Annotated in this window: 104 protein-coding genes, 7 tRNA genes and 1 other RNA gene (2 of these 112 running past the window's edge); 51 read left to right on the forward strand and 61 right to left on the reverse strand. The window is 55.2% G+C overall.

Features of this window, described 5'->3' with window-relative positions:
• The 6 genes from folC to pdxB form a co-directional block, all read right to left on the reverse strand.
• Nucleotides 1–467 carry the start of a bifunctional tetrahydrofolate synthase/dihydrofolate synthase gene (folC, locus tag B3B59_RS15040; protein ID WP_286809450.1) on the reverse strand. 802 nt of this gene lie to the left of the window's left edge, so 467 of the gene's 1269 nt are visible here — the first part of the coding sequence; the start codon lies at nt 465–467; the stop codon falls past the left edge of the window.
• 69 nt (nt 468–536) lie between these two features.
• Nucleotides 537–1442 carry an acetyl-CoA carboxylase, carboxyltransferase subunit beta gene (gene accD / locus B3B59_RS15045; protein WP_040074637.1) on the reverse strand — a complete coding sequence of 302 codons (906 nt, stop codon included), beginning with the start codon at nt 1440–1442 and terminating at the stop codon, nt 537–539.
• Between the two features lie 154 nt (nt 1443–1596).
• Nucleotides 1597–2256 (reverse strand): DedA family protein, encoded by a 660-nt coding sequence (locus B3B59_RS15050; RefSeq protein ID WP_040074636.1) that lies wholly within the window; start codon nt 2254–2256, stop codon nt 1597–1599.
• A gap of 28 nt (nt 2257–2284) precedes the next feature.
• Nucleotides 2285–3097, reverse strand: coding sequence for a tRNA pseudouridine(38-40) synthase TruA (truA, locus tag B3B59_RS15055; RefSeq protein ID WP_046884671.1), 813 nt, complete (start codon nt 3095–3097; stop codon nt 2285–2287).
• Nucleotides 3097–4110: an aspartate-semialdehyde dehydrogenase gene (locus B3B59_RS15060; protein WP_286809451.1), complete on the reverse strand. Its 1014-nt coding sequence runs from the start codon at nt 4108–4110 to the stop codon at nt 3097–3099. The genes truA and B3B59_RS15060 overlap by 1 nt, the downstream gene beginning before the upstream one ends.
• 63 nt (nt 4111–4173) lie before the next feature.
• Nucleotides 4174–5310, reverse strand: coding sequence for a 4-phosphoerythronate dehydrogenase PdxB (pdxB, locus tag B3B59_RS15065; RefSeq protein ID WP_046884670.1), 1137 nt, complete (start codon nt 5308–5310; stop codon nt 4174–4176).
• A 114-nt stretch (nt 5311–5424) separates the two neighbouring features.
• Between pdxB and flk the strand changes: the two genes are divergently transcribed.
• Nucleotides 5425–6429 (forward strand): flagella biosynthesis regulator Flk, encoded by a 1005-nt coding sequence (flk, locus tag B3B59_RS15070; protein WP_212477659.1) that lies wholly within the window; start codon nt 5425–5427, stop codon nt 6427–6429.
• A gap of 41 nt (nt 6430–6470) precedes the next feature.
• On the opposite strand, the gene B3B59_RS15075 is transcribed toward flk, so the two are convergent.
• Together B3B59_RS15075 and fabB are read right to left on the reverse strand one after the other, a co-directional pair.
• On the reverse strand, nt 6471–7646 hold the full coding sequence (locus B3B59_RS15075) for an MFS transporter (RefSeq protein ID WP_040074629.1): 1176 nt from the start codon (nt 7644–7646) through the stop codon (nt 6471–6473).
• A 206-nt stretch (nt 7647–7852) separates the two neighbouring features.
• Nucleotides 7853–9070 carry a beta-ketoacyl-ACP synthase I gene (gene fabB / locus B3B59_RS15080; protein ID WP_207292159.1) on the reverse strand — a complete coding sequence of 406 codons (1218 nt, stop codon included), beginning with the start codon at nt 9068–9070 and terminating at the stop codon, nt 7853–7855.
• Nucleotides 9071–9228: 158 nt separating this feature from the next.
• Between fabB and mnmC the strand changes: the two genes are divergently transcribed.
• Nucleotides 9229–11229, forward strand: coding sequence for a bifunctional tRNA (5-methylaminomethyl-2-thiouridine)(34)-methyltransferase MnmD/FAD-dependent 5-carboxymethylaminomethyl-2-thiouridine(34) oxidoreductase MnmC (gene mnmC / locus B3B59_RS15085; RefSeq protein ID WP_286809453.1), 2001 nt, complete (start codon nt 9229–9231; stop codon nt 11227–11229).
• Between the two features lie 38 nt (nt 11230–11267).
• Here mnmC and B3B59_RS15090 read toward each other — a convergent pair whose 3' ends face one another.
• From B3B59_RS15090 to prmB, 6 genes are all read right to left on the reverse strand, one after another.
• The gene (locus B3B59_RS15090) at nt 11268–11546 is read right to left on the reverse strand and encodes a YfcL family protein (RefSeq protein WP_040074625.1); all 279 of its coding nucleotides are present in this window, start codon (nt 11544–11546) and stop codon (nt 11268–11270) included.
• A gap of 9 nt (nt 11547–11555) precedes the next feature.
• Entirely contained in the window at nt 11556–12104 is a 549-nt protein-coding gene (locus tag B3B59_RS15095) for an elongation factor P hydroxylase (protein ID WP_046884667.1), read from the reverse strand.
• Nucleotides 12104–12913, reverse strand: coding sequence for a sulfite exporter TauE/SafE family protein (locus B3B59_RS15100; RefSeq protein WP_040074622.1), 810 nt, complete (start codon nt 12911–12913; stop codon nt 12104–12106). The genes B3B59_RS15095 and B3B59_RS15100 overlap by 1 nt, the downstream gene beginning before the upstream one ends.
• Nucleotides 12913–13737, reverse strand: coding sequence for a penicillin-insensitive murein endopeptidase (mepA, locus tag B3B59_RS15105; protein ID WP_286809454.1), 825 nt, complete (start codon nt 13735–13737; stop codon nt 12913–12915). The genes B3B59_RS15100 and mepA overlap by 1 nt, the downstream gene beginning before the upstream one ends.
• 2 nt (nt 13738–13739) lie before the next feature.
• Entirely contained in the window at nt 13740–14825 is a 1086-nt protein-coding gene (aroC, locus tag B3B59_RS15110; RefSeq protein ID WP_286809455.1) for a chorismate synthase, read from the reverse strand.
• A 61-nt stretch (nt 14826–14886) separates the two neighbouring features.
• Nucleotides 14887–15819 (reverse strand): 50S ribosomal protein L3 N(5)-glutamine methyltransferase, encoded by a 933-nt coding sequence (gene prmB, locus B3B59_RS15115; RefSeq protein ID WP_040074619.1) that lies wholly within the window; start codon nt 15817–15819, stop codon nt 14887–14889.
• 157 nt (nt 15820–15976) lie between these two features.
• Between prmB and smrB the strand changes: the two genes are divergently transcribed.
• The gene (gene smrB / locus B3B59_RS15120) at nt 15977–16528 is read left to right on the forward strand and encodes an endonuclease SmrB (protein WP_040074618.1); all 552 of its coding nucleotides are present in this window, start codon (nt 15977–15979) and stop codon (nt 16526–16528) included.
• A 43-nt stretch (nt 16529–16571) separates the two neighbouring features.
• Here the strand turns inward: smrB and sixA are convergent, their stop codons facing one another.
• The 4 genes from sixA to B3B59_RS15140 form a co-directional block, all read right to left on the reverse strand.
• On the reverse strand, nt 16572–17057 hold the full coding sequence (gene sixA, locus B3B59_RS15125) for a phosphohistidine phosphatase SixA (RefSeq protein ID WP_207292163.1): 486 nt from the start codon (nt 17055–17057) through the stop codon (nt 16572–16574).
• Between the two features lie 206 nt (nt 17058–17263).
• Complete coding sequence (fadJ, locus tag B3B59_RS15130) at nt 17264–19411, reverse strand: fatty acid oxidation complex subunit alpha FadJ (protein ID WP_286809457.1); 2148 nt, start codon at nt 19409–19411, stop codon at nt 17264–17266.
• A complete protein-coding gene (gene fadI / locus B3B59_RS15135; protein WP_046884664.1) occupies nt 19411–20721 on the reverse strand; it encodes an acetyl-CoA C-acyltransferase FadI in 1311 nt (436 codons plus the stop codon). Before fadI ends, fadJ begins: the two co-directional genes overlap by 1 nt.
• Nucleotides 20722–20882: 161 nt before the next feature.
• The gene (locus B3B59_RS15140; protein WP_040074614.1) at nt 20883–21167 is read right to left on the reverse strand and encodes a YfcZ/YiiS family protein; all 285 of its coding nucleotides are present in this window, start codon (nt 21165–21167) and stop codon (nt 20883–20885) included.
• A 371-nt stretch (nt 21168–21538) separates the two neighbouring features.
• On the opposite strand from B3B59_RS15140, the gene fadL reads away from it, so the two are divergent.
• Nucleotides 21539–22885, forward strand: coding sequence for a long-chain fatty acid transporter FadL (fadL, locus tag B3B59_RS15145; protein WP_040074613.1), 1347 nt, complete (start codon nt 21539–21541; stop codon nt 22883–22885).
• A 44-nt stretch (nt 22886–22929) separates the two neighbouring features.
• On the opposite strand, the gene mlaA is transcribed toward fadL, so the two are convergent.
• The gene (gene mlaA / locus B3B59_RS15150; RefSeq protein ID WP_046884662.1) at nt 22930–23682 is read right to left on the reverse strand and encodes a phospholipid-binding lipoprotein MlaA; all 753 of its coding nucleotides are present in this window, start codon (nt 23680–23682) and stop codon (nt 22930–22932) included.
• 314 nt (nt 23683–23996) lie between these two features.
• On the opposite strand from mlaA, the gene B3B59_RS15155 reads away from it, so the two are divergent.
• From B3B59_RS15155 to ypdK, 4 genes are all read left to right on the forward strand, one after another.
• Nucleotides 23997–24938, forward strand: a complete 942-nt coding sequence (locus B3B59_RS15155) for a formate/nitrite transporter family protein (protein WP_046884661.1) — start codon at nt 23997–23999, stop codon at nt 24936–24938.
• A 75-nt stretch (nt 24939–25013) separates the two neighbouring features.
• Nucleotides 25014–25088 (forward strand) — tRNA-Arg (locus B3B59_RS15160).
• A gap of 431 nt (nt 25089–25519) precedes the next feature.
• Complete coding sequence (gene lpxP, locus B3B59_RS15165; RefSeq protein ID WP_154298761.1) at nt 25520–26440, forward strand: kdo(2)-lipid IV(A) palmitoleoyltransferase; 921 nt, start codon at nt 25520–25522, stop codon at nt 26438–26440.
• Nucleotides 26441–26778: 338 nt separating this feature from the next.
• Entirely contained in the window at nt 26779–26868 is a 90-nt protein-coding gene (gene ypdK, locus B3B59_RS15170) for a membrane protein YpdK (RefSeq protein WP_207292170.1), read from the forward strand.
• A 58-nt stretch (nt 26869–26926) separates the two neighbouring features.
• Here ypdK and alaC read toward each other — a convergent pair whose 3' ends face one another.
• Nucleotides 26927–28165, reverse strand: coding sequence for an alanine transaminase (gene alaC, locus B3B59_RS15175; protein ID WP_286809458.1), 1239 nt, complete (start codon nt 28163–28165; stop codon nt 26927–26929).
• A 385-nt stretch (nt 28166–28550) separates the two neighbouring features.
• On the opposite strand from alaC, the gene B3B59_RS15180 reads away from it, so the two are divergent.
• A complete protein-coding gene (locus B3B59_RS15180) occupies nt 28551–30248 on the forward strand; it encodes a sensor histidine kinase (protein ID WP_286809459.1) in 1698 nt (565 codons plus the stop codon).
• Between the two features lie 12 nt (nt 30249–30260).
• Nucleotides 30261–31001, forward strand: a complete 741-nt coding sequence (locus B3B59_RS15185; protein ID WP_040074607.1) for a LytR/AlgR family response regulator transcription factor — start codon at nt 30261–30263, stop codon at nt 30999–31001.
• Between the two features lie 41 nt (nt 31002–31042).
• Here the strand turns inward: B3B59_RS15185 and glk are convergent, their stop codons facing one another.
• Nucleotides 31043–32008, reverse strand: a complete 966-nt coding sequence (glk, locus tag B3B59_RS15190; RefSeq protein WP_212478498.1) for a glucokinase — start codon at nt 32006–32008, stop codon at nt 31043–31045.
• A gap of 204 nt (nt 32009–32212) precedes the next feature.
• Between glk and B3B59_RS15195 the strand changes: the two genes are divergently transcribed.
• Entirely contained in the window at nt 32213–33448 is a 1236-nt protein-coding gene (locus B3B59_RS15195; RefSeq protein WP_286809460.1) for an ion channel protein, read from the forward strand.
• On the opposite strand, the gene ipdC is transcribed toward B3B59_RS15195, so the two are convergent.
• Complete coding sequence (gene ipdC, locus B3B59_RS15200) at nt 33449–35104, reverse strand: indolepyruvate decarboxylase (protein WP_286809461.1); 1656 nt, start codon at nt 35102–35104, stop codon at nt 33449–33451.
• Nucleotides 35105–35287: 183 nt separating this feature from the next.
• Between ipdC and mgrA the strand changes: the two genes are divergently transcribed.
• Nucleotides 35288–36286 (forward strand): L-glyceraldehyde 3-phosphate reductase, encoded by a 999-nt coding sequence (gene mgrA, locus B3B59_RS15205; protein WP_286809462.1) that lies wholly within the window; start codon nt 35288–35290, stop codon nt 36284–36286.
• A 126-nt stretch (nt 36287–36412) separates the two neighbouring features.
• A complete protein-coding gene (ypeC, locus tag B3B59_RS15210; RefSeq protein ID WP_046884654.1) occupies nt 36413–36754 on the forward strand; it encodes a DUF2502 domain-containing protein YpeC in 342 nt (113 codons plus the stop codon).
• A 43-nt stretch (nt 36755–36797) separates the two neighbouring features.
• Here the strand turns inward: ypeC and B3B59_RS15215 are convergent, their stop codons facing one another.
• Nucleotides 36798–38036, reverse strand: coding sequence for an Nramp family divalent metal transporter (locus tag B3B59_RS15215; protein ID WP_046884920.1), 1239 nt, complete (start codon nt 38034–38036; stop codon nt 36798–36800).
• A 348-nt stretch (nt 38037–38384) separates the two neighbouring features.
• Here B3B59_RS15215 and B3B59_RS15220 point away from each other — a divergent pair, with 348 nt between their 5' ends.
• Nucleotides 38385–39572 (forward strand): NupC/NupG family nucleoside CNT transporter, encoded by a 1188-nt coding sequence (locus tag B3B59_RS15220; protein WP_046884653.1) that lies wholly within the window; start codon nt 38385–38387, stop codon nt 39570–39572.
• A 44-nt stretch (nt 39573–39616) separates the two neighbouring features.
• Here B3B59_RS15220 and B3B59_RS15225 read toward each other — a convergent pair whose 3' ends face one another.
• The 3 genes from B3B59_RS15225 to B3B59_RS15235 all read right to left on the reverse strand — a co-directional run bounded on the left by B3B59_RS15225 (nt 39617) and on the right by B3B59_RS15235 (nt 42213).
• The gene (locus tag B3B59_RS15225; protein ID WP_286809463.1) at nt 39617–41806 is read right to left on the reverse strand and encodes a sensor domain-containing phosphodiesterase; all 2190 of its coding nucleotides are present in this window, start codon (nt 41804–41806) and stop codon (nt 39617–39619) included.
• Nucleotides 41807–42018: 212 nt separating this feature from the next.
• Nucleotides 42019–42094: transfer RNA gene (locus B3B59_RS15230), tRNA-Ala, on the reverse strand.
• A gap of 43 nt (nt 42095–42137) precedes the next feature.
• A tRNA-Ala gene (locus B3B59_RS15235) sits at nt 42138–42213 on the reverse strand.
• 219 nt (nt 42214–42432) lie between these two features.
• Here B3B59_RS15235 and B3B59_RS15240 point away from each other — a divergent pair.
• Both B3B59_RS15240 and B3B59_RS15245 read left to right on the forward strand, forming a co-directional pair.
• Complete coding sequence (locus tag B3B59_RS15240; protein ID WP_040074598.1) at nt 42433–42786, forward strand: YfeC-like transcriptional regulator; 354 nt, start codon at nt 42433–42435, stop codon at nt 42784–42786.
• 6 nt (nt 42787–42792) lie between these two features.
• On the forward strand, nt 42793–43188 hold the full coding sequence (locus B3B59_RS15245; RefSeq protein ID WP_046884651.1) for a YfeC-like transcriptional regulator: 396 nt from the start codon (nt 42793–42795) through the stop codon (nt 43186–43188).
• A gap of 45 nt (nt 43189–43233) precedes the next feature.
• Here the strand turns inward: B3B59_RS15245 and gltX are convergent, their stop codons facing one another.
• Nucleotides 43234–44649, reverse strand: a complete 1416-nt coding sequence (gene gltX, locus B3B59_RS15250; RefSeq protein WP_286809464.1) for a glutamate--tRNA ligase — start codon at nt 44647–44649, stop codon at nt 43234–43236.
• Between the two features lie 257 nt (nt 44650–44906).
• Between gltX and B3B59_RS15255 the strand changes: the two genes are divergently transcribed.
• The 6 genes from B3B59_RS15255 (at nt 44907) to B3B59_RS15280 (ending at nt 46007) form a co-directional block, all read left to right on the forward strand.
• Nucleotides 44907–44982: transfer RNA gene (locus B3B59_RS15255), tRNA-Val, on the forward strand.
• Between the two features lie 40 nt (nt 44983–45022).
• A tRNA-Val gene (locus B3B59_RS15260) sits at nt 45023–45098 on the forward strand.
• A gap of 29 nt (nt 45099–45127) precedes the next feature.
• Nucleotides 45128–45203 (forward strand) — tRNA-Val (locus tag B3B59_RS15265).
• Between the two features lie 4 nt (nt 45204–45207).
• Nucleotides 45208–45283 (forward strand) — tRNA-Lys (locus B3B59_RS15270).
• A gap of 29 nt (nt 45284–45312) precedes the next feature.
• A non-coding RNA gene (locus tag B3B59_RS15275) (RtT sRNA) lies at nt 45313–45438 on the forward strand.
• A gap of 227 nt (nt 45439–45665) precedes the next feature.
• Nucleotides 45666–46007, forward strand: a complete 342-nt coding sequence (locus tag B3B59_RS15280; RefSeq protein WP_233801547.1) for a FlxA-like family protein — start codon at nt 45666–45668, stop codon at nt 46005–46007.
• Here the strand turns inward: B3B59_RS15280 and B3B59_RS15285 are convergent.
• Nucleotides 46004–46939 carry a LysR family transcriptional regulator gene (locus B3B59_RS15285; RefSeq protein ID WP_233801545.1) on the reverse strand — a complete coding sequence of 312 codons (936 nt, stop codon included), beginning with the start codon at nt 46937–46939 and terminating at the stop codon, nt 46004–46006. The genes B3B59_RS15280 and B3B59_RS15285 overlap by 4 nt on opposite strands.
• An 89-nt stretch (nt 46940–47028) precedes the next feature.
• On the opposite strand from B3B59_RS15285, the gene B3B59_RS15290 reads away from it, so the two are divergent.
• A complete protein-coding gene (locus B3B59_RS15290; protein ID WP_046884647.1) occupies nt 47029–48027 on the forward strand; it encodes a bile acid:sodium symporter family protein in 999 nt (332 codons plus the stop codon).
• Here the strand turns inward: B3B59_RS15290 and B3B59_RS15295 are convergent.
• From B3B59_RS15295 to zipA, 3 genes are all read right to left on the reverse strand, one after another.
• Nucleotides 48024–48239, reverse strand: coding sequence for a DUF3820 family protein (locus B3B59_RS15295; protein WP_003861328.1), 216 nt, complete (start codon nt 48237–48239; stop codon nt 48024–48026). The genes B3B59_RS15290 and B3B59_RS15295 overlap by 4 nt on opposite strands.
• Nucleotide 48240: 1 nt before the next feature.
• On the reverse strand, nt 48241–50256 hold the full coding sequence (gene ligA, locus B3B59_RS15300) for an NAD-dependent DNA ligase LigA (protein WP_233801541.1): 2016 nt from the start codon (nt 50254–50256) through the stop codon (nt 48241–48243).
• 67 nt (nt 50257–50323) lie between these two features.
• Nucleotides 50324–51313: a cell division protein ZipA gene (gene zipA / locus B3B59_RS15305; protein ID WP_286809465.1), complete on the reverse strand. Its 990-nt coding sequence runs from the start codon at nt 51311–51313 to the stop codon at nt 50324–50326.
• A 230-nt stretch (nt 51314–51543) separates the two neighbouring features.
• Between zipA and cysZ the strand changes: the two genes are divergently transcribed.
• The 5 genes from cysZ (at nt 51544) to crr (ending at nt 56389) form a co-directional block, all read left to right on the forward strand.
• Nucleotides 51544–52305 (forward strand): sulfate transporter CysZ, encoded by a 762-nt coding sequence (gene cysZ / locus B3B59_RS15310; RefSeq protein ID WP_040074589.1) that lies wholly within the window; start codon nt 51544–51546, stop codon nt 52303–52305.
• A gap of 153 nt (nt 52306–52458) precedes the next feature.
• On the forward strand, nt 52459–53430 hold the full coding sequence (cysK, locus tag B3B59_RS15315; protein ID WP_046884645.1) for a cysteine synthase A: 972 nt from the start codon (nt 52459–52461) through the stop codon (nt 53428–53430).
• A gap of 379 nt (nt 53431–53809) precedes the next feature.
• Nucleotides 53810–54067, forward strand: coding sequence for a phosphocarrier protein Hpr (gene ptsH, locus B3B59_RS15320; RefSeq protein WP_000487600.1), 258 nt, complete (start codon nt 53810–53812; stop codon nt 54065–54067).
• 44 nt (nt 54068–54111) lie between these two features.
• Nucleotides 54112–55839 carry a phosphoenolpyruvate-protein phosphotransferase PtsI gene (ptsI, locus tag B3B59_RS15325; protein ID WP_040074587.1) on the forward strand — a complete coding sequence of 576 codons (1728 nt, stop codon included), beginning with the start codon at nt 54112–54114 and terminating at the stop codon, nt 55837–55839.
• A 40-nt stretch (nt 55840–55879) separates the two neighbouring features.
• Entirely contained in the window at nt 55880–56389 is a 510-nt protein-coding gene (crr, locus tag B3B59_RS15330) for a PTS glucose transporter subunit IIA (RefSeq protein WP_003861316.1), read from the forward strand.
• Between the two features lie 44 nt (nt 56390–56433).
• Here crr and pdxK read toward each other — a convergent pair whose 3' ends face one another.
• The 10 genes from pdxK to B3B59_RS15380 all read right to left on the reverse strand — a co-directional run bounded on the left by pdxK (nt 56434) and on the right by B3B59_RS15380 (nt 64728).
• A complete protein-coding gene (pdxK, locus tag B3B59_RS15335; protein ID WP_286809466.1) occupies nt 56434–57270 on the reverse strand; it encodes a pyridoxine/pyridoxal/pyridoxamine kinase in 837 nt (278 codons plus the stop codon).
• Between the two features lie 5 nt (nt 57271–57275).
• Nucleotides 57276–58187, reverse strand: coding sequence for a cysteine synthase CysM (cysM, locus tag B3B59_RS15340; RefSeq protein ID WP_040074584.1), 912 nt, complete (start codon nt 58185–58187; stop codon nt 57276–57278).
• Nucleotides 58188–58254: 67 nt separating this feature from the next.
• On the reverse strand, nt 58255–59349 hold the full coding sequence (cysA, locus tag B3B59_RS15345; RefSeq protein WP_286809468.1) for a sulfate/thiosulfate ABC transporter ATP-binding protein CysA: 1095 nt from the start codon (nt 59347–59349) through the stop codon (nt 58255–58257).
• Nucleotides 59339–60214: a sulfate/thiosulfate ABC transporter permease CysW gene (gene cysW / locus B3B59_RS15350; RefSeq protein WP_046884643.1), complete on the reverse strand. Its 876-nt coding sequence runs from the start codon at nt 60212–60214 to the stop codon at nt 59339–59341. The genes cysA and cysW overlap by 11 nt, the downstream gene beginning before the upstream one ends.
• Nucleotides 60214–61047 (reverse strand): sulfate/thiosulfate ABC transporter permease CysT, encoded by an 834-nt coding sequence (gene cysT, locus B3B59_RS15355; protein ID WP_040074581.1) that lies wholly within the window; start codon nt 61045–61047, stop codon nt 60214–60216. The genes cysW and cysT overlap by 1 nt, the downstream gene beginning before the upstream one ends.
• The gene (cysP, locus tag B3B59_RS15360; RefSeq protein WP_286809469.1) at nt 61047–62063 is read right to left on the reverse strand and encodes a thiosulfate/sulfate ABC transporter substrate-binding protein CysP; all 1017 of its coding nucleotides are present in this window, start codon (nt 62061–62063) and stop codon (nt 61047–61049) included. The genes cysT and cysP overlap by 1 nt, the downstream gene beginning before the upstream one ends.
• Before the next feature lie 171 nt (nt 62064–62234).
• Nucleotides 62235–63134, reverse strand: coding sequence for a Dyp-type peroxidase (locus tag B3B59_RS15365; RefSeq protein ID WP_286809470.1), 900 nt, complete (start codon nt 63132–63134; stop codon nt 62235–62237).
• Nucleotides 63135–63228: 94 nt separating this feature from the next.
• Nucleotides 63229–63804: an RpoE-regulated lipoprotein gene (locus B3B59_RS15370; RefSeq protein ID WP_046884641.1), complete on the reverse strand. Its 576-nt coding sequence runs from the start codon at nt 63802–63804 to the stop codon at nt 63229–63231.
• A gap of 62 nt (nt 63805–63866) precedes the next feature.
• The gene (locus B3B59_RS15375) at nt 63867–64316 is read right to left on the reverse strand and encodes a DUF2919 domain-containing protein (RefSeq protein ID WP_233801536.1); all 450 of its coding nucleotides are present in this window, start codon (nt 64314–64316) and stop codon (nt 63867–63869) included.
• Nucleotides 64303–64728 (reverse strand): GNAT family acetyltransferase, encoded by a 426-nt coding sequence (locus tag B3B59_RS15380; RefSeq protein WP_040074576.1) that lies wholly within the window; start codon nt 64726–64728, stop codon nt 64303–64305. The genes B3B59_RS15375 and B3B59_RS15380 overlap by 14 nt, the downstream gene beginning before the upstream one ends.
• A 213-nt stretch (nt 64729–64941) precedes the next feature.
• Here B3B59_RS15380 and amiA point away from each other — a divergent pair, with 213 nt between their 5' ends.
• The gene (gene amiA / locus B3B59_RS15385) at nt 64942–65814 is read left to right on the forward strand and encodes an N-acetylmuramoyl-L-alanine amidase AmiA (RefSeq protein ID WP_046884640.1); all 873 of its coding nucleotides are present in this window, start codon (nt 64942–64944) and stop codon (nt 65812–65814) included.
• Nucleotides 65814–66713 carry an oxygen-dependent coproporphyrinogen oxidase gene (hemF, locus tag B3B59_RS15390; RefSeq protein ID WP_286809471.1) on the forward strand — a complete coding sequence of 300 codons (900 nt, stop codon included), beginning with the start codon at nt 65814–65816 and terminating at the stop codon, nt 66711–66713. Before amiA ends, hemF begins: the two co-directional genes overlap by 1 nt.
• A 201-nt stretch (nt 66714–66914) precedes the next feature.
• On the opposite strand, the gene maeB is transcribed toward hemF, so the two are convergent.
• Entirely contained in the window at nt 66915–69194 is a 2280-nt protein-coding gene (maeB, locus tag B3B59_RS15395; RefSeq protein WP_046884638.1) for an NADP-dependent oxaloacetate-decarboxylating malate dehydrogenase, read from the reverse strand.
• Between the two features lie 292 nt (nt 69195–69486).
• Here maeB and tal point away from each other — a divergent pair, with 292 nt between their 5' ends.
• Nucleotides 69487–70437 carry a transaldolase gene (gene tal, locus B3B59_RS15400; protein WP_207292182.1) on the forward strand — a complete coding sequence of 317 codons (951 nt, stop codon included), beginning with the start codon at nt 69487–69489 and terminating at the stop codon, nt 70435–70437.
• Nucleotides 70438–70456: 19 nt separating this feature from the next.
• Nucleotides 70457–72445: a transketolase gene (gene tkt, locus B3B59_RS15405; RefSeq protein WP_286809472.1), complete on the forward strand. Its 1989-nt coding sequence runs from the start codon at nt 70457–70459 to the stop codon at nt 72443–72445.
• Here the strand turns inward: tkt and B3B59_RS15410 are convergent.
• From B3B59_RS15410 to aegA, 3 genes are all read right to left on the reverse strand, one after another.
• Complete coding sequence (locus B3B59_RS15410) at nt 72442–73485, reverse strand: DUF1176 domain-containing protein (RefSeq protein ID WP_286809473.1); 1044 nt, start codon at nt 73483–73485, stop codon at nt 72442–72444. The two genes, tkt and B3B59_RS15410, sit on opposite strands and share 4 nt — an antisense overlap.
• Before the next feature lie 124 nt (nt 73486–73609).
• Nucleotides 73610–74185: a GDP-mannose pyrophosphatase NudK gene (gene nudK / locus B3B59_RS15415; protein ID WP_286809474.1), complete on the reverse strand. Its 576-nt coding sequence runs from the start codon at nt 74183–74185 to the stop codon at nt 73610–73612.
• A gap of 66 nt (nt 74186–74251) precedes the next feature.
• On the reverse strand, nt 74252–76216 hold the full coding sequence (gene aegA, locus B3B59_RS15420; RefSeq protein WP_286809475.1) for a formate-dependent uric acid utilization protein AegA: 1965 nt from the start codon (nt 76214–76216) through the stop codon (nt 74252–74254).
• A 216-nt stretch (nt 76217–76432) separates the two neighbouring features.
• Here aegA and narQ point away from each other — a divergent pair, with 216 nt between their 5' ends.
• The gene (gene narQ, locus B3B59_RS15425; RefSeq protein WP_286809476.1) at nt 76433–78106 is read left to right on the forward strand and encodes a nitrate/nitrite two-component system sensor histidine kinase NarQ; all 1674 of its coding nucleotides are present in this window, start codon (nt 76433–76435) and stop codon (nt 78104–78106) included.
• A 220-nt stretch (nt 78107–78326) separates the two neighbouring features.
• Nucleotides 78327–81440 carry a multidrug efflux RND transporter permease AcrD gene (gene acrD / locus B3B59_RS15430; protein WP_286809477.1) on the forward strand — a complete coding sequence of 1038 codons (3114 nt, stop codon included), beginning with the start codon at nt 78327–78329 and terminating at the stop codon, nt 81438–81440.
• Nucleotides 81441–81547: 107 nt separating this feature from the next.
• Here the strand turns inward: acrD and ypfM are convergent, their stop codons facing one another.
• A complete protein-coding gene (gene ypfM, locus B3B59_RS15435) occupies nt 81548–81607 on the reverse strand; it encodes a protein YpfM (RefSeq protein WP_001386977.1) in 60 nt (19 codons plus the stop codon).
• A gap of 388 nt (nt 81608–81995) precedes the next feature.
• On the opposite strand from ypfM, the gene B3B59_RS15440 reads away from it, so the two are divergent.
• The 3 genes from B3B59_RS15440 to B3B59_RS15450 are packed head-to-tail and all read left to right on the forward strand — an operon-like array spanning nt 81996 to nt 83707.
• Nucleotides 81996–82352 (forward strand): ArsC family reductase, encoded by a 357-nt coding sequence (locus tag B3B59_RS15440; RefSeq protein ID WP_286809478.1) that lies wholly within the window; start codon nt 81996–81998, stop codon nt 82350–82352.
• 3 nt (nt 82353–82355) lie between these two features.
• Nucleotides 82356–83483: a succinyl-diaminopimelate desuccinylase gene (gene dapE / locus B3B59_RS15445; RefSeq protein ID WP_286809479.1), complete on the forward strand. Its 1128-nt coding sequence runs from the start codon at nt 82356–82358 to the stop codon at nt 83481–83483.
• Nucleotides 83484–83509: 26 nt separating this feature from the next.
• Entirely contained in the window at nt 83510–83707 is a 198-nt protein-coding gene (locus tag B3B59_RS15450; protein ID WP_040074562.1) for a YpfN family protein, read from the forward strand.
• A gap of 36 nt (nt 83708–83743) precedes the next feature.
• Here B3B59_RS15450 and ypfH read toward each other — a convergent pair whose 3' ends face one another.
• From ypfH to dapA, 6 genes are all read right to left on the reverse strand, one after another.
• On the reverse strand, nt 83744–84439 hold the full coding sequence (ypfH, locus tag B3B59_RS15455) for an esterase (RefSeq protein WP_212478479.1): 696 nt from the start codon (nt 84437–84439) through the stop codon (nt 83744–83746).
• 73 nt (nt 84440–84512) lie between these two features.
• A complete protein-coding gene (locus B3B59_RS15460) occupies nt 84513–86528 on the reverse strand; it encodes a tRNA(Met) cytidine acetyltransferase TmcA (protein WP_286809480.1) in 2016 nt (671 codons plus the stop codon).
• Entirely contained in the window at nt 86528–87391 is an 864-nt protein-coding gene (locus tag B3B59_RS15465; RefSeq protein ID WP_040074560.1) for a KPN_02809 family neutral zinc metallopeptidase, read from the reverse strand. Before B3B59_RS15465 ends, B3B59_RS15460 begins: the two co-directional genes overlap by 1 nt.
• Before the next feature lie 124 nt (nt 87392–87515).
• On the reverse strand, nt 87516–88229 hold the full coding sequence (gene purC / locus B3B59_RS15470) for a phosphoribosylaminoimidazolesuccinocarboxamide synthase (protein ID WP_046884628.1): 714 nt from the start codon (nt 88227–88229) through the stop codon (nt 87516–87518).
• 109 nt (nt 88230–88338) lie between these two features.
• The gene (bamC, locus tag B3B59_RS15475; protein WP_286809481.1) at nt 88339–89373 is read right to left on the reverse strand and encodes an outer membrane protein assembly factor BamC; all 1035 of its coding nucleotides are present in this window, start codon (nt 89371–89373) and stop codon (nt 88339–88341) included.
• 16 nt (nt 89374–89389) lie between these two features.
• Nucleotides 89390–90268: a 4-hydroxy-tetrahydrodipicolinate synthase gene (dapA, locus tag B3B59_RS15480; RefSeq protein WP_040074557.1), complete on the reverse strand. Its 879-nt coding sequence runs from the start codon at nt 90266–90268 to the stop codon at nt 89390–89392.
• A 145-nt stretch (nt 90269–90413) separates the two neighbouring features.
• Between dapA and B3B59_RS15485 the strand changes: the two genes are divergently transcribed.
• Nucleotides 90414–90983, forward strand: a complete 570-nt coding sequence (locus B3B59_RS15485; protein ID WP_040074556.1) for a glycine cleavage system transcriptional repressor — start codon at nt 90414–90416, stop codon at nt 90981–90983.
• On the forward strand, nt 90983–91453 hold the full coding sequence (gene bcp / locus B3B59_RS15490) for a thioredoxin-dependent thiol peroxidase (protein ID WP_040074555.1): 471 nt from the start codon (nt 90983–90985) through the stop codon (nt 91451–91453). Before B3B59_RS15485 ends, bcp begins: the two co-directional genes overlap by 1 nt.
• 51 nt (nt 91454–91504) lie before the next feature.
• Here bcp and B3B59_RS15495 read toward each other — a convergent pair whose 3' ends face one another.
• Nucleotides 91505–92566, reverse strand: coding sequence for an AI-2E family transporter (locus B3B59_RS15495; protein WP_046884627.1), 1062 nt, complete (start codon nt 92564–92566; stop codon nt 91505–91507).
• A 220-nt stretch (nt 92567–92786) separates the two neighbouring features.
• Between B3B59_RS15495 and bepA the strand changes: the two genes are divergently transcribed.
• Both bepA and arsC read left to right on the forward strand, forming a co-directional pair.
• A complete protein-coding gene (gene bepA / locus B3B59_RS15500) occupies nt 92787–94250 on the forward strand; it encodes a beta-barrel assembly-enhancing protease (protein WP_286809483.1) in 1464 nt (487 codons plus the stop codon).
• A gap of 12 nt (nt 94251–94262) precedes the next feature.
• A complete protein-coding gene (gene arsC, locus B3B59_RS15505; RefSeq protein ID WP_212478475.1) occupies nt 94263–94622 on the forward strand; it encodes an arsenate reductase (glutaredoxin) in 360 nt (119 codons plus the stop codon).
• A 29-nt stretch (nt 94623–94651) separates the two neighbouring features.
• On the opposite strand, the gene B3B59_RS15510 is transcribed toward arsC, so the two are convergent.
• The 4 genes from B3B59_RS15510 to B3B59_RS15525 all read right to left on the reverse strand — a co-directional run bounded on the left by B3B59_RS15510 (nt 94652) and on the right by B3B59_RS15525 (nt 99049).
• Nucleotides 94652–95353 (reverse strand): DnaA inactivator Hda, encoded by a 702-nt coding sequence (locus B3B59_RS15510; protein WP_212478503.1) that lies wholly within the window; start codon nt 95351–95353, stop codon nt 94652–94654.
• A gap of 95 nt (nt 95354–95448) precedes the next feature.
• Nucleotides 95449–96738 (reverse strand): uracil permease, encoded by a 1290-nt coding sequence (gene uraA / locus B3B59_RS15515; RefSeq protein WP_040074549.1) that lies wholly within the window; start codon nt 96736–96738, stop codon nt 95449–95451.
• A gap of 87 nt (nt 96739–96825) precedes the next feature.
• On the reverse strand, nt 96826–97452 hold the full coding sequence (upp, locus tag B3B59_RS15520) for a uracil phosphoribosyltransferase (protein WP_040074548.1): 627 nt from the start codon (nt 97450–97452) through the stop codon (nt 96826–96828).
• Nucleotides 97453–97615: 163 nt separating this feature from the next.
• A complete protein-coding gene (locus B3B59_RS15525; RefSeq protein WP_286809484.1) occupies nt 97616–99049 on the reverse strand; it encodes a 6-phospho-beta-glucosidase in 1434 nt (477 codons plus the stop codon).
• A 280-nt stretch (nt 99050–99329) separates the two neighbouring features.
• Between B3B59_RS15525 and purM the strand changes: the two genes are divergently transcribed.
• From purM to ppx, 4 genes are all read left to right on the forward strand, one after another.
• The gene (purM, locus tag B3B59_RS15530; protein ID WP_207292193.1) at nt 99330–100367 is read left to right on the forward strand and encodes a phosphoribosylformylglycinamidine cyclo-ligase; all 1038 of its coding nucleotides are present in this window, start codon (nt 99330–99332) and stop codon (nt 100365–100367) included.
• Complete coding sequence (purN, locus tag B3B59_RS15535; RefSeq protein WP_263616824.1) at nt 100364–101005, forward strand: phosphoribosylglycinamide formyltransferase; 642 nt, start codon at nt 100364–100366, stop codon at nt 101003–101005. Before purM ends, purN begins: the two co-directional genes overlap by 4 nt.
• A 211-nt stretch (nt 101006–101216) precedes the next feature.
• Nucleotides 101217–103277, forward strand: a complete 2061-nt coding sequence (ppk1, locus tag B3B59_RS15540) for a polyphosphate kinase 1 (protein WP_040074543.1) — start codon at nt 101217–101219, stop codon at nt 103275–103277.
• A 3-nt stretch (nt 103278–103280) separates the two neighbouring features.
• Nucleotides 103281–104822 (forward strand): exopolyphosphatase, encoded by a 1542-nt coding sequence (gene ppx, locus B3B59_RS15545; RefSeq protein WP_046884622.1) that lies wholly within the window; start codon nt 103281–103283, stop codon nt 104820–104822.
• A 9-nt stretch (nt 104823–104831) separates the two neighbouring features.
• Here the strand turns inward: ppx and B3B59_RS15550 are convergent, their stop codons facing one another.
• Complete coding sequence (locus B3B59_RS15550; protein WP_286809531.1) at nt 104832–107072, reverse strand: EAL domain-containing protein; 2241 nt, start codon at nt 107070–107072, stop codon at nt 104832–104834.
• Between the two features lie 351 nt (nt 107073–107423).
• Between B3B59_RS15550 and B3B59_RS15555 the strand changes: the two genes are divergently transcribed.
• Complete coding sequence (locus tag B3B59_RS15555; RefSeq protein ID WP_046884620.1) at nt 107424–107612, forward strand: YfgG family protein; 189 nt, start codon at nt 107424–107426, stop codon at nt 107610–107612.
• Between the two features lie 44 nt (nt 107613–107656).
• Here B3B59_RS15555 and B3B59_RS15560 read toward each other — a convergent pair whose 3' ends face one another.
• Nucleotides 107657–108532 carry a LysR family transcriptional regulator gene (locus tag B3B59_RS15560; RefSeq protein WP_286809485.1) on the reverse strand — a complete coding sequence of 292 codons (876 nt, stop codon included), beginning with the start codon at nt 108530–108532 and terminating at the stop codon, nt 107657–107659.
• Nucleotides 108533–108629: 97 nt separating this feature from the next.
• Here B3B59_RS15560 and B3B59_RS15565 point away from each other — a divergent pair, with 97 nt between their 5' ends.
• From B3B59_RS15565 to B3B59_RS15580, 4 genes are all read left to right on the forward strand, one after another.
• Nucleotides 108630–109793: an MFS transporter gene (locus B3B59_RS15565; protein WP_286809486.1), complete on the forward strand. Its 1164-nt coding sequence runs from the start codon at nt 108630–108632 to the stop codon at nt 109791–109793.
• A 317-nt stretch (nt 109794–110110) separates the two neighbouring features.
• The gene (locus B3B59_RS15570) at nt 110111–110572 is read left to right on the forward strand and encodes a DUF6130 family protein (protein WP_286809487.1); all 462 of its coding nucleotides are present in this window, start codon (nt 110111–110113) and stop codon (nt 110570–110572) included.
• A gap of 35 nt (nt 110573–110607) precedes the next feature.
• On the forward strand, nt 110608–110862 hold the full coding sequence (locus B3B59_RS15575) for a DUF1471 domain-containing protein (RefSeq protein WP_212478468.1): 255 nt from the start codon (nt 110608–110610) through the stop codon (nt 110860–110862).
• 10 nt (nt 110863–110872) lie between these two features.
• Nucleotides 110873–111622 carry an alpha/beta fold hydrolase gene (locus B3B59_RS15580; protein ID WP_286809532.1) on the forward strand — a complete coding sequence of 250 codons (750 nt, stop codon included), beginning with the start codon at nt 110873–110875 and terminating at the stop codon, nt 111620–111622.
• 60 nt (nt 111623–111682) lie between these two features.
• On the opposite strand, the gene guaA is transcribed toward B3B59_RS15580, so the two are convergent.
• Together guaA and guaB are read right to left on the reverse strand one after the other, a co-directional pair.
• Nucleotides 111683–113260 (reverse strand): glutamine-hydrolyzing GMP synthase, encoded by a 1578-nt coding sequence (guaA, locus tag B3B59_RS15585; protein ID WP_286809489.1) that lies wholly within the window; start codon nt 113258–113260, stop codon nt 111683–111685.
• 63 nt (nt 113261–113323) lie between these two features.
• Nucleotides 113324–114790, reverse strand: coding sequence for an IMP dehydrogenase (gene guaB / locus B3B59_RS15590; RefSeq protein ID WP_286783291.1), 1467 nt, complete (start codon nt 114788–114790; stop codon nt 113324–113326).
• A gap of 158 nt (nt 114791–114948) precedes the next feature.
• Between guaB and xseA the strand changes: the two genes are divergently transcribed.
• A protein-coding gene (xseA, locus tag B3B59_RS15595) for an exodeoxyribonuclease VII large subunit (protein ID WP_286809490.1) crosses the window boundary here: on the forward strand, nt 114949–115343 show its 5' end (the start). It continues 982 nt past the right edge of the window; 395 of the gene's 1377 nt are visible here — the first part of the coding sequence; its start codon is at nt 114949–114951; the stop codon falls past the right edge of the window.

Here is a 115343-nt window from a genome sequence, read left to right on the forward strand (position 1 = left end):
GTGGCATCCAGACGGCCGCCGAGACCCACTTCCAGAATGACGACGTCAAGCTGCGCCTGCTTAAACAGCCACAGGGCCGAGAGCGTTCCGTACTCGAAGTAGGTTAATGAGATATCACCGCGCGCAGCCTCGATCTCGGCAAATGAAGCGGTGTGGGCTGCTTCAGTGAGCTCCTGATTCTGTACGCGCACGCGCTCTGTGTAACGTACCAGGTGCGGGGAGCTGTACACCCCCACTTTGTAGCCGGCGGCCATCAGCACCGCTTCCAGCGTACGGCAGGTCGTGCCCTTGCCGTTAGTACCTGCGACGGTAAAGACAAAAGGGGCCGGTTTCAGAACATCAAGGCGCGCCGCCACCTGACTCACACGGGCAAGGCCCATGTCGATGGTTTTACTGTGCAGGTTTTCCAGATAAGAAAGCCACGCGGCCAGAGGCGACGTGGCTTGAGGGATTGGGTTCTTTTCCATGATGCGCACTTTTCAGTTACGGTGAGAAAGCAAAAGGGCAGCGCCGTCTGGCCCTGCCCTTTGCAGTTATCAGGCCTCGGGTTCCTGATGCGGTACGACCACGCCTTCGCGCGGCTCATCCGGAGACGGCGATGGCAGATTCATCAGCTTCGCCAGGATGCTTGCCAGTTTCAGGCGCATTTCCGGGCGGCGGACGATCATGTCGATAGCGCCTTTCTCGATGAGGAATTCACTGCGCTGGAAGCCCGGCGGCAGTTTTTCACGTACCGTTTGTTCGATAACACGCGGACCGGCAAATCCGATCAGCGCTTTAGGTTCAGCCACGTTCAGGTCGCCCAGCATTGCAAAGCTCGCTGATACGCCGCCCATAGTCGGGTCAGTCAGGACGGAGATGTACGGCAGTCCACGCTCCTGCATTTTAGCCAGTGCCGCAGAAGTTTTCGCCATCTGCATCAGTGACATCAGCGCTTCCTGCATACGCGCCCCGCCGGAGGCGGAGAAGCAGATCAGCGGGCAGTTGTCTTCCAGCGCCTGCTCAACGGCACGCACGAAGCGCGCGCCCACGACAGAACCCATCGAGCCGCCCATAAAGGCGAACTCAAACGCCGCCGCGACAACCGGCATCTCGTGCAGCGTGCCTTTCATCACAACCAGGGCGTCTTTCTCGCCGGTCTCTTTCTGTGCAGAGGCCAGACGATCTTTGTATTTCTTGGAGTCACGGAACTTCAGCACGTCTTTCGGCTCAAGTTCGCTACCCAGTTCTACCAGAGATCCCTCATCCAGCAAGCTATGCAGGCGGTTACGCGCCGACATACGCATGTGATGGTCGCACTTCGGACAGACCTCAAGATTACGCTCGAGCTCGGCGCGGTACAGGACCTGACCGCAGCTGTCACACTTGGTCCACACCCCTTCAGGAATACTCGCCTTGCGGGTGGGGGTTATGTTGCTTTTAATTCGTTCAATCCAGCTCATTGATAACCTTTCTGCCTGAACCTGGTTCTATGCCAGTTTTGCTGTAAGGGGCGCATAATGCCATTTTTGCCCCCAACAGACCATGAATGTTGCACATTAAAACATAACAGCCCGAAACTTTGGACAAAAAAGTGGTCGAACCGCTAATGCGCCTTTACTTCGCTTGCTTAGCCGCCGCGCGTCGGTGACGAATAATCTCAATCACGCCCGGCAGGATGGACACCACAATTATCCCAACGATCAGGAGCTTAAGGTTTTCCTGAATCATCGGAATGGTGCCAAAGAAATAACCCGCGTAAGTAAAGCTGAGCACCCACAACAGGGCCCCCGTCACGTTATAGAGGGCAAAATGACGGTAGGACATATGCCCCATCCCCGCAACAAAGGGCGCAAACGTCCTGACGATAGGCACGAATCGCGCGAGGATAATGGTTTTCCCGCCGTGCTTCTCGTAAAACGCGTGGGTTTTATCCAGATAGCTGCGACGGAAAATTTTCGAGTTCGGGTTACTGAATAACCGCTCGCCGAACAACCGCCCTATAGTGTAGTTCACCGCATCGCCGACGATAGCGGCAATCAGCATTAGCACCACCATCAGGTGAACGTTCAGATCGTTGGTCTCAAGCGACGCCAGCGCGCCCGCGACAAACAGCAGCGAATCGCCCGGTAAAAACGGCGTCACCACCAGCCCGGTTTCACAAAACAGGATCACAAACAGAATGGCATACACCCAGACGCCGTATTGCGCCACCAGTTCAGCCAGGTGAACATCAATATGCAGAATGAAATCAATCAGAAAGCGAATTAAATCCATATTGTCTTAGCCTTAATTGCACATGCGCTTAGTCCGCTAAAAACAGCGGTCCCATTGGCGGCTTCGGTAGGTCAAAATGGTCCGGATAATCCACAGAGACCAGATACAGCCCTTCCGCTTTCGCCGTTGCTGCCGCCAGCGTTCTGTCCTTTGCCGCTAACAGCTCTGCAATCCAGCTCTCCGGCTGGTGTCCGGCACCCACTTCCATCAGGCTGCCTGTAATATTCCGCACCATATGATGTACAAAGGCATTGGCTTTGATGTCCACCACCACATACGCGCCATAACGACTGACGTTAATGTGCATCACGTTACGCCACGGTGTGCGCGACTGGCACTGCACCGCACGGAACGAGGTAAAATCATTTTCACCCAGCAGACTCTGGGCCGCGCGATGCATACGATCGGCATCCAGCGGCTCATAGTAATGGGTCACCCCCTGGCCTAAGACCGCGGGGCGAAGACGCTGATTGTAGATGATGTAGCGATAACGGCGCGCGGTGGCGCTAAAGCGCGCGTGAAAATCATCCGGCACATCTTTCACCCAACGCACCGCGATGTCACCAGGTAAATTCGCATTTACACCCAGCGTCCATGCCGCGTCTTTACGCACCGCAGTAGTGGTGAAATGCACTACCTGGCCCGTGCCATGCACCCCCGCATCGGTACGACCGGCACAGAAGACGCTGATGGGTTCATTCGCCACCTGAGAGAGCGCTTTTTCCAGCTTTTCCTGGACGCTGCGCACCTCATTCTGGCGCTGCCAGCCATAATATTTACTGCCATCGTACTCAATGCCGAGGGCAATCTTATGTACTGGCTTGTGTTCCACTTCTGACATCAGTACAGATACTCCTGCACCAGTTTTTCAGCGATCTTCACCGCCATCAGCGCGCCGCCGAAACGGACGTTATCGGCAACCGACCAGAACTGTACCTGTTCCGGCATGCCGTAATCGTTACGCACACAGCCTACGGAAAGATGCCCGTTGCCCGTCGCGTCGCCGACCTGCGTCGGGAACTCACTCTCTTCGCTCAAGACAATATCCTCGCCGCGCGCAAAGGCATCGCGGGCCTCTTCTGCCGCCAGCGGGCGCAGCGCTTCGAAGTTCACCATTTGAGCGTGGCCGTAGAAGACCGGCGACTGCACGCAGCTGGCGGAGATCATCAGCCCTTCGTCCTGCATAATTTTGCGGGTTTCATCGACAATACGGCGCTCATCAGCCACGCTACCTTCCCGATCCGGCAGGAGTGGCAACATATTGAAAGCCAGCTGACGTCCAAAGAAGTCGTCTTCGTCAACAGGAATACCGTTCAGTAGCTTCGCGCTCTGCCCCGCCAGGGCATCCACCGCTTTTTTACCCCGCGCGGATGCGGAGAGCAGGCTGGTAACGGTGATGCGCGATAAGCCGCCATCGTCGATCAGCGGTTTCAGCGCGGTAAGCAGCTGGCTGGTAAGGCTGTTCGGCACGGCAATGATGTTGCGATTGCGATAGTCGGCCAGCACAAAGGGGTTAACATCCGGCACGACCAGCGGGACATCGGGTTCAAGGGCAAACAGACCGCTCAGGTCAATGACCAGACAGCCCGCATTGGTCGCCTCTTCGGCGTAGGCTGCGCTGGCTTCAACGCCCGCGGCGAAGAAGGCCAGTTGGGCCTGAGTCCAGTCGAACTGCGCGGCATCCTGTACTATCACCGATTTACCGGCAAAGCGCAGATACTCCCCCGCGCTCTCGGTACGCGCCAGGGCAAAGATCTCACCCACTGAGAACTGACGCTCGGCAAGCGTTTCAAGCAGGGCTTCGCCCACGGCACCCGTGGCGCCCAGTATGGCAATGTTCCAGCCTTCAGACATGGTGGTTTACTCCAGAAAAAAGCGTCCCTGCCGGGATCGCCGACAGGGAGCATAAAGAAGATATTAACGTACCGGATGATGAACGGCGTTGAAACCCAGCTTATGCAGCATGGACGCGGCATTGGCGTCATCACACATGATATACAGGGAAGACCATTCGCGACGCTCATGGTAATGCTTGCGCAGCTTGTCAAATTCACCCGGAATACCCGCCACTTTACGCAGCAGCGCGTCATCGCGGCGCACATCATACACTAAATGGACCAGCCTTTTTAGCGTCGACTCATCGAATGGGCCATGCAGCGTCAGGCGGCCGAACTCCGGCGTCGGCAGCAGCGTGTCGAGCGCTACCTGCTGCGCCTGGCCAATGAAGGCGCTATAGGCCTCAAAGACCTGGGTGGTGCCGCGCGCTTTCCCCTCAAGGGTGTAGCCTGCAATGTGCGCGGTGCCAATATCCACCTTCGCCAGTAATTCGACGTTGAGATCCGGCTCCGGCTCCCACACGTCCAGTACCACGCTCAGATCCTGTCCGGCGTCGAGACGGTTCAGGAGCGCGGCGTTATCCACGACCGGCCCGCGACAGGCGTTAATCAGAATAGTGCCAGGCTTAAGGGCGCGGAGGAGTGCGTCGTCGACGAGATGCAGCGATTTATAAGGACCATCTTTGAAGAGCGGGGTATGGAAAGTCAAAACGTCACACTCTGCCACCAGCTGCTCCAGCGAATGGAACTCGCCTTCGTCACCCCGATCGGCACGCGGCGGATCGCAAAGCAGCGTACGTATGCCTAGCGCCTCAAGGCGTTTTTGCAGGCGACCGCCCACATTCCCCACCCCGATAATGCCCACGGTGCGATCGCGCAGGGCAAAGCCGTCGCGTTCGGCCAGCATTAAGAGAGCGGAAAAGACATACTCCACCACTGCGATGGCATTACAGCCGGGGGCGGCAGAAAAGCCAATACCGGCCTGTTTCAGCCATGTATCATCCACATGATCGGTGCCTGCTGTTGCGGTGCCGACAAATTTCACCGGCTTACCGGCCAGTAACGCCTCATTCACCTTCGTTACCGAGCGCACCATCAGGGCATCCGCGTCGTCCAGTTCCGCGACGGGGATGGGGCGACCAGCAACCGCTTTTACATCGCCCAGACGGCTGAAAAGCTCACGCGCGTAAGGCATATTTTCATCAACGAGGATTTTCACGGCTGAGTACCTGTTTGAGAGGAAGAAAACCTGCCAAGTGTGCCATAATCTCGCCGCCAGGCATACACGTAAACCCGGTTTACGGTGAGTAATGACTTTAAGGATTGATAGACGATGCAGCCCATTTCAGGCACGCCGCCGCGCCCTCCGGGTGAAGGCCCCGTAGCCCCTTCGAACGTTGGCGAACAGCCTCTCTCCACGCAGCAGCGCACCGTGCTGGAGCGCCTTATTACGCGTCTTATTGCGCTAACGTCGCAACAAAACGCGGAGGTCTGGGCCGGGGTTAAGCATGATCTGGGGCTGAAGAATGACACTCCGTTGCAATCGCGCCACTTCCCTGCGGCCGAACAGAATCTTAACCAGCGCCTTAACGCTGCGCAGCAGAATCACACTACGCGTCAGATGGTGTCACAACTGACGGAGTTGTTAAGCCAGGGGAATAACCGCCAGGCGGTGAGTGATTTTATTCGCCATGAGTTCGGACACACGGCGCTAAGCCAGTTGACGCCGGAGCAGCTAAAGACGGTGCTGACGCTTTTACAGAATAAAGAGCTGACCATCCCTCAGCCGCAACAGCGGCCCGCGACGGAACGTCCGCTTCAGCCTGCCGAGCACAACACTCTTAAACAGATGGTCACCCGGCTGGCTGCCGCTACCGGCGAGCCAACGAAGCTTATCTGGCAGTCGATGCTGGAGCTTTCAGGGGTGAAGGCGGGAGAGCTCATCCCGGCGAAACAGTTCACCCATCTGGTTACCTGGCTGCAGGCGCGCCAGACGCTGAATGCCCAGAGTGCGCCAACGCTGCACACGGTGCAGGCCGCGCTGAAACAGCCACTGGAGCCACAGGAGTTCGAGACGATACGCGACTATGCCCAGCAGAACTGGCAGGCGACGCCGCAAACGGTGCTGACGACCGCTCAGGTGCAGGATATCCTGAACCAGATCTTCGTTCGCCGTGCCGAACGTGAGAGCGGCGTGCCAGAGGCACGCAATATACAGCCTATTTACAGCCCGCTGTTTGCCCCGGTTGTCGAGACATTCCGAACGCTGACTGCACGTCCGGGATTGATGTTTGTGGCGCTGATGGTCGCGCTGGCGCTGTTCTGGCTGGTAGTCTGACAGGCTTCTCCTCAAGGATGAGGAGATCCCCCGGCAGCGAGCTACCCTTTACGAAATGCCAGCAGCGTAACGACAATCCCCACGACGGCTGAAACGGCCCCTGCCAGAAATACCGACGGATAACCCATCGAGGTTGCCAGTAGCCCTGCCAGCGGGCCGGTTACGCCGTACGAGATATCCTGAAACGCCGCATAGCCACCCAGTGCCGTGCCGCGCACCTGCGGCGCCACACGCTTCACCACTTCTACGCCCAGCGCCGGGAAGATGAGCGAACAACCGCAGCCGGTTAGCGCCGCCCCGAGGAGTGCAACCGAAGCCACTGGCGCTTGCCACAACATCAGCAGACCTACCGTCTCGATCGCCAGCGACGCGACGGCAACCTTCACCCCGCCAAAGCGATCCGGCATCCAGCCAAAAAGCACGCGCATCAGTACAAAAGCTCCGCCAAACGCCGTCAGGGTAAAGCCCGCCATTGCCCAGCCGCGGCTCATAAAGTAGAGCGACACGAAGGTCCCAATAACGGCGAATCCCACTCCCTGCAACGCCAGCCCCAGACCTGGCTGCCAGATCTGCCCGACTACGCTCCATAGCGACGGTCGCTCGCCTTTATGGGCAGGCACCTTTCGTACCGGGCCGTTAAAGGCCCAGGCCAGCAATGGCAGTAGCATGGTGGTGCCGGCCAGCGCAGCAAAACCAAAATGGCTGTGAATCAGCAGACCCAGCGGCGCACCCGCCGCCAGAGCACCGTAGATAGCCATACCGTTCCAGGACATCACTTTCCCGGAGCGCGCAGGGCCAACCAGCCCCATTCCCCAGGTGAGGGTCCCGGTCAGAAGCTGGCTTTCACCAAAGCCCAGAATAAGGCGACCTACAATGAGCAGCGCGAATTTCACCACTGCATCCACCGGCAGTAGCGCCGCCAGCAGCCAGGCACCGCCGGCCAGCCCACAGGCAAACATTCCCTGTAACGCCGAACGTTTGGCGCCATGCTGATCCGCCAGTCGCCCGGCGTAGCCACGGGTTAGTACGGTAGCTAAAAACTGAACACCCACGGCAATGCCGACCAAAGTATTGCCGTAGCCCAGCTCCTGGTGAACAAATAGGGGGATTACCGGTAGCGGCAGGCCGACGGTCATGTAGGTGAGAAACACCGCGAAGGCGATGCGAAACAGCGAGACATTCGCTGAAGAGCTTTCTTGTTGGGTTACTGCTGTCATGCTTTACTCCAAAATGAAGAGTAAGGCGGGGAGAAATGCCACGCCCCCTCTACCTGACGATCAGGATTAAGGTGCGTTGGTTGACGTTAAACGCTTACGCATTACCGTGATGATAATGTTTAGCCAGAAAGTTTGCCTGTTGGATCAGCATCTTGTCAACGTAAAAAAGGGAGCCCTGAGGCTCCCTTTTTGCAAACTGCCTGAACTTACGCGTTCAGCTTACGCATTACCAGCGTGGCATTGGTACCACCAAAACCGAAACTGTTAGACATAACAGTATTCAGTTCACGCTCGGTTGGCGCGGTCACGATGTTCAGACCCGCAGCCTGCTCGTCCATCTCGTCGATGTTGATGCTTGGGGCAATAAAGCCGTGTTCCAGCATCAGCAGAGAGTAGATAGCTTCCTGCACGCCAGCTGCACCCAGAGAGTGGCCGGTCATTGCTTTGGTTGCAGAGATAGCCGGGCTGTTGTCGCCGAAGACTTCACGAATCGCACCCAGTTCTTTCACATCGCCTACCGGCGTGGAGGTGCCGTGGGAGTTCAGGTAATCGATTGGGGTGTCAATGCCGTGCATCGCCATCTTCATGCAGCGCACTGCGCCTTCGCCAGACGGAGCAACCATATCTGCACCATCGGAAGTTGCACCGTAGCCAACGATTTCAGCGTAGATGTGAGCACCACGCGCCAGGGCGTGTTCCAGCTCTTCAACCACAACCATGCCACCGCCGCCTGCGATAACGAAACCGTCACGGTTTGCATCATAGGTACGGGAAGCCTGGTCAGGCGTTTCATTGTACTTGGTAGAGAGCGCACCCATTGCGTCGAACTCACAGGCCATTTCCCAGCCCAGCTCTTCGCCGCCGCCAGCAAACACGATGTCCTGTTTACCTAACTGGATCTGCTCAACCGCGTTACCGATGCAGTGCGCGGAGGTCGCACAGGCAGAGCTGATGGAGTAGTTAACGCCATGGATTTTGAAAGGGGTTGCCAGGCACGCGGAGACCGCAGAACCCATTGCTTTGGTGACGACATACGGGCCAACCGCTTTCAGACCACGCGGGCTACGCATTGCGTCAGCACCAAATACCTGCGCCTTAGACGAACCACCGGAACCGGCGATCAGACCCACACGTGGGTTGTTCTGATAAACGTCTTCGCTCAGGCCAGCATCAGCAATCGCTTCCTGCATGGAGAGATAAGCATAAATAGAGGCATCGTTCATGAAACGAACCACTTTGCGGTCGATCAAACCGGTGGTGTCCAGTTTGACGTTACCCCATACGTGGCTACGCATACCTGAATCTTTAAACTCTTCAGAGAAAGTGATCCCGGAGCGTCCTTCACGCAGAGATGCCAGGACTTCCTGCTGGTTATTACCGATGCTGGAAACGATGCCCAGGCCAGTAATCACTGCACGTTTCATTCAATACCTCTGTAAGTCGCACTAAAGTAAGTTTCGAGTCGCACAATAGCGTACACTTGTACGCCGAACAAGTCCGATCAGCCAATTTCTGCGGAAATTTGCACCCTCAGGCACACATCGCTAAGATCGTGCCACTGCCTGTCAGACGAGTAACTTACGTGAAACATAACGCTATACAACCCGCCAACCTCGAATTCAACGCTGAGGGTACACCTGTTTCCCGAGATTTTGATGACGTCTACTTCTCTAATGATAACGGACTGGAGGAAACTCGTTATGTTTTCCTCAACGGAAACCACATTCTTTCGCGCTTCCCTGACCACCCGCGCAGCCAGTTTGTGGTGGCTGAGAGCGGTTTTGGTACGGGTTTAAACTTTCTTACCCTCTGGCAGGCGTTTGCGCATTTCCGCACCGCACACCCCGACGCTACCCTGCAAAGATTACATTTCATCAGTTTTGAAAAATTTCCGCTGACCCAGGACGATTTGATCCTTTCGCATCAGCACTGGCCAGAACTCGCCCCCTTTGCAGAGCAGCTGCAAAAGCAGTGGCCCCTGCCGCTGCCGGGGTGCCATCGCCTGATCATGGACGAGGGGCGCGTCACACTCGATCTGTGGCTTGGGGACATCAACGCGCTAACCGAAACCCTGGATGACTCGCTTAATCAGAAGGTCGATGCCTGGTTTTTAGATGGCTTTGCCCCGGCGAAAAATCCGGAGATGTGGAATGACAATCTGTTTTCTGCAATGGCGCGCCTGGTGCGCCCGGGCGGGACATTTGCGACCTTTACCTGCGCCGGTTTTGTCCGTCGCGGGTTAAAAGAGGCCGGTTTCAGCGTGCAGAAGGTAAAAGGTTTTGGCCGCAAACGGGAAATGCTGGTGGGGGTGATGGAGCAGGACAACGCCTCCCCGGCCCGCGCCCCCTGGTTTGCCCGCAGCGGCAGTGAGAAACGGGAAACGGCCATTATCGGCGGCGGCGTCGCCAGTGCCCTTCTCGCGCTGGCCCTGATTCAGCGCGGCTGGCAGGTCACCTTGTACTGCGCCGACGACGCCCCGGCCGCGGGAGCGTCCGGCAATCGCCAGGGGGCGCTTTACCCGCTACTTAGCGCTCACGACCCGGCCCTGAGCCGCTTTTTCCCCGCGGCCTTTACTTTCGCCCGTCGTTTCTACGATGCCCTGCCGGTTAGCTTTGATCATGACTGGTGCGGCGTAACCCAGCTCGGCTGGGATGAAAAAAGTCAGCAAAAAATCGACCAGATGCTTTCACTGGGGCTGCCGGCTCCCCTCGCCGCAGCGGTGAATGCGGAGCAGGTGCAGGAAACAACCGGGGTGGAAACCGGCTGCGGTGGCATTCAGTACCCGCTCGGCGGCTGGCTCTGCCCGGCAGAACTCACCGCAGGCGCTATCGCCCTCGCCTGCCAGCGCGGTTTACAGGTGCACTACGCCCGCACCGCAGCATCTTTAACGCGTGAAGAGGCACAGTGGACGATTACCTTTAGCGACGGCCAGCGCGAGCAGCATCACGCGGTAGTGCTGGCCAACGGGGAAAATATCAGTGGGTTCAGTCAGACAGAGGCCCTACCGGTCTATCCGGTGAGTGGCCAGGTCAGCCATATCCCGGCGGCGCCTCGGCTCAGCCAGCTGCGCCAGGTACTCTGTTATGACGGCTACCTCACGCCACAGAATCCCTCCAACGGCCAGCACTGTATTGGCGCCAGTTATCATCGCGGCGAGACCGAGGCTCGCTATCGCGAAGAAGATCAGCAGCATAATCGTCAGCGCTTGCTGGACTGCTTCCCCAGTGCTGAGTGGGCTAAAGAGGTGGATGTCAGCGGCAAGCAGGCCCGTAACGGGGTGCGCTGCGCCTCGCGCGATCATCTGCCGATGATCGGTAACGCGGCAGATTACGACGCCACGCTGGCGCGCTATGCCGATCTGGCAGGCAATAAAGAGAACGCCGACTCTGCACCAGTGTGGCCCGATCTCTATCTGCTGGGTGCGCTGGGTTCGCGTGGCCTCTGCTCCGCGCCGCTGGCGGCAGAGGTGCTGGCATCGCAAATGAGTAATGAGCCTATTCCGCTGGATGCGACGACCCTGGCGGGATTGAATCCGAACCGGCTATGGGTGAGAAAATTGCTGAAAGGAAAGCAGGTAAAATAGGGGTACTTCCCTCTCCCGCGGGAGAGGGAGGGTAAAGCTTAGTGCTTGCTGGCCTGCTGGAACAGGTTGTCCCACATGCCCACCACCAGAGACTGGTCGCGTGGGTTGAGTTCACCGGCCTGAATCGCTTTTTCAAGGCTGCGGCTCACCCCCTGGTGCACGGCCTGCGGAGAGTGATCGTCACCCGCTTCCAGCTCGGCAATCGCCAGCGTCAGGTGCCCACGCAGATAACCGCTGGCAAACAGTTCATCGTCACTGGCGTGCTCTACCATGTCATCAATTAACGCCAGGATGCGTGATTCAAATTCTGCGATCATCTTCTTTCCTCAATTAAGATCTTCCGGCCACGGGAACTGCTCCGCCGTTATGGCCGGTGTGTGATAATAGTTTTGCAGCGCCTGGATAAAGCGCGCCGGGCGTTCCGGTATTCCCTTATCCAGGTACGTCATGACCTGCGCATGCACGCGACGTTGAAACGCGATACGATCCGGTTCGCACTCGCCTTCCAGATTGTCGCAGCTGACGTTAAAGGGAAAACCCGCCGCGACGCAGAACAACCATTCGAGGGACTGCGGTTTCACTTCCACATCCTCAAATTGCCCCTGCGTCGCGGCGTCGCGACCGTCCGGGCAGTACCAGTAGCCGAAATCGACCTGCTCGCGGCGGGCTTTTCCGGCAATGCACCAGTGTGAGATCTCGTGCATGGCGCTGGCATAAAATCCGTGGGCAAAGACGATCCGGTTGTACGACACTTCTGCATCTGCAGGAAGATAGATCGGTTCGTCGTCGCCTTTAATCAGACGGGTATTAAAATCATCGGCAAAGCAGCCGTCGAAAATGGCGATCAGCTGTTCATATTTATGCGTACTGTTCATTAGTTCATCCCCAACCAGCTGAGGATCTCCTGTCCGTGGCTGTCATAAAGTAGTTTTGCACTCATCACCGCCGAGACGATCACGATCATCGGACGAATGAGCTGTTGCCCTTTGCTGAGCACCAGGCGCGACCCCATTCGCGCTCCAAGAAATTGTCCTGCCATCATGACAAAACCGGTTGCCCAGATCACCTTTCCGCCGATGATAAACAGCAGCAGGCCGCCCAGGTTCGAGGTGGCGTTGAGCATTTTGGCATGGGCGGTGGATTTAGCGAGGTTGAAACCGGCCAGGGTGACAAAGGCCAGCGCGTAGAACGACCCGGCCCCCGGCCCGAAAAAGCCGTCGTAGAATCCCACGCAACCCCCGGCGATGAGGGCAAACGGCAGACCGTGCAGTCGGCGCTGGCGGTCCTCTTCGCCCAGTTTTGGCATAAGCAGGAAGTAGAGACCAATGCAGATGACCAGCAGCGGCAGGATTTGACGTAAGATGTCGGACTGAACGTGCTGCACCAGCAGCGCCCCGCTCGTTGAGCCGATAAAGGTCATCAAAATATTGAGTTTCTGATCGGCAATGCTGACCACTTTGCGGCGCACAAAATAGAGCGTGGCGGAGACGGATCCCCCGCAGGCCTGCAGCTTATTGGTCGCCAGCGCTTGCGCCGGACTCATCCCTACCGCTAACAGCGCAGGGACAGTTAACAACCCGCCGCCGCCCGCCAGGGCATCGATAAAGCCCGCCAGCATAGCGACAAAAAAAAGTGCCAGCAGCAGCAGCGGTGACACCATAAATAACTCAACGAAATTATCCATTACAGTACATGCTCGTCCAGTAGCGCCTGACAGGAAGGGGGCAGCGGAGGCGGTGTCTTCTTCTCAGGTTTAGTGGTACCCGGTTTTGGCGGTTCAAACCAGCTTTGTAATTCCATGCCACAGCCGTCGCCATCCGGAGGCAAAGGCTGATCTTCACACTCCAGGCTGTTTGCCGGGCAGCGCAGCCGGACGTGCATATGCGCGCGATGCTGGAACCACGGCCGCACTTTGCGCAGCCAGTCACGATCGCTGCCGGCATCCTGGCAAAGACGCTGTTTAATGGCCGGGTTAACAAAGATGCGCGTCACGTCGTTGTCTTTTGCCGCAAGCTTGATCAGGCTAAATACCTCTGGGGTCCAGAGCGACGGCACCACGTTTTTGCCGTCACGCGCTACCAAATCCAGCGCCTGGGGCTTTAATAATTGCGAAGACGTCCAGCGTGTTTTAGGGAGTTGCAGGAAGATATCGACATCCAGCCCGGTCTGATGGCTGGCGTGGCCGCCATTGAAGCGCCCGCCCGCTGGCATCCCCATATCGCCTATCAGCATCGTTCCCAGCCCGAGAGTGTTAACCTGGGTACCCAGACGTTCGATAAACGAGACCAGATCCGGATGGCCGAAGTAACGTCGCTGATCGGTGCGCATGACTTGATACGTGCTGGATTGCAACGGCAGCGCTTGCGCGCCGACGATACAGCCATTCGAGAAGGCGCCAATAGACTGCGCGCTTCCCGCCACCGGATGGGTAATCTTCTGCCACGGCGTCGCTGCCAGGCTGGCTCCGCTGGCAACCAGCGCCAGCAGAGCAATTGCGGTTTTTTTCATGTTTACCAGCGTGGAATGGTGGTCGTCACATCCGCATTCTGCGCGCGCTGGCGCAGGAAGTGATCCATCAGCACGATGGCCAGCATCGCTTCTGCGATCGGCACCGCGCGGATCCCCACACAAGGATCGTGACGCCCTTTGGTGATCATCTCAACGTCTTCGCCAGAGCGGTTAATCGTGTGACCCGGCACGGTGATGCTGGAGGTCGGTTTCAGCGCAATATTGGCCACAATGTGCTGACCGCTGCTGATACCCCCCAGAATGCCGCCCGCATGATTGCTCTGGAAGCCCTCTTTGGTAATTTCATCGCGATTCTGACTACCGCGCAGCGCCACAACGCCGAAACCGTCGCCAATCTCCACCCCTTTCACGGCGTTGATGCTCATCATCGCGTGGGCGATATCAGCATCCAGGCGGTCGAAGACCGGTTCACCCCAGCCCGCAGGAACACCCTCCGCCACAACCGTGACTTTGGCACCGATGGAGTCGCCCTCTTTTTTCAGGCCACGCATCAGTTCGTCCAGCGCCTCAAGTTTATCGGCATCGGCACAGAAGAACGGGTTTTGTTCGACCTGATCCCAGTCTTTGATCGCCAGCGGAATGTCGCCCATCTGGGTCAGGCAGCCGCGGATCACAATGCCAAATTTCTGGGCCAGATATTTCTTGGCAATCGCCCCTGCCGCCACGCGCATCGCTGTCTCACGCGCGGAAGAGCGTCCGCCGCCGCGATAGTCGCGAAAACCGTATTTTTGTTCGTAGGTGTAATCGGCATGGCCCGGACGGAACACATCTTTAATGGCGCCGTAATCCTGCGAGCGCTGGTCAGTGTTTTCAATCAGCAGACCAATGCTGGTGCCGGTTGTGCGGCCTTCGAAAACACCGGAAAGGATCTTGACGCTGTCCGGCTCGCGACGCTGCGTGGTGTAGCGCGAGGTGCCCGGGCGACGACGGTCGAGGTCGTGCTGTAAATCCGCTTCTGTCAGTTCGATGCCTGGCGGCACGCCATCAACGATACAGCCCAGCGCCAGCCCGTGTGACTCACCGAACGTGGTCACGCGGAATAATTGTCCAATACTGTTTCCTGCCATCACGGCTCCGTTGTCGTTGTTCTGTATTTGAGCGTTGTGAAACGGGCCGAAGCCCGCTGGATTAATCTTTGTAGATGCTGAAGTATTCGCGCGCTGCGATCAGCTGCGCTTTGGTCAGCATAAAGACGCCGTCGCCACCGTTGTCAAATTCGAGCCAGGTGAACGGCACATCCGGGTACTGCTCTATCAGATGTACCATGCTGTTGCCCACTTCACAAATCAGAACGCCGTCGTCGGTCAGGTACTCTGGCGCGCAGGCCAGAATGCGGCGGGTCAGTTTCAGGCCGTCGCTACCGGAGGCAAGACCCAGCTCTGGTTCGTGGCGATACTCGTTTGGCAGATCGGACATATCTTCCGCATCGACGTACGGCGGGTTGGTGACAATCAGATCATATTGCAGCTTCGGCAAATCGCGGAACAGATCGGAGCGGATCGGCGTAACGTGATGGATCAGTCCATGCTCTTCGATGTTATGTTCCGTCACCGCCAGCGCGTCGGAAGAGATATCGACCGCGTCCACCTCCGCTTCCGGGAAGGCGTAAGCACAGGCAATAGCTATACAGCCGCTACCGGTGCACATATCCAGAATATGTTCAGGCTGATGGTCGATAAGGCCAGAGAACTGATTGTTAATCAGCTCACCAATAGGCGAACGCGGAACCAGCACGCGCTCATCAACGTAGAATTCGTGGCCGCAGAACCAGGCTTTATTGGTGAGGTAGGCTACCGGAATACGCTCGTTCACGCGGCGAATGACGCGCTCAACGATACGGTGTTTCTCGCTGGAGGTCAGGCGCGCAGTGCGCATATCTTCCGGGATATCCAGTGGCAGATAGAGCGACGGCAGAACTAACTGCACCGCTTCGTCCCACGGGTTATCAGTACCGTGACCATACCAGATGTTGGCGGCGCTGAAGCGGCTAACCGACCAACGCAACATGTCCTGAATGGTATGCAGCTCATTCACTGCTTCATCGACAAATATTTTATCCACTTTTCCCTCCAGGGCATGCTCGCTAATTTTTCGGCGGCTAGTTTGCCATGAAGACGGCGATAAATCAGCATTGTCAGCAACGGCTGGCGTTTAAAAAATGCGTTTTGCGGGGCGGGTAGTCAGGTACACTGTGGCAAACAGAAGATGAGACGACCAAATGAAAAAGAAAACATCGCTCAGCGAGGAGGATCAAACGCTGTTTCGTCAGCTCATGACCGGCACGCGTAAAATTAAGCAGGACACCTTTGTCCACCGCCCGCAGCGTAAAAAAATCACCGAGCTACCGGTAAAACGCCTGATCTCAGAGCAGGCCGATGCCAGCCACTATTTCTCGGATGAATTTCAGCCGCTGCTGAATACGGAAGGGGCGATGAAGTATGTGCGCCCGGATGTGAGCCACTTTGAGCTGAAGAAATTGCGTCGGGGTGATTATTCGCCGGAGTTATTTCTCGATCTGCACGGATTAACCCAGATGCAGGCCAAACAGGAGCTGGGCGCATTGATCGCCGCCTGCCGTCGGGAGCATGTTTTCTGCGCCTGCGTGATGCACGGCCACGGAAAGCATATTCTTAAACAGCAAACCCCGCTCTGGCTTGCCCAGCATCCGCATATTATGGCTTTTCATCAGGCACCCAAAGAGTACGGTGGAGATGCCGCATTACTGGTGCTGATTGAGGTGGAAGAGTGGCAGCCGCCTGAGCTGCCCTGACAGAAAGGCGGGTGCTAAGCGCCCCGCCTTAATGACACTGTCGTCAGATGGCTTTGGCCATCTTTAGATTGCAAGGGCCGATCTGCCAGTTAAATACCCCTTTACCCGACTCATCGAGGGTGACATTCGCTATCCCTGAGGTGCTGAACATCGGCGGCGTTTCGCCCGGGCAGAGTTCAGAAACCAGATAACCAACCAGTGGCAGGTGGGAGATGATCAGCGCCGAGGCGACACCTTCATTGCACAGGGCCTGAAGATAGGCACTGACCAGACCGACATCGCCGCCCGGAGTAAGCTCAGGCAGAACATCGACCTCTTTTGGCAGGTTCATACACTCCCCTACCACATCCAGCGTCTGTTCAGCTCGCAGATACGGGCTCACCAGGACACGTTCAATATCCACTTTTTGCCCTTTCAGCCAGGTAGCCATCTGACGGGATTCGTCACAGCCGCAAGGTGTAAGAGGACGGACAGAGTCACTGGCGGCTTCAAGAGCCGCGTCGCCGTGACGCATGATAAAAACTTGCATATTACACCGCTTTTGTTGACCAGGATCATCGGCGTTCACAACCTGCAAAAATTGCAGGGTAGCAAACCCAATGGCCGGGCATTGTGCCTGATCCCATCGTTGAATGAAACGCCGTTTTTTACCTCATCGGCGTAATTATAGTCAATGCCCGTTTACAATTTGGACAGAGACCCTTCATTCAACGAAGGATTTACTCTTCTTTGACCTTAACTTACAAGATCAGTTTCTTTTGCTGGCCAGAATTTCAGCCCCTGCGCGGCCATCTGCAATAGTGCGTCGCACGGTGCGAACCGTGGGCCATATTGCGCAGCCAGACGCTGCAACGTTGCAACCACTTCACCCGCTCCCAGCGTATCCATATACCTGAACGGGCCACCCAGGAAAGGTGGAAAACCGATACCAAACACCGCACCGATATCGCCATCCCGGGCGTTTTTGATCACACCCTCGTCGAAGCAGCGTGCCGCTTCGTTAAGCATCATCATTACGCAGCGTTCTACGCACTGCGCTGCGGAGAGTTTGCTCTGCCCCTGTGACCTAATAAGCCCATAAATCGCTGGGTCAACTTGCTTCTTGCTTTTACGCCCTTTTGCAGCGTAAAGATAGAAACCACGGCCATTTTTTCTGCCTTTGCGATCGTCATTCAAAATCGCTGCAACGATGTTTGCAGGGGCAGCAAATCGTTCACCGTAAGCACTTTCCAGTACAGGAATAATTTTAGTTCCGGTATCAATTCCTACCTCATCCAAAAGTTGGATTGGGCCGACGGGGAAACCAAATTTCACCAATGCGTCGTCGATATGCTCGACCTTTTCCCCTTCGGTGAGTAGACGCATCGCCTCATTAATGTAGGGAGCAAGAATACGGTTCACGTAGAAACCGGCTTTATCCGCCACCACGATCGGCGTTTTTCCCTGCTTTTTCGCCAGACTGACGATAGTTGCCACGGTTTGCGGACTGGTCGCAGCGTGTGGAATCACCTCCACCAGCGGCATTTTTTCAACCGGACTAAAGAAATGGAGCCCAATCACTTGCTCCGGCCGCGCAGCAAGGGCGGCAATATCACTAATCGGCAGCGAAGAGGTATTTGACGCAAAAATCGTGTGCGGCGCGCAGTGCGCTTCAACTTCTGCCACCATCTGCTGTTTAAGAGCCAGATCTTCAAACACCGCCTCGATCACCACATCCCGGTGATGAAATCCGCTGTAGTCCGTGGTGCCGGAGATCATCCCCAGGGTTTTATCGCGCTCGCTGGCTTTGATATGGCGCCGTTTGACCTTGTTATCAAGCTGCTGCCAACTGTGCTGCAGCGCATGATTGATCCCTTTTGGATTGATGTCTTTAATACGTACTGGCACTCTGGCCTTGCTGGCGCTGACAAAAGCAATTCCCCCTCCCATCAGTCCACCTCCCAGCACGCCAACTGCATTGAGCGGACCAGGTTGAGCCTCGCTGCCGGGATCTTTTTTCAGATCAGTACTGGCAAAAAAGAGACTGCGTAACGCCTGCGATTCGGGGGTCATCGCCAGTTCACCAAAGGCTTTCGCTTCAGCGGCATAACCGCTGCTGCTGCCCTGAGCAAGACCTGTCTCCACCACCTCGAGAATGCGTTTTACCGCCGGGTAGTTTCCTTTGGTCTTCTGCTCGGTTTTTTTACCCACCATACTGAAGAGCAAGGTGCGCCCCAGCGGCCCGGCCAGCACACGCTCGCGCACGGGCAGAAGGCGACGGGTCGTACGCCCCTGCAGGGCGCGCTCGACGGCCGCCTCAAGCAGAATGGAGTGCGGTACCACTTCATCCACCAGCCCCGCCTTCAGCGCCTGGCGAGGACGCAGTTGCTTGCCGGTGAGGATCATCTCCAGGGCCGTGCTGACACCCACCAGACGCGGCAGACGCTGCGTGCCGCCAGAGCCGGGAAGCAGGCCGAGCTGAACTTCCGGTAAACCGAGTACCGTTTTGTTGTCGTCAGTGCAGACGCGCCCATGACATGCCAGCGCCAGCTCAAGACCGCCGCCGAGACAGGCGCCGTGGATCGCGGCGATCGCCGGGATCGACAAGGCATGGATCTCGGCCATGATCTGCTGTCCCTGGCGGGCAAGATCTTCGGCAGCCTGTGCGTCAGGCGCACTGGCAATCATGTTGATATCGGCGCCGGCAATAAAGTTGTCGGGTTTTGCAGAAATGAACACCAGGCCGCGCAGCGCTTTGTTTTCACGCACCTGTTTGAGGATGGCACGCACCTGCGCGCCAAATTCGGCTTTCAGGGTATTCATCTTTTCGCCGGGGGCGTCGATGGTCACTACCGCCACGTTATCCAGCCGTACATGTAGGGTAAATGCTGTCATGTTATCCATTATTCCGCCTCCAGTACCATGGCTGCACCTAAACCACCCGCCGCGCAGGCGGTGACGAGGCCAAATCCACCACCGCGACGGCGCAGCTCGTGCAGCGTCTGGGTAATCATGCGCGCCCCGGTTGCCGCGAACGGATGTCCGTAGGCAATAGATCCACCCAGCACGTTGAATTTGCTCTCATCAACCTCGCCGGTGGCATGAGAGCGCCCCAGTACATCACGGGCGAATCGTTCGCTGGCAAGCAATTGCAGGTTCGCCAGCGTCTGGGCGGCAAAGGCTTCGTGCATATCAATAAGGGTAAGATCGCCGAGGGTAAGACCCGCTCGCTCCAGCGCCAGTGGCGTGGACCAGGCAGGGCCCAGCAGCATGTCTTGCCAGACATCAATGGCGGTAAAGGCGTAGCTGCGCAGGTAGCCGAGCGGCGTGAGCCCCAGCTCTTTGGCACGAGACTCGGTCATCAGGATCACGGCGGCGGCACCATCGGTGAGCGGCGTGCTGTTTGCGGCCGTTACGGTGCCATGTTTACGATCAAAAGCCGGGCGCAGTTTGGCATAATCGGCAAGCGTTGATTGGCCACGAATATTGTTGTCTTCACTTAGCGGCTCACGGTACGGCGGGGTGTATGCCGTCATGACCTCCTGAGCCAGCTTTCCCTCCGCCCAGGCTTGCGCTGCGCGCTGATGGGAGCGATGAGCCAGCATATCCTGTTGCTCGCGGGTGATACCGTAGGTTTTTGCCATCTGTTCAGCGGTGTCGCCCATCCGCAGACCCGTGGAGTACTCGGCAACCGCAGGGGGCACCGGAAGCAGATCGCGCAGACGCAGCCGTGAGAAGAGTTTTAAACGTTGCCCCAGGGTCCGGGCTTTGTTGACGTCTACCAGCACCCGGGCCAGCGTTTTACTCACACCAATGGGGAGCACAGACGAGGAGTCAGCGCCGCCGGCAATACCGGCGCGAATGGTGCCAGCCATCAGGCTTTCGGCAACGTTAGCCACCGCCTGGAAGCTGGTGGCGCAGGCGCGGCTGACGCTGTAAGCATCGGTATGTACGTTCATACCCGTGCCCAGCACAATTTCACGCGCGATGTTTGGCGCTTCCGGCATTTGCACAACCTGGCCAAAGACCAGCTGTTCAATCACCTCGGGAGGTATTTCGCTGCGGGCAAGCATCTCCCCCACGACCATTTTTCCCAGATCGACAGCCGGTATCCCGTGAAACGCCGTTGCCTGGCGGGCAAAGGGGGTACGTAATCCGCTGACAATGGCAATGCGATCGCCCTGACGGGTGATTAGCGGTAATGCCTGACTCATAACACTCCCCTGTAATGACAAAATTAAGCGCAAAGTGGTCTGACCTGATAACAGTCTTAACCAAATTTTTACATAAGCCAATCAGGAGGAAGAAAAATTGCGAGCGGTAACACAGAGAGGGGGAGAAAACGCCTCTGGAATCAGAGGCGTTGATGCGAATCTTAACGCAGCCCAAGCTGGAAAATCAGCGTTTCAGCTTCACAGGCAAAGACAAAATCGATATCCAGCTGTACGCCACCTTCGACCTCTTTGAAGGTAGGGGTGATCTGGCAAGGATCGGACTCCACGCCGCGCGCGCGTTCTGTTAATGCGGCAAGGGTCTCTTCAGCCTCGGCACGGGTGTCGAACACACGGCTGTATGAGGCGGTGCAATCGGAGTTGTCCATGATGGTGCCAACATCCATACAGCAGCAAACCGGGGTTTCATCAGCACTGCATTTACTCATAGTCGCTTTCCTCTCTTTTCGCGCAGGGCGCGAGCTAAACACGATGCTGATATTTTACTCCCTGGGGAATCCGCTCTCCAGTCGTTAATGGCGTAAAGCGCGACCCCGGCGCTTTATCCCACTTAAAAATGATCTAAAACAAAAATCACCCATTCGGAGGAGTCCGATGGGCGGCAAAATTGCCAGCCAGATCCCGTTTCGAAAAACATGTTGTGCGAAATTAATAAACATACTTGCAACATTCCATCTGGTCAGACCTATACTCTCGCCACTGGTCTGATTTCTAAGTGTTACCTCAGACCCTACACTTCGCGCTCCTGTTACTCTATGTAACAAAAATTGCATAAAAATAACTCAATGAGGTTATGGTCATGAGCCAGAAAACCCTGTTTAAAAAAACTGCGTTAGCAGTCGCAGTGGCAATCGTCTCCACCTCCGCCTGGTCAGCGGGCTTCCAGCTTAACGAATTCTCTTCCTCGGGCCTTGGCCGTGCCTATTCTGGGGAAGGTGCAATCGCTGACGACGCAGGTAACGTGAGCCGTAACCCGGCCCTGATTACCCTGTTCGACCGTCCAACCTTCTCGATCGGTGCCGTTTATATCGATCCGGATGTTGACGTAAAAGGTAACTCAGCCCTGACGGGCAGTGCCAACCAGGACAATATTGCCCCGGTAGCCTGGGTGCCGAATATGCACTTCGTTATGCCAATCAATGAACAGTTTGGCTGGGGCGCATCCGTAACCTCTAACTATGGTCTGGCAACCGAATTTAATAATAATTATGGTGCCGGGATTTACGGCGGTAAAACCGATCTGACTACCGTTAACCTGAATCTGAGCGGTGCCTATCGTCTGAATAATAGCTGGAGCTTCGGTCTTGGTTTCGATGCTGTTTACGCGAAGGCCAAAATTGAACGCTACGCAGGTTCCCTGGGTCCACTGCTGGCTGGCGGCTTGCAACAGCAGGGTGTCCCTTCCCAGCTGGTTGACGGTATCAACTCTCCGGACGATCAGATTGCTCACCTGAAAGGGGATGAGTGGGGCTATGGCTGGAACGCCGGTATCCTCTATGAGCTGGATAAAAACAACCGTTGGGGCCTGACCTATCGCTCTGAAGTGAAAATCGACTTCGACGGCGACTACAAGAGTTCTATCAATCCGGCGTTAAGCTCAATCTTCGCCAGCATGGGGATGACTCAGCTGCCAGCGGGCACCGGCGGCAGAACCGTTAACGGCTCCCTGACCCTGAATCTTCCGGAAATGTGGGAAGTTTCGGGTTATAACCGCGTTGCGCCGCAATGGGCGATTCACTACAGCCTGGCATACACCAGCTGGAGTCAGTTCCAGGAGCTTAAAGCGAAAGGCGACAATGGCCAGGTGCTGTTCCAGAAGGACGAAGGCTTTAAGGATGCGTATCGTATCGCGCTGGGTACCACTTATTATTACGATAAAAACTGGACCTTCCGCACCGGTATTGCCTTCGATGACAGCCCGGTTCCGGCTGACAAACGCTCTATCTCCATTCCGGACCAGGATCGTCTGTGGCTGAGTGCCGGTATGACGTATGCCTTCAACGATGATGCCTCTATCGACGTCGGTGCATCTTATATGCACGGCCAGAAAGTGAGCTTCACCGAAGGTGAAGGCGCTGCGGCTTACGACTTCAAATCTGAAGGGAAAGCCTGGCTGTTCGGTACGAACTTTAACTACGCGTTCTGATTTCGCGCAGGCAGTAAAAAAGGTGAGCTTAGCTCACCTTTTTTTTATTCCGCATCAATCTCGGATAGGTTGTTCTCGATCGCCTTGGCGTTCGGGTTCTCTTCCGGCTTCAACTTACCGCCGCTGGCAATAAAGTCGTGATTCTGGAAGTACGCCTCACGCACCAGAATGTACGGATCGGAAGACTGACGCAGCAGACCATCGGAATCCAGCAGCTGCGCGCGGCTTTCAACACCTTCAAGGGTCCACTTACCGATAGAGAGTGGCCAGGTTAGCCAGGAGAGCACTGGGTAAAGGGTATCGACCATATCACCGCCATCCTCACGCAGCGTAAAGCTGCCATAGAATGGCAAATGGACGTACGGGCCGTAACCCACATCGTAATGCCCAAGCGTACTACCGAAACGGTGCGGCTGTTCACGCTGCAGTTTAGGATTAGCCATCCCCGCCACGTCAATAAAGCCCCCCATCCCCAGCAAGGTATTCAGGAAGAAGCGGGTGAAATGCACCATGCCCTGATAGGGATCGCCCTGCAGGAAATAGTTCGCCATCACGGCAGGCTCTTCCAGGTTGCTGGTGAAGTTGCTCAGACCGTTACGGGCCGGCTGAGGGACGTAATCACGCCAGGCGACCGCCACGGGACGGACGACATAAGGATCCAGCACGTTGTAGTTGAAGCTGTACATAGAGCGGTTAAACCCTTCGAACGGGTCCGAGCGCCCCTGCTGCTCTCCGGAACTGGCACACCCCACTAGCAAAGTCGTGCCCAGCGCAAGCGCCGATAGCCGAAGTTTCATAGGTTTCTCCCTGTTAAGTATGGCCATCGTTGATTGCCATCCGCAACGAAGCGTTTGCGCTCCGTCTGTAAACATGCAGGTGATTGTATCAGCACGTTTATCGATGTCCACGAACACAATTACGGGCAGGAATCATCATCTTTATGATTTCAGAATAGCCTGGCTTAGCATTTTCGATCGCCGCCGATTTTAACTCTGCTTTAAAGAAGATGTATTGGCTTTATAAGCTTTAGAAGAATTTCGGAGCTTCCCCAAGGGATACGGGCAAAAAGTCGCTACGCTTAATAGATAAGAACCCCGTCAGGAGCAGCGAAATGGATGAATTAAAAGAAGAGAAAATTGATGAGCATACCGAAGATTTGGAAGTCGAAAGTGAAGAGAAAAGTCGGGGCAAAAAAATAGAGGTCGACGAGGAACATCTTCCGTCTCGGGCGATGGCGATTCATGAGCACATTCGGCAGGATGGTGAAAAAGAGATGGAACGCGATGCGATGGCCCTCTTCTGGTCGGCTATCGCCGCGGGGCTATCGATGGGCGCGTCTCTGCTGGCGAAAGGGATTTTCCACGTACAGCTTGACGGCGTGCCGGGTGCTTTTCTGCTGGAAAACCTCGGCTACACCTTTGGTTTTATTATCGTCATTATGGCGCGTCAGCAACTCTTTACCGAAAACACCGTCACCGCCGTTCTGCCCGTTATGCAGAGCCCGACATGGAGCAACTTTGGCCTGTTGATGCGGTTGTGGAGCGTGGTACTGCTGGGGAATATCGTCGGGACCGGGATAGCGGCCTGGGCGTTTGAATATATGCCCATTTTTGATGAAGAGACGCGAGATGCTTTTGTCAAAATTGGTATGGACGTGATGAAGAATACTCCGCTGGAGATGTTCTCCAACGCGATTATTTCCGGCTGGATCATCGCCACCATGGTGTGGATGTTTCCCTCTGCCGGCTCGGCGAAAATCGTGGTCATTATTCTGATGACCTGGCTAATTGCGCTGGCCGATACGACGCATATCGTGGTTGGCGCCGTTGAAATTCTCTACCTGGTTTTCAACGGGACAATCCCCTGGACGGAATTTTTCTGGCCATTCGCTCTGCCAACCCTGGCGGGAAATATCTGCGGCGGCACCTTTATTTTTGCTCTGCTGAGCCATGCGCAAATCCGTAACGACATGTCAAATAAGCGCAAGGCCGAAGCCAAAGCGAAAGAACAGGAGTTGCAGGAAAGCGGGAAAGACGCAAAAAAATCAACCTGAATGGCGACTCTTTAAGCAGTCGGGCGGCCACGCGCTTAACGCAAAGTGTAAATGACGTTATACTCGTGCCGCCTCGTCCCCTTAGTTAAATGGATATAACGAGCCCCTCCTAAGGGCTAGTTGCAGGTTCGATTCCTGCAGGGGACACCATTAAAGCACACCGCTTACGCCTCTCCCACTTACCAAAACTTCTCATTCGCTGATGCAAAGTACAGCGATACGCATAACGACGCGCCGGAGCTTTAGAGAATCGCTCTGTTCGTTGATCGCGTTCGCAAAACAGTTTCGCTCGCTGCTTTTTTAAACGATCCCGACGAAAAGCAAGCTTCTTTTTACCCGTTTTTATCGTATAAAAAGCACACTGCGCAGACCTCTTTGAGATTATCTTTTTCCGTACTATAAGTAGTGTTAGTCACGTACAGTGCAACGGTGCTACATTACGCCGCCGCCTGGTGTGCTTCAGTCGCGTCGGGGTTAATTTCCGAATTATTCAGATACCACCCATTGGTCTCTGTCTCTAAAAGCATTATGGTGTAACGTGATAATAGCGTTACCAATATCCCCTCCATAAAGGTTGTTTTATCTTGTCGCAAAGCAAATTCAAACGCTCACTTCTGCATCCTCGTTACTGGGTAACGTGGTTTGGTCTGGGTGTTTTGTGGCTGCTCGTGCAGCTCCCCTACCCTGCGATACGTTGGCTTGGCACCCGACTGGGTAGCCTGTCACGACGTTTTCTGAAACGTCGCGAGAAGATTGCACGCAGAAATCTGGAGCTCTGTTTCCCATCGTTATCTGAAAACGAGCGTGAACAGATGATCGCCGAAAATTTTAAAGCCATCGGCATGGCTTTGCTGGAGACCGGCATGGCCTGGTTCTGGCCTGACTGGCGAGTACGTAAATGGTTTGACGTTGAAGGCCTTGAGCATTTGCAGCATGCTCTGGCCAAAAATCGTGGCGTGATGGTCATCGGCGTGCACTTTATGTCGCTGGAGCTCGGAGGCCGGGTCATGGGTTTATGCCAGCCGATGATGGCGACCTACCGTCAACATAATAGCCCCCTGATGGAGTGGGTTCAGACCCGCGGGCGTATGCGCTCGAATAAGGCGATGATTAACCGTAATAACCTGCGTGGCCTGGTGAGCGCCCTGAAGAAAGGCGAAGCGGTCTGGTTTGCACCGGATCAGGATTATGGGCGTAAAGGCAGTAACTTTGCCCCCTTCTTTGCCGTGAAGGATGTCGCGACCACTAACGGCACCTTTGTGATTTCTCGCCTGTCAAAAGCGGCCATGCTCACCGTCACCATGATCCGTAAAAAGGATAACTCTGGCTATCGTCTGTTTATCACACCGGTGATGGAAAACTACCCGGAAGATGAGAGTGAAGCCGCCAGCTATATCAATAAGATCATTGAGCGCGAAATCATGCGTGCTCCCGAACAGTATTTATGGGTGCATCGCCGCTTTAAAACCCGCCCTGAAGGCGAAACGTCTCTCTATTTATAATGCTGACGTCAGGTTAGTTTCACTAAGAAACTAACCTTTTCAGACATCTGCATCTTCGCCATTACCGTTTCGTTTTTGACTTCGCTCAAGTGAAATTTATTACCCGGCGAAATTAAACTGTCGCCGTTCCACGACACCCCTAAGTAACGGAAATCATTTAAAAAAATCTCACTTGTCACCCCTGATTTTTAAGCGTACATTAACGCCGTCTGGCAATGGGATGCCATAGAATTCTGAGCTGGTGTTGGGTCTATTACGGGGATAATTCTTATTTCCGCTTTGCCCTGACTTCACCTCTCTATACTCAGTTGGACTCTGTTTTTAAGGCGTGTCAGTGGATGCGCGGAGCGATGAACGTGAAATATTTCTTTATGGGTATGTCGGTGATTGTTTTAGTCTGGGCCGGTACCTTTGCCCTGATGATCTGAGCGAAGAACATGCAGTCAAAAAAGCAGGCGCCGTTGGCGCCTGTTTTTTTTGGGATGGTTAACCCGCCTGTTCCGTCGTATTTTTTGTGGCAGCCGGTAATAGCCCATCGGCGCGGAACATGCCTTTAATGCCCCTCACCGCCTGGCGGATACGGTCGCTGTTTTCGATGAGCGCAAAGCGGACATGGGTGTCACCGTAATCGCCGAAGCCAATACCCGGAGAGACACACACTTTGGCGTCCTGCAGCAGCTTTTTAGCAAACTCCAGCGATCCCATCGCCGCGTAGGGTTCAGGGATTTTTGCCCAGACGTACATAGACGCTTTTGGCATCTCAACCATCCAGCCTGCTTCGTGCAGCCCCTTCACCAGTACATCGCGGCGACGTTTATATTGTGCGGCAATGTCGCGCACACACTGCTGATCCCCCTCCAGCGCAGCGATGGCCGCAACCTGTAATGGGGTGAAGGTGCCGTAGTCGTGGTAGCTTTTAATACGCGCCAGCGCATTGACCAGCGTTTTATTACCTACCATAAATCCGATACGCCAGCCGGCCATATTGTAGCTTTTCGACAGCGTAAAGAACTCGACGGCCACGTCGTTAGCACCGGGTACCTGCATGATGGAAGGCGCTTTCCAGCCGTCATAGACGATATCGGCGTAGGCCAGATCATGCACCACCAGCACATCGTAGCGCTTCGCCAGCGCAACGACCTTCTCAAAAAACTCGAGCTCAACGCACTGCGCGGTTGGGTTAGAGGGGAAACCGAGAATCATCATCTTCGGCTTGGGATAGCTTTCGCGAATCGCGCGCTCCAGCTCATTGAAAAAGTCGACGCCTTCTACCAGCGGCACTGAGCGTACCTGCGCGCCGGCAATGACCGCACCGTAAATGTGGATAGGGTAGCTTGGGTTTGGCACCAAGACCGTATCCCCGTGATCCAGCGTTGCCAGCATCAGGTGCGCCAGCCCCTCTTTAGAGCCGATAGTGACGATAGCTTCGCTTTCAGGGTCGATGTCAACGTTATAACGATCCTGATACCAGCGGGAGATAGCGCGGCGCAGGCGAGGAATACCGCGGGAAGTCGAGTAACCGTGCGTATCCGGGCGTTGCGCTACGGTGCAGAGTTTTTCAACGATATGGGGCGGGGTCGCACCGTCCGGGTTACCCATACTGAAATCGATAATGTCTTCGCCGCGCCGACGCGCAGCCATTTTCAGCTCAGCTGTGATGTTAAAAACATAAGGGGGGAGACGATCAATACGCGTAAAGCGGCGTTCAGGACTGGAGTCAGCCATAGATTCCTCGATTAACGTGAGCGCCCGGACCGTCCGAGCGACGCTGCCACGTTTGTGGCATGTAGAGAAAATAGCCTGAAAAAAAACAGCTTGTCGAGAGGTTGAGTGAAAAAAGTCGTCGGCCAGAAAACGGGAACAGTGCCAGAGAGAAAACAGGAACTAAAACGACCGCAAGTTCTTGAAACATGCTTTTTTGTTAACATGATGATATCAAACATTTTACCCTCAGGTTTAAACCTCCCTCTCTTTGGCGAAGCAGCCTCCCTTCACGCCCTATCCCCTTTGGATTGTATGGCCTTTCCTCATTTGATAATTCTGAGTGATGGCTGGTCATTCGGCGTCAGGTTTTTTATTATGCCTTTTTCCCCGTCTTGCAGGTTTTCTCGTGCACGAAATACTCAATATGCTGCTGGCGGTCTTTGATCGTGCGGCATTAATGCTGATTTGCCTTTTCTTTCTAATCCGCATCCGCCTGTTCCGCGAACTGCTCCATAAGTCGGCGCACTCGCCGAAAGAGCTGCTGGCCGTTACCGCCATCTTTTCGATGTTTGCGCTGTTCAGTACCTGGTCCGGCGTACCGGTAGAGGGGTCGCTGGTCAATGTGCGCATTATTGCGGTGATGTCCGGCGGCATCCTGTTTGGCCCCTGGGTGGGCATTATTACCGGTCTCATCGCCGGGGTGCACCGCTATCTAATTGATATCGGAGGGGTCACGGCGATCCCCTGCTTTATCACCAGCATTATTGCCGGCATCCTGTCGGGCTGGATCAACCGCAAAGTCCCGAAAAAACAGCACTGGAAAGTTGGCATCCTGGCGGGGATGGCCTGCGAAACCCTGACCATGATCCTGGTGGTTGTCTGGGCACCTACCATTGCGCTGGGCCTGGATATCGTGTCGAAAATCGGTGTGCCGATGATCCTCGGCAGCGTCTGCGTTGGCTTTATTGTGCTGCTGGTACAGAGCGTGGAAGGGGAAAAAGAGGCCAGCGCCGCCCGCCAGGCCAAGCTGGCTCTGGATATTGCCAACAAAACGCTGCCGCTGTTTCGCCATATCAACGCCGAATCTCTGCGTCAGGTGTGCGACATCATCCGCCGCGATATTCATGCGGATGCCGTTGCCATTACCAATATTGACCGCGTGCTGGCATATGTGGGTGTCGGGGAAGATAACTATCGCGACAATGACGACAACGTGAGCCCGACTACGCGTCAGGCCATCAACTACGGCAAGATCATCATCAAAAATAACGATGAGGCCTACCGTACGCCGGAAATTCACTCGATGCTGGTGATCCCCTTATGGGAAAAAGGGGTGGTCACCGGCACGCTGAAAATTTACTACTGCCACGCGCACCAGATCACCTCCTCGCTCCAGGAGATGGCCGTGGGGTTATCGCAAATTATCTCCACACAACTGGAAGTCTCCCGCGCCGAGCAGCTACGAGAAATGGCCAATAAGGCTGAACTGCGTGCGTTACAGAGTAAGATTAACCCCCACTTTCTGTTTAACGCACTGAATGCCATCTCCTCTTCGATCCGCCTTAATCCGGACACGGCGCGCCAGCTGATTTTTAATTTGTCCCGCTATTTGCGCTACAACATTGAGTTGAAAGACGATGAGCAGATCGATATCAAAAAAGAGCTGTATCAGATTAAAGATTACATCGCGATTGAGCAGGCTCGCTTCGGCGATAAATTGACGGTGATATACGACATTGATGAAGAGGTAAACTGTGTAATTCCCAGCCTGCTGATCCAGCCGCTGGTGGAAAACGCGATTGTGCATGGCATCCAGCCCTGCAAAGGGAAAGGAGTGGTCACCATCAGTATTGCCGAGTGCGGTAATCGGGTGCGCGTATCGGTGCGGGACACCGGACACGGTATCGATCCGAAGGTAGTTGAGCGGGTTGAAGCGAATGAAATGCCCGGCAACAAAATTGGCCTGCTTAACGTGCATCACCGGGTGAAACTCCTCTACGGAGAGGGGCTACACATCCGACGCCTTGAACCGGGCACCGAGATCGCGTTTTATGTCCCTAATGAACGCTCAGCCGTTCATGCCCAGACGCTGTTATTACCTTAGTCCGGAGTTAGCATGAAAGTCATCATTGTGGAAGATGAGATACTCGCCCAGCAGGAGCTAAGCTGGCTCATTAAAGCGCATAGTCAGATGGAGATCGTCGGGACCTTTGACGACGGGCTGGACGTTTTAAAATTCCTGCAACATAACCGGGTCGATGCCATTTTTCTCGACATTAACATCCCGTCGCTGGATGGCGTATTGCTGGCACAAAACATCAGCCAGTTTGCCAGCAAGCCCTACATTGTGTTTGTCACGGCCTGGAAGGAGCATGCGGTTGAGGCCTTCGAACTGGAAGCGTTTGACTATATTCTGAAGCCTTACCAGGAGTCGCGTATCGTCAGCATGCTGCAAAAGCTGGAGCAGGCCTGGGCACAACAGCAATCGGGCAGCGGGCAGAGCGTTGCCTCCCCTGCCCCGCGTGAAAATGACACCATCAATCTGATCAAGGACGAACGCATCATCGTGACGCCGATGGACGATATCTACTATGCGGAAGCCCATGAAAAGATGACCTTTGTCTACACGCGGCGCGACTCCTTTGTCATGCCAATGAACATTACCGAGTTTTGTAGCAAGCTGCCGGCCAGTCGCTTTTTCCGCTGCCATCGCTCATTTTGTGTCAATCTGAACAAGATCCGCGAGATTGAGCCCTGGTTTAACAATACCTATATTTTGCGTCTGAAAGATCTCGACTTTCAGGTGCCGGTCAGCCGTAGCAAGGTGAAAGAGTTTCGCCAGCTTATGCACTTGTAGGGGAGATGTCCCGGTGACCTGACAGCCACCGGGAGAGGACGTTACAGTACCTGACCCAGCGTCTGGCGCAGATGGGCGCCCGCCCCCAGCAGACCGGGGTTATCGTGGACGATCAGGAACACAGGGATATCCTGTACGTAAGCTTTGAAGCGACCTTTATCTTCAAAGCCGCCACGGAAGCCGGACGCTTTAAAGAATTCCAGAAAACGCGGTACGATGCCGCCAGCGATGTACACCCCGCCAAAGGTGCCAAGGTTCAACGCCAGGTTACCGCCGAAACGCCCCATAATGACGCAGAACAGCGACAGCGCCCGACGGCTATCAATACAGGTATCTTCCAGTGCGCGTTTAGTAACATCTTTCGGCTGCAGATTTTCCGGCAGGCGGCCATCTGATTTGACAATCGCACGGTAGAGATTCACCAGCCCAGGCCCCGAGAGGACGCGCTCTGCTGACACGTGGCCAATCTCTGCTCGCAGCTCTTCAAGGATAATGCCCTCTTCTTCGCTGTTCGGCGCGAAATCGACATGGCCCCCTTCGCCCGGAAGGCTTACCCAGCGCTTATCAACGTGCACCAGGTGCGATACCCCTAAGCCGGTGCCTGCGCCATAAACGGCAATCGGTTTGCCTTCTACCGGCTGCGTGCCGCCGAACTGGATAAGATGCTCTGGCGTTAACATCGGGATCGCCATCGATACCGCGGTGAAGTCGTTAATAATTTCCAGATGCGCAAAACCCAGGTTGTTTTTCATCTCTTCGATGGAAAAGGCCCAGGTGTGGTTGGTCATGGCCACCCAGTCACCCGTGATAGGGCAGGCAATGGCGATACAGCCATCCTCGACGCTGACGTTGTGCTCCGTCAGATAGACGCGCACCACGGCTTCCAGGCTGGGATAATCCAGCCCGGAATAGGTCTTCGCCCGGGAAATCTCCCCGTTACTGACATCGCATAATGCCAGACGCGCATTCGTCCCCCCCACATCACCTACCAAAGCATACTTTGTCATTCTTCTACTGCTCCGCTAAAGTCAAAATAACTCTTTGGCACACTCTAAATTCAAGGCACCGTAACAACAACGGCCTGGGTGAAAGTGCCCCAGGATTATCGATCTACGTCACAGAATAACTTTACCGTTTCAGCACCAATTGCACTATGAGATACAAACTGATTGTGCAAAGTAACGCGTGTCATTTTCTACAAGGAAATCATCATGCTCCATCCGCGAGCCAGAACCATGCTGTTGCTGGCCCCCCCGGCGTTAATTATTGGCGTGGCATCCAGTCTGATCCTGATCGTTATTATGAAGGTCGCTTCCGTTTTACAGGCTTTCCTGTGGAAAACGCTGCCTGCCGCCATGGGCTTCCGCTTTGACTCTCCCGTCTGGACGCTGGTGATGCTGACCCTCACGGGGATTGCCGTCGGTCTGGTGGTGCGCTACAGCCCTGGCCATGCCGGGCCCGATCCGGCCACCGAGCCCCTGATCGGTGCACCGGTGAATGCTACCGCACTGCCAGGGTTAATTATCGCCCTGATTATTGGCCTGGCGGGTGGCGTGAGCCTGGGGCCGGAACACCCGGTGATGGCAGTCAATATTGCGCTGGCCGTGGCCATTGGGGCACGGATTTTCCCACGCGTGGATGCGCTCGACTGGACGATCCTGGCCTCTGCCGGCACCATTGGCGCACTGTTTGGCACCCCTGTCGCTGCCGCGCTAATTTTCTCGCAAACCCTGAGCGGTAATAATGATCTCCCCCTCTGGGATCGTCTTTTTGCCCCGCTGTTAGCGGCGGCTGCCGGCGCGCTTACCACCAGCCTCTTTTATCATCCCCACTTCTCTCTCCCCATTGCGCACTATGGGCAGATGCAGCTCGTCGATCTCTTCAGCGGCGCGGTGGTTGCGGCCATCGCCATTGCTCTGGGCATGGTGGCGGTCTGGTGTCTGCCGCGTCTGCACAGGGTTATGCACCGCCTGAAAAAACCGGTGTTGATTCTGGGCGCAGGCGGTTTGCTGCTGGGGATCCTTGGCGCCATCGGCGGACCGATAACCTTATTTAAGGGACTGGATGAGATGCAGCAGATGGCCTTTAGTCAGGTCTTCAGCGTCAGCGATTATCTGCTGTTTGCCCTGATTAAACTGGCAGCCTTAGTGGTCGCGGCCGCGTGCGGCTTTCGCGGCGGGCGTATCTTCCCTGCCGTGTTTATCGGCGCGGCGCTGGGGCTGATGCTGCACGAACACGTCGAAGCAGTGCCGGCGGCGATTACCGTTTCATGTTCGATTCTGGGACTTGTGCTGGTGGTTACGCGGGATGCGTGGCTGAGCCTGTTTATGGCTGCGGTGGTGGTGCCGGATCTTAACCTGATGCCGTTACTCTGCATCGTCATGCTGCCCGCCTGGCTGTTGCTGGCGGGCAGACCGATGATGATCGTCGGGCGTAGAGATCGCTAATCAGGCATTATTACGCGCCTCGAGCGCACGGGTGATAGCCCCCAATAACGGCGGAATATCATGCTTCGGTAACATCACCTCAATTAGCGAAAGCCGCTCGCTGTGAGCCACCTTCTCCAGCACCTCGGCGAGTTGGACCGTTTCACTCACTCGCCAGCACTCAGCCTGACAATCCAGGCTGAGCGCCTGGGGAATTTTGGTCCAGTCCCACAGGGCAATATCGTTATAGCGTTGTTCGGGACCGTGAATGGCGCGCTCGACCGTATACCCTTCGTTGTTCAGCACCAGAATCAGAGGATGCTGGTTATCACGCAGCATCGATCCCAGCTCCTGAATGGTCAGCTGCGCGGCGCCATCACCGGTAATGGCAATCACTCTGCGATCCGGACACGCCGTCTGAGCGCCAAAGGCGGCGGCGAGCGTGTAGCCGATCGACCCCCAGATAGGCTGGACAATAAAATTCACCTCGTTCGGCAGGCAGAGATCTATGGCCCCAAACGCAGAGGTCCCCTGGTCGGCCAGAATAATATCCCCGGGGCGAATGAAGGTTTGCAGGGTTTTCCAGAAACTATCCTGCGTCAGGCTGCCGTGGTGCATCGCCGTTGAAGGGAGAGGCCGGTTCGGCAGATTTCTGCCATCACTCTGTTCCCGACACAAGCGATGCAGCACCTCAATGGCCTGCGTCATGGGGATGCCGGTAAACCAGGTGTCGCCCACGCGTGACGCGTGCGGCTGCACCTCGATAGTTTGTTGCTGCGTGAGCGTGTGCGTAAAGCCCGCCGTCAGGGTGTCGGTAAAACGTGTCCCTACGCAGATCACGGTGTCTGCCCCTTCAATGGCTTCGCTTACCGCCGCGCTGCTGGCAGAACCGCTGTATGTACCGTAAAAACCCGGTTTACGTTCATCGAATATCCCTTTACCCATCAGCATAGTGGCATGGGCAATGGGCGTTTCGCAGACCCACTGCTGAAGCTGTTTTTGCAGGCCATAACGCAACACCAGGAAGTCAGCCAGCAGCGCGGTACGTTCGCTCATCGCCAGACGTTGTTCCGCGGCCTGGCGGAAGGCTTCGAGGCGGAAACCGTCGCTCTCATACCGCTCATCAGTGAGAGCGTTTACAGGCGGCGTGGCAGGTTTCTTTGCCACATCGGCAGGCAGCATCAGATAGCCGGGACGGCGCTCGCGCAGCATGGCAATCAGCACCCTGTCGATTTCATAGCAGGCGTTTTGTTCGGTGAGCAGCGCCTGCGCCACCGTAATGGATTCACTCATATGGTAAAAATGACGGAACTCGCCGTCACCAAGGGTGTGATGGAGCAACTCCCCCTTTTTCTGCGATGCGCTGCCAGGCGCACCCACAATATGCAGAACCGGTACATGTTCTGCAAAGCTGCCCGCTACGCCGTTAATGGCGCTGAGCTCCCCCACGCCAAAAGTGGTCAGAAGAGCAGCGAAGCCTTTACAACGCGCGTAGCCGTCGGCGGCATAGGCCGCATTCAGCTCATTGGCACAGCCCACCCAACCGATATCGGGGCTGTCGATGACGTGATCAAGAAACTGCAGGTTATAGTCGCCAGGCACGCCAAACAGGTGGTCTACGCCACAATCAGTAAGACGATCCAGTAAATAATCAGCGACGCAGTAGGGGGTACGCATAGCAGGTGTCCTTATTATGATGACTTCAATTTGAGTATTGAAGAAGCGTGATGGGTGTCCAGAAACACAAACAATGAGGTTATGGAAAGAATGCTTTACAAATTTTCGCGCTGTAATCTGCCGATCTCGTTTATTGTGTAAACGTATACACTCACCTTTATTTCCGGCTCAGAGGACGTACCTATGGTTTATCAGGCGGATAAAAACCGTTACCAGTCAATGACGTATCAGCGATGCGGAAGCAGTGGCCTTAAAATGCCCGCCATCTCGCTTGGCTTATGGCATAACTTTGGTGACACCACCCTGATCGAGAACAGCCGTCAACTATTACAGCGCGCCTTCGATTTGGGCATTACGCACTTTGACCTGGCCAATAACTACGGCCCGCCACCGGGCTCCGCTGAACGTAACTTCGGACGTATTTTGCAGGAGGATTTCCTGCCCTATCGCGATGAGCTAATCATTTCCAGCAAAGCGGGATACACCATGTGGGAGGGTCCCTACGGCGACTGGGGCTCGCGCAAGTACCTTATTGCCAGCCTTGATCAGAGCCTGAAACGCATGGGTCTGGAATATGTGGATATCTTCTACCACCATCGCCCCGATCCCGAAACGCCGCTGCAAGAGACGATGAAAGCGCTTGACCATATTGTCCGCCAGGGGAAAGCCCTGTACGTCGGGCTGTCCAACTACCCGGCCGAACTTGCGCGCCAGGCCATTGAGATTCTGAATGATTTAGGCACCCCCTGCCTTATCCACCAGCCGAAATACTCAATGTTCGAGCGCGCGCCGGAAGCTGGCCTGCTTGAGATGCTGCAAGAAAATGGCGTGGGCTGCATTGCCTTCTCGCCGCTGGCGGGTGGGCAATTAACCGACCGCTATCTGAATGGCATACCGGCCGATTCCCGCGCCGCAAGCGGCAGCCGTTTCCTCAATCCGGATCAGCTCACAGAAGAGACGCTGAAAAAAGTGCGGATGCTGAATGCGATAGCCGAACGCCGAGGTCAGAAGTTGTCGCAAATGGCACTCGCCTGGGTGCTGAGAAATCGTGCCGTCACCTCAGTGCTGATAGGTGCCAGTAAGACAGCACAGATTGAAGATGCGGTAGGCATGCTGGCGAACCGCCATTTTGCTGCTGAAGAGTTGAGTGAAATCGAAGCGATTCTGGACAGCGCAAAATAGCAGCATTTTTAGCAAATCGTGCTTCGCCTTCTCATTTCGGAGTTACGCGCATTAAACGCGGCTTCACAGCCCCGTAAAATTGCGTTAACAGGCCGGCTTCGGCCCCGATCGTGAAGGAGAATAACAATGTTCAGGTCCCTGATTCTGGCCGCAGTTTTACTGGCTTCAGCACCGCTGGTTGCTAATGCTGGCGAAATCACCCTGTTGCCATCGATTAAATTACAAATTGGCGATCGTGATAATTACGGTAACTACTGGGACGGCGGTGGCTGGCGTGACCGCGGCTACTGGCATCGCCATTATGAATGGCGCGGCAACCACTGGCGTAAACATGATAATGGCTATCATCGTGGCTGGGATAAGCGTAAAGCTTATGAGCGCGGCTACCGTGAAGGCTGGAGAGACCGGGATGATCATCGCGGAGGTCGTGGTCGCGGCCATGGCCATGGTCACGGACATCACCACTAATACGAAAAAGGAGCCTACCGGCTCCTTTTTTATCACTCCACGTTTATAACCCCAGCGCTGTCCCGATAAGCAACCAGAGGTTAAGCGCAACCACTACCACGACGATCGCCCATCCGATTCGCTTCACCATTTTCGAGTTGACGAGCTCACCCATCAGGGATTTGTCACTGGTAAAAATCAGCAAGGGCACCAGCGCCAGCGCAATACCAAAGCTCAGCAGCACCTGGCTCATGACCAGAATCCGCGTCGGATCGAGCCCCATCAGAATCACAATGAATGAAGGCATCATCGTAATGGTACGGCGTACCCACAGTGGAATATGAAAGCGTACAAACCCCTGCATAACAACCTGCCCTGCCAGCGTGCCAACAACCGTAGAGGAGAGCCCGGCAGCCACCAGGCTCAGGCCGAAAATCGTGGCGGCAGCGTGGCTTAACAGCGGTTCAAGGGTCAGATAGGCCTGATCGAGATCGGCAATCCCGGTATGGCCATTAAAATGAAAGGCCGCTGCTGCAGTAGCCATCATGGCCAGGTTAACAAAACCGGCGATGGTCATTGCGAGCGCCACATCCCATTTCGTTGCGGAATACTGCTCCTTTGGCGATCCCTGATGCAGATGCTGGGTTAAAGAAGAGTGCAAATAAATGACGTGCGGCATAATGGTCGCCCCCAGAACCCCGGCGGCGAGGAATACCGCTTCCGATGTCGGCAGGCTCGGAATGGCCATCCCCTTCGTTAACTGCACAAAGTCCGGCTGCGAGAAGACCAGCTCGACAATGTAGGCCGCCGCCACAAATAGCAGCAGGCCGCCAATGACCAGCTCAAGTGGTTTTTGCCCACGTCGCTGAAGCATCAAAATCAGGAAAGTGGCGATACCCGTTAAGACCGCGCCCTGCAACAGTGAAATCCCAAGGATCAACTTAAATCCGATGGCCGCGCCAATGAATTCTGCCAGGTCAGTGGCCATGGCGATGATTTCTGCCTGCACCCAATAAAACCAGACCAGCGGACGCGGATAGTGGTCGCGGATCTGCTCCGCCAGATTTTTTCCGGTTGCGATACCCAGTTTGGCCGACAGCACCTGAATCAACATTGCCATCAGGTTCGCCCACACCACCACCCACAGCAATTTATAACCGAAGCTGGCGCCGGCCTGAATATTGGTCGCAAAGTTACCCGGATCGATATAACCAATCGCAGCGATGAACGCAGGTCCCATTAATGCGAAACGCATCTTGCGTGCTGCGCGGCCGCTGCTACTCTCAACGCGACTGTTCGTCATCTCTGCCTCTAAAATATAGCCTTTGCTATGTTTAATGCTATCAAAATGCGAATGATTATCAAGTTCATTTGCGATGGTTGTATTGATGACTGTGATAGCTAAGAACAATGATCAGGCTGGAAAATAAAAATAGACGTAGCGCAGATTGAATGCGCCCATATTTGTGAAGCGTAGCACACGAACTTAACTTTTAACTCATTTACATAACATAACAAAATTGTATGGTGTGTCACTATTTTTGAGTCTCGTCACAGGACGTGACTATAGTGTGGCTTTGATCTCGTTTTCTTTACTGTTGTTACATAGAATGTGCACGGAAATTAAACCTGCCTCATATTTGGAGCAAATATGGACCGCGTCCTTCATTTTGTCCTGGCACTCGTTGTCGTTACAGCGCTTGCGTTGCTGGTCAGCCATGACCGCAAAAAAATCCGCATTCGCTATGTTGTACAGTTACTCGTTATTGAAGTTTTACTCGCCTGGTTCTTCCTGAACTCCGACGTGGGTCTTGGCTTCGTAAAAGGCTTCTCCGAAATGTTTGAAAAACTGCTCGGATTCGCAAATGAAGGGACCAACTTCGTATTCGGTAAAATGAATGATGAAGGTCTGGCATTCTTCTTCCTGAAAGTTCTGTGCCCTATCGTCTTCATCTCTGCGCTGATCGGTATTCTGCAGCACATTCGCATTCTGCCCATTGTGATCCGCGCTATCGGTACAGTACTGTCCAAAGTCAATGGCATGGGCAAACTGGAATCTTTCAACGCCGTCAGCTCGCTGATCCTGGGTCAGTCTGAGAACTTTATCGCCTATAAAGATATCCTCGGCAAGATGTCCCGTAACCGCATGTACACCATGGCGGCAACCGCAATGTCGACTGTATCCATGTCTATCGTGGGCGCATATATGACAATGCTGGAACCGAAATTCGTGGTTGCGGCGCTGGTTCTGAACATGTTCAGCACCTTCATTGTTCTGTCACTGATCAACCCGTACCGCGTGGATGAGAGTGAAGAGAACCTGCAGATGGCAAATCTGCACGAAGGTCAGAGCTTCTTCGAAATGCTGGGTGAATACATCCTGGCTGGTTTTAAAGTTGCGATTATCGTTGCTGCGATGCTGATCGGCTTCATTGCCCTGATCTCCGCACTGAATGCCCTGTTTGCTGCGGTACTGGGCATCTCCTTCCAGGGGATTCTGGGTTATATCTTCTACCCGGTTGCATGGGTGATGGGTGTTCCGGCAAGCGAAGCGCTTCAGGTTGGCAGTATTATGGCCACCAAACTGGTCTCTAACGAATTCGTTGCCATGATGGACCTGCAAAAGATCGCGGGCACCCTGTCGCCGCGCGCGGAAGGCATCCTGTCTGTATTCCTGGTCTCCTTCGCTAACTTCTCTTCTATCGGCATTATCGCGGGCGCGATTAAAGGCCTGAACGAAGAGCAGGGTAACGTGGTTTCTCGCTTCGGTCTGAAGCTGGTGTACGGCTCTACGCTGGTTAGCGTCCTGTCTGCTTCTATCGCAGCACTGGTTCTGTAATACGACGCTGTAAAAGCAACCGGGAGCAAATGCTCCCGTTTTTTTTATCCCTGTAATTCCGCTAAAGGCATCGGTTTGCCTATCAAATAGCCCTGAAGATAGTCCACACCGAAACGCAGCAGCATGTCACGCTGCTCAGGCGTTTCCACATATTCAGCTACCACAGAGAGCGCTTTCGTTTTTGCCAGATTGCAAATAGATTGCACAATCATGGCATCCATATTGTCGGTACAGATATCTTTCACAAAACAGCCATCGATCTTAATGATGTCTGCCTCCAGGCGCTTAAGGCGCTCATAGTTGGCGTAACCTGATCCAAAATCGTCAATCGCAATGCGGAAACCGTAGTCCCTGAGCTGCTGGATATTTTTGATGCTGCTTCCGGAGTTCGAAAAAGCCTGCTCTTCGGTTATCTCAATGACGACGGTCTGCGGTGCCACCCCGTAGCGCTCAAAGAGAGCGATGATCTCTGCTGCCACCTCTTGCTGCATCAGCGTCATCGGCAGCAGATTGACGGAAAACCGGGTTCCAACATCCGTGACGGGGTGCTGGCGTAGCCAAATAAGCAGATTCTCAACGACGTTAAGGTCAAAGCGATGGCTCAGGTTAAACTGGGCAATCAGCGGAATGAAGCGATCGGGGGTGATAATCTCACCTTCACTCTCCAGACGTGAGAGGATTTCATAGTAACCTTTCCCCTCAGCATCCCGTATCGCCTGGGCGTAAAGATGTAAGCCACCCTCTTCAAGAGCGCGTTTAATGCGGCCCAGCAGCAATACCCTGTCGGTGGTTTGGCCGGAGGCATCTTCAATCCTGTTGGTGAGCGCCAGCACATTATGCGCGGCACAGGATTGCTCAGCCAGCCAGCTCAGTTGCCCCAGCGTATGATGCAGATGTTCACCATTCTCAACCTCTCCCCACGAGGCGCCAAATTCAATATCCAGCCCGGTGTTGTTCCAGACAATTTTACGGCTGTTGAGTCGGTCGACCATATGCTGCAGTCGCTCGGCCGTCCCCGGCCCCAGCAACGCCAGTACCAGCTCACTTCCGGGTAGCTGGAATAGCGTCTCGTCCTTTTGCAGTAACGGCTGTAACGATGCGGTGATCCTGCGTTTGCAATGAACCCGCATAAGAATGCCGTAATGGCGACTTAGAAATTCGAGATTATCCATGCGCAGGCAACAAAGTTTCGCGCCAGGGTGGATTTGTAGAAAGTCTTCCAGTGCGCGAATGTTAGGTAAACCGGTAAGCGGATCGGTGAGCGCCCTCTCCTGCCAGCCCTGCTTAAGCCATTCACTTCGCTGGTAGATCTTCGACATGTAGAGTAAACAGATCGCAAAAGAGATCAGTACAGAAAGGATGAAGGAGAGAGAATGACCCGACTCGACCCCTGTAAGAAAGTTGTAATTGTAGGTTAACAGCAGGAGCGCGGTTCCAGCCCAGAACAGAGAGATAAGCGCATAGCTCAGGCGACTAATACCTAACGTAAAGAGGATAAAAATAATCGGCATTAAATATCCCGCAATGATGGGTGACTCTACAGGAGCACATAAAATGGCGATAATGAGAATTAAAAGCAGTAACCAGATGACGATATATAACGATTTTTTGTGAAAAAAGACGGGCTTCACGCTCTGTAGCCAGAACGTTCTGGCGTAGCGGGGATTAATTATCATTCTTAACGGATAATAGAACATCATGGTAAAAATTAACGCTGCACAAATCAGGCTCTGAATATCCACAACGTTATATATTGCCGTTCCCTCGCCGAAAAATGTCGATATTGTTACCGGGAAAAGAAATAGATAACCAGCAAGGTACATCGATAATTTGATACCTATCGGCACCATAAAACCGAGCCAGAAAATACGTAACCCGACATATTTGTTGGGCACGCGGTAGCGCCAGCGCTTGCCTAGCATGAGACGCATCATGCCACAGACGGCAAACACCGAAAAAGTCTGACAAAACAATAATACAGCATGTTGTAGCGGTGCTAAACTTACGCTTAATATGTTAGTAGCAATAAAACTTAAAAGAACAGGAATAACCGCCCGACGACCAAATAACAGTATAACCGCCAGCATAACGCTTAACGGTAGCCATGCTAAATAGACATCATGCCCATTTACCATAGCGCGCGGAGAAAGATATCGGGAAAAGGGCACAGTAATCAGACATAGCGTCAGCGCTGTTATAAATATCTTTACATTATTGTAAGCTTTTCTGTTCATTAAATTAAATAATCTATTAACCGTTTGCCTCATTGACCGGATGGATAATAGGTTTATTAATTGCGCGAATCAAGTTCAAGTCTATTTAGAGACCTGTTTATTGATATAGATTGAGTCAAGGTATAGAAAGCATTATTTCTGGCAACAAAAAGTGCGAATAGATGTTACATAGGCATAAAAAAACCCCCGTCTTTCGACGAGGGTCTGAATTTTGGTGGAGCTAAGCGGGATCGAACCGCTGACCTCCTGCATGCCATGCAGGCGCTCTCCCAGCTGAGCTATAGCCCCAACGCGTTGCTTATACGAACCTCACTCTGTTGGGTTCAGAGTTTGGTGGAGCTAAGCGGGATCGAACCGCTGACCTCCTGCATGCCATGCAGGCGCTCTCCCAGCTGAGCTATAGCCCCATACGTAAAGCTTGTCGTGTTGACGGGCGGCATCATATGAATTCCGCTGCGGAGTGTCAACGGCAAATTCAGCCGTCAGTGATTGATCGCCGAAAAATCAGGCAAATGAACCACATTGCGAGGAGACTCGCAGCCTGTAGTTATACTTGTCACGTTTTGACGTTAAATGATGCTATAAGATGAAACCTCAATTAACCCTGGTAATTCTCTGGAAATGGCATGATCAAGGAAAGAATGACGCCGGAGGAGTTGGCCCGACTCACTGGCTACAGTCGACAAACCATCAATAAATGGGTGCGCAAAGAGGGCTGGGCAACGTCGCCAAAGCCTGGCGTACAGGGTGGAAAAGCACGCCTGGTGCATGTGAACGATAAAGTTCGCGATTTTATCCGCAGCGCACGCAGGGCACCCGACGCCGCGACCTTACCAGAAATAGCCGGAGACAACTCGCTCTCTGCCCTGCTCCTGACGCTGGCAAATGAGATGACACCAAAAGAGCAGAAACAGCTCTCCTCTTTATTACTCCGGGAAGGGATCTCGGGATTGTTACAACGCTTAGGGATACGTGATTAAACACTTATGAAAAGCTTACGCAGCAAAATGACCACCGAGGAGCTGGCGGATAGTCTGGGTGTCGCCAGGCAGACCGTGAATCGCTGGATACGTAAAAACGGCTGGAAAACAGAAGGAATTAACGGGGTCAAAGGTGGACGCGCTCGCCTGGTCTATATTGATGCTCAGGTGCGTAAACACATCATGAATATCCCGGCGATCCGTAAACGTCAAGCGCTCTACCAACTGGCGGAAAGTATCCCTCCATATGGGGATAACAAACCCACCGCTGTTTTACGGCAAATTACCGATGCGCTAGAGAAGATGACGGCAGATGAGCAAGAACGTCTGGCATTGCTGTTGGCACGGGAAGGGATAAAAGGTTTTCTCACCCGCCTCAATCTGCAGGCAAGCGGGACATAAAAAAAACGGCAGGCTTGACCCTGCCGTTTTTACATCCTGACGAGATTACTGCTGGCTTTCGCGCTCGGCGATACAGCCCAGCGCTTTATTGATACGCGCCACGCTGCGTGATTTGCCAATTGCGTGTACGGTAACGTCCAGCGCCGGAGACTGACCCGCACCGGTAACGGCTACGCGCAGCGGCATGCCCACTTTACCCATCCCCACTTCCAGTTCATCGGCAGTCGCCTGAATGGCATTATGCACAGCTTCAGCGCTCCAGTCGGTAAGGGCAGCCAGTTTATCGCGAACCACTTCCAGAGGCTGACGCGCAACCGGACGCAGGTGTTTCTTCGCCGCATCTGCATCAAACTGCTCGAAATCTTCATAGAAATAGCGGCAGCTTTCGGCAATTTCTTTCAGCGTTTTGCAGCGCTCGCCGAGCAGTTTCACCAGCTCAGCCAGCTGCGGGCCATTGCGGGTATCGATGTTAGCCTGCTCAATATGCCATTGCAGATAGGTTGCAACGTATTCTGGCTGCATCGTATTGATGTAGTGATGGTTCAGCCACAGCAGCTTATCAGTATTGAATGCACTGGCCGATTTGCTCACCGCGCCCAAAGAGAAAAGCTTAATCATCTCTTCACGGCTGAAAATTTCCTGATCGCCATTAGACCAGCCCAGACGCACCAGATAGTTCAGCAGGGCTTCCGGCAGATAACCATCGTCGCGGTACTGCATCACGCTAACGGCACCATGACGCTTCGACAGTTTTTTGCCGTCGTCACCGTTGATCATGGAGACATGTGCATAGACCGGTACTGGGGCGTTCAGCGCCTTGAGGATGTTGATCTGACGTGGCGTGTTATTGATATGATCTTCACCACGGATCACGTGGGTGATCTCCATATCCCAGTCATCAACGACTACGCAGAAATTGTAGGTTGGTGAGCCATCGGTACGACGGATGATCAGGTCATCGAGCTCCAGGTTACTGAACTCAATCGGACCACGGATCTGATCGTCGAAGATCACCGAGCCCTCTTCCGGGTTGGCGAAACGCACTACGCAAGGTTCATCATCTGCGTGGTGCTCATGACCGTGGCGGCAGCGGCCGTCGTAACGCGGCTTTTCATTATTTGCCATCTGCGACTCACGCAGCGCCTCAAGACGCTCTTTAGAGCAGTAGCATTTGTAGGCGGTGCCCGCTTCCAGCATCTCATCGATAACGGCGTTATAGCGGTCAAAACGTTTGGTCTGGAAGTAAGGGCCTTCATCCCACTCCAGATTCAGCCAGTTCATGCCATCCATGATGGCTTCAATTGCTTCCGGCGTAGAACGCTCAAGGTCGGTATCTTCGATACGCAGAACGAAATCACCGCCGTTGTGACGCGCAAAAAGCCAGGAATAGAGAGCAGTACGCGCACCGCCGACGTGCAGATAGCCGGTAGGGCTTGGCGCGAAGCGAGTTTTGATTTTCATGAAGTGGCCTTACAGTAATAAAGATGCCGACAACCGGCATATCCTGGAAATGAGAGTGGGCAATATTCTATCACTCCAGCCTGAATCCTCAATCTTGTTGCAGCCGGAACCGCCACCTTTGCCATTTTTGTATAGAAATCATGCTGCCTGGCGCGTTTTGCGATCGTTTTGCCTAATTTTACGACGAACAAACAAAATCTTTAGAAAAGGCGTTGACTCATTTTCAACTCTCCCTATAATGCGACTCCACACAGCGGGGGTGATTAGCTCAGTTGGTAGAGCATCTCCTTTACACGGAGGGGGTCGGCGGTTCGAGCCCGTCATCACCCACCATCTTCTTCGATGGCTCGCAGTGTAGATAAGAATTGAGATTGGGCGATTAGCTCAGTTGGTAGAGCATCTCCTTTACACGGAGGGGGTCGGCGGTTCGAGCCCGTCATCGCCCACCATTCTCACCTTATCGCAGCAGTTCCGAAATGGGCGATTAGCTCAGTTGGTAGAGCATCTCCTTTACACGGAGGGGGTCGGCGGTTCGAGCCCGTCATCGCCCACCATTTCGGGTCGTTAGCTCAGTTGGTAGAGCAGTTGACTTTTAATCAATTGGTCGCAGGTTCGAATCCTGCACGACCCACCAATGTAAAAAAGCGCCCTAAAGGCGCTTTTTTGCTATCTGCGATTTGAAAGATTCGAACCTGCATCAGGCTCGAGCCGAACGCAGTGAGGCACCGGAGCCGTTTACGGCGTCGGCCCGAAGGGCGAGCGAAGCGAGTCATCCTGCACGACCCACCAATGTAAAAAAGCGCCCTAAAGGCGCTTTTTTGCTATCTGCGATTTGAACGCTCTATGCCCTTGCCCACCTCCGGTAACTCCCCTTTCTCTATCGTCTTTATCAATCGCTCAACCGAAGATTTACATGCCAATAACCTTTCGCCTCGTTACCTGTCATTTCTGGCAGGTGATCTCAAGTAGAGGCGAACTTATGCCGATAAAAGGGATTTCCGGCAAGAGATCTTTATATGACTACAATTCAGGCATCAACCCCATCAATACAGACCAGCAGTAACAGTAAAAGCGGCTCAAGCGATAACAGCATTGCTGGGCAAATCAGCCGCATCACGGCCAAAATTTCTGAACTGAGCCAGAAATTTAAGGATATTGCCCTGGGAAGCGGCACTCCCGAAGAAAAAAAGGAGCAACAAGAGATACTGAAAGCGCAGATTGACGGCCTGCAGGCACAACTGCAGATGCTGCTACGTCGTCAGGCTGAAGAGGCAAAACAAAAACAAGAACAGGCGCAAGCTAAAGTGGAAGGCGTAAACAAACCTTCCGATGAGCATGAAATTGATATTTACGTTTAACGCGCCTCAGAGTTAAACAAGGGATCGCGCATACGGGCTTGTGTGAGCTGTTCAGCCTGGATGCGCACCACCTCCCAGATCGCCTGCGCCGCGCCAGAAAGCGAACGATTTTTACGCCGCACCAGCATTAACTTACGCTCGACTGCAGGCGTAAATCGTTTCACCGTGAGCTGGCTCCCCTGCGGTAAAGGCAGAGCCAGAGCCGGGAGAACGCTGATACCAATCCCGGCTTCAACCATCGGGAAGAGCGTCGCAGGATGTCCAATTTCCTGGACTATAGTGGCATTCACCTGTTGGTCCGCAAGGGCGGCATCGATCAGCGGTCGACTTCCTGAGGCATAGTCCTGCAACACCAGTTTTGCCCCTTCCAGCGCTTGCCACGTCACGCTCGTCTGCGCTGCCAGCGGGCTATCGTTACGACAAAGCAGCAAGAATGGCTCCGAGAGCACGACTTCACACTCAAGGTCGCTTACCGGGCCAGGATCGATAACGATGCCGAAATCTACCTCTCCCTGACGAATACTTTCCAGCACCCACTGTTGGGGCCGATCATGCAGCACAAAATTGATATCGGGGTAACATTGATTACTTTGCGCGATACAGTGTGGAATCAAATGCGCCGAAATGGTCTGACTGGCGGCTACACGTACCGTGCCTGAAAGCTGCTGCCCTACCCTTCCTACATCGCGAAGCGTGCTCGAAAGCTCATCTAACAAACGCGCCAGCCGCGCGGCCAGCTGTTGCCCAGCCTCGGTGAGTATCACCTCACGCGTGGTTCTGTCCAGCAGGCGCACGCCCGTTTGCTGTTCCAGCTCTTTCACGCTATGACTTACAGCAGACTGGCTCAACCCAATCATCTCCCCGGCGCGGCTAAAGCTTTTCGCCTGTGCGACGGTGACAAAAACACGAAGTTGACGCAGGGAGTAATTCATCTGTTTTACTCATGAATAGATGCAATAAATCAATTTTATTTCTCAAACGGATAAAAGCACAATAGCAGCATCTGTTTTCAGGAGTGGTTATGAAAATTTTAAAGATTCTTGATCCGTTTACGTTAACGCTGGTGGTCACCGTATTACTCGCCTCTTTCTTCCCGGCGAGGGGCGGTTTTGTCCCCTTCTTTGAAGGGCTGACCACCGCCGCTATCGCGCTGTTGTTCTTTATGCATGGCGCAAAGCTGTCGCGCGAAGCAATAATTGCGGGCGGCAGCCACTGGCGACTACACCTCTGGGTGATGTGTAGCACTTTCGTTATCTTCCCGGTGCTGGGCGTGCTTTTTGCCTGGTGGGCCCCCGTTAACGTAGATCCGGCGCTCTATAGCGGCTTCCTTTATCTGTGCATTCTGCCTGCCACCGTCCAGTCCGCCATTGCCTTTACCTCACTTGCAGGGGGTAACGTTGCGGCTGCGGTCTGTTCGGCGTCGGCCTCAAGCCTATTGGGGATCTTCGTATCGCCATTGCTGGTAGGGCTGGTCATGAATCTGCACGGCGCAGAAGGCAGCCTCGAGCAGGTGGGTAAAATCATGCTGCAACTGCTGCTGCCATTTGTGCTGGGACATCTTTCCCGCCCCTGGACTGCCGCCTTTGTGGCAAAACACAAGAAGTGGATCTCTAAAACTGACCAGACTTCCATTTTGCTGGTGGTCTACTCTGCCTTCAGTGAAGCGGTAGTCAACGGTATCTGGCATAAAGTGGGCGTGGGTTCGTTGCTGTTTATCGTGGTGGTAAGCCTGGTGCTGCTGGCGATTATTATTGGCATCAACGTGTTTGCCGCCCGCCGCTTCGGCTTCAATAAAGCGGATGAGATCACTATTGTCTTCTGTGGGTCGAAAAAGAGCCTGGCGAACGGTATCCCGATGGCCAATATCCTCTTCCCGACAGCGGCAATAGGGATGATGGTGCTGCCGCTGATGATCTTCCATCAATTGCAGCTGATGCTCTGCGCAGTGCTGGCGCGCCGTTATAAACAGCAGACCGAGAAGTTGCAGGCGCAGGAAGAGACCCGCGCCGCGAAGGCTTAAGGGCGTTTCAGGGGCTGAACCAGCTGGGTCAGCCCCTCTGTTTTGATCAGTAACGTGATAGCCATCAGCTCACCCAGTCGCCCGGCAGGAAATTCATCTTTACGGGCAAACCACAGCAGATACTCTTCCGGCAAATCAATCAGCCTGCGGCCCTTATATTTACCGAATGGCATCTCTGTATTGGCAATCTCAACAAGCTGTTCCTTCTCCACGTTACTCTCCCAGCAGACGCATCATTTCATCTTCGTCGATAACGTCAATGCCAAGCTCCTGCGCTTTCGCCAGTTTTGAACCGGCCGCTTCGCCGGCGATCACCAGATCGGTTTTCTTTGAGACGCTACCCGCCACTTTCGCCCCCAGTGCCACCAGACGCGCTTTCGCATCATCACGTGAAAGCTGGCTAAGGCTGCCCGTCAATACCACGGTTTTACCCGCAAACGGACTGTCGATCTCCTCGGCATTGATCACCACTGGCGCAGGCCATTGAATGCCCTCTGCCAGCAGGTTGCCAATCACCTCGCGGTTGCTCTCTTCAGCAAAGAAGTTGAAGACGTGTGTCGCAACCACAATACCGACATCCGGCACCTTTTGTAGTTCGTCAATGCTAGCTTTTTCAAGCGCCTCCAGGGTCCCGAAGTAGGCCGCCAGCCCGGCTGCCGTCGCTTCACCCACTTCACGGATCCCCAGCGCATAGAGGAAGCGGGCAAAGGTAGTCTGTTTCGCGGCTTCCAGAGCGTTAACCACATTCTGCGCCGATTTAGGTCCCATACGATCAAGGCCCGTCAGCTTACCGGCGGTCAGCCTGAACAGATCGGCTGGGTTATGGACGTACTCTTTCTCGACCAGTTGATCGATAATTTTGTCACCCATGCCGTCCACATCCATGGCGCGGCGGGAGACAAAGTGCTTCAGCGCCTCTTTACGCTGCGCACCGCAAATCAATCCGCCGGTGCAGCGGGTAACGGCCTCACCTTCCACACGCTCCACATCAGAGCCGCACACCGGGCAGTGGGAGGGGAAGACGATAGCGCGGGTATCGGCCGGTCGCTCGGACTCCACCACGTTAACGACCTGCGGAATAACGTCCCCTGCGCGCCGTATGACCACTTTGTCGCCAATGCGCAGACCCAGGCGCGCGATTTCATCGGCATTATGTAGCGTGGCGTTGCTCACCAGCACGCCAGCCACCTGGACGGGCTCAAGGCGCGCCACCGGCGTGATTGCGCCGGTTCGTCCTACCTGGAACTCGACGTCCCGAACAACGGTCAGCTGTTCCTGTGCCGGGAATTTGAAAGCCACTGCCCAGCGCGGAGCGCGCGCCACAAAGCCAAGCTGCTCCTGTAACGCGAGCGAGTTGACCTTGATCACCACGCCATCAATATCGAAGCCGAGCGTTGGGCGGTCCTCTTCAACCTTGCGGTAGAACGCCAGCACGGCTTCGGGAGAATCGCAAAGCTGCACGCGATTGCTCACCGGCAGGCCCCACTCTTTAAACTGGAGTAAACGTCCCAGATGGGTATCCGGCAGTTCACCGCCCTCCAGTATTCCCACCCCATAACAGAAGAAAGTAAGTGGTCGCTTCGCGGTGATACGCGGGTCCAGCTGGCGCAATGAACCAGCCGCAGCGTTACGGGGGTTGGCGAAGACTTTTCCACCCGTACGGCGAGCGTCGTCGTTAATTTTTTCAAACCCGGCCTGCGGCAGGAACACTTCTCCGCGCACTTCCAGCCGCGCAGGGATGTTGTCACCGTGCAGCTTCAGCGGAATGGCGCGAATGGTGCGGACGTTTGTGGTGATATCTTCACCGGTAGTGCCATCGCCGCGGGTGGCGGCACGTACCAGCACACCGTTCTCATACAGCAAGCTCACCGCCAGGCCATCGAGCTTAAGCTCACAGCACCAGGTCAGTACATCCACGCTTTTTAAGCGGTCTTGCACGCGTTTATTAAAGGCGAGGAAGCTCTCTTCATCAAAAACGTTATCCAGGGACAGCATCGGCACTTCATGACGTACCTGAGTAAACGCCGTCAGCGGCGTGGCACCCACGCGCTGGGTCGGCGAGTCCGGCGTAATCAGCTCTGGATGCTGCGCTTCGAGATCGCGCAGTTGGCGCAGCAGGCGATCGTACTCCGCGTCCGGGATTTCCGGGGCATCCATCACGTGATACAGGTATTCATGATGGCGAAGCGTGGTTCGCAGTTCAGTGAGTTGTTGTTCGATAGAGTCCATGTCGCACCATCAATGAGAAAAACCCCCGACAGGCGGGGGTTGATAAGGGATGAAACGAACGCCAGGCTTAGGCGTTTGCTTCCTTAACTTCGCGGATACGGTCCTGATACTCACGCAGCTTCTGCGGCGTCATCATGCGACGCTGATCGTCAAGTACCACCCCACCCACTTCATCGGCGATATGCTGAGCGGACTGCAGCATCAGCTTAAAGTTTTGCACTTCATCACCGTAAGAGGGCACCTGCATAAAGATTGTGACGCCGGGCGTGGTGAAATCACCGGTCATTTCGGGGTCAAAGGTCCCCGGATTCACCATATTGGCCAGGCTAAAGAGGGCTGGGCCGCTGCCGTCCGGACTCAGATGACGATGGAAGATATTCATATCGCCAAACTTGAAACCGGCCTGCTGAATACTGTTCAGTAAGACATCACCGTTTAACCATGTCCCATGATGCGCAGCGACGTTCATGACGATGACCGTCTCTTTACGCTGCGGTTTTTCTACCACGGGCTCTTCAACCACAACCGGCTCTGGCTCAACTACTGGCGTAGGCTGCTGTACCTGAACAGGCTGCGGCTCTGGCTGCAGTGGCTGTTGCACAGGCTGCGGCTGATGGACAGGCTGCTGTTGCACAGGCTGAGGCTGGTGCACAGGCTGCTGTGCTGCAGGTTGCGGAGCCTCCGGCTGAGTCTGTACAGGCTGCTGCGGCTGATGAACAGGCGCTTCTACCGGTGCCGGCTTAGCGGGGCGCGGCTGAGCAGAGGCATACGGCGGCTGGTACTGGTGCTGCGAAGGACGGGGGGCTTCGTGCTCCCCAAAGCCTGCGCCGGGCGCACTGTGAGTACGATGAACGCGAACTTCACCCACGCCTTCGTCTTCAGATTCCATGTCGTCGTCATCGTTCTCATCGTCACGTTGAGACTTCATGCGCTTTAGTGGGCGATCGCGAAACATAGAGGAACGCTCTTTACGGCTGGTCCAGAAACCGTGCACCAGTAAAGCGAGTATGGCGATCGCGCCAACAATGATTAATATCAGACGCAAATCCTGCATCATTATATTCTCTGTTGTTCTAACACCTTGCCACCACGGCAAACATTTACTCACTAAGAGTATTTGCCGATTACGTCAAGTGCAAGTGGATGCAGAGCATTCACCGCATAAAGATGAATTAAATCGTGCTTTTTGCTGTTTTTTCGAACATTTCCGAACTGGTCAACAGCGTGCAACTGGCTAATATAGGCAGGCAATTTCACTGGTTGCGATAAAAGGAGCTCAACCTGGTTATGGTTTCATCAAATTCTACCTCCCCTCGCAGTGGCGTCTGGTACTTTTCACAAGGCTGGAAGCTGGTCTCCCTGCCAGGCATCCGCCGTTTTGTGATCCTGCCACTGGTGATCAATATCTTACTGATGGGGGGCGCATTCTGGTGGCTGTTTCATCAGCTTGATAGCTGGATCCCATCATTGATGAGTCATGTACCCGACTGGCTGCAATGGCTGAGCTATCTGTTATGGCCTATTGCAGTCATTTCCGTGTTACTGGTCTTTGGCTACTTTTTCTCAACCCTGGCGAACTGGATTGCGGCGCCGTTTAACGGTCTGCTGGCCGAACAGCTCGAAGCGCGCCTTACCGGCGCAACGCCGCCCGATACCGGCATCCTGGGCATCATGAAAGATCTGCCGCGCATCATGAAACGCGAGTGGCAAAAGCTCGCCTGGTACCTCCCCCGTGCCGTGGTGCTGCTGATTCTCTATTTTATCCCCGGTATCGGACAAACCGTGGCCCCGGTGCTCTGGTTCTTGTTTAGCGCCTGGATGCTGGCGATTCAATACTGCGACTACCCCTTCGACAACCATAAAGTGCCTTTTAAAGAGATGCGCACGGCTCTTCGTTCGCAAAAAGTTGCCAATATGCAGTTTGGTGCCCTGACGAGCCTCTTCACGATGATCCCGCTGCTCAACCTCTTTATTATGCCCGTCGCCGTCTGTGGCGCGACCGCCATGTGGGTGGACTGCTACCGTCCGAAACATGCTTTGTGGAAATAAGGTCAAAAAGGAGTGGCTTATATCACTCCTTATTCCATACTGATCCCCATTATTTCCTTGTAGCATATAGATATGCGAATTCCTTACTTCCCCATACTTATTCAGCAGGTATGCTGGGTCGGTATCCCAATTTCATACAGTTAAGGACAGGCCATGAGTAAGATTTTTGAAGATAACTCGCTGACTATCGGTCATACGCCCCTGGTTCGACTGAACCGTATCGGTAATGGACGCATCCTGGCGAAGGTCGAATCACGTAACCCGAGCTTCAGCGTGAAATGCCGTATCGGTGCCAACATGATTTGGGATGCGGAAAAACGTGGCGTGTTGAAAGCGGGCGTTGAACTGGTTGAGCCAACCAGCGGGAACACCGGTATTGCTCTGGCCTACGTCGCCGCGGCGCGTGGTTATAAACTGACGTTAACCATGCCTGAAACCATGAGTATCGAACGCCGCAAGCTGCTGAAAGCGCTGGGGGCGAATCTGGTGCTGACCGAAGGTGCCAAAGGGATGAAAGGTGCCATCCAGAAAGCCGAAGAAATTGTTGCCAGCGATCCGGCTAAATATCTGCTGCTTCAGCAGTTCAGCAACCCGGCAAACCCGGAAATTCACGAGAAAACCACCGGTCCGGAAATCTGGGAAGATACTGACGGCCAGGTCGATGTGTTTATCTCCGGTGTGGGTACCGGCGGTACGCTGACGGGCGTAAGCCGTTATATTAAAGGCACGAAGGGCAAAAAAGATCTCATTACCGTCGCCGTCGAGCCAACAGATTCCCCGGTCATTGCTCAGGCACTGGCAGGTGAAGAGTTAAAACCAGGCCCGCACAAAATTCAGGGCATTGGAGCAGGCTTCATCCCGGGTAACCTGGATTTGAAGCTTATCGATAAAGTGGTTGCCATCAGTAACGACGAAGCGATTTCTACCGCACGCCGCCTGATGGAAGAAGAGGGTATTCTGGCGGGTATCTCCTCTGGTGCCGCCGTGGCCGCTGCGTTAAAATTGCTTGAAGATGAAACCTTTACCAACAAGAATATCGTGGTTATTCTGCCGTCTTCGGGTGAGCGTTATTTAAGTACGGCCCTGTTTGCCGATCTCTTTACTGAGAAAGAACTGCAACAGTAATGCCAGAATGTAAATAACGCGTAAAAAAGCACCCTTATGGGTGCTTTTTTGTGGCCCACGTCAAACTTTTGCCTCTACCGGCATTGCTTCACCCTGTTAGCTCTGGTATTTAAGCTGGCAATTATTTTGATGCGCGAAATTAATCAACGCACGAAATCACGCTGCTGAATCGATTTTATGATTTGGTTCAAGTCTTGCTTCCACGGCATAATGTTTAATGTGACGAAGCGTCAGTTGCAAGACATGCAGGCACCAGGTTACGTCATGCGCTAACGTATACCGCGTACCCTTAAGTCGGTGCTAACAATACAGGCTAAAGTGGAGCCGCCAGGCTAGACTTTAGTTCCACAACACTAAACCTATAAGTTGGGGAAATACAATGTTCCAGCAAGAAGTTACCATTACCGCTCCGAACGGTCTGCACACCCGCCCTGCTGCTCAGTTTGTTAAAGAAGCAAAAGGCTTCACTTCTGAGATCACTGTGACTTCCAACGGCAAAAGCGCCAGCGCAAAAAGCCTGTTTAAACTGCAAACTCTGGGCCTGACTCAGGGTACCGTCGTCACCATCTCCGCTGAAGGCGAAGACGAGCAGAAAGCAGTTGAGCATCTGGTAAAACTGATGGCTGAGCTCGAGTAAGTATCCGGGTTCTTTTCAATATCAGTCACAAGTAAGGTAGGGTTATGATTTCAGGCATTTTAGCATCCCCGGGTATCGCTTTCGGCAACGCACTGCTGCTGAAGGAAGACGAGATCGTCATCGACCGGAAAAAAGTTTCTGCCGACAAGGTTGATCAGGAAGTTGAACGTTTTCTGAGCGGTCGTGCAAAAGCATCTGCGCAGCTGGAAGCGATCAAAACAAAAGCTGGTGAAACTTTTGGCGAAGAAAAAGAAGCCATCTTCGAAGGGCATATCATGCTGCTCGAAGATGAGGAGCTGGAGCAGGAAATCATAGCCCTGATTAAAGATAAGGGCATGACGGCCGACGCGGCTGCGCATGAAGTTATCGAAGGCCAGGCAACCGCCCTGGAAGAACTGGATGATGAGTACCTGAAAGAGCGTGCGGCTGACGTACGTGACATCGGTAAGCGCCTGCTGCGCAACATCCTGGGTCTGGCAATCATCGACCTGAGCTCCATTCAGGACGAAGTTATTCTGGTTGCTGCTGACCTTACCCCATCTGAAACCGCACAGCTGAACCTGAACAAGGTGCTGGGTTTCATCACCGATGCGGGCGGACGTACCTCCCACACCTCAATTATGGCGCGTTCTCTGGAGCTGCCAGCCATTGTGGGTACCGGTAGCGTCACCACTCAGGTGAAAAACAACGACTATCTGATTCTGGATGCCGTAAACAACAAAGTTTACGTCAACCCAACTAACGAAGAGATCGAGCAACTGCGTGCCGTTCAGGAGCAGGTTGCTACCGAAAAAGCCGAACTCGCGAAGCTGAAAGATCTGCCGGCTATCACGCTAGATGGTCACCAGGTTGAAGTTTGCGCTAACATCGGTACCGTCCGTGACGTCGATGGCGCTGAGCGCAACGGTGCGGAAGGTGTGGGTCTGTATCGTACTGAATTCCTGTTCATGGACCGTGACGCGCTGCCTACTGAAGAAGAGCAGTTCGCCGCATACAAAGCCGTTGCTGAAGCCTGTGGCTCTCAGGCGGTCATTGTCCGTACCATGGACATCGGTGGCGACAAAGAGCTGCCGTACATGAACTTCCCGAAAGAAGAGAACCCGTTCCTGGGCTGGCGTGCAGTGCGTATTGCCATGGATCGCAAAGAGATCCTGCGTGACCAGGTTCGCGCCATTCTGCGTGCTTCCGCTTTCGGTAAGCTGCGCATCATGTTCCCGATGATCATCTCCGTTGAAGAAGTGCGTGCACTGAAAAAAGAGATCGAAATCTTTAAACAGGAACTGCGTGACGAAGGTAAGGCTTTTGACGAGTCAATCGAAGTGGGCGTGATGGTGGAAACACCGGCAGCGGCGACAATTGCGCGTCATTTAGCCAAAGAAGTCGACTTCTTTAGTATTGGTACCAATGATTTAACGCAGTACACCCTGGCAGTTGACCGTGGTAATGATATGATTTCACATCTCTACCAGCCAATGTCGCCGTCCGTACTGACGCTTATCAAGCAAGTTATTGATGCTTCTCATGCTGAAGGTAAATGGACAGGCATGTGTGGTGAGCTTGCAGGCGACGAACGTGCTACACTTCTGTTGCTGGGTATGGGTCTGGACGAATTCTCTATGAGCGCCATTTCCATCCCGCGCATTAAGAAGATTATCCGTAACACGAACTTCGAAGATGCGAAGGTATTAGCAGAGCAAGCTCTTGCTCAACCGACAACGGACGAGTTAATGACGCTGGTTAACAAGTTCATTGAAGAAAAAACAATCTGCTAATCCACGAGATGCGGCCCAAATTACTGCTTAGGAGAAGATCATGGGTTTGTTCGATAAACTGAAATCTCTGGTTTCTGATGATAAAAAAGACTCCGGAACTATTGAGATTGTTGCTCCGCTCTCCGGCGAGATCGTCAACATCGAAGACGTGCCGGATGTAGTGTTCGCAGAGAAAATCGTTGGTGATGGCATTGCTATCAAACCGACCGGTAACAAAATGGTTGCACCGGTTGACGGTACTATCGGTAAGATTTTTGAAACCAACCACGCGTTTTCTATCGAATCTGATAGCGGTATTGAACTGTTCGTACACTTCGGTATCGACACCGTCGAACTGAAAGGCGAAGGCTTCAAGCGCATCGCTGAAGAAGGTCAGCGTGTGAAAGTAGGCGACCCGGTCATTGAATTCGATCTGCCATTGCTGGAAGAGAAAGCCAAGTCTACCCTGACGCCGGTTGTGATCTCCAACATGGACGAAATCAAAGAACTGATCAAACTGTCTGGCAGCGTCACCGTGGGCGAAACCCCGGTTATCCGCATCAAGAAGTAATTTGCCACACAGAAAAATGGCGCCTTCGGGCGCCATTTTTGTTTCTACGCTGGGAGAATAAGCTCGTCGTAGCCCTTTTGCAGGGTATAGTCCATCACTTCAGTCACCCTATTACCGGCCAGTGCTATCGCCTCTGCTACCGGCTTGCCTCGTACGATACCGCTTACCAACTCTGAGCAGAACAGATCGCCCGTCCCTTTCAGATCGGCCTGCACGCGCGGATGCGCGCTCACGCTAACGCCCCCGGCCGTCACCAGCACCACGTGAATGTGGTCGGGATCCGCCGCAACGGGTGCGCTGGTGATGGCGACCCACTTCAGCGTCTCGCTGAGCAGACTTTTCGCTGCCGCAATCGCGCTCTCCGGCGTACGACAGGACTGGCCGCTCAGCACTTCCAGTTCGAAAACGTTGGGCGTAATTCCCTGCGCTAACGGCAGCAGATACTGGCGGTAGGCTTCAGGGATCTCGGACTTAACGTACATCCCGCTATCCACATCGCCGATCACCGGATCGACCAGCACCAGCAGTTCGGGATGGCTGGCTTTAATCGCGCTCAGCCATTTGGCCAACAGCGCAATCTGGCTGGCGCTCCCCATATAGCCCGTGGTCACTGCCTTCAGTTCACGCAGGACGTCACGCTCTTCCAGCGCCTGCAGATAGCCGACAAACCACTCGTCAGGAATGACGCCGCCGTAGAAGGTGTCATAGTGTGGCGTATTACTGAAAAGCACCGTAGGAACAGCGGTGACGGTAAGCTGATGGCGGCGAATGTTTGGCACCGCAACGCTATTACCCACGCTGCCATAAACGACCTGAGACTGTACCGCCACGATATCGCTCTGCTGCGCCCGGGTTTTATCCCGAAATAAAATCATCTCCATGAGGCTTAAATCCCCGCACCCTGCGAATAACTCTCTTCACCAAAGACGCCCGTAGAAAGATAACGATCGCCACGATCGCAGATAATCGCCACTACGACCGCGCCCGGATGTTGCGCGGCGACACGCAACGCACCGGCTACTGCGCCACCCGAACTGACGCCACAGAAGATACCTTCGCGCATGGCCAGCTCACGCATTGTATTTTCCGCCTCGCGCTGATGAATATCCAGTACCTGATCCACCAGCTGTGCATTATAAATGCCCGGCATATATGCCTGCGGCCAGCGACGAATGCCCGGGATACTGCTCCCCTCTTCCGGCTGTAAGCCAACTATCGTCACCGCGCTGGGCTGCTCGCGCAGAAAGCGCGACACGCCGGTAATGGTTCCGGTGGTGCCCATACTGGAGACAAAATGGGTGATCCGCCCCCCGGTCTGCTGCCAGATTTCCGGCCCAGTGGTGGTGTAATGCGCATACGGGTTATCCGGATTATTGAATTGATCCAGCAGCTTACCCTCGCCCCGACTGGCCATCTCAAGGGCCAGGTCGCGTGCCCCTTCCATCCCCTGTTCCTTCGTGACCAGAATGAGCTCGGCGCCGTAGGCCCGCATGGCAGCCCGTCGCTCCTGGCTCATGTTGTCGGGCATCAGCAGTTTCATGCGATAGCCTTTCAGGGCGGCGATCATCGCCAACGCAATGCCGGTGTTGCCGCTGGTCGCTTCAATCAGCACGTCGCCGGGCTTAATCTCGCCCCGCAACTCGGCCTGCACAATCATCGACAGCGCAGCTCTGTCTTTCACCGAACCCGCAGGATTGTTGCCTTCCAGTTTGACCCAGACTTCGCTGCCATTGGCTGGCCCCATGCGCTGAAGCCTGACCAGAGGAGTGTTGCCGATGGTTTGCTCTAATGTGTTCACGATTTTTGCTCAATAAAAAGCCCGGCTAGCGCAGCGCCACCGGGCGATAAACATACTGATTAACCTATCAGGCAGATTCGGCCAGAGCAAGATCCCCACGCGTTTCGATACGCGCTTTCCCGTGATAGATACGGGCATGCTGTAGCCCGACAAACAAGCGCTCACCGCGATGTGGCGGGGTTTCATCGCGCATGACTACCGTCAGGGGATCGGTGTACCAGCCCAGCGGTTGTACCACCAGTTGGGTATAGTGTCCTTTCGGGCTGGCCTCCAGTACCTGCACCGGCAGCGGGGAGTCGAGGCTGGTACGGCGACTGACATCCACTTCCCACGGACGCAGGAACAGATCCACCGGCCCCTGGTGCGCGGGGGTATAACCCAGCGGCCAGCGGTGCGCGCCGACGTGAAACTGCCCGCCGCGCACGATGCCATGCAGGCGGTTGACTTCGCCCATAAACTCCAGCACGAAACGGGTCGCCGGTTCACGCCAGAGCTGCTCTGGTTCGTCTACCTGTTCAATGTTCCCCTGGCTCATCACCACCACCCGGTCGGCCACTTCCATCGCCTCTTCCTGATCGTGGGTAACGAACACGCTGGTGAACTGCAGCTCTTCATGCAGTTGACGCAGCCAGCGACGCAGCTCTTTACGCACCTGTGCGTCCAGTGCGCCAAAGGGTTCATCCAGCAGCAGGATTTGCGGTTCAACGGCCAGCGCACGCGCCAGGGCGACACGCTGCTTCTGCCCGCCGGAAAGCTGAGCGGGAAAACGATCCGCCAGATGGGCGAGCTGCACCATCTCCAGCAGTTTGGTTACTTTCGCTTTGATGGCTGCCGCATTGGGACGTTCGCGGCGCGGCAGCACGGTCAGGCCGAAGGCGATGTTATCGAACACCGTCATATGGCGGAACAGCGCATAGTGCTGGAACACAAAACCCACTTTACGGTCGCGGGCATGCAGGCGGCTCACGTCGGTACCGTGGAAGCGGATATGTCCGCTGGTCTGGTGCTCCAGCCCGGCGATGATGCGCAGCAGCGTGGTTTTACCAGAGCCGGACGGCCCCAGCAGCGCGACCATTTGTCCGGAAGGGATATCCAGCGAGATATCGTTCAGCACCTGGGTGCGACCAAATGACTTCTTAATATTGGCAATCTCAATGCTCATGATTTCCCTCCTGATGCTGGCGTTTTTCCTGATTTTCCAAACGCCACTGCACCACACTCTTTAAAAACAGGGTCAAAATCGCCATCAGCGTCAGCAGGGCTGCGGCGGTAAAGGAGCCGACGGTGTTATAGTCCTGCTCCAGCAATTCAATCTGTAACGGCAGTGACAGGGTTTCACCGCGAATCGAGCCGGAGACCACCGACACAGCGCCAAACTCGCCAATGGCGCGGGCGTTGGTCAGTACCACGCCATAGAGCAATGCCCAGCGAATATTCGGCAAGGTGACTCGGCGGAACATTTGCCAGCCGGATGCGCCCAGCAACACCGCGGCTTCATCTTCATGGCTGCCCTGGCTTAACATCACCGGCACCAGCTCACGGACAACAAACGGACAGGTCACAAATATGGTCACCAGCACCATTCCCGGCCAGGAGAACATAATCTGCAGGTTGTGCTCATCCAGCCATTCGCCCAGCGGGCCGTTGGAGCCGTAAAAGAGCAGGTACACCAGGCCCGCCACCACCGGCGAAACGGCAAACGGGATATCCAGTAGGGTCAGCAGCAGCTGGCGGCCCGGGAAGTTAAAGCGCGTGACCAGCCATGCCAGCAGGATGCCAAACACCAGATTTACCGGAACCGTGATCAACGCGATCATCACCGTCAGCCAGATGGCGTGCAGCATGTCCGGGTCGGCGAGGTTTTGCAGCGCGGGCATAATCCCCTTGCTGAAGGCCTGCACAAAGATATAGACCATTGGCACCACGAGGATAAAGACAGACACCACCGCCCCGGTACCAATCAAAAACCATTTACCCCAGTTGATGCGGGGTGCGTCGTAGCGCTTCAATTGTGTAACTTCCGCCATCAGTGACCTACCACACGTCGCCCAAAGCGACTTTGCAGAGTGTTAATTGAGAACAGCAGCAGCAGCGATGCCGCGAGGATCACCGAGGCGATGGCGCTCGCCGCCGGGTAATCGAACTCCTGTAAGCGAACAAAAATCATCAGCGAGGTGACTTCGGTCTTCCAGGCGATGTTGCCGGCAATAAAGATTACCGCGCCAAACTCTCCCAGGCTTCGGGTAAAGGAGAGCGCTACGCCCGCCAGCAGCGCAGGAGAGAGCTCCGGCAGTACGACTTTGCGAAAACTCTGCCAGCGCGTCGCGCCCAGCGTTTCCGCCGCTTCTTCATATTCCGGCCCTAACTCTTCCAGCACCGGCTGTACGGTACGTACCACAAAAGGAATGCTGGTAAACGCCATGGCCACCGCGATGCCGAGCCAGGTATACGTCACTTTGATATCAAACTTTGCCAGCCACTCGCCGTAAAAACCGTTCACCGAGAACAGCGAGGCCAGCGTCAGGCCGGCCACCGCCGTGGGCAGCGCAAAGGGTAAATCCATCAGCGCATCCAGCAGCGTACGACCCGGAAAACGATAGCGGGTTAAGATCCACGCCATCAGCAGACCGAACACGCCGTTAAAAATGGAGGCGACAAACGCAGAGAGCAGCGTCACTTTGTAAGCCGCCACCACCTGCGGGTTAGTGATAACTTCCCAGTACTGGGCCCAGCTCATTTCGGAGAGCTGCATGGCCAGCGCGCTAAGCGGTAATAATAAAATCAGACAGACGAACAGCAGGCTGGTCCCAAGGCTTAAAGTAAAGCCCGGCAGCACGCGTCTGGAGGAGACTGCAAACATTACTTACGCCCCGCCGCCAGCAATTTGTCTAACTCGCCGCCGCTGGTGAAGTGCGTTTTCATCACCTCAGGCCAGGAGCCAAACTTCTCTTCCACACGGAACAGCTGCGTCTGCGGGAATTTGTCTTTCAGTTTGTCCATGACTTCCGGGTTATTCACACGGTAGTAGTAATCGGTAATGATGGATTGCGCCTGTGGGCTGTAGAGCCAGTTCAGATACGCTTTCGCCGCTTTCTCAGTGCCGTTGGCCTCGACGTTTTTATCTACCCACGCCACCGGGAACTCCGCCAGAATATTGGTCTTCGGAATCACGACCTCAAAGCCCTGAGCTTCATACTGCTTACGGATGTTGTTCACTTCCGATTCAAAGCTGATCAACACATCGCCCAGGCCACGTTCGGCAAAGGTTGTGGTCGCGCCACGTCCGCCGGTATCGAACACTTCAACGTTTTTCAGGAACTGGGTCATGAACTGCTCGGTTTTGGCTTTATCGCCACCGTCAGCGTTATCTGCCGCCCCCCAGGCTGCCAGATAGGTGTAGCGCGCGTTACCGGAGGTTTTAGGATTCGGGAAGATCAGTTTCACGTCAGAACGCACCAGATCGTTCCAGTCGTGAATATTTTTCGGGTTGCCCTTACGCACCAGGAAGCCCATGGTGGAGTAGAACGGTGAGCTGTTATTGGGCAGGCGGCTTTGCCAGGCGGCCGGGATCAGCTTGCCCTTGTCATGCAGGATCTGCACGTCCGTCACCTGGTTGTAGGTCACCACATCCGCCTTCAGACCCTGCAGGATCGCCAGCGCTTGCTTGGAAGAGCCCGCATGGGATTGCTTAATGGTCAGCTTGTCTCCGTTGTTCTCTTTCGCCCACTGCTGTTCAAACGGCGGGTTAAGGGCGGCAAACAGCTCGCGGGAGACGTCATAGGAGCTGTTAAGCAGCTCAGTTGCCTGCGCCTGCGCCACCAGCAGCACGGAAGCAGCCAGCGTCAGATATCCTTTTTTCAGTAACGTAACGGCCATTGAGCACCCTTATAAATGTGATGACTATCTTATGGTCATAATATTTATAACGAGTACGAAAGGAGTAACGGTTTTATATACCGTTTGGTGATTTACAAGCAGAAAAGAGAATAAGGGTGCGGCCTGAAGCCCGCACCCCAGCCCTCTCCCGCGGGAGAGGGAGGAAGGCTTTTATAACACCAGCAGACGCTCGACGGACGGGGCGAAATAGTAACCACCGGTCACCGGTTTGGTGAAGCGCAGCATCGCGTCGCGTTTACCGTCGGTATCACCAAACATACTCAGCAGCTGCTGCTCAATGTTATAGAGACGCGCGCAGTAGGCACAGAAGTAAAGGCCATGCGTGCCGCTCGCCGTGCCATAGGGCAGGCTCTGGCGCACAATCTTCAGCCCTTTGCCGTCTTCTTTCAGATCGACGCGGGTCAGGTGAGAGGTCACCGGGCGATCGTCGCCGTCGATCTCTTCATTGGCCTGTTTGGTACGGCCAATCATCATCTCCTGGTCATGCACGCTCATGCGGTTAAGCTGCTTCAGGTTATGCTCCCAGCGCTGAACGAATACATAACTGCCGCCCGCGTCCACGCCCTCTTTAATGACCGCCACGTCGCGGCGCGTCTCTTCCCCGGCTGGGTTTTCGGTACCGTCGACAAAGCCGCTCAGATCGCGCTCTTCAACCCAGCGGAAACCATGGACCTCGTCCTGCACCTCAATGCTATCGCCAAAGGCTTCCAGCGCCGCCTGGGCAACAGAAAAATTCACGTCATGGCGCAGGGAAAGAATATGAATTAACACATCATACTGCGTAGCCGGTGCCAGACCTTTCCCGTAAGGGATAAAGTCTTTCAGCTCTTCTGCCCCATCACCGCCGCTCAGCTGACGCCAGACGTTGTTCCCGAAAGCAACGACCGCGCCCAGATGTGCCTCGGGAAATGCGGCCTGGAAAGTGGCCAGTTTATCGATAAAAATTTTGCTGGCCGCACGCAGGGCATCGACATCCCCTTTAATATTGGCTTCCATCCAAATCGCCGCGCGGCAATGTTCTGGCAAAATGCCACTCTGAACCTGAGACATCGCTCCTCCTGAAAAAAAAGATGCCACGTCAGCGTGGCATTGTTGGCGGCGATTATACCCGCTTTTTCAGCAAGGCAGATTGTCCAGACGCAATTTACTGCTGCCAGATAATTTTGCTGACTTTCCAGTTCTTCAGGGTATCGTCAGAAGGCATTAACCCTTCCGGGCCGCTCCAGCTGCCGCTAAACAGATAACGGATGTGCTGGCTCTCTTTCGCTTTACACTCAACCCCAACGCCTTCCTCTACCACGGCGCTGGTACAGTTTCCGAATGCTTTCTGATACAGGTCACTGAACGGCGTGCCGATTTTGACTCCACTGTCGGTTTCAATCTCGCTATCCAGGACTTCAACGCGTTTTACCGCACTATTATCACCGCTGATAACCAGCGCCAGCTTGTCATCTTTCAGCGCTTCGTAATAACGCACGATATTGCCATTTTCGGTTTTCATCCCGCTACGCAGGCGATAATCGCTGCTTAGCGCTGAGGCGATCGCCTCCTGCTCCATCGGCGTGGCGGAGGTGATATTGCCTACCCCCTCCTCGGTAACCTCGGTGGAGGCGCCAAACCAGTTCCAGGGATAAGCCGCAGACCAGTTAACCGACGAGAGAGTGGAACAGCCCGTCAACACAACGGGGAGCGCGCAGATCAATAAACGCAGCGATTTCATGAGAGGGTCCTTTCTGGTTAATTCAACGCTTGTTGGAGTGCATCATCGGCAAAAAGTGCCGTTTAATCTTTCTCAGGTATGAAACAGGCGCGCAGTCGGGGATTGGTGACCAGCCATAACAGCGCCACGATGTCCGCAATCACCAGCGTAATCCCAATGCCGCTTAACGGTTCGCCCTGCAGCCAGAGCCAGGGCTGCCAGGCCAACAGGATGAGCTGCGCCGCAATCAGCAGACTACGAAGCGCGGACCACAGGCGGGGCCAGAGATGGCGTCGTCCGCTCAGCAAAAACGCCAGCACCGCAGGCACGCCCGGTAATAGCCCAAGCCAGAAGTTATCGTGATCGGGATAAAAGAGATTTAGCAGGGTGTTGCCCTGATCGCGTGAGGCCCCTGCCAGCACAAAGAGCACCCAGGTGCGTGCCTGAAGTAGCAATACGCACCAGAACAAGAGCGGCAAGCGCATGCGTCCCTGGCTGTCGTAGTCGCCGGGGTGAAACTCAATACTCTTCATCTTCTATCAGGCGCTTGCCAAGGGTCAGCACATCGGCGTGTTCATAAGCCAGCCGTTCGTACATCCCCAGCACCACATCGTTGTCTTCGCGAACCATGATCTGAATTTTGGGACAGCCGCGGGCAATCAATTTCTTCTCGAGACGGTTGAGCAACGCATTGGCAATACCGCGTCCACGGAACTCCGGATGCACACCAAGATAGTAGGCCGAGCCGCGATGGCCATCGTAACCGCCCATCACCGAGCCAACCACTTCACCGTTCACTTCCGCCACCAGGAACAGACTGACGTCATGATTGAGCTTACGTTCAATATCCATTTCAGGATCATTCCAGGGGCGTAGAAGATCGCAACGCTCCCACAGGGTGATGACCTCTTCGAAATCTGCCTGGCGAAAAACGCGTATCTCCATGGTATTAGCCGCCTTTTTAGGTTCAAAAACAGTGATTATCGCCCGAACGCCGCGTTTAGCCAATATTCGGGGAAAATCTCACCAAAATTTGGCATAATGTCACTCTGTCACGTATTGAAATGAAAAGTAAAACAATTATTAGCAAGGACTGTCGTAACGCGAAAGACGATACGATATAACACCAGGACCCCCATTTTTTACAATTCAGGCCGCATGAGCACATTCAAACCATTAAAAACACTCACATCGCGTCGTCAGGTTCTCAAAGCGGGGCTGGCAGCCTTAACTTTATCCGGCATTGCAAAAGCCCAGGCCAAAGAAGAGAGCACGCTTAAAACCAGTAATGGACACAGTAAACCTAAAGCTAAAAAACCGGGCGCTAAGCGCGTGGTCATGCTCGATCCGGGCCACGGCGGCATCGACACCGGTGCCATTGGCCATAACGGCTCTAAAGAGAAACATGTCGTGCTGGCGATTGCAAAAAAAGTGCGGACAATTTTACGCAGCAACGGCATTGACGCACGGCTGACCCGCACCGGTGATACCTTTATTCCCCTGTACGATCGGGTGGAAATTGCCCACAAGCACGGCGCGGATCTGTTTATGTCTATCCACGCGGACGGCTTTACTAATCCGAGCGCGGCCGGTGCCTCGGTGTTCGCCCTTTCGAACCGCGGCGCCAGTAGCGCCATGGCGAAATATCTTTCGGATCGCGAAAACCGCGCCGATGAAGTGGCCGGGAAAAAAGCCACCGATAAAGATCATCTTCTCCAGCAGGTGCTGTTTGACCTGGTGCAAACCGACACCATCAAAAACAGCCTGACCCTCGGGTCGCATATTCTGAAGAAGATTCGCCCCGTGCACCGTCTGCACAGTAAAGGGACCGAGCAGGCTGCCTTTGTGGTGCTGAAATCGCCCTCCATCCCCTCTGTGCTGGTGGAAACCTCCTTTATTACTAACCCGGAAGAGGAGCGGTTACTCGGCACTACCGCTTTCCGCCAGAAGATCGCTAACGCTATCGCCTCCGGGATAATCAGTTACTTTAACTGGTTCGATAATCAAAAAGCCCACGTGAAGAGACGCTGATGAAACCAAATGCGCAACGGGTTAAAACCTTCTTGCTACAGTTGCAGGACCAGATTTGCCAGAAATTGACCGCCGTTGACGGCGGAGCGTTTCAGGAAGATGAGTGGCAGCGCGAAGGCGGCGGCGGCGGACGCAGTCGGGTGCTGCGTAACGGCGGTATCTTTGAGCAAGCCGGCGTGAATTTCTCGCACGTCCATGGCGATACAATGCCTGCCTCAGCCACCGCTCACCGTCCGGAGCTGGCAGGCCGCAGTTTCGAAGCGATGGGGGTTTCGCTGGTGGTCCATCCCCACAGCCCTTTTGTACCGACCAGCCATGCTAACGTGCGCTTTTTTATTGCCGAAAAACCCGGCGCCGAGCCGGTATGGTGGTTTGGCGGTGGCTTCGATTTAACGCCTTTTTACGGCTTTGAAGAGGATGCCGTCCACTGGCACCGTACGGCCCGCGATCTTTGCCAGCCCTTCGGTGACGAGGTGTATCCCAAATACAAAAAGTGGTGTGACGACTATTTCTATCTGAAGCACCGAGACGAGCAGCGGGGTATCGGCGGGCTCTTTTTTGACGATCTCAACACGCCGGATTTTGATACCGCTTTCGCCTTTATGCAGGCGGTGGGTAACGGCTATACCGACGCGTATCTTCCCATTGTGGAACGGCGTAAGGATACCGATTACGGCGTTCGGGAGCGTGAGTTCCAGCTTTATCGCCGGGGGCGTTACGTAGAGTTTAATCTGGTGTGGGATCGCGGCACGCTGTTTGGTTTGCAGACCGGCGGGCGTACGGAGTCGATTCTGATGTCGATGCCGCCGCTGGTGCGCTGGGAGTACAATTTCGAGCCAAAAGAGGGCAGCCCGGAGGCTGCCCTGAAGGATTTTATTCGGGTTCGGGACTGGGTGTAGCCCTTATCCCCTCACCCCGGTCCTCTCCCTGAGGGAGAGGGAGAAAACGGGGGGTTCCCGTCTGTCCCCTCTCCCCGTGGGAAAGGGAGAAAACGGGGTTCCCGTCAGTTCCCTCTCCCCGTGGGAGAGAGAAAAAACGGGCGTTCCCGTCTGTCCCCTCTCCCCGTGGGAGAGGGTTAGGGTGAGGGGGAGAAATAAAAACTACAGCGGCTGCGTCTGCGCCTCTACTACCGCCAGCGCCACCATGTTCACAATACGACGCACAGAGGCGATCGGCGTCAGCACATGTACCGGCTTCGCCACCCCCATCAGCACGGGACCAACCGTCACCCCTTCAGAGCTGGAGACACGCAGCAGGTTGTAGCTGATACGCGCCGCTTCGACGTTCGGCATAATCAGCACGTTCGCCGAGCCTTTCAGCGGGCTATCCGGCATACGCTCATTGCGGATACTCTCCACCAGCGCGGCATCACCGTGCATTTCACCATCAATCATCAGCTCAGGCGCACGCGCGCGCACCCGTTCCAGCGTCTCGCGCATCTTGCTCGCCGCCGGAGATTTTGATGATCCGAAGTTTGAGTGCGACAACAAGGCTACCTTTGGTTCGATCCCGAAACGACGCACGGTTTCTGCCGCCATCACGGTGATTTCAGCCAGCTGCTCCGGCGTAGGATCGTCATTTACATAGGTATCAGCGATAAAGGTGTTACCGCTTGGCAACAGCAGCGCATTCATCGCCCCCGCCGTATGGACACCCTCACGATAGCCGAAGATCTCCTGCACCACGGTAAAGTGCTCGTGGTAATCCCCTACCGTGCCGCAGATCAGGGCGTCGGCTTCACCGCGGTGGACCATGATCGCGCCGATCACCGTGGTATTGCTGATGACCGCTTTCTGCGCCTGCTCCTGTGTGATCCCGCGACGTTTCATGATCGCGTAATATTCGTTCCAGTACTCTTTAAAGCGCGGATCGGATTCGTTGTTCACGATCTCAAAATCCACGCCCGGTTTAATCTGCAGCCCCAGCTTCTGGATACGCATCTCAATCACGCTCGGGCGGCCAATCAGAATCGGCTTCGCCAGACCTAAGGTGATCAACTCCTGCGTGGCATGCAGCACGCGCGCCTCCTCACCCTCTGCCAGCACCACGCGCTTCGCGTCTGCGCGTGCCTGGGAGAAGATAGGCTTCATAAACAGATTCGTTTTGTAGACGAACTCGGTCAGTTTATCGACGTAGGCATCAAAGTCCTGAATCGGACGCATGGCTACACCGGAGTCCATCGCTGCCTTCGCCACTGCCGGAGCGATCTTCACAATCAGGCGCGGGTCGAACGGTTTCGGAATAATGTAATCCGGACCAAAGCTGAGATCCTGATCGCCGTAGGCCGAAGCTACCACTTCGCTCTGTTCGGCGTGAGCCAGTTCGGCGATGGCGTGAACGGCGGCCAGCTTCATCTCTTCGTTGATTGCCGTCGCACCCACGTCCAGTGCGCCGCGGAAGATGAACGGGAAGCAGAGCACGTTGTTCACCTGGTTTGGGTAATCAGAACGGCCGGTACAGATAATGGCGTCTTCACGCACCGCTTTCGCCAGCGGCGGCAGAATTTCCGGCTCCGGGTTGGCCAGCGCCAGAATCATCGGCGCACGAGCCATCTTCTTCACCATCTCCTGGGTCAGCACTTTCGGGCCGGAGCAGCCGAGGAAGATATCCGCGCCGTCAATCACATCATCCAGCGTGCGCTTGCCGTCATCCACGACCGCATAGGCGGCTTTGGTTTCAGCCATATTGGGTTCGCGATCTTTGTAGATAACCCCTTTTGAGTCGCAGACCACAATATTGTGCTTCTGCATACCCAGCGCCACCAGCAGGTTCATACAGGCGATGGCTGCCGCACCGGCACCGGATACCACCATACGCACGTCAGAGATGTTTTTCTCTACCACCCGCAGGCCGTTCAGAATGGCGGCTGTACTGATAATAGCGGTGCCATGCTGGTCGTCATGGAACACCGGAATATTCATCCGTTCGCGCAGTTTTTGTTCAATATAGAAACACTCTGGCGCTTTGATATCTTCGAGGTTAATACCGCCGAAGGTTGGCTCCAGCGCGGCCACCACGTTGATAAACTTATCGGGATCGAGCTCATCGACTTCGATATCAAACACGTCGATACCGGCGAACTTCTTGAACAGAACACCCTTCCCTTCCATCACCGGCTTACCCGCCAGCGCACCGATATTGCCCAGGCCCAGCACCGCGGTACCGTTAGAAATCACCGCCACCAGGTTGCCGCGCGCGGTGTATTTGTAGGCAGCGAGCGGATCTTTCTCAATTTCCAGGCAAGGGGCGGCAACGCCCGGCGAGTAGGCTAGCGCCAGGTCACGTTGCGTGGCGAGAGGTTTGGTGGGGGAAACCTGGATTTTACCGGGAACCGGGAATTCATGAAAATCGAGGGCACTCTGTTTCAACTGATCGTCCATCTTATCCTTCCTTTAACGTATCGTTCAAAATGGGTGCTGTTTTTCTGTCCTGAGGCACACCCTGGCGTGCCGCATAGTATCGCCGCTGGCTGCGGTTCAAACTTTGAAGGCTGCCAAACTCTGACCAACAAACAACAAAATTTGTTATCAATTTATAACAAGCCTGTTACCCACCCGCCAAAGCAAGACCCTTCTCGTCTGCTATGCTTTTTTGTTAAGCACGTCGCGAATTTTCCAGAAGTGTGATCCAACGCACTCGACTAACTCTTTTGATTTCAAGGAGTCATACTTTATGAACCAACTAGACGGCATCAAACAATTTACCACCGTCGTTGCCGACAGCGGTGATATTGAATCTATCCGTAGCTACCAGCCGGAAGATGCGACCACCAACCCTTCGCTGCTGTTAAAGGCGGCGGGACTGACCCATTTCAGCCATCTCATTGACGACGCCATCGCCTATGGTAAGCAGCGCGGTAAAACGCAAGAGCAACAGGTGGCAGAGGCCAGCGACAAACTGGCGGTAAATATTGGTGCGGAAATTCTGAAAAGTATTCCCGGCCGTGTTTCAACCGAGGTTGACGCCCGCCTCTCCTTCGATAAAGAGAAGAGCATTAACAAGGCCCGTCGTCTGGTTGAGCTTTATCAGGACCAGGGCATCGATAAGTCGCGCATTTTGATCAAGCTGGCCTCGACCTGGGAGGGGATCCGGGCGGCGGAACAGCTGGAGAAAGAGGGAATCAACTGTAACCTGACGCTACTGTTCTCATTTGCTCAGGCCCGTGCCTGCGCCGAGGCTGGCGTCTATCTTGTCTCCCCGTTTGTTGGCCGCATCTATGACTGGTATCAGGCAAAAGAGCCGATGGACCCCTACGTGGTCGAGCAAGACCCCGGCGTGAAATCCGTACGTAATATCTACGATTATTACAAGCAGCACCGCTACGAAACCATCGTGATGGGTGCCAGCTTCCGCCGCACTGAACAGATCCTCGCCCTGGCCGGCTGCGACCGCCTGACCATCTCCCCGGATCTGCTGAAAAAGCTGCAGGACAAAGACGAGACCGTCATGCGTAAGCTGATCCCTACCTCAACCGTGCTGCCGAAGCCGAAAGCGATGACCGAAGCCGAATTCCGCTGGGAGCATAACCAGGATGCAATGGCCGTCGAAAAACTGGCAGACGGCATTCGTCAGTTTGCCGTTGACCAGCGCAAGCTTGAAGATCTGCTCGCCGCCAAACTTTAAATCAGCCATGGAGTGAACTATGTCCCGTAAAGAGTTAGCCAACGCCATACGCGCCCTAAGCATGGATGCCGTGCAAAAAGCCAATTCCGGCCATCCGGGGGCACCGATGGGCATGGCCGATATCGCCGAAGTGCTGTGGAACGACTTTCTGAAGCACAATCCTAACGACCCGGCATGGTACGACCGCGATCGCTTTATTTTGTCTAACGGCCACGCCTCCATGCTGCTCTATAGCCTGCTGCACCTCTCTGGCTACGACCTGCCGCTGGAAGAGTTGAAAAACTTCCGTCAGCTGCACTCCAAAACGCCAGGCCACCCGGAGCTGGGCTACACGCCGGGCGTTGAAACCACCACCGGGCCGCTGGGCCAGGGGCTGGCCAATGCCGTGGGGTTGGCCATCGCTGAACGCACCCTGGCGGCGCAATTTAATCAGCCGGGCCATGACATTGTCGATCACTTTACCTACGTCTTTATGGGCGACGGCTGTCTGATGGAGGGGATCTCGCACGAAGTCTGCTCCCTGGCCGGTACCCTGGGGCTTGGTAAACTGATCGGTTTTTACGATCACAACGGCATCTCCATTGATGGCGAAACCGAAGGCTGGTTCACCGACGATACGGCCAAACGCTTCGAGGCGTACCACTGGCACGTGGTTCACGAAATTGACGGCCACGATCCTGAGGCGGTGAAAAAAGCGATTCAGGAAGCGCAGAGCGTGAAGGACAAACCGTCCCTGATTATCTGCCGGACCACCATCGGCTTCGGTTCGCCGAACAAAGCGGGCAAGGAAGAGTCGCACGGCGCGGCGCTGGGTGAAGAAGAGGTGGCGCTGACCCGCCAGAAACTGGGCTGGAAATATCCCGCCTTTGAGATCCCGAAAGAGATCTATAGCGCCTGGGATGCCCGCGACAAGGGGAGTAAAATCCAGGCCTCGTGGAATGAGAAATTTGCCGCGTATCAAAACGCGCATCCAGAGCTCGCCGCCGAGTTTACCCGCCGGATGAGCGGCGGTATGCCAGAAGCCTGGGAAGAGAAGACTCAGGCACTGATTGAGGAGCTGCAAGCTAATCCGGCGAAAATCGCTACTCGTAAGGCGTCGCAAAACACCCTTAACGCACTGGGGCCGATTCTGCCCGAGCTGCTTGGCGGTTCCGCAGACCTGGCGCCCAGCAACCTCACCATCTGGTCGGGGTCGACATCGATTAAAGAGGACCAGGCCGGTAACTACATCCACTACGGTGTACGTGAGTTCGGCATGACCGCCATCGCCAACGGTATAGCCCATCACGGCGGCTTTGTGCCTTATACCGCGACCTTCCTGATGTTTGTGGAGTACGCGCGTAATGCCGCGCGCATGGCGGCGCTGATGAAAGCGCGACAGATCATGGTGTATACCCACGACTCCATCGGTCTGGGGGAAGATGGGCCGACCCACCAGGCGGTGGAACAGCTGGCGAGCCTGCGCCTGACGCCAAATTTTAGCACCTGGCGTCCTTGCGATCAGGTCGAGGCCGCGGTGGGCTGGAAGCTGGCCATAGAGCGCCATAACGGCCCGACGGCGCTGATCCTGTCGCGTCAGAATCTGGCGCAGATTGAACGTACGCCGGAGCAGGTCAAAAACATCGCCCGCGGTGGCTACATCCTGAAAGACAGTGGCGGCAAGCCGGACGTGATCCTGATTGCCACCGGCTCGGAAGTGGAGATCACCGTGATGGCGGCAGAAAAACTTACCGCTGAAGGTCATGCGGTACGTGTAGTTTCTCTGCCTTCGACGGACATTTTTGATGCCCAGGATGAGGAATACCGTGAGTCGGTGCTGCCTTCAGATGTGAGCGCCCGCGTGGCGGTTGAGGCCGGAATTGCCGACTACTGGTATAAATATGTCGGCCTGAAGGGGGCGATTGTCGGCATGCGGGGATACGGCGAATCGGCCCCGGCCGATAAGCTCTTCCCGTACTTCGGCTTTACGGTCGAAAACGTGGTGGAAAAAGCGCAGAACCTGCTTTAACGGGTGATCCACAAGGTGGGCCAGGCATCTGGCCCATGCCAGTTATCGCAGCTCGGCTCTTCAGCATACCGCACCAGACGAAAGCGCTGGCCATTAAAACGCCAGCGCGTCTGGATGCCACAATCGGCAATGCCCCGCCCTAACGCCAGAGTGGTTAGCTCGCGGTTTTTTTCATCGAATCCTGCATTCATCAGCTCCATATCACTGCTCTCGCTTGCGGCAACAAACGGCAGACGCAGGCGAACAGCCCGTGCGGCAAAGGGTTTTTTACGCGAAACCAGCCACGCCAGATCCACGGTATTGTAGGCCCCCGCTTCACAGCTAATCATCATCAACGCTTTATCATCGGTCAGGGCCGTTACCCGTACCTCCCGGCGCGCCGGATCGAGCGAGCACTGGCTGTTATTCATTCGCCAGGTACCGTAATCAATTAAATCGCTGCGCTCCTGGCGCGTCAGGGGCGTAGGCGTTGGATTAATTACCGCTACCTCTTTTAGCGCCGGTGCGGGTGGCACGCTGAGCGGCGGATCGTCGCCCTTTTTAATCCAGGCGGTTTCACTGCCCACACGCTTTTGCTGGCTGTCGATAAACAACAGCGTGGCCTTCAGGCCATCGAGGGAGATCTCTTGCTTGCCCCGGTTCAGGGCGATCATATGCTTTTCCTGAATGGTGGCCAGGAACGCATTAATAGTGGCGGTATCGTCAGTTGATAAACGCCAGGGGGAGAGTTGCCAGTGCCGGGTATCGAGCGCTAACGGTTCGCCATCGAGAAGTAAACGGGGGGCGATCGCCGGTTCGCCGGCAGAAGGGGTCGCCAGCCCGCCGAGTTCAATGCGCAGGACCGCATCGGTTTTGGCACCGGCGCTACGGCTCAGGGTCATCACCAGCCCTTTATGCTCGTTAATATTGCGCGCAATGCAAAAATTCTGATTATTGCAGGTCACCTGCCAGTCAGAAAAAGCTCGCTGCGCGGGGGCCGCCTGCACATAAAGTGCCGGCAGCATAGTCAGCATAAAGATAAATAAATAGCTGTGACGCATGTATGGCACGATCCCGGAAGCATGGCTCAAAAAACTGGCCGTATCTTCCTGCGCAAACCGGGATGGCTCAATCGGATTTATCGGATAGATTTATTTAAAATACATCTTATTAACATTAATAAGATCAAGTTATTAAGCCGGACGTCTGAAGATATTGCAGTAATATCACCGTCTTGCCATCCCGGATTTCGCCGGTTTTAACCTTCTCCAGCGCCTCCGTGAAAGGCATCTCCAGTACCTCGATCTCTTCATCTTCAATGCCGCCGCCCGCATTGGCGCGGTGAGCGTCGCTGTATTCCGCAACAAAAAAGTGAATGAGTTCGGTGACACCACCCGGGGACATATACAGCTCAAAGACTTTACGCACTTCGCTGACGGCGAAGCCGGTCTCTTCAATTGCCTCTTTACGGACGCAGACGTCGGGTGCATCGTCATCCAGCAGACCGGCACAGGTTTCAATCAGCATACCGTCGGGATTGCCATTAACCCAGGTCGCTACCCGGAACTGACGGATCAGCACCACGGTTTTTTTATCCCGGTTATAGAGCATCACCGTTGCGCCATTACCACGATCGTAGACTTCACGCTTATGGCGCACGACTTCGCCGTTTTCACGCGTTAGATCGTAAGTCATATTGCGAAGCAGAAAGTAATTGTCGGAGAGGATTTTATCTTTGATGAGGTCAATTTTCAGGGTCATGCGGACTCCACAGCGCAAAATATCCTCGTCATACTACGCCGTGAAGTCCGCTTTGTCGTGGCCGGGTTAATGGATAAGATTCTGATTTACGCCCAGCCAGTCGGCGATGCCCTGCGCCGCATGCCGCCCTTCGGCCATGGCGGTCACCACCAGGTCAGCACCGCGAACCGCATCACCACCAGCGAAAATTTGCGGGTTACTGGTCTGATAACGGTAACGGCTATCCACGCCGGCGACAATCCGTCCCCACTCATCCACGGCCACCCCCTGCGCCTGCAGCCACGCCGCGGCATGCGGAGTAAAGCCAAAGGCCATGATTACCGCATCGGCAGGGATCACGAATTCACTGCCGGCAATCGGCACCGGACGCCGCCGCCCCTCGCCATCCGGCTCGCCGAGCTGAGTGCGCAGTAGACGAACTCCGTTGACCCGTCCGCTGTCATCCAGCGCCAGCGCCACCGGCTGGACGTTGAATTCAAAGGCGGCCCCCTCCTCTTTGGCATTTTTCACCTCTTTACGGGAACCGGGCATGTTGGCTTCGTCGCGACGGTAGGCGCAGGTGACGTTTGCCGCCCCCTGACGCAGAGCGGTACGCACACAGTCCATCGCCGTATCGCCGCCCCCCAGTACCACCACGTTGAGCCCGGCGGTATCGATAAAGGGATCGGCCACCGAGGCGGGCATCCCCATAAGCTGACGGGTATTGCCCACCAGATACGGCAGCGCATCGTAAACACCCGGCGCCTCTTCGTTAGGGATGCCGGCTTTCATCGACCGCCAGGTGCCGACTCCTATAAAGAGCGCATCATAATCCCGCTGAAGTTCAGCCATCGACACATCCTTACCCACCTCGCAATTGAGTACAAAACGGATCCCCATCGCGGTAAAGATGTCGCGACGGCGGGCCAGCAGCGACTTATCCAGTTTGAACGCCGGAATGCCAAAGGTCAGCAAACCACCAATCTCCGGGTGACGATCGTAGACGGTCACGCTAAGGCCACGGCGCACCAGCGCGTCTGCGCAGGCTAACCCCGCAGGCCCGGCACCGATAATGGCCACACGTTTATCGACCGGCACCACCTGGCTGAGATCGGGCCGCCAGCCTTTCGCCAGCGCCTGGTCAGAAATATAACGTTCAAGGTTGCCGATGGTGACCGCGCCGGACGCCTCGCGCACCGTGCAGGCCCCTTCGCAAAGTTTGTCCTGCGGACAGACTCGCCCGGTGATCTCCGGCAGGCAGTTGGTCTGGTGTGATAACTCGACCGCCGCCTCGATATCACCGGTTTTTACCCGCTCAATCCACTGCGGGATGTGGTTGTGCAGCGGACAGGTCCATTCACAAATCGTGTGCTCGCCGCAGGTAAGACAGCGCGATGCCTCCCGCTGCGCCTGGTCTGTTCGAAATGGCAGATAAATTTCTGCAAAGTTGCCCACGCGCGCCTCAGGGCTGAGCTTATCCGGCTCGCCACGCGGGCTAAGCGCCTGCAGCTGCGCCCGCTTTCCGCCGGCTTTCACCGCCGCCGGGGCAATCCCTTTCCATGGCTGCGCCTCATGACTCGCCGTACGCAGTCTGCGCGCGCGGGAGAGTTGATTCAGTGCGTCAGGGGTGGCAAGCGTCAGGACATCGGCCGGGCAGTTTTCCACGCAGGCTGGCCCCTGCGGTCGTCCGGCACAGAGATCGCACTTCTGCGCGGTGGCTTCACCCTGGGCGGTAACCACGATGTCCATCGTGCCAAAGGGGCAAGCCACGACGCAGGCTTTGCAGCCAATACAGCGCTGTTGATTCACCTGCACGCTGTCGTTTTCGCGGGCGATGGCCCCGTTCGGACAGCTCTGGATGCAGGGGGCATTTTCGCAGTGATGGCAGGTGACGGTGTTGAAGCGGCTCCCCTCTTTCACCACGGTGATTCGTGGCGTGAATTCCCGCTGACTCAGCGCATGTTGTTCATTATGATGTGCCATCACGCAGGCGACTTCGCAGGCGTGACATCCGATACATTGCTGGCTGTTGGCCATAATAAAATGATTCATAGCGACACCTGCCCTGGTTATTAACCTTATTTTTTAAAGGGGTTAAGTATTTACGCACCGGGGCGGGTTCAGGCAATGTTCATATGCCCAGAAACGCGAACTTTCTGCCCTGAACCTGAGTGAGATCAAATATATTTTGCGTAAAGGGAATAGCGTTTCCTTCGGCTGGCGCAGTCGCGCCGGACCTTTGTTCAGACATCATTCAGGAAGCCATGTGTGATAGTAAAACGACCCGTCTCGCGAAGCCTTGCCCGGGCATTCATCTCCATTATTGTGTTATCGGTCCTGTCCAGCGCCGTGGCGTTATTGACCCTTGCCAGCAGCCAACGCGATGCAGAAGCCATTAACATTGCCGGCTCCCTGCGTATGCAGAGCTATCGTCTTGGCTACGAGCTGCAGCGTGGTGGGAGCGATCTGCATGAGCACTTGCTTACCTGGCAAAACACGCTGAATGCGCCAGCGTTAACATCGCTGGATAAGTGGTATGTGCCGGCGGAGGTAAAGCAACGCTATCATCAGTTGCAGGCGGCATGGCAGGTGATGAATGAGCAGTTATTGCAGGGCAACGAGGCGTGGTACCAGGCGCATATCGAAGAGTATATCGGGCGAATGGATGCCTTCGTGCTTTCACTGCAACATTATGCCGAACACAAGATGCAACTGGTGGTGATCATTTCGCTGGCGGGCGGCGGCGGGATCCTGCTGTTGGTCTTTATGACGCTGCGTCGCATTCGCCGCCAGGTCGTCGCCCCGCTCAACCATCTGGTAAGCTCCAGCCTGCAGATTGAACAAGGCCGCTTTGATACCCCCGCTCCGGACAGCGATCTGCCCAACGAGCTGGGCCTGCTGTCGCGTACCTTTAACCATATGGCCGAGGAGTTGCACACTCTGTACCGCTCCCTGGAAAGCTCCGTAGAAGAGAAAACCCATCATTTGCACGAGGCCCACCAGCAACTGGAGATGCTTTTCACCTGTTCACAGGCTCTGAATGCCAGCCAGACAGACAGCCACTGCTTTCGCCACATTTTGCAAATTGTGAAGGCGCATACCGGCATGCGCTATCTGGCGCTAAGCACCAGCGACGGCTGGCAGATGAGCGAGGGCTACAAAAGCGATCGTTTACCCATGCAGCAATTGCCGGTGGTGATGCAGGAGACGCGATTTGGTGAACTCTGTTGGCAGAACGAGCACGGCACGGTGTCAGGGCCGCTGATGAAAAGCGTGGCCACGATGCTGGGGCGCGGCATCTATGTGAACCAGTCGCAGAAGCACTTCCAGCAACTGCTGTTGATGGAGGAGCGTGCCACCATTGCCCGGGAGTTGCACGACTCGCTGGCCCAGGTACTCTCTTATTTACGCATTCAGCTAACGTTGTTAAAACACGCCGTACCGGAGGAGAACCAGCCGGCACAGACCATTATTAGCGACTTCTCGCGAGCGCTGAACGATGCCTGGCTTCAGTTACGCGAACTGCTGACCACCTTCCGCCTGACGCTTAATCATGCCAACCTCCCCGCGGCGCTCCAGGAGTCGCTGGATGGCTTACAAAGCCAGACCCGCGCGAAACTCTCTTTAGATTGTCGTCTCTCCTCCCTCGCCCTCGATGCGCAAAAGCAGGTGCACCTGCTGCAGATTGTGCGCGAAGCGGTGCTGAACGCCATTAAGCATGCGCAGGCCAGTGAGATTGCCGTCGCCTGCGTGACCACCGCCAGCGGCGAGCACATCGTTTCTATTCGCGATAACGGGATTGGGATTGGCGATGCCAGCGAACCCCCTGGCCATTACGGGCTCAATATCATGCGCGAACGCGCCCTGCGACTGGGCGGTAGCCTGCACTTCTCGCGTCCAACTGAGGGGGGAACGCAGGTGGAGGTGCGTTTTCCGCAGTGAGCCGTGCAAAGGGTAAATAAGCGTAAATAACCCTCGCATCTCATTAGAACGCCACGCGCGTGCGTAATACTCAGCCGCACAGGAGGCGCGATTGCGCTGTAAACGCGCATGATAATTTACACTATCTCCTTATTTTCTCCACGTTTGACATCCGCCTTGCCGCTAGAGTGATGCGGGCAATGTACAATAACAATTCGACGCTAAATGAGGTCCTGGTTCAATGGCGAATTTTTTCATCGATCGCCCCATTTTTGCCTGGGTACTGGCAATCTTATTATGCCTGACCGGCACCCTGGCCATTTTTTCACTTCCTGTTGAGCAATATCCCGACCTGGCACCGCCGAATGTGCGTATTACTGCCAACTATCCGGGGGCGTCGGCACAGACGCTGGAAAATACGGTCACCCAGGTTATCGAGCAGAATATGACCGGCCTCGATAACCTGATGTATATGTCTTCCCAGAGCAGCGCTACCGGTATGGCAACGGTCACGCTAAGCTTTTCCGCCGGCAGCGATCCCGACGAAGCGGTGCAACAGGTGCAAAACCAGCTGCAGTCAGCCCTGCGTAAACTGCCCCAGGCGGTGCAGAATCAGGGGGTGACGGTGCGTAAAACCGGGGATACCAATATCCTGACCATCGCCTTCGTCTCTACCGATAACTCAATGGATAAGCAGGACATCGCCGACTACGTCGCCAGTAATATTCAGGATCCGCTGAGCCGTATTAACGGCGTGGGGGATATCGACGCCTACGGCTCACCATACTCCATGCGCATCTGGCTTGACCCGGCGAAACTGAACAGCGTTCAGATGACGGCGAAAGATGTGACCGACGCTATCGAGTCGCAAAACGCCCAGATTGCCGTTGGCCAGTTGGGCGGAACGCCCGCCATCGACAAGCAGGCGCTGAACGCCACCATCAATTCGCAATCATTACTGCAGACACCGCAGCAGTTCCGGGACATCACGCTGCGCGTGAATCAGGACGGCTCCGAGGTGCGCCTCGGCGACGTGGCGACGATTGAGATGGGTGCCGAGAAATATGACTACCTCAGCCGGTTCAACGGCAATGCAGCCTCCGGGCTGGGGGTGAAACTGGCGTCGGGGGCCAATGAAATGGCCACCGCCAAACTGGTCATCGACCGCCTCGATGAACTGTCGCATTTCTTTCCCCACGGGCTCGAATACAAGGTCGCGTACGAAACCACCTCCTTCGTAAAAGCCTCTATCGAGGACGTGGTCAAAACGCTGCTGGAAGCCATCGCGCTGGTGTTCCTCGTGATGTATCTGTTCCTGCAAAACTTCCGCGCCACCCTCATTCCAACCATCGCCGTACCTGTGGTACTGATGGGGACCTTCTCCGTGCTTTATGCCTTTGGCTACAGCATTAACACCCTGACGATGTTTGCTATGGTGCTGGCGATAGGGCTACTGGTCGATGACGCCATTGTGGTGGTGGAGAACGTCGAACGCATCATGAGCGAGGAGGGGCTCTCCCCACGGGAGGCCACCCGAAAATCGATGGGGCAGATCCAGGGGGCGCTGGTGGGTATCGCCCTGGTACTGTCGGCCGTCTTTGTGCCAATGGCCTTCTTTGGCGGCACTACGGGGGCTATCTATCGCCAGTTCTCCATTACCATTGTCTCGGCGATGGTACTGTCCGTGCTGGTGGCGATGATCCTGACCCCTGCCCTCTGCGCTACCCTGCTTAAGCCGCTACACAAAGGCGAGCATCACGGGCAAAAAGGCTTGTTCGGGTGGTTCAACCGCATGTTCAATCGCAACGCGGCACGCTATGAAGCGGGCGTGGGGCGAGTTTTGCAGCACAGTCTGCGCTGGATTGTGGTGTACGTGCTGCTGCTGGGCGGAATGGTGTTCCTGTTCCTGCGCCTGCCCACCTCATTTTTACCTCTGGAAGACCGCGGCATGTTTATTACCTCGGTGCAGCTTCCCAGCGGTGCGACGCAGCAGCAAACGCTGAAAGTGGTGCAGCAGGTCGAACAGTATTTCTTCACCAAAGAGAAAGAGAACGTCGTGTCGGTGTTTGCCACCGTCGGCTCTGGCCCTGGCGGTAACGGCCAGAACGTGGCACGTATGTTTGTACGCCTGAAAGACTGGGAGCAACGTGATGCGAAAACTGGCACCTCGTTTGCCATTATCGAGCGTGCCACCAAAGCGTTCAGTCGGATTAAAGAAGCGCGCGTCTTTGCCAACAGCCCGCCGGCCATCAGCGGCCTGGGCAGCTCCGCCGGTTTTGATATGGAGTTGCAGGATCACGCCGGTGCGGGGCATGACGCCCTGATGGCGGCGCGCGATCGCCTGCTGGAGCTGGCCGGGGAAGAGCCCAATTTGACCCGCGTACGCCACAACGGCCTTGATGACAGCCCGCAGTTACAGATCGATATCGATCAGCGTAAAGCGCAGGCGCTGGGCATCTCTATTGATGATATCAACGACACGCTGCAGACCGCGTGGGGCTCCAGCTACGTGAATGATTTTATGGATCGTGGCCGCGTGAAGAAGGTCTACGTGCAGGCGGCCGCCAAATACCGCATGCTGCCGGAGGATATCAACCTCTGGTACGTACGCAATAAAGAGGGCAGCATGGTGCCCTTCTCCGCCTTCGCTACGTCACGCTGGCAAACCGGCTCGCCGCGCATGGAGCGCTACAACGGCTATGCGGCGGTGGAAATTGTCGGGGAAGCCGCGCCAGGCGTCAGTACCGGTACGGCAATGGATGTGATGGAAGGGCTGGTCAGTCAGCTTCCGGCAGGCTTCGGGCTGGAGTGGACGGCCATGTCGTATCAAGAACGCCTCTCCGGCGCGCAGGCGCCTGCGCTCTATGCGCTGTCGCTGCTGGTCGTCTTCCTCTGTCTGGCCGCGCTCTATGAGAGTTGGTCAGTTCCCTTCTCGGTCATGCTGGTGGTGCCGCTGGGGGTAATTGGCGCCCTGCTGGCCACCTGGATGCGCGGGCTGGAGAACGACGTCTACTTCCAGGTCGGGTTGCTGACGGTTATTGGGCTATCGGCGAAGAACGCCATATTGATCGTCGAATTTGCTAACGAGATGAATGAGAAGGGCCAGGATCTGGTAGCCGCTACGCTGGATGCGTGCCGTCAGCGATTGCGTCCAATTCTGATGACCTCACTGGCGTTTGTTTTCGGCGTACTGCCGATGGCGACCAGTTCCGGTGCCGGCTCAGCAAGTCAGCATGCGGTAGGGACGGGCGTAATGGGCGGGATGATCGCGGCCACGATACTTGCCATCTACTTTGTACCGCTCTTCTTTGTGCTGGTACGCCGTCGCTTCCCGCTAAAAGCGCGCCCGGAATAAGGCGTTAGAAATAAAAAAGGCGGCCTCACTAGCCGCCTTTTTTGTGTGCTTTTGTGCACACTATCATTATTTTACAACCAAGTGCTTTTTGCTGTTCTTCCTGAATTTCATTTACGAAGCATGACTTCGATAAAATCTTTCCAGTTCCCCAGTTCACGTTCAATCATAACAACCTCTCTTATTATTATGGGCATTTTACGAGAATATATCGCCAATGTGAAGAATCTTTAATCAATCACTGCGATTGCCCTACCCTGCTATCACAGGGCTTGTAAGTAATATGGAGGGAGAACGATAAACTTTATGTGACGTACTGCAATATTTTGAAACAACCCTGATTTAAGCCGATGAAATAAATCCAGGTCGTTTTGCCAGGCTTTTATTTGATTCTGTAAGGCTATGCAGCGAGAGTGAAAGAATATTCACGATTTCCCTTAAGCAGCGGTGCATAGCGTGTTTAAATAAAGTCATAAGCTGAATGTGTTATATTTTTGCATCGCTAACATATTCGAAAATACTGCGCATTTGAGCATAATTAATACAAAAGGATTCACCATGACCCAGCTTTATGGCATCAAAAATTGCGATACCATCAAAAAAGCACGCCGCTGGCTTGAAGATAACAATATTGACTATCGTTTTCACGACTATCGCGCGGACGGACTGGATGCAGATTTGCTGCAAAAATTTATCGCTGAACTGGGCTGGGAAGCGTTGCTGAACACCCGAGGGACGACCTGGCGTAAGCTGGATGAGAGCCTGCGCGCCAGCATTAATAACGCCGACAGCGCGGCGGCACTGATGATCGAAATGCCTGCAATCATTAAACGCCCATTGCTCTGGACGCCAGGTCAGCCTATGCTGCTGGGCTTTAGTGATTCCAGTTACCAACGCTATTTTGACGAGGTGTAGTTTATGTCATGCCCGGTCATTGAGCTGACTCAGCAGCTTATTCGCCGCCCCTCCCTCAGCCCGGACGACGCTGGTTGTCAGGCGCTAATGATAGAACGCCTGCGCGCTATCGGCTTCACCGTTGAAGCGATGGATTTTGGCGATACGCAAAACTTCTGGGCGTGGCGTGGTGAGGGTGAAACCCTGGCCTTTGCCGGACACACCGACGTGGTGCCTGCGGGCAACGCCGACCTCTGGATCAACCCGCCTTTCGAACCCACCATCCGCGACGGTATGCTGTTTGGTCGCGGCGCGGCAGACATGAAAGGCTCGCTGGCGGCCATGGTTGTGGCGGCTGAACGCTTTGTCGCTCAGCATCCGACCCATAAAGGCCGTCTGGCATTTCTGATCACCTCTGATGAAGAGGCCAGCGCTAAAAACGGCACCGTGAAGGTAGTCGAAACCCTGATGGCGCGTAATGAACGCCTGGACTACTGCCTGGTGGGTGAGCCCTCCAGCACCGAAGTGGTGGGGGATGTGGTGAAAAATGGCCGTCGGGGCTCACTCACCTGCAACCTGACCATCCACGGCGTGCAGGGCCATGTTGCCTACCCACACCTGGCCGACAACCCGGTACACCGCGCAGCCCCTATGCTCAACGAGCTGGTGGGTATTGAGTGGGACAAAGGCAATGAGTACTTCCCGCCCACCAGCATGCAGATTGCCAACATCCAGGCCGGAACCGGCAGTAACAACGTGATCCCGGGCGATCTGTTCGTTCAGTTTAACTTCCGCTTCAGCACCGAGCTGACCGACGAGATGATCAAAGCCCGTGTGGCCGCGCTTTTGGATAAATATGCGCTGCGCTACAGCGTGGATTGGTGGCTCTCAGGCCAACCTTTCCTGACCGGACGCGGCAAGCTGGTCGATGCGGTCGTTAACGCTATCGCGCACTATAATGAAATTAAACCGCAGCTACTTACCACGGGCGGCACATCCGATGGGCGCTTTATCGCCCGTATGGGTGCGCAAGTGGTAGAACTTGGGCCAGTAAACGCCACCATTCATAAAATCAATGAATGCGTGAATGCGGCTGATTTACAGCTACTGGCTCGTATGTATCAACGTATCATGGAGCAGCTCATCGCCTGATGAGTGTTCTGTAAAAGGAAAAGCGAATGGACTGGCTGGCAAAATACTGGTGGATTCTGGTGTTGGTTTTCCTGGTGGGCGTGCTGATCAATGTCATCAAAGATCTGAATCGCGTGGACCACAAGAAATTCCTCGCCAACAAACCCGACCTCCCACCGCATCGTGATTTTAACGATAAGTGGGATGATGACGACGACTGGCCGAACAAAGACCAGAAGAAGTGAAAATCAGCCCTCTCCCCAGCGGGAGAGGGCTTTTTATTACAAGAACTCTACGATGTCATCGTCGTTAGGCTTACCGCCGCTCAGCGCTTCGTCAAAATAGTGCTTCGGTACAGTAAAACGCAGATGGTCCAGTGCGAACTGCATACTGCGATCGTCGATGGCGTGACCCAGATCTTCAACGATATCCAGCGTCACATCTCCTCCCGCCCGCAGCAATGCCTCCTGGGCGTCGACGGCGTGCGATAACTCAATGACCCGGTCTTCACCACCGTGAATCAGATGGATGGTCGTGGCGGTATCGGCACGTTGCGGCAGGGTGGCGTAGCGGCCATTAAAGGCAATCACCCGCGATGCCAGGCCTGGCTCTGCTTTTATACTTTCCAGCGACATAATTGAGCCCTGCGAGAAACCAATCAGCGCGGTGGCATTGGCGCCCACCCCACTCTGCTGTTGCCAGTAGTGCACCGTTTCGATAAATCGCGGCATGATGGCGTCCACCCGCCCCTGACGGCTCTCTTCGGTCACGCCCTGCACGGCGAACCACTGGCGGCCGTTCGGGCCGCACGGCTCTGCGCCACCGATGCTGACAATAAGCGCATCCGGGAAATGCGGCGCAAACCAGGATCCGATCTGCGCCATGTTAGCCGCGCTATCGCCTACGCCATGAAACAGCAGCAATAATTGTTTTGCCGGTTGCACCGGGCTTTGAACAACAAAATGATCATGTTTCATGGCACTCTCCTTATTTGATGAACCCGATTTTACGCCTGATGGGCATATTAACCATGCCAGTTCATTGAAGAAGTCATTGAAAAAATTGCCATTGCAATATGTCGTTTTTGAGCTGCTGGCTACGCGGCAGATCCTGCTGCGCCAGTGTCTGGCCGGTTTCGGCACGCAACCGCGCTAACAGCGCTTTACGCCCGTTTAGCCCCAGCCTGCGGCTCATTTCGCCCTCCTCCAGCTGCAGCTCGATTTTGCCCCTTAACGCCTCCAGCGGTGCTGAGGTGGCATTTAACAGCCGGGTGAGGCTGCCCACAGAGGCGGAAAACGGGCGATGACCCCAGGCGAACCCCGCCAGATCCAGCCAGTCATCATCCGTAAGGGTAGCCGACTCAAGCGTCTCTACCGGGATCTTTTCACCGTTCCAGCGCTCAATGATGCGGGCATCCCGGCGCAGGCGTTGATGCTCATGCGCGCAAAGCGCTCGCCCTGCATCGCTGAGGGGACGTATCGCCATGGCGCTGTAGCAGCCGCTGCTCGCCTCCCGGTGGCTGCCTATTCGTACCAGTACAAAACCGCAGCGCTGCCAGAAGCGCCAGAGCTCCTCGGTATAGCCAAAGCTGACCGAGAGGTAATCGACCGTTGCGCTGGCCGCCGCGCTGGCAATCAGCGCCTGACCGAGCCCCTGCCGCTGGTGGCCGGGATGGACGGCCACCCGGGTTATTCGTCTGCCGCTGAGGGTCGCGGCAAGCGGCGAACCGCCATGTGCTGCCAGAGACTGCGCCACCAGATTACCGCGCGGACGCCGGTACCCGGCCCAGACCGCCCGGCTGAGTCCAGGCGCCAAGCCGCCTTCATCGACCAGCCACACTGCCCCCGTTACGCGATCCCCCGTGCAGGCGACGGTAAAATGTTGGCCCGGAGCATCCATCATCCGCCGTAAGTCGAGCGGAGAGGTACGATAATGGGCGGCACACAGGAGTTTATAGACCGCGGTTGGCCGCGCGGGGGCAGAGAGCCAGGCTTCCGGCTCAAGGGGTAAAAAACGGACCTCGCCCTGCGCAGGCTCACCGTCAGGGCGATCGTCAAACAGCAGCACCTCATCGATAAAGCGCTCCAGCGGACAGCCGACGGCCCAGCGCATCGGCTCGGAAAGCGGGAAATAGCGCAGCCCGGCAAAGCGAGCGCAGAATTTCAGTAAAAATCCCCGGCCCGTGCCTTCGTACCCCTGTACGGTTGTGGTTAACAGTACCCGCGGAAAACGACTCACCAGCTGTTCCAGTAGCGGGCCGGGGATGGCAGCAGCCTCGTCAACAATGAGCCAGTCAGCCACTCGCCCTGAGGCCAGCAGCGCGTCCGGCGCCATAAAGTGAAAGTGCTTATCGGCGAAGTGGGCAATAACGTCCGTGGCGCCTCTGGACGGTGCCGTCACGATTGCGTTGCCGATAATACGTTGCAGTAGCATGCCCGCCAGCGCCGATTTTCCTCGCCCGCGGGGGGCAGTGACGGCGGTGATGCCTGGGGGCTGGGTCAGTAAACGCTCGAGAATTTGCGCCTGCTCGCGCTGGGGTTCACCGCTGGCGGGTTGCCAGGGGATCGCTGACGGTAGGTCCGGAAGGATCAACGGGTCGCCCTGCTGCCACAGGAGCACCTGCGGATCGGCAGCGAGGTGGCGACAAAAGTGCTGCACGAAACGCGGTGTAGCAATTGGCTCGGCGCTGTCGCTCCAGCGCACGGCGTCCTGATCAGGTTTGGATGGCCACTGGGGTAAAGGGGGCGTCAGCAGGACTAGCAGACTGCCGGCGCGCAGTGTGCCGCAGAGCGCCGCCAGTGCGGCCACGTCAAAGCCGTAACGTGCATCAAACACGGCGTGAAGATGCTCTCGCCCCAGCAGGTTACTTAATGCCTGCGGGGCGCAGGCGTTCGGAACCGGCGCGTTATTGCCCACCCAAAACCAGTCGCCGGCAAGCGTATCGCAAAGGGTGAGCGCCTGCTGCTGCGCCCATTCATCGTCACCGCTGACCACCAGCAGACGCCGATGCCCGGCACGCGTCAACTGCAGTTGAAACCGGGATAATGCCTCAACGCCCTCAGACATTACATTGCGCGGCCAAAGGTATTGCACTGCGCCGGGTCACCGCTATCGAAACCGCGTTTGAACCAGGTGTAGCGCTGCTGCGAGCTGCCGTGAGTGAAGCTGTCGGGGACGACGTGCCCCTGGCTTTGCTGCTGCAGGCGATCATCACCAATGGCTTCGGCGGCGTTGAGCGCCTCTTCCAGGTCGCCCGCTTCCAGCACGCCTTGCTGCTGCATATTGTGTCCCCACACGCCGGCGTAGCAGTCGGCCTGTAGCTCCATGCGCACCGACAGCGCGTTTACTTCAGTCTGGCTGGCATTTTGCTGCAGCTGACGCACCTTTGGCTCGATACCCAGCAGCTTCTGCACGTGGTGCCCGACTTCATGGGCAATAACATAGCCCTGAGCGAAATCGCCATCGGCGCCCAGTTTTGATTTCATGTCATCATAAAAAGAGAGATCGATATAGACGGTCGAATCGGCCGGGCAGTAGAACGGCCCCATTACCGACTGGCCGGTGCCGCATCCGGTGCGCGTGGCGCCGCGATACATCACCAGTTTCGGCTGCTGATAGGTCCGGCCCATTTTGTCGAACAGCTGGCTCCAGGTGTCTTCGGTCGTGGCCAGGATCACCGAAGTGAATTTTGCCGCTTCGTCCTCATTAGGGCTAATGGAACGCTGCGACTGCTGCTGTTCCATCGGTTGCCCGGTGAGTAAACCGGTCAGGTCGACGCCGTAATACCCTGCTACCAGCACCACCACCAGCAGAACCAGCCCCCCTTTACCGCGAGGTAAGCGAAAGCCCGGGCCGCCCATCATCGGACCGCCGCCACCGCTGCGCCTGTCTTCTACATTGTCACTTTCACGACGCCCTTGCCAGCGCATATCCCACCTCAATAATATCGCATTGATAATATGTCTGATCGTAGGCGTTTAAGGGAAAGATTACCACAGGCAACACGGATGAAACGTCAGAGGCAGGTATCTACCTCTGACGGAAAAGCGGGGATTAATCGAGGTTCACACCCAGACGATGGGCAACGGCTTCATAGGCTTCAACCACGCCACCCAGGCTCTGGCGGAAGCGGTCTTTGTCCATTTTATCCAGGGTCTCTTTATCCCACAGACGGCTACCGTCTGGCGAGAATTCATCGCCCAGTACCACTTCGCCTTTATAAAGTCCGAATTCCAGTTTGAAGTCGACCAGAATCAGGCCGGCGTCATCGAAGAGTTTTTTCAACACGTCGTTGGCTTTGAAGGTCAGCTCCTGCATGCGCGCCAGATTCTCTTTGCTCACCCAGCCAAAGGTTTCGCAGTAAGACTCGTTCACCATAGGGTCGTGCATCGCATCGTTTTTCAGGAACAGGTCGAACAGTGGCGGGTTCAGTTCAATACCCTCTTCAACGCCCAGACGTTTCACCAGGGAGCCAGCGGCACGGTTACGGACTACGCACTCAACCGGAACCATATCCAGTTTTTTCACCAGACATTCCGTATCGGACAGCAACGCTTCCATCTGCGTCGGAATACCCGCTTCCGCCAGTTTGCTCATAATGAAATAGTTAAACTTGTTGTTCACCATCCCTTTACGATCGAACTGCTCAATGCGCGCGCCATCTCCTGCTGACGTATCATTGCGGAACTCGAGCACCAACAGATCGGGATTTTCCGTGCTGTATACGGTTTTCGCTTTGCCACGATACAACTCAGCTTGCTTCTGCATCTTCTCTACTCCTGGTGTGATGATTTGTGTACAAAACCCGGCGTATTATGCCACGCACACGTTTGCGTAGCACTAAAATAAAAAGGGCTGGATAAACCAGCCCCTTTTTTTATTTGCTGAATGCGGCCTGGAAGGCAGCAACCAGCGCATCGTTTTGCGACTGGGTCAGCGTATGCCCTTTCGGGTCAATAAATTGCAAACTACTGCGGTTATCCAGATCCCCTACCTGCAACTTATAGTCGCCGGCTGCGAGGCCTGGGTCACGCGCGCCAAGCTCTTCCCAGCTGCTATCGGAAAGCGGCTTGTAGGTCACCGCCATGCTGCCGGTAGAGCGGGTGCTGTCGTTGACCTTCATCCCTACGCGCTCCAGCGTCGACGGCAGACGTTGCCAGACCTGGTTGAACGGACCACGTACCACGAGCATAGGCAGGCCAGTATCGTCTGCAGCGCTCTGTACATCGAAGGTGGCGCCGTTACGGCTCTGCGCCGCGTTCGCCGCGTCGGTAGCGTTTTTATCGAGGCCCGCAGAGATTACGTTCAGCATCTCGGCGCTGTAGCGCTGCAGAGAAGCAGCATCAGCAACCGGTTTACCCGCCTGCTCCAGGTTCAACAGTTTGACCACCACGGCCTGCTGATAACCCTGAGCCTTAACAGAGACTTGATAACGACCACGGTACTGCTGATCTTCATCCAGACGGTTCCATTCGATCCAGTCCGTTGTCAGCGTCTGGCTGGCATCATCACGTTTATCGATGGTGTAGTTCTTCGCCTGCAGCACGCTAACCACCTGTGGCCACAGGTTAGCGTTACGCGCGCTTTCAACCTGCAGGGTGGCGGTATCACCGATAAACTGCGTGCGCGCACCGCTCACCAGCGCCAGCGGCTGTGCCGGCGGACGGATATCCAGCGCTTTACCCACCGCGCCACTGCCATTGGTGACAGGAATGGTGTAATCGCCATTCTCAACCGGCAGGATCATGCCCGCAGGAGCATGAAGTTCAGCAAGCGGCGTAGCATCCAGGTAGGATTCGTCACCGCTCACCTGGCGTTTATAGCGTGAATCTGAGCTACAGGCCGCAAGCAGCATAACAAGCGAAACACCCGCAACCTTCGCCAGGCGCGATTTCTGTACTGAGTAAGCCATCAAATCTCCCTAAACTTTACAGCAAACCAGCATGCTTCAACGCGCCGGTAACCACTTCACGACCATGGTCGGTGATGGGGGTCATCGGCAGACGCAGCGTGTCGGTTGCTACAAGTCCCAACTCCTTACATGCCCATTTCACTGGGATCGGATTGGGTTCGACAAATAATTTATTGTGCAGCGGCATCAGACGCTGGTTGATCAACCGTGCTTCCTGGAAATGCCCTGCGGCAGCCAGTTTGCACATTTCAGCCATATCACGGGCCGCGATGTTTGAGGTCACGGAAATGACCCCATGACCACCGAGCTGCATAAAGTCCAGCGCAGTGGCATCATCCCCGCTGAGCAGGATGAAGTCGTCTGAAACCAGCTCTTTGATCTGGTGAACACGGCTTAAGTTCCCGGTCGCCTCTTTAATCGCAATAATATTTTTTACTTTGGCGAGACGGCCCACGGTTTCTGGCAGCATATCGCAGCCAGTACGCGACGGCACATTATACAGGATTTGCGGCAAGTCAGTATGTTCGGCGATAGCTTTGAAGTGCTGGAACAGACCTTCCTGGGTAGGACGGTTGTAGTATGGTGTTACCGTCAGGCAACCCACAACGCCGCTGTCGTTAAAACGCTGCGTCAGGCTGATGGCCTCAGCAGTAGCATTGGCGCCAGTTCCGGCAATGACCGGGATGCGGCCGTCAGCCAGTTCAAGGGTCATCAATACGACATCGCCATGCTCATCGTGGCTCAGCGTGGCAGATTCACCGGTAGTCCCTACCGATACAATCGCCGAGGTTCCGCTGGCGACATGATAATCAATCAGTTTCTTCAGGCTTGACCGGCAGACATTACCTTTTTCATCCATCGGTGTAACAATCGCGACAATACTTCCCGTGAACATGGGCCATCCTCAATGCGTGCAAGAGCCTCAATGGTACGTTTGGAACTGTAATAAAAGCAAGCGACCTGAGGCCCCCAGGTTGTTGTATGCCGGTTTTTTTTATGCTTTCCTTAGTAAGACTTAACCACGCAAAGGAAGAACAGGTTTGACAACCCCATCACAACATTACCTGGTTATCACTGCGCTGGGTGCCGACAGGCCTGGTATTGTGAACACCATCACCCGTCACGTCAGTAGCTGCGGCTGTAACATTGAAGATAGCCGGCTGGCGATGCTGGGCGAAGAGTTCACGTTTATTATGCTGCTTTCCGGGTCATGGAACGCCATTAACTTAATTGAGTCGACGCTGCCGATGAAAGGGGCTGAGCTGGACCTGCTCATCGTCATGAAGCGCACCACTGCACGCCCTATTCCGGCCATGCCCGCAACCGTCTGGGTGCAGGTCGAGGTGAATGACTCACCGCATTTAATCGAACGTTTCACTGCGCTGTTCGACAGCCATCAAATGAACGTCGCAGAGCTGGTTTCTCGCACGCAGCCCGGAAATGATGAGAATGCCCCACGGCTGTTCATTCAGATTACCGCTCATAGCCCCGCCTCGCACGATGCGTCAAATATCGAGCAAGCGTTCAAAGCCCTATGTACAGAATTGAATGCGCAAGGCAGTATAAACGTCGTCAACTATTCACAGCATGAACAGGATGGAGTTGAGTAATGAATCCACTGAAAGCCGGTGACATCGCACCGAAATTTAGCTTGCCCGATCAAGACGGTGAGCAAGTAAATTTGGCCGACTTCCAGGGACAGCGTGTTCTGGTCTATTTCTACCCGAAAGCCATGACGCCAGGCTGTACCGTACAAGCGTGCGGTTTACGCGATAACATGGACGGTTTGAAAAATGCAGGCGTTGACGTGCTGGGTATCAGCACTGACAAGCCTGAAAAGCTCTCTCGCTTCGCCGAAAAAGAGCTGTTGAACTTCACGCTGCTTTCCGACGAAGACCACAAAGTTTGCGAAAGCTTTGGCGTCTGGGGTGAGAAATCCTTTATGGGGAAAACCTATGACGGCATCCACCGTATCAGTTTCCTGATTGACGCCAACGGCAAAGTCGAACATGTGTTTGACGATTTTAAAACCAGCAATCACCATGACGTGGTGCTTAACTGGCTAAAAGAGAACGCCTGATTTAAAACAAAACGGCAACCCTGAGGTTGCCGTTTTTTATGTTGAGGCTCGCTACTCTTCTACCGCAGGAACATCTGGCCATGCGTGCACCACGGCCTTGATGAGCGTCGCCAGTGGAATTGCAAAGAACACGCCCCAGAATCCCCATAGCCCGCCAAAAATCACCACCGACAGAATAATCACCAGCGGATGCAGGTTCACCGCTTCAGAGAAGAGCACCGGGACCAGCAGATTGCCATCCAGCCCCTGGATAATCAGGTACACCGCGAAGCAGCTCCAGAACTCAGTACCCAGGCCAAACTGGAATAGCGCGACCCCGACCACCGGAATCGTCACCACAAATGCCCCGATGTAGGGGATCAGCACCGAGAAGCCGACCAGCACTGCCAGGAGCAACGAATAGTTGAGCCCAAAGATGACGAAGCCAATCCAGGTCGCCACACCCACTACAATCATCTCCAGCACTTTGCCGCGAATGTAGTTCGTGATTTGCTGATTCATCTCTTGCCATACCTGCCCTGCCAGCCCGCGGTTCCGCGGCAGTACGCGGCGCACCGCGTTGAGCATCTGCTCTTTATCCTTCACCAGGAAGAAGACCATCAGCGGCACCAGAACCAGATAAACCGCCAGCGTCAGCAGCCCGACCAGCGAGGCGAGGGAAAATTTCACTACCGTATCCCCCATCGTCATGATGCGGGTACGCACATTTTCCGCCATGGCATCAATGATGCCCGCGTCCATCAGCGCCGGATAGCGGCGCGGCAACGTAGCGGCAAAATCGGAGAGCTTGCTGAGCATACCGGGCATATCGCGTATCAGGTAGATGCCCTGCTGCCAGGCAATAGGCAGGACCACAAAGGACATTAGCAGTAAGATTCCGACAAAGAGCACCAGCACGATGGTGCTTGCCCAGCGGCGAGAGCAGCCGATATGTTCCAGGCGAACGGTAGGCCACTCCAGAAGATAGGCCAGAACGATGGCGACCAGCAGCGGTGCTAAAAGTCCGCTAAAGAAGAAGAGAATGCCAAACCCGGCAACAAGAATAACCAACAAAGCAATGGCTTCCGGATCGCTAAAACGCCGGCGATACCACTGCATCAATAACTCAAGCATACAGTCCTTACCTGGGGAGGTGGCGAGAGAGAACAGGCGAATTGTATCGAAGAGTCGTTGAAAAGACTTTCGCTTTTTATCGTCTTGTCGCAAAACGCAAAAGCTGAGACGGGGGATTTTCTTATCGCCCCGACACGGCTACACTCGCAAAGCAGCCGCTGGTGAACGATATACGGGTTCGCCGGTCAAAATAGCACACCCAACAGACAGGACCGAGGTTATGTTCAGGCAGTTGAAAAAAACGCTGGTTGCAACGCTTATCGCTGCTCTGACCGTGGGTCAGATGACGCCAGCCTTTGCCGATTCGGCCGATTCATTGCCGGATATGGGCACCTCAGCAGGAAGCACGCTCTCCATTGGCCAGGAGATGCAGATGGGCGATTTTTATGTCCGCCAGCTTCGTGGCAGCGCGCCGTTGATCAACGATCCCCTGCTGGTGCAGTACATTAACTCACTGGGCATGCGGCTGGTCTCCCATGCTGATTCAGTGAAGACACCGTTCCACTTCTTTTTGATCAACAACGACGAGATCAACGCCTTCGCCTTCTTTGGCGGTAACGTGGTGTTGCACTCGGCGCTGTTCCGCTATGCCGATAACGAAAGTCAGCTGGCGTCGGTGATGGCGCACGAAATCTCCCACGTTACCCAGCGTCACCTGGCTCGGGCCATGGAAGATCAAAAACGTAGCGCCCCGCTGACCTGGGTTGGCGCGCTGGGTTCGATCCTGCTGGCAATGGCAAGCCCCCAGGCCGGTATGGCCGCCCTGACGGGTACGCTGGCGGGCACCCGCCAGGGGATGATCAGCTTTACCCAGCAAAACGAACAGGAAGCCGACCGTATCGGTATCCAGGTATTGCAACGCTCTGGCTTTGATCCGCAGGCTATGCCCACCTTCCTTGAAAAATTGCTCGACCAGGCGCGTTACTCCTCCCGTCCGCCGGAAATCTTGCTGACTCACCCCCTGCCTGAGAGCCGCCTCTCAGATGCCCGTAACCGTGCCAATCAGATGCGTCCGGTGGTGGTGCAGTCTTCAGAAGATTTTTACATGGCGAAGGTGAGAACGCTCGGGATGTATAACTCTGGTCGTAACCAGTTAACCAGCGATCTGCTCGACAGCTGGTCTAAAGGGAATGTGCGCGAACAGCGCGCGGCGCAGTATGGCCGGGCTCTGCAGGCGATGGAGGCGAGTAATTACGATGAGGCACGCAAAAATCTGCAGCCTTTGCTGACGGCTGAACCAGGCAATGCCTGGTATCTCGACCTCGCCACCGACATCGATTTGGGCCAGAAACGCGCCACAGAGGCGATTAATCGCCTGAAGGGCGCACGCGATCTGCGCAACAATCCGGTGCTGCAACTCAACCTGGCGAATGCTTACTTACAGGGTGGTCAGCCGCAGGAGGCTGTGACCATCCTCAATCGCTATACCTTCAGCTATAAAGACGACCCCAACGGCTGGGATCTGCTGGCGCAGGCCGAAGCCGCGCTGAACCATCGCGATCAGGAGCTGGCCGCGCGCGCCGAGGGTTATGCCCTTGCCGGACGACTGGATCAGGCTATCTCGTTGCTGAGCAGCGCCAGCTCGCAGGCGAAGCTGGGGAGCCTGCAGCAGGCGCGCTACGATGCCCGTATCGATCAGCTGCGACAGTTACAACAGCGCTACCGCCCGTATGAAAAGATGTAAAAAGGAGAACAGATGACTAACGCGGTAAAGATCTACCATAACCCTCGCTGCTCCAAGAGCCGCGAAACGTTAAGCTTGCTGCAATCGAACGGTATTGAACCAGACGTGGTGCTTTATCTTGAGACGCCGCCGGATGCCGATACGATCAAGGCACTTTTGCAGATGTTGGGAATGGATAGCGCACGTGAACTGATGCGCCAGAAAGAGGAGCTCTATAAATCGCTCAACCTGGCTGACAGCCACCTGAGCGAAGCCGCGCTAATCCAGGCGATGGTAGAGAACCCGAAACTGATTGAGCGGCCGATTGTGGTCGCGAACGGTAAAGCGCGTATCGGACGCCCGCCGGAACAGGTACTGGATATCGTCAAGTAAGAAGAGGTCAACCCGGCAGTCGGCCGGGTTCAGAGCGCCAGAATATCTTTTACGAAAGGAATAGTCAGCTTTCGCTGGGCGGTAATAGAGGCATGGTCCAGCTTGTCGAGCGTGACAAACAGCGTGCGCATTTCACGATCCAGCCGCTTCAGCAAGAAGCGCCCCACATCTTCCGGCAGTTCAAAACCTCTCAGCCGCGCCCGCAGTTGCAAAGCCTGCAGTTTGTCTTCGTCTGACAGCGGTTGCAGCTTATAGATCTGTCCCCAGTCCAGTCGCGACGCCAGATCCGCCAGCCCCAGATTCAACTGGCGCGGAGGACGATCGCCGGTGATCAACAGCCGGGTGTTACCGGATTCAAGGATGCGGTTGTAGAGATTAAAGATCGCCATCTCCCAAAGTTCATCACCCGCCACGCACTCAATATTGTCGATACAGACCAGGGAAAGCTGCTCCATACCATCAAGCACTTCGGGTACAAACCAGGTGCGTTTATCGAGCGGAACGTAACCCACGGCGTCACCACGCTGAGAGAGCTCAGCACAGGCTGCGTGCAGTAAATGGCTGCGGCCCGCACCTTCGCGCGACCAGATATAGATGTAACCGCTATGCTCCTGGCGCAGCACGTTTTGCAGTGCAGCCAGTAAAGAGGGGTTATCACCCGGCCAGAAACTGGCAAACGTTTCGTCGTCGGGTAAATAAAGTGGCAAAGAGAGCTGTGCCGGTGCGTTCAGAAATACCTCAACCAGGTCTTACTCGTAATCGGCAAAGAGTTTAGCACGGAACATGCAGGGAGAGAACCGGGCGGAACGGCCGCCCGGTTTATCGATCAATGTGCGGATTTTTCGCTCTCTTCCGCATCCAGAACGACCTCTTCCGGACGCAGAACCGAGATCGCTTTGAAGATCAGGCTCAGGGCGATGCCGACAATCGTGGCCAGCGCCATCCCTTTCAGCTCAGCGGCGCCGATGTGTACCTTCGCACCGCTCACGCCGATGATCAGAATCACGGAGGTCAGGATCAGGTTCTGCGCTTTGCTGTAATCGACTTTGGATTCGATCAGGACGCGGATACCGGATGCGCCAATCACGCCGTACAGCAGCAGCGACACGCCGCCCATTACCGGAACCGGGATAATCTGAATCGCCGCAGCCAGCTTACCCACGCATGAAAGCAGAATGGCGATGATGGCCGCGCCGCCAATTACCCAGGTGCTGTAGACGCGGGTGATCGCCATAACGCCGATATTCTCACCGTAGGTGGTGTTTGGCGTGGAGCCAAAGAATCCGGAAATCATGGTCGACAGGCCGTTCGCAAACATTGAGCGATGCAGGCCAGGGTCGCGGATAAGATCGCGTTTAACGATATTCGCCGTGACCACCAGGTGGCCGACGTGCTCCGCAATCACCACCAGCGCAGCAGGCAGGATGGTGAAGATAGCGAACCACTCGAAGCGCGGAGTATAGAAGGTTGGCAGAGCGAACCAGTGCGCCTGGGCAATAGGGGTGGTATCCACAACGCCCATTGCGAAGGAGAGCGCATAACCCGCCAGCACGCCGATCAAAATCGGGATAATGGCCATAAAGCCACGGAACAGCACGGAACCAAATACCGTTACACCCAGCGTGACCAGCGAGATGATAATGGTTTTAGAATCCGGCGATTGTCCCTCAGCAGGGAGTAATCCCGCCATATTGGCCGCCACGCCTGCCAATTCCAGACCGATGACGGCCACGATCGCCCCCATCGCCGCAGGCGGGAACATGACGTCCAGCCAGCCGGTACCGGCTTTCTTCACAATGAAAGAGACCAGGCAGAACAGCACGCCACACATGATAAAGCCGCCCAGCGCCACTTCATAACCCAGCGGCAGCAACAGCAGCACCGGAGAGATAAATGCAAAGCTGGAACCCAGGTAAGCCGGGATTTTACCTTTACAGATGAAGAGGTAAAGCAAGGTGCCGACACCGTTAAACAGCAGCACGGTAGCCGGGTTAATGTGGAACAGGATGGGCACCAGCACGGTTGCGCCAAACATGGCAAACAGGTGCTGCAAACTAAGCGGGATCGTCTGTAAAAGCGGCGGTCTTTCACTCACCCCGATAGCACGGCGCGTCATAGTGTTGTCCTCTGAGTAATGATTATTGTGGGTGTTGTATTCAAAAAAAAGCCGACTATCAAAGTCGGCTTCTTTATCGTTATTCGATTACTTAGTACCAAAAATCTTGTCGCCGGCATCGCCAAGCCCCGGGATAATGTACCCGTGCTCGTTCAGCCCCTGATCAACGGACGCGGTATAGAGCTCGACGTCCGGGTGCGCTTTTTCCAGTGCCGCGATACCTTCCGGTGCCGCCACCAGAACCAGCACTTTAATGCTGCTGCAGCCCGCTTTTTTCAGCAGGTCGATAGTGGCGATCATCGAACCGCCGGTCGCCAGCATCGGGTCAACGACCAGTGCCATACGCTCGTCGATGTTGGAAACCAGCTTCTGGAAGTACGGCACGGGCTCCAGGGTCTCTTCGTCACGGTAGATACCCACTACGCTAATACGTGCGCTGGGTACGTGCTCCAGAACGCCTTCCATCATGCCCAGACCTGCGCGCAGGATCGGCACAACGGTAATTTTTTTACCTTTGATCTGCTCAACCTGCACCGGGCCGTTCCAGCCTTCGATGGTCACTTTTTCGGTTTCGAGATCGGAGGTCGCTTCGTATGTCAGTAAGCTGCCCACTTCAGAGGCCAGTTCGCGAAAACGTTTCGTGCTGATGTCATGCTCACGCATCAGGCCCAGCTTGTGTTTTACCAGCGGGTGTTTCACTTCAACAATCTTCATACTTTTCTCCTTCGGGGGTGGCAGCCACAAAAAAAATCGCCGGATTATACCGCTTTTTCGGGATTGCGCCATACCCAACTTGCTTGACGCAAATCAAGCAAAGTGTTCTGAGCATAAAAAAGCCGGAGAACAAGCTCCGGCTTTTTAACGGCATTTTGCCCGCTTATTCAATATTAGCGCCGTTGCTGGCAATTACCTGCTTATACCAGTCAAACGACTTTTTCTTACTGCGATTCAGGGTGCCATTGCCTTCGTTATCTTTATCTACAAAGATAAAGCCGTAGCGTTTTTTCATCTCACCGGTGCCGGCGGAGACCAGATCGATACAACCCCATGGGGTATAGCCCATCAGATCCACGCCATCCTCAATGACCGCTTTTTTCATTTCGCTGATGTGGGCAGAGAGATAATCAATGCGGTACTGATCGTTGACCGTGCCGTCACTCTCCTGCACGTCGATAGCCCCGAAGCCGTTTTCAACAATAAAGAGCGGTAACTGATAGTGATCCCAGAACCAGTTCAGGGAGTAACGCAGCCCCACCGGGTCAATCTGCCAGCCCCAGTCCGATTTTTGCACGTAAGGGTTGGAGACCAGACTCTTGCTCTCGTCGTAATCCAGCTGCGGGTTGTCGGAGGTCGCTTTGGTGGCAAACGACATGTAATAGCTGAAGCCGATGTAATCCACACAGCCCTGCTTCAGCGCAGCGATATCTTCGTCGGTGATATCCAGCGCGAAGCCGCGGCGCTCGAAGTAGTTGAGCAGATGTTGCGGATAGGCGCCGCGCACATGTACATCGGTAAACCAGTAGCGACGGTGCATCGCATTCATCGCCATCATCATGTCGTTTGGCGCGCAGGAGAACGGATAGATCGGGCACATGGCAATCATGCAGCCAATCTGCAGCGCCGGGTTTATCTCCCGCCCTGCTTTCACCGCCAGCGCGCTGGCCACCAGCTCATAGTGCGCGGCCTGGAACATCACGGGCTCGCGCTCTTCTCCCGGCTGATATTTCAGGCCCGAGTTAGTAAAGGGGGCGAAGTCTTCATGGAAGTTAGCCTGGTTGTTGATCTCGTTGAAGGTCATCCAGTACTTCACTTTATGTTGATAACGTTCGAACACGACACGGGCAAAGCGCACGAAGAACTCAATCAGCTTACGGTTGCGCCAGCCGCCATATTCGCTAACCAGGTGATACGGCATTTCAAAATGTGAGAGGGTAATAACCGGTTCGATGCCGTGCTTAAGGCACTCATCAAACAGATCGTCATAAAACTGCAGACCGGCCTCATTCGGGGTCTGCTCATCCCCTTTCGGGAAAATACGCGTCCAGGCGATAGAGGTGCGGAAACACTTAAAGCCCAGTTCGGCGAAGAGCTGAATATCGTCTTTATAGCGATGATAAAAATCGATGGCTTCGTGGTTAGGGTAATTTTTGCCCGGCAGCACGCCGTCGGTGATCTCACGCGGAACGCCATGCGCGCCGGCGGTCATAACATCTGCCACGCTTACGCCTTTGCCACCCTCCTGCCAGCCGCCTTCAAGTTGATGCGCCGCAACCGCGCCGCCCCACAGAAAACCCTCTTTAAATCCTGACATGCGATATCCCTCATTCAGCGTTAATTATCGGCAAAATTGAGCACAGAAACCGGTTTCAGTGGAATGATGTTCATTCATCGTAACGGTTGCAAGAACAAGACTGTACCCGGTTTCATTTTCGTGAACAGTATCAACTTTGTACCGCCTCGCTGGCTGATGCAGAGCAAAAATCTTCATGCAAACTTCTGTTGCAGAATAGGCTCGCAAACGTTTGCCTGGACTGTTAGAATTGCGCCGATTTTTCTTACTATCGCAATGCAATCGCGTGGGGACTTGAGCCGTGACCAACAAAACTTCTCTCAGCTACAAAGATGCCGGTGTTGATATTGACGCAGGTAATGCGCTGGTTGACCGAATCAAAGGTGTGGTGAAAAAGACCCGCCGCCCTGAAGTGATGGGTGGTCTGGGTGGATTCGGCGCACTGTGCGCACTGCCACAAAAATATCGTGAACCGGTACTGGTCTCTGGCACCGACGGCGTAGGTACCAAATTGCGTCTGGCAATGGATCTGAAACGCCACGACACTATCGGTATCGACCTGGTCGCTATGTGCGTTAACGACCTCGTTGTCCAGGGCGCTGAGCCGCTCTTCTTCCTCGACTACTATGCGACCGGAAAACTGGATGTCGACACCGCAGCAAGCGTCATCAGCGGCATCGCTGAAGGCTGTCTGCAGTCTGGCTGTGCGCTGGTGGGCGGTGAAACCGCAGAGATGCCGGGCATGTATCACGGTGAAGATTACGACGTGGCCGGTTTTTGCGTAGGCGTGGTAGAAAAATCAGAAATTATCGACGGTAGCAAAGTTGCAGATGGCGATGTGCTGATCGCGCTGGGCTCCAGCGGCCCACACTCAAATGGCTATTCACTGGTGCGTAAAATCATTGAAGTGAGCGGCTGTGATCCTGAAACAACCGATCTGGAAGGTAAACCGCTGGCCGACCATCTGCTGGCACCGACCCGTATCTACGTGAAAAACATTCTTGAGCTGATCGAGAATGTCGATGTCCATGCTATCGCTCACCTGACCGGCGGCGGCTTCTGGGAAAACATCCCGCGCGTTCTGCCTGACAACACCCAGGCCGTGATCGACGAATCCTCCTGGCAGTGGCCGGCTGTCTTCAACTGGCTGCAGGAAGCCGGTAACGTCAGCGATCATGAGATGTATCGTACCTTCAACTGCGGCGTAGGCATGCTCATTGCCCTGCCGGCAGCCGAAGCCGATAAAGCCGTGAGCCTGATGCAGGCCAAAGGTGAAAACGCCTGGAAAATCGGTATCATCAAAGCCTCTGATTCCGAAGAGCGTGTGGTTATTGCATGAAAAACATCGTGGTGCTCATTTCCGGTAACGGAAGTAATTTGCAGGCCATTATTGATGGCTGTAAACAGAAAAGAATTAACGGCACCATCCGTGCAGTATTCAGTAACAAGGCCGACGCGTACGGCCTTGAACGCGCTCGTGAAGCCGGCATTCCGGCGCACGTCCTTGAGGCGAGCCAATTTGCGGGCCGGGAAGCGTTTGATCGGGAGCTGGTGCAAGAGATCGACGCTTACGCCCCCGATGTCGTCGTGCTGGCAGGCTACATGCGTATTCTCAGCCCGGCGTTTGTTGCACACTATGCCGGACGCCTGCTGAACATCCACCCTTCCCTGCTGCCAAAATACCCGGGCCTGCATACCCACCGCCAGGTCCTGGAAAACGGCGACGAGGAGCACGGCACCTCCGTCCATTTTGTTACTGACGAGCTGGACGGTGGCCCGGTCATTCTGCAGGCCAAAATCCCGGTGTTTGACGGCGACAGCGAAGAGGACATTACGCACCGCGTTCAGGCACAAGAACATGCCATCTACCCGCTGGTGGTAAGCTGGTTGGTTGATGGCCGCCTCGCCATGCGTAACGGTGCGGCCTGGCTGGATGGCGTACAACTTCCCCCGGAAGGACATGCCTCCGAAGCGTAACGTGATACCGAGCCGGCGATTGCCGGCTTTTTTTATCTGCAAATCGCAAAAACTGTAAAAAATCAGGCGTCTGATGACGGTTATGCCCCTCCTGCGGTCAGTTAACTGTCATACTTTTCTGGCACAGTTGGACATATCGTGACAATGCTCGCCATAATAAGGTTGAGACGGATTTGCCACGTCCTGTGATTGAACTGGAGTGTGAGTAGTAATGGGTCAGGAAAAGTTATACATCGAGAAAGAGTTAAGCTGGTTAGCATTCAACGAGCGTGTCCTTCAGGAAGCGGCTGACAAGAGCAATCCGCTAATTGAGCGTATGCGTTTTCTGGGGATCTATTCCAATAACCTGGATGAGTTTTATAAAGTTCGCTTCGCTGAGCTGAAGCGCAGAATCATCATTAGCGAGGAGCAGGGACTCAACTCGAATTCACGCCATCTGCTCGGTAAGATTCAATCCCGCGTTTTGAAAGCCGATCAGGAATTCGATAGCCTGTATAACGAATTGCTGCTGGAAATGGCACGCAATCAAATCTTCCTCATCAATGAACGCCAACTCTCTGTCAACCAGCAAAGCTGGCTGCGTCACTACTTCAAACAGTACCTGCGCCAACATATCACGCCCATTCTTATCAATCGTGAAACCGATCTGGTGCAGTTCCTGAAAGATGATTACACCTATCTGGCGGTAGAGATTATTCGTGGCGATAACATTCGTTATGCGCTGCTGGAGATCCCGTCAGACAAAGTGCCGCGTTTCGTTAACTTACCGCCGGAGACCCCACGCCGACGTAAGCCAATGATCCTGCTGGATAACATCCTGCGCTACTGTCTGGATGATATCTTTAAAGGTTTCTTCGATTACGATGCGCTGAACGCCTACTCCATGAAGATGACCCGTGATGCCGAGTACGACCTGGTACACGAAATGGAAGCCAGCCTGATGGAGCTGATGTCATCGAGCCTGAAACAGCGCCTGACGGCCGAGCCGGTACGCTTTGTCTATCAGCGCGACATGCCCGATGCCATGGTGGAGATGCTGCGCGATAAGCTCACCATCTCACGCTATGACTCCATCGTGCCCGGCGGGCGTTATCACAACTTTAAAGACTTCATTGGCTTCCCGAACGTTGGCAAAGCCAACCTGGTGAACAAACCGCTGCCGCGTCTGCGCCACCTCTGGTTCGACAAATTCCGCAACGGTTTCGATGCCATTCGCGAACGCGATGTTCTGCTTTATTATCCGTACCATACCTTCGAGCACGTGCTGGAGTTGATGCGCCAGGCCTCATTCGATCCGAACGTGCTGGCGATCAAAATCAACATCTACCGCGTAGCGAAAGACTCCCGCATTATCGATGCCATGATCCACGCCGCCCATAACGGTAAAAAAGTGACCGTGGTGGTTGAGCTGCAGGCGCGTTTTGATGAAGAGGCCAATATCCACTGGGCCCGTCGTCTGACAGAAGCCGGGGTACACGTTATCTTCTCCGCGCCGGGCCTGAAAATTCACGCCAAACTGTTCCTTATTTCACGTAAAGAGGGTGAAGAGGTGGTGCGTTATGCCCACATCGGTACCGGCAACTTTAACGAGAAGACGGCGCGTATTTATACCGACTACTCGTTATTGACCGCCGATGCGCGTATCACCAATGAAGTGCGGCGGGTCTTTAACTTTATCGAGAACCCTTACCGTCCGGTGAGCTTCGACTATCTGCTGGTCTCTCCGCAGAATTCGCGTCGCCTGCTGTATGACATGATCGATCGTGAGATCGCCAATGCGCAGCAAGGGGTGCCAGCAGGCATTACCCTCAAGCTGAACAACCTGGTCGATAAAGGGCTTGTTGATCGTCTGTACGCGGCCTCCAGCTCCGGTGTGCAGGTGAATCTGCTGATCCGCGGTATGTGCTCTCTGATCCCGGAACTGGAAGGTATTAGCGATAATATTCGCGTTATCAGCATCGTCGACCGCTATCTGGAGCACGATCGCGTCTATATTTTTGAAAACGGCGGCGACAAACGGGTGTATCTCTCCTCCGCCGACTGGATGACTCGCAACATCGACTACCGCATCGAAGTGGCGACACCGCTGCTTGATCCGCGGTTGAAACAACGCATTCTCGATATCATTGAAATCCTGTTAAGTGATACCGTAAAAGCACGTTATATCGATAAAGAACTGAGTAATCGCTATGTGCCGCGCGGTAACCGCCGCAAAGTGCGGGCGCAGCTGGCGATTTACGACTATATCAAATCACTCGAGCAACCCGATTAACCTATGCCGATAAATGATACGACCCCACGACCGCAGGAATTTGCCGCGGTCGACCTTGGTTCTAACAGCTTCCACATGGTCATCGCCCGTGAGGTGGATGGCGCGATGCAGATCATCGGTCGCCTGAAACAGCGTGTCCATCTGGCGGATGGTCTGGATGAGAACAGCATGCTCAGCGAAGAGGCTATTGAGCGCGGGCTGAACTGCCTGTCGTTGTTTGCTGAACGCCTGCAAGGTTTCGATCCCTCAAGCGTCTGCATCGTGGGCACCCATACGCTGCGTCAGGCGCTCAACGCGTCGGAGTTCCTCAAGCGCGCAGAGAAGGTCATCCCCTACCCGATCGAGATTATCTCGGGCAATGAAGAAGCCCGGCTGATCTTCATGGGCGTGGAACATACTCAGCCGGAAAAAGGGCGCAAGCTGGTAATCGATATCGGCGGCGGCTCCACTGAGCTGGTGATCGGCGAAAACTTTGAACCGCATCTGGTTGAAAGCCGCCGGATGGGCTGCGTAAGCTTTGCCCAGCTTTACTTCCCGGGCGGCGCCATCAGTCGCGATAATTTCCAGCGCGCGCGCATGGCCGCCGTGCAGAAACTGGAAACGCTGGCCTGGCAGTATCGTATTCATGGCTGGAACGTAGCGCTGGGCGCCTCAGGCTCCATTAAAGCCGCCCACGAAGTGCTACTGGCGATGGGTGAAAAAGATGGGTTTATCACCCCTGAACGTCTGGTTATGCTGACGGAAGAGGTGCTCAAACATAAGAGCTTTGACGCGCTGAGTCTGCCTGGTCTCTCTGATGAGCGTAAAGCCGTGTTTGTGCCGGGGCTGGCAATTCTCTGCGGCGTTTTTGACGCGCTGGCGATTAAAGAACTCCGTCTCTCTGACGGCGCCCTGCGTGAAGGGGTGCTCTACGAGATGGAAGGCCGCTTCCGTCATCAGGATATCCGTAGTCGTACGGCTCAGAGCCTGGCCAATCAGTACAATATCGACCGCGAACAGGCGCGCCGCGTACTGGAAACCACGACCCATATGTATGAACAGTGGGAAATCCAGAATCCGAAGCTGGCGCATCCGCAGTTGGCAGCCCTGCTGAAATGGGCGGCCATGCTGCACGAGGTGGGGCTTAACATCAATCACAGCGGGATGCACCGCCACTCGGCCTATATTCTGCAAAATAGCGATTTGCCCGGCTATAACCAGGAGCAGCAAACCATGATGGCCACCCTGGTGCGCTATCATCGCAAAGCGGTGAAGCTGGATGATATGCCACGCTTTACCCTGTTTAAGAAAAAGCAGTTCCTGCCCATGATTCAGCTGTTACGTTTAGGCGTGCTGCTGAATAACCAGCGTCAGGCGACCACAACGCCGCCTACGCTGACGCTCACCACGGATGATAACCACTGGACGCTGAGCTTCCCGCACGACTGGTTCAGCCAGAACGCGCTGGTCTTGTTGGATCTGGAAAGAGAGCAGCAATACTGGAGCGCGGTTACCGGCTGGAACCTGAAAATCGAGGAAGAACACTCCCCGAACGTGGCGGCATAAAACCCGCGATCAGGCGCTCAGACCGGGCGCCTGATCGATGAGCAGATTCGTCATGACGTCGGGTTTGCCGATCAAATACCCCTGCAGATAATCAATGCCCAGCGCCACTGCAGCATCGCGGATTTGTTCGTTTTCGACATATTCTGCCACCACCTGCATATTCTTCATTCGCGCCAGATGGCATATCGAGGCCACAATCTGGTAATCCAGGCTGTTACTGACAATATTACGAATAAAACTGCCATCGATTTTCAGGATATCCGCATCCACATCCTTCAGGCGAGCATAGCTGGCGTAGCCGGTACCAAAATCATCTATCGCAATCCGACAGCCCATTTTTTGCAGCTGGCCCATGATCTGGTTCGCCAGCCCCGCATTGCCGAAACTGCTGCTTTCGGTGACTTCAAAAACAAGCTGCCAGGGCTCAATGGCATATTTTTGCAGCAGACGGTTGACCTCAAGCGGCAACTGGGCGCGGCAAACCGCGCTGGGTGAAAGATTGATCGCAAAGCGCTGACCCGGCATAGAGACGCGATTGTCGGCCATAAACTGCAAAGTCTTCTCCAGCACCCACAAGTCGATCCGCGAAGAGAGGCCAAACTCCTGGGCCACGGGTAAAAACAGATCCGGAGCGATCATTTCGCCTTTATCGTCGCGCATTCGCAGCAGCACCTCATGATAGTGATCCCCGCGAATTCCCTGAACAGGCTGCACCATCAGAACAAAGGCGTCGTTTTCCAGCGCCCGCTGCACGCGGTTCATCATCTCGACTTTATCTTTCAGCCCGCGCTGCATATTAAGGGCACCACGCTGCTGCAGATTTTCTGGATGGCAGGTGGAGAGGGAGAGATCGGCGATGGTGCTCAGCTCACCCAGCAAAAGATAGAGATGGGCGACGGGCGAGCGCACGTAGCAGTAGCTCACTCCCACCTGCGGTTGTAGCGGCATCCCGTCCCAGTAGAAACGAAAGCGTTTAATTTGCTGATCCAGTTCCTCAATCCGGGTCTGGTAGGATTCGGTATTGAGGCGTAGCGCCAGATCGTGTCCGGAGAGTTGATAGACGCACTCATCAGGCTGCAGGTAACCGTTCAGCCACTCCGCCAGTTTCTGTTTGTACTGTATCCGGAGCAGGACGCCGTAATTACGCCCCAGCACTTCCAGCTCCGGTATGCGCAGGAAACAGAGCGCTGACCAGGGCCTTTCACCCAGCGCGCGGCTGAGCGCACGCAGGTTAGGCATATGGACGACCGGATCCAGAAATGCCAGACGACGAGCACGAATGCTGATGGCGCGCTGACGTGTTGCCAGCATGCCCATGTACACCACGACGAAGGTAAAGACGAGGTAGCTGGACGAGGTGATCGTGAGCTGGATGTCATACCCCTCTGACAGCGGAATATAGCGATAGAAATAGTGTATAGAGACAATCAGCACCGGCGTCCAGAGCAGTGACATCAGCTTATAACCGAAACGCATTGAACCCCAGAGCATAACCGGCATCAGCAGTGACAGGGTATAGTTGGTGCTGAAGATAGAGCTGTTCTCGTTCATCGGCCATAACAGCATTCCCAGCAGGATGCCGTTGATGATAAGCCAGAGCACGATCTCCAGCGCGGTAACCTTCGGGTCGAATTGAGCACGAATCTGCGACACCAGGCTGCGCAGATAGCGCGGGTGGCGGATTGCGCGCAGCAGCACGTAGCAGAACGGGACCCCGGTCAGACAGCCTACCAGCAGTCCCTGGTAATTAATTAACGAGCGGATACCCGTGTCGCTGAGCCCGGCCAGGTGAAAACGGGTTTCGTAAACGCCAAAATAGACAGCGAACTGAAAAAGTAAAAAGAAAAGCGTCGCCGGGCAGAACATTTGCCAGAACAGGCGTGATGCCATTAGCCGGGTATTACCGTAGGCGACACGATTACGCCGCGGCGAAAAGACCCGGTATCCTCCCCAACTGAGTATGACCGGAATAAGAAAATGTGCGGTGGCAATGGTGGTCTCAAAACCGCCTATTGCGGGGTAGTAATGAAGTACCAGCGCCAGAATCATGCCCGGCAGCGCCACAAGACCATAAAAGAGGGTTAGCGCCAGTAGAAAGGCCAGGGGCATATAATAAAGTACGACGATGCCGCCTTCGACCTCGGTATAGGTTGTAGCCTGGCGCACCAAAGGCATCAGCAGAAGGGGTAGGATCAGGGGCAGCGCCCACCAGCGATTTTTGTATTGTTGATATAACGCGAAAATTGTCATAGATGCCATTTAAACCCGCTCGTCCCCAAGGGTAATTTCAGACAGGCATCCAACCTGACGCTTGTTAACCGTGGAGGCTTGAAGGAGGCTCTCACGGAGGAGGTGAGATTTTATAAAGCATCCCTGCGCGGCAATTGACTTAAATCAAACTTTTTAATATCCAGAATCAATAATCACATTTTTTAACGATATTTTTGTACGATTTATCAATGGTGTAAATTAACTGATTAATATACATAACAATGGATTATTTAAATGCTGACAGAATTTTACATAAGCATTAATTGACCCCGCTTCGCCGCTATGCCTTAATGAGCCTATCGCCCGGAAGGGTATTATCTGGATAACATTGTGAGTCAGGCTACACGTATGCGAAAACGACATCGGTTTAACACTCGGATGACGCGCATCATTTTGCTTATTAGCTTTCTCTTCTTCTTTGGCCGCTTCGTTTATTCCTCGATAGGTGCCTGGTATCATCATCAGGACAAACTCGAGTCGCAGCAATCCTCCCTCTCTGTTGATACTGCCGTTCGGTAACCCTTATTGCGGAATAAATAAAATTCCTTCATTGACCTTGCCTGCTATTTTTCCTGCTGCAGCAGTCTGATCAATCCACTTATGCCTTTGCTAAGAATTTTGTCCTGACGCATGACAATGGCCAACTGGCGATGTAATACCGGCGTTAATGACAATACGCATAACCCTTCGCGATCGGCCACCTGCTCTACCGCCATACGCGGAACGATGCTGTACCCCAGCCCGGCGCGAACCATCCGTTTTATCGCTTCGATGCTACCCAGCTGCATCACCGGTTCCGGCTGTAACCCACTCGCCTGAAACCAGGCGTCAATAAGCGCACGCGTTCCACTTCCCGACTCAAACGCTATCAGCGGCAGGGTGTGTAACGAATCCGGTGTGGGCACACACTCCTCCTCCTGCGCAGAAATACAGACAAACTCCTCATCGAGAATCGGTGTAATTTCCAGCCCTCTGCCGCTGACCGGCATCGTCACCAGACCCAGATCGAGGCGATTCTCTTCAATAGCGCGCACCACGCCGGGGGTATTGCCGGTGGTCACCCCCACCTTCAGCAGCGGGTACGTCTCCCGCAACTGCTGCAACAGCGGCGGTAGCAGATGAATACAGGCCGTCGCTCCTGTGCCAAGCGACACTGTCCCGCTCACTTCATGGCTGAACGCATCCAGCGAACGCAGGGTCTCTTCGACCGCCTGCTCAATACGTTCGCCGTGGGTCAGCAATGCCAGACCGGCGGCAGTGGCCTTTACGCCCCGTCCGGTGCGCTCGAGCAGTCGTGAACGTAAAAAATGTTCCAGTTGCCGGATTTGTAAACTGACGGCAGGCTGCGAGATCCCCAGCACGTCTGCCGCTGCGGAAAAGCTTCCCCGCTGAATAACCAGCCGGAAGGTGGCCAGATGTGCCAGGTTGAGCGTCGTCATACAAAGTTTCTCTTATACGGGTGATAACCGTCAGGACCTGCCTGCACCTTACCGCGCCCAGTATGCTCGGGACAACTGCATAACGGAATGAAAGATAATGAAAACGTCCGCCCTCCCCCGCGCATTACCCCTTGCCGCTGGCTGTAATCAACTCATCAACTGGGGGATTTCGTTTTATATGCCCGGGACCTTCGCCCGGGCGATTTCCGCCGACAAAGGCTGGTCATCTGTGCAGATCTATCTCGGGCTGACCTTCGCGATGCTGGTGATGGCGGGCGTATCGCCTTTTGTTGCCCGCCTGCTGGCGCGGCTTGGCGGGCGGCGGGTGGTGATGAGCGGCACCTTATTGATTGCGGCCAGCTGCGTAGGGATGGCTTACACCCCCTCGCTCGCAGGCTGGTACGGCGCCTGGCTGCTGGCCGGCATCGGTATGCGCCTGTCGCTCTACGACGCTCTCTTCGCCTCTCTGGTTAATCTGTATGGCCAACAAGCACGAAAAACGATATCCCGCGTGACGCTGGCGGGTGGACTGGCCTCCGCCGCCTTCTGGCCGTTCGGCGACGCCCTGCTTAACATCATGCGCTGGCAAGATGCGCTGCTGATCTATGCGCTTTGTGGCGTGCTAAGTGCCATTTTGATTCGCCAGCTTCCGTCCCAGCGCTGCCCGGTGAAGCGAACCCCGCCGGCCCGCGCCACAGGCAACGACCGACGTAACGCAGGGTGTTATGCCGCCTTCATTGCGTTAATCACTTTTGTCTCTAACGGCACCTCTACCCACCTTCCGGAATTTATCGCCAGCTGTGGCTTACCCATGGCTATCGGTATGTTGTGGGGTACAGGACAAACCGGCGCACGTTTTATGGAGGTGGCGGCAGGCCAGCATCTTACGCCGCTTCGGCTCACGCTGATTACCGCCCTGGCCATGCCGCTCTGTTTTTTACTCGGGTTGAGCAGTTCATTTTTTGCCTGGTCCGCCGCTGGGTTTGTGCTGGGCTATGGGGCGATTAACGGGCTGGTGACCATTGTGAAAGCCACCCTGCCGCTGCAGCTGTTTGCCCCAGAAGAGTACGCCAGACGCACCGGGGTGCTGTTGATCCCGGCCCAGCTGATGGCCGCAGTCTCTCCGCTGGCCTATGCGTGGTTGAACCGGACATTGGGGATTACCGGTGCGATGTGGCTGTCATGGGGGCTGACGCTGGTAATTACCGGGCTGGCGGTGTCTATTGTGAAAAATCAGCCGGGGCATCCCTGCCCTGCGTGATTGAAACACAACGCCACCGTCAATGGTCAGGCTTGCTCCGGTGATATAGCCGGATGATTCCCCGGCAAGCCATGCCGCCATGTTGATAGTTATACGTCGTGGCGCCAGATCCAGGCCGGGAATGTGCACCCTCGCTGCGACAGCCGCTTTACTCATGGCATACACGTGCTGCCCGCATGCGCGGAATGTATCGCACTGTATCCACCTCTCCCTGCTTACGCAGCCATACAAAAAAGCCGCCCGCAGCAAACAGACCCGATACATAAAAATGGTCTTCTATGTCTGTCGCAAATGATTACCGAAGAGGAGTCCCCCGAATGAAGCATCGAAACTTACTGCTGGCGCTGCTCGCACTGACGTCAGGCTGCACCTGGGCCGCGCCGTTAAGCGGACTGAGTGCCGCGGAGGTTAATGGCCCCGCTGCCGTTGCGCCGCTTGAACAGCCCCAGCCTCCGGCGAAGCTGATTGTCGATCCGCCCCTGGCGGGCCCGCTGAGTAAAGGCGCGGTCTTTATTCAGTACCGCACAGAGAACATGCGCATCGAACCCGTTTTCGGGCCCGGGGCGCTAAAAGTGACGCCACGCATTGGCCATATTCACGTCATCGTCGATGACAATCCCTGGCACTGGGCCGACGCCAGCGGTGAGCCGGTCATTCTGGTGGGGCTGCCTGCTGGCCAGCACAAGGTGACGATTATTCTCGCCGACCCAACCCATAAGCCTGTTGATCGTAAAACCATTGAATTCACCGTGCCACCGCATGCTGCGGTTATGCACTGAACACAACCACTGATCTATTTTTGAGGATTTAAACCATGAAAACATTACTGATTGCTGTTCTGACCTTCTCTGCTGCCATGGCTTCTTCCGCTTTCGCTGCTCAGGAAATTAACCAGCCTCACGGGCAACAAAAGATTGGCACCATTTCCGACAGCAGCGGCGCAACGTCGCTTACGGATCTGGAGGCGAAACTGCAGGCCAAAGCCGCCGAAGCGGGCGCCAGCGCGTTCCGCATTACCTCCGCCGGGGGCAATAACACTCTGTCTGGTACCGCAGATATTTATCGCTGAGGTCGTCATGATGAAAAAACTGTTTACGCATACGCTAGCAGCAGGCCTGCTGCTGGCCGCCGCCAGCGGCGTAGCGCTGGCGAGCAGCGATAAAACCGTGGTGTTGGTGCATGGTGCTTTTGCCGATGGCAGTAGCTGGAACTCTGTGATCAATAAATTGCATAACCAGCATACCGAGGTCATTGCCGTTCAGCTGCCGCTCACCTCGTTAAAAGATGATGTTGCCGCGACTCAGCGCGCCATCGCCCGGGCTCACGGTGATGTGGTGCTGGTGGGGCACTCCTGGGGCGGGACGGTAATTAGCGAGGCGGGCAACGATGCGCGGGTCAAAGCGCTGGTCTATGTGGCGGCATTTGCCCCGGATTCGGGCCAGTCGACGGCGAATCTGGCCGGAAGCTACCCTGCCCCACCGGGCAGCGCAGGCATCGCTAAGACCGCGGACGGTTATCTTTACCTACCGGGCAAATCGGTAAGCGAGGATTTTGCGCCGGACATTAAGGCGGGCGAGCAGAACGCGCTGACCGCCACTCAGGGCCCGATCCGTGCAGATGCCTTTGCGGAAAAGGTGACCCATGCGGCCTGGCACGACAAACCGAGCTGGTATGTGGTCAGCAAGAATGACCGGATGATCAACCCGGATCTGGAGCGCACCATGGCGAAGGCGATTCATGCCAAAACCACCGAAGTGGCGGCAAGCCATGTCTCGATGGTGAGCCATCCGGAGGAGATTGCCCGGACGATTGAGCAAGCGGCGCAATGAGCAGGCAATAAAAAGCCCGCGGGTAGCGGGCTTCAATAAAACGCGATTATCGGGCGGGGATTATTCCCACTCGATCGTCGCCGGTGGCTTACCGCTGATGTCATACACTACGCGGGAGATACCGTTCACTTCATTGATGATGCGGTTAGAGACGCGACCCAGGAAATCATACGGTAGATGCGCCCAGTGTGCGGTCATGAAGTCGATGGTTTCCACCGCACGCAGGGAGACAACCCAGTCGTATTTACGGCCATCGCCCATTACGCCTACAGAGCGAACCGGCAGGAACACGGTGAACGCCTGGCTCACTTTGTTATACAGGTCGGCTTTGTGCAGCTCTTCAATGAAGATCGCATCGGCACGGCGCAGCAGGTCGCAGTACTCTTTCTTCACTTCGCCCAGCACGCGCACGCCGAGACCTGGCCCCGGGAACGGGTGACGGTAAAGCATGTCGTACGGCAGACCCAGCTCCAGGCCGATCTTACGCACTTCGTCTTTAAACAGCTCACGCAGCGGTTCAACCAGGCCCATCTTCATCTCTTTCGGCAGGCCGCCCACGTTGTGGTGAGATTTGATGACGTGTGCTTTACCGGTGGCAGAGGCCGCAGACTCGATTACGTCAGGGTAGATCGTACCCTGCGCCAGCCATTTCACGTCTTCCAGCTTCAGCGCCTCTTCGTCGAACACTTCGACAAACACGCGACCGATGATTTTACGTTTCGCTTCCGGATCGTTTTCACCGGCCAGCGCGTCCAGGAAGCGCTTCTCGCCTTCCACGTGAACGATGTTCAGACCGAAGTGGTCGCCGAACATATCCAGCACCTGCTGGGCTTCGTTAAGACGCAGCAGACCGTTGTCCACGAAGACGCAGGTCAGATTTTTGCCAATAGCGCGGTGCAGCAGCATCGCGGTCACGGAGGAGTCCACGCCGCCGGAGAGGCCAAGAATCACTTTGTCATCACCAACCTGCTGGCGGATGCGCTCCACGGCGTCGTCGATGATTTTTGCCGGGGTCCAGAGGGCGTCACACTGGCAGATGTCACGCACGAAGCGCTCCAGCATGCGCATCCCCTGACGGGTGTGTGTCACTTCCGGGTGGAACTGCACGCCATAGAAACGTTTTTCTTCGTTCGCCATGATCGCGAAGGGGCAGCTTTCGGTGCTGGCAACGGTCACGAAGTCGGACGGGATAGCGGTAACTTTATCGCCGTGGCTCATCCATACGTCCAGCAGCGGTTTGCCGTCTGCGGTCAGGGAGTCTTCGATACCGCGCACCAGTGCGCTATCGCTCACCACTTCTACCTGCGCATAGCCGAATTCACGTTCAGTAGAGCCTTCTACGTGGCCGCCCAGCTGCATTGCCATGGTCTGCATGCCGTAGCAGACGCCAAAGACCGGCACGCCCGCTTCAAACACGTACTGCGGTGCGCGTGGACTGTTCTCTTCGGTGGTGCTTTCCGGGCCGCCAGACAAGATGATGCCGCTTGGGTTGAACTCGCGAATCTGTGCTTCCGTGACATCCCATGCCCACAGCTCACAGTAAACGCCCAGCTCACGGACGCGACGTGCCACCAGCTGCGTGTACTGAGAACCGAAATCGAGGATAAGAATGCGATGTTTATGAATGTTTTCCGTCATTGACGCTAATTCCGAGGCAAGTGAAACAAAATCGCCCGGCATATAGCCGGGCGTGGAAACTTATCAGGAGCCCATACGGTAGTTCGGGGACTCTTTGGTGATGGTCACGTCATGGACGTGACTTTCCTGAATACCCGCACCGCTGATACGCACAAATTCCGCTTTAGTACGCAGCAGGTCGATAGTACCACAGCCGGTCAGACCCATACAGGAGCGCAGGCCGCCCATCTGCTGGTGAATGATCTCTTTCAGGTAGCCTTTATAGGCTACGCGGCCTTCGATACCTTCCGGCACCAGTTTGTCTGCCGCGTTATCGGTCTGGAAGTAACGGTCAGAGGAGCCTTTGGACATCGCGCCCAGAGAGCCCATCCCACGGTAGGATTTGTAAGAACGGCCCTGGAACAGCTCGATTTCACCCGGGGACTCTTCGGTACCGGCCAGCATGGAGCCAACCATTACCGCTGCCGCACCGGCCGCAATCGCTTTGGCGATGTCGCCGGAGAAGCGGATACCGCCATCAGCGATAACCGGGATGCCCGTGCCTTCCAGCGCTTCAACCGCGTCGGAAACGGCGGTGATTTGCGGAACGCCCACGCCGGTGACGATACGGGTCGTACAGATGGAGCCTGGGCCGATACCCACTTTCACCGCGCTGCAGCCTGCTTCCGCCAGGGCGCGAGCGCCTGCGCCAGTCGCGACGTTACCGCCAATAATCTGCAGATCCGGGTATTTTGCACGGGTTTCACGAATACGTTGCAGCACGCCTTCGGAGTGGCCATGAGAGGAGTCAATCAGCAGCACGTCAACGCCTGCGGCAACCAGCGCATCAACGCGCTCTTCGTTGCCCGCACCTGCGCCAACCGCAGCACCGACGCGCAGACGTCCATGCTCGTCTTTACAGGCGTTCGGTTTACGTTCTGCTTTCTGGAAATCTTTTACGGTGATCATGCCGCGCAGATGGAAGCTATCATCCACCACCAGCGCTTTCTCAACGCGTTTTTCGTGCATCTTCGCAAAGACCACTTCGCGGGATTCGCCTTCACGCACGGTAACCAGACGCTCTTTCGGAGTCATATAAACGCTAACTGGCTGGTTCAGGTCGGTGACGAAGCGGACGTCGCGGCCAGTGATAATACCCACCAGTTCGTTATCGGAGGTGACAACCGGGTAGCCTGCAAAGCCGTTACGCTCGGTCAGCGCTTTAACTTCGTGCAGCGTGGTGGTTGGCAGAACAGATTGCGGGTCGGTAACGATGCCAGATTCATGTTTCTTCACGCGGCGAACTTCTTCTGCCTGACGCTCGATAGACATGTTTTTATGAATAAAGCCAATGCCGCCTTCCTGAGCCAGGGCGATAGCCAGGCGCGCTTCAGTCACGGTGTCCATTGCCGCGGAGAGCATAGGAATGTTCAGGCGAATGGTTTTGGTTAACTGCGTGCTGAGGTCGGCAGTATTCGGCAGAACGGTGGAGTGAGCGGGAACGAGGAGGACGTCGTCAAACGTCAGTGCTTCTTTAGCGATACGTAGCATGGGCAATATCTCTGACCTGGGTGGTTAAATATTGCCGTGGCATTATACAGAGCGTAACCGATTGCATCTACACTTTTTTAGAAAAAAGCTTGCGATCGCCTCTCAGCAGGTTACTATCGACTGAATAACTTGCTGATTTAAAATTTGATCCCGCTCACATGTTATCCTCTCAATCCCCCTCAATTTTTACTGTCAGCCGCCTTAACCAGACGGTGCGTTTGCTGCTTGAGCAGGAAATGGGGCAAGTCTGGATCAGCGGTGAGATCTCTAACTTTACCCAGCCCTCTTCCGGCCACTGGTACTTCACGCTAAAAGACGACACCGCTCAGGTGCGCTGTGCAATGTTCCGCAACAGCAACCGTCGCGTCACGTTCCGTCCTCAGCATGGCCAGCAGGTTCTGGTACGCGCCAATATTACGCTGTATGAACCACGCGGTGATTATCAAATCATCGTCGAGAGCATGCAGCCTGCGGGCGAAGGGCTGTTGCAGCAAAAATATGAACAGCTAAAAGCGAAACTCTCTGCAGAGGGGTTGTTCGATCAGCAATATAA

This window comes from Leclercia sp. UBA2479 (assembly GCF_002341985.1).
Taxonomy (GTDB): Bacteria; Pseudomonadota; Gammaproteobacteria; order Enterobacterales; family Enterobacteriaceae; genus Enterobacter; species Enterobacter pneumoniae.

Excerpts from the sequence above, each read along its gene's own strand:
- ppk1 (WP_040074543.1), top strand. The coding sequence starts at position 101,217 with ATGGGTCAGGAAAAGTTATACATCGAGAAAGAGTTAAGCTGGTTAGCA.
- tkt (WP_286809472.1), top strand. The coding sequence starts at position 70,457 with ATGTCCCGTAAAGAGTTAGCCAACGCCATACGCGCCCTAAGCATGGAT.
- B3B59_RS15285 (WP_233801545.1), bottom strand. The coding sequence starts at position 46,939 with ATGAATTACTCCCTGCGTCAACTTCGTGTTTTTGTCACCGTCGCACAG.
- B3B59_RS15050 (WP_040074636.1), bottom strand. The coding sequence starts at position 2,256 with ATGGATTTAATTCGCTTTCTGATTGATTTCATTCTGCATATTGATGTT.
- ypdK (WP_207292170.1), top strand. The coding sequence starts at position 26,779 with ATGCGCGGAGCGATGAACGTGAAATATTTCTTTATGGGTATGTCGGTG.
- B3B59_RS15550 (WP_286809531.1), bottom strand. The coding sequence starts at position 107,072 with ATGACAATTTTCGCGTTATATCAACAATACAAAAATCGCTGGTGGGCG.
- ptsI (WP_040074587.1), top strand. The coding sequence starts at position 54,112 with ATGATTTCAGGCATTTTAGCATCCCCGGGTATCGCTTTCGGCAACGCA.
- B3B59_RS15565 (WP_286809486.1), top strand. The coding sequence starts at position 108,630 with ATGAAAACGTCCGCCCTCCCCCGCGCATTACCCCTTGCCGCTGGCTGT.
- B3B59_RS15095 (WP_046884667.1), bottom strand. The coding sequence starts at position 12,104 with ATGAACAGTACGCATAAATATGAACAGCTGATCGCCATTTTCGACGGC.
- cysZ (WP_040074589.1), top strand. The coding sequence starts at position 51,544 with ATGGTTTCATCAAATTCTACCTCCCCTCGCAGTGGCGTCTGGTACTTT.
- B3B59_RS15240 (WP_040074598.1), top strand. The coding sequence starts at position 42,433 with ATGATCAAGGAAAGAATGACGCCGGAGGAGTTGGCCCGACTCACTGGC.
- B3B59_RS15215 (WP_046884920.1), bottom strand. The coding sequence starts at position 38,036 with ATGACGAACAGTCGCGTTGAGAGTAGCAGCGGCCGCGCAGCACGCAAG.
- hemF (WP_286809471.1), top strand. The coding sequence starts at position 65,814 with ATGAAACCAAATGCGCAACGGGTTAAAACCTTCTTGCTACAGTTGCAG.
- fadJ (WP_286809457.1), bottom strand. The coding sequence starts at position 19,411 with ATGGATAACATGACAGCATTTACCCTACATGTACGGCTGGATAACGTG.
- mepA (WP_286809454.1), bottom strand. The coding sequence starts at position 13,737 with ATGAAAAAAACCGCAATTGCTCTGCTGGCGCTGGTTGCCAGCGGAGCC.
- B3B59_RS15075 (WP_040074629.1), bottom strand. The coding sequence starts at position 7,646 with ATGACAGCAGTAACCCAACAAGAAAGCTCTTCAGCGAATGTCTCGCTG.
- B3B59_RS15090 (WP_040074625.1), bottom strand. The coding sequence starts at position 11,546 with ATGATCGCAGAATTTGAATCACGCATCCTGGCGTTAATTGATGACATG.
- B3B59_RS15525 (WP_286809484.1), bottom strand. The coding sequence starts at position 99,049 with ATGTCAGGATTTAAAGAGGGTTTTCTGTGGGGCGGCGCGGTTGCGGCG.
- cysA (WP_286809468.1), bottom strand. The coding sequence starts at position 59,349 with ATGAGCATTGAGATTGCCAATATTAAGAAGTCATTTGGTCGCACCCAG.
- B3B59_RS15440 (WP_286809478.1), top strand. The coding sequence starts at position 81,996 with ATGACCCAGCTTTATGGCATCAAAAATTGCGATACCATCAAAAAAGCA.
- B3B59_RS15225 (WP_286809463.1), bottom strand. The coding sequence starts at position 41,806 with ATGAACAGAAAAGCTTACAATAATGTAAAGATATTTATAACAGCGCTG.
- B3B59_RS15450 (WP_040074562.1), top strand. The coding sequence starts at position 83,510 with ATGGACTGGCTGGCAAAATACTGGTGGATTCTGGTGTTGGTTTTCCTG.
- glk (WP_212478498.1), bottom strand. The coding sequence starts at position 32,008 with ATGACAAAGTATGCTTTGGTAGGTGATGTGGGGGGGACGAATGCGCGT.
- ppx (WP_046884622.1), top strand. The coding sequence starts at position 103,281 with ATGCCGATAAATGATACGACCCCACGACCGCAGGAATTTGCCGCGGTC.
- B3B59_RS15495 (WP_046884627.1), bottom strand. The coding sequence starts at position 92,566 with ATGCTTGAGTTATTGATGCAGTGGTATCGCCGGCGTTTTAGCGATCCG.
- cysK (WP_046884645.1), top strand. The coding sequence starts at position 52,459 with ATGAGTAAGATTTTTGAAGATAACTCGCTGACTATCGGTCATACGCCC.
- B3B59_RS15245 (WP_046884651.1), top strand. The coding sequence starts at position 42,793 with ATGAAAAGCTTACGCAGCAAAATGACCACCGAGGAGCTGGCGGATAGT.
- B3B59_RS15375 (WP_233801536.1), bottom strand. The coding sequence starts at position 64,316 with ATGAAGAGTATTGAGTTTCACCCCGGCGACTACGACAGCCAGGGACGC.
- ipdC (WP_286809461.1), bottom strand. The coding sequence starts at position 35,104 with ATGCGTACCCCCTACTGCGTCGCTGATTATTTACTGGATCGTCTTACT.
- B3B59_RS15570 (WP_286809487.1), top strand. The coding sequence starts at position 110,111 with ATGAAGCATCGAAACTTACTGCTGGCGCTGCTCGCACTGACGTCAGGC.
- bcp (WP_040074555.1), top strand. The coding sequence starts at position 90,983 with ATGAATCCACTGAAAGCCGGTGACATCGCACCGAAATTTAGCTTGCCC.
- arsC (WP_212478475.1), top strand. The coding sequence starts at position 94,263 with ATGACTAACGCGGTAAAGATCTACCATAACCCTCGCTGCTCCAAGAGC.
- B3B59_RS15155 (WP_046884661.1), top strand. The coding sequence starts at position 23,997 with ATGGATGAATTAAAAGAAGAGAAAATTGATGAGCATACCGAAGATTTG.
- B3B59_RS15580 (WP_286809532.1), top strand. The coding sequence starts at position 110,873 with ATGAAAAAACTGTTTACGCATACGCTAGCAGCAGGCCTGCTGCTGGCC.
- uraA (WP_040074549.1), bottom strand. The coding sequence starts at position 96,738 with ATGACGCGCCGTGCTATCGGGGTGAGTGAAAGACCGCCGCTTTTACAG.
- fadL (WP_040074613.1), top strand. The coding sequence starts at position 21,539 with ATGAGCCAGAAAACCCTGTTTAAAAAAACTGCGTTAGCAGTCGCAGTG.
- zipA (WP_286809465.1), bottom strand. The coding sequence starts at position 51,313 with ATGATGCAGGATTTGCGTCTGATATTAATCATTGTTGGCGCGATCGCC.
- ligA (WP_233801541.1), bottom strand. The coding sequence starts at position 50,256 with ATGGACTCTATCGAACAACAACTCACTGAACTGCGAACCACGCTTCGC.
- B3B59_RS15290 (WP_046884647.1), top strand. The coding sequence starts at position 47,029 with ATGAAAATTTTAAAGATTCTTGATCCGTTTACGTTAACGCTGGTGGTC.
- B3B59_RS15460 (WP_286809480.1), bottom strand. The coding sequence starts at position 86,528 with ATGTCTGAGGGCGTTGAGGCATTATCCCGGTTTCAACTGCAGTTGACG.
- guaA (WP_286809489.1), bottom strand. The coding sequence starts at position 113,260 with ATGACGGAAAACATTCATAAACATCGCATTCTTATCCTCGATTTCGGT.
- B3B59_RS15185 (WP_040074607.1), top strand. The coding sequence starts at position 30,261 with ATGAAAGTCATCATTGTGGAAGATGAGATACTCGCCCAGCAGGAGCTA.
- cysP (WP_286809469.1), bottom strand. The coding sequence starts at position 62,063 with ATGGCCGTTACGTTACTGAAAAAAGGATATCTGACGCTGGCTGCTTCC.
- alaC (WP_286809458.1), bottom strand. The coding sequence starts at position 28,165 with ATGGCTGACTCCAGTCCTGAACGCCGCTTTACGCGTATTGATCGTCTC.
- B3B59_RS15465 (WP_040074560.1), bottom strand. The coding sequence starts at position 87,391 with ATGCGCTGGCAAGGGCGTCGTGAAAGTGACAATGTAGAAGACAGGCGC.
- gltX (WP_286809464.1), bottom strand. The coding sequence starts at position 44,649 with ATGAAAATCAAAACTCGCTTCGCGCCAAGCCCTACCGGCTATCTGCAC.
- dapE (WP_286809479.1), top strand. The coding sequence starts at position 82,356 with ATGTCATGCCCGGTCATTGAGCTGACTCAGCAGCTTATTCGCCGCCCC.
- amiA (WP_046884640.1), top strand. The coding sequence starts at position 64,942 with ATGAGCACATTCAAACCATTAAAAACACTCACATCGCGTCGTCAGGTT.
- sixA (WP_207292163.1), bottom strand. The coding sequence starts at position 17,057 with ATGCAAGTTTTTATCATGCGTCACGGCGACGCGGCTCTTGAAGCCGCC.
- aegA (WP_286809475.1), bottom strand. The coding sequence starts at position 76,216 with ATGAATCATTTTATTATGGCCAACAGCCAGCAATGTATCGGATGTCAC.
- mlaA (WP_046884662.1), bottom strand. The coding sequence starts at position 23,682 with ATGAAACTTCGGCTATCGGCGCTTGCGCTGGGCACGACTTTGCTAGTG.
- aroC (WP_286809455.1), bottom strand. The coding sequence starts at position 14,825 with ATGGCAGGAAACAGTATTGGACAATTATTCCGCGTGACCACGTTCGGT.
- maeB (WP_046884638.1), bottom strand. The coding sequence starts at position 69,194 with ATGGACGATCAGTTGAAACAGAGTGCCCTCGATTTTCATGAATTCCCG.
- ypeC (WP_046884654.1), top strand. The coding sequence starts at position 36,413 with ATGTTCAGGTCCCTGATTCTGGCCGCAGTTTTACTGGCTTCAGCACCG.
- bepA (WP_286809483.1), top strand. The coding sequence starts at position 92,787 with ATGTTCAGGCAGTTGAAAAAAACGCTGGTTGCAACGCTTATCGCTGCT.
- B3B59_RS15060 (WP_286809451.1), bottom strand. The coding sequence starts at position 4,110 with ATGTCTGAAGGCTGGAACATTGCCATACTGGGCGCCACGGGTGCCGTG.
- B3B59_RS15195 (WP_286809460.1), top strand. The coding sequence starts at position 32,213 with ATGCTCCATCCGCGAGCCAGAACCATGCTGTTGCTGGCCCCCCCGGCG.
- B3B59_RS15370 (WP_046884641.1), bottom strand. The coding sequence starts at position 63,804 with ATGAAATCGCTGCGTTTATTGATCTGCGCGCTCCCCGTTGTGTTGACG.
- ypfH (WP_212478479.1), bottom strand. The coding sequence starts at position 84,439 with ATGAAACATGATCATTTTGTTGTTCAAAGCCCGGTGCAACCGGCAAAA.
- guaB (WP_286783291.1), bottom strand. The coding sequence starts at position 114,790 with ATGCTACGTATCGCTAAAGAAGCACTGACGTTTGACGACGTCCTCCTC.
- truA (WP_046884671.1), bottom strand. The coding sequence starts at position 3,097 with ATGTCAGAAGTGGAACACAAGCCAGTACATAAGATTGCCCTCGGCATT.
- purN (WP_263616824.1), top strand. The coding sequence starts at position 100,364 with ATGAAAAACATCGTGGTGCTCATTTCCGGTAACGGAAGTAATTTGCAG.
- tal (WP_207292182.1), top strand. The coding sequence starts at position 69,487 with ATGAACCAACTAGACGGCATCAAACAATTTACCACCGTCGTTGCCGAC.
- purC (WP_046884628.1), bottom strand. The coding sequence starts at position 88,229 with ATGCAGAAGCAAGCTGAGTTGTATCGTGGCAAAGCGAAAACCGTATAC.
- flk (WP_212477659.1), top strand. The coding sequence starts at position 5,425 with ATGCAGCCCATTTCAGGCACGCCGCCGCGCCCTCCGGGTGAAGGCCCC.
- B3B59_RS15365 (WP_286809470.1), bottom strand. The coding sequence starts at position 63,134 with ATGTCTCAGGTTCAGAGTGGCATTTTGCCAGAACATTGCCGCGCGGCG.
- B3B59_RS15560 (WP_286809485.1), bottom strand. The coding sequence starts at position 108,532 with ATGACGACGCTCAACCTGGCACATCTGGCCACCTTCCGGCTGGTTATT.
- fabB (WP_207292159.1), bottom strand. The coding sequence starts at position 9,070 with ATGAAACGTGCAGTGATTACTGGCCTGGGCATCGTTTCCAGCATCGGT.
- pdxK (WP_286809466.1), bottom strand. The coding sequence starts at position 57,270 with ATGGAGATGATTTTATTTCGGGATAAAACCCGGGCGCAGCAGAGCGAT.
- ptsH (WP_000487600.1), top strand. The coding sequence starts at position 53,810 with ATGTTCCAGCAAGAAGTTACCATTACCGCTCCGAACGGTCTGCACACC.
- acrD (WP_286809477.1), top strand. The coding sequence starts at position 78,327 with ATGGCGAATTTTTTCATCGATCGCCCCATTTTTGCCTGGGTACTGGCA.
- B3B59_RS15410 (WP_286809473.1), bottom strand. The coding sequence starts at position 73,485 with ATGCGTCACAGCTATTTATTTATCTTTATGCTGACTATGCTGCCGGCA.
- B3B59_RS15380 (WP_040074576.1), bottom strand. The coding sequence starts at position 64,728 with ATGGAGATACGCGTTTTTCGCCAGGCAGATTTCGAAGAGGTCATCACC.
- B3B59_RS15140 (WP_040074614.1), bottom strand. The coding sequence starts at position 21,167 with ATGAGTAAATGCAGTGCTGATGAAACCCCGGTTTGCTGCTGTATGGAT.
- B3B59_RS15575 (WP_212478468.1), top strand. The coding sequence starts at position 110,608 with ATGAAAACATTACTGATTGCTGTTCTGACCTTCTCTGCTGCCATGGCT.
- cysT (WP_040074581.1), bottom strand. The coding sequence starts at position 61,047 with ATGTTTGCAGTCTCCTCCAGACGCGTGCTGCCGGGCTTTACTTTAAGC.
- upp (WP_040074548.1), bottom strand. The coding sequence starts at position 97,452 with ATGAAGATTGTTGAAGTGAAACACCCGCTGGTAAAACACAAGCTGGGC.
- smrB (WP_040074618.1), top strand. The coding sequence starts at position 15,977 with ATGAAAAAGAAAACATCGCTCAGCGAGGAGGATCAAACGCTGTTTCGT.
- bamC (WP_286809481.1), bottom strand. The coding sequence starts at position 89,373 with ATGGCTTACTCAGTACAGAAATCGCGCCTGGCGAAGGTTGCGGGTGTT.
- B3B59_RS15100 (WP_040074622.1), bottom strand. The coding sequence starts at position 12,913 with ATGGATAATTTCGTTGAGTTATTTATGGTGTCACCGCTGCTGCTGCTG.
- accD (WP_040074637.1), bottom strand. The coding sequence starts at position 1,442 with ATGAGCTGGATTGAACGAATTAAAAGCAACATAACCCCCACCCGCAAG.
- B3B59_RS15220 (WP_046884653.1), top strand. The coding sequence starts at position 38,385 with ATGGACCGCGTCCTTCATTTTGTCCTGGCACTCGTTGTCGTTACAGCG.
- nudK (WP_286809474.1), bottom strand. The coding sequence starts at position 74,185 with ATGACCCTGAAAATTGACCTCATCAAAGATAAAATCCTCTCCGACAAT.
- mgrA (WP_286809462.1), top strand. The coding sequence starts at position 35,288 with ATGGTTTATCAGGCGGATAAAAACCGTTACCAGTCAATGACGTATCAG.
- B3B59_RS15280 (WP_233801547.1), top strand. The coding sequence starts at position 45,666 with ATGACTACAATTCAGGCATCAACCCCATCAATACAGACCAGCAGTAAC.
- fadI (WP_046884664.1), bottom strand. The coding sequence starts at position 20,721 with ATGAGTCAGGCATTACCGCTAATCACCCGTCAGGGCGATCGCATTGCC.
- cysW (WP_046884643.1), bottom strand. The coding sequence starts at position 60,214 with ATGGCGGAAGTTACACAATTGAAGCGCTACGACGCACCCCGCATCAAC.
- dapA (WP_040074557.1), bottom strand. The coding sequence starts at position 90,268 with ATGTTCACGGGAAGTATTGTCGCGATTGTTACACCGATGGATGAAAAA.
- crr (WP_003861316.1), top strand. The coding sequence starts at position 55,880 with ATGGGTTTGTTCGATAAACTGAAATCTCTGGTTTCTGATGATAAAAAA.